Consider the following 113,807-nt stretch of genomic DNA (forward strand, 5'->3'; position numbering starts at 1 on the left):
AAAGCGTCGACAACGACGTTCTGGTCGTTTGTGAGCGCTAACAACAGCCAAAACGTCGTTGTCGACACCCAAGCCCGGGCCGGCGCCGAAGGCGTGCCCGCCACCCACGGGTGGAGCTGAGAGTGCCATCCCGTCGACCTGGAAAAACCCCACCACACGGCCGCCCGTGGGCGGCCCTCAACAAAACCGCAAGGCAACAAAGCAAGCTCCGCCCACGGGCGGCCGTGTGGTATCCCCAAGGAGGTCGACGGGATGGCACGACCAACCCATCCCGGAGACTTGCCCGCCCGGCGAGGGCGCCCTTCAAAAACGCGCGACCACCAAGCCCGACAGAACCACCACCGCGAGACCATCCGCCACGAACCCACCCAACGAACCACGTCGAGAACCCACCCCACCCACCCAAAACGCGCGACTCGCCCGCCGAAACGTGGGACTCGCCCGCGGAGACGTGGGACTCGCCGTGCTGGAAGTGTCGACTCACCGCTCTGGACCGCGCGACTCCACCGCCCCGGATCGCGCGACTCACCGCTCCCGAACGCGCGACTCACCTGCCGGGACGTCGGACTCGCCCGCCGGAGGGTGGGACTCGCCGTGCCGAAGGTGTCGACTCACCGTGCCGGAAGTGTCGACTCACCCGCCGCCCCCGACTCGCGCACGGCCTGGCCCCGACTCGCGTGCGGTGTGGCCGCGACTCGCGTGCGGTGTGGTCCCGACTCACCCGCCGCCCCCGACTCGCGCACGGCTTGGCCCCGACTCGCGTGCGGTGTGGCCGCGACTCGCGTGCGGTGTGGCCCCGCCTCGCGCGCAGTGGGGTCGCGACTCGCTCGTCGCTGCGTCAGTTCTTCCATCCCCACCGTTCGCGGCGGGGTCGCCCGTCCTGTTCGGTGCGGCCCGTCGCCCAGAGCAGGTCGGCCCATGCGTCGGTGGTCCGGTCGACCGACGGCAGCAAGCGTGCGAGGACCCGGGCGCAGAGGTCGGGGTCCGGGTCCCACGCCGTCCCGAGCGCGCCGGCCACGTCGTAGGTGTGCACGAGCGTCTCCAGCACCCCCATCGCGGCCGAGGCCTCGGGGTCGGCGGGGCCGAAGGTGTGGTGGGCGCGCACCGTCGACGGGGTGGTGCGGACCATCGACGCCAGCAGCGCGCCCATCGCCGTCAGGACGGCGAGGAGGCCGTCGAGCCCGTCGGCCGGGTCGACGCGGACCGTGTTCTCCGCGCCGCCATGGTGGTTCGCCTCTGCCCGCATGGGCAGGTAGCCGGGCCGCCCGCCGGCGCCGAGCTGCGCCGCGTAGTAGAAGAGGTCGTCGGCGACGTGCTCGACGGTCTCCCAGCAGTCCCAGGTGAGGTCGCCTGCCGCGGCCGTCCAGTCGCCGTCGGCGGTGGGGGCGAGTGCGGCGACGGCAGCGGCGACCACCGCCGTCACGTCGTCGGCGGTGACGGGTCCCGGTGCAGCGGCCATGATCACGATCCTAGGTCGGGCAGCTACGGGATATCCGGGAACGGGGCCCCGTCCGCGAGCCCCGCGACGAGCGCCCGCACGTCGTTCGTCGCCGCCCACCGGCTCACGCGGCAGGCCGCCTGCGCGTACACCTGCGGGTCGGCGCTCGCTGCGCGCAGCCACTCCGGCAGGGTCGACGGGAGCGGGCCGGCGGGCTCGACGCGGCACCGGTCACCGTCCGCGCGGAGGTAGCGGTCGTCCCCGCTCACGAGCACGGCGAGTCCCTCGTCGAACCACTGCGGGACGGCGGCGCCGCCGAGGCGGGTGTGCAGCTCGACGTGCGTCAGCTCGTGGGTCGCGATCACCGGGTCGAGCCCGCGCGGCGAGAGCATCACCGCGCGGTTCAGCACGGCGACGCCACGCTCCCCACCGCCGCCGATGCGCGAGTAGCAGGCGTCGGTGCGGCAGGCGAGGAACGACGGTGAACTCGCCAGACCGCCGAAGAAGCCGTCCACCTGCCGCTCAGCGCTGTCCACGACCTCGAGCACGTGCTGTTCCTCGGCGCTCGACAGCCCGGGTTCGACGTGCACCCCCGGCCGGAGCTGCACCATCCCGTAGCAGCCGGGGCAGGTCGTCGCGGCGACGGCGGGGAACGCCACCACCACCCCGACCACCCCCGCGAGGGCCAGCACGAGGAGCGCCACCAGCCCACCGCGCAGCAGCCGTCGTGTCCGGCCCGTCATCGACCGCCCACTACTTGACCGGGGCCGGGAGGCGGCCCTCGATGATGGTGGCGAGACGGGTCGCCTCGGCGCACACCGCGGTGCCCGGCTTCGACCCGAAGAGCCTGAGCTCGGTCGCCTCGATCCGGTTGTCGCCGGCGCCGGCGGGGGCGAACGTGCGCTGCAGGAGCGAGATGTCGCATCGCTCGGGGTCCACCGCGTCGGTCGCGGCGGAGTGCGCGCCGACGGTGGTCAGCTGGGAGTAGCCGCTGAACTCGTAGTCGCGGACGAATACGACCTCGGCGGTGAGGTTGCCGATCTCCCAGAGGCACGTCCACTGCGCGAAGCCGCTGTACCGGACGACGCGGTCGGCCGCGTTTCCGTCGACCTCGGCCGGCGTGAGCAGCGTGCACGCATCCAGACCGGCGAGCGGCGACGCGTTGTCCGGCTGCCGTTGCGGGAGGCCGTCGCGGCGCAGGATCGCCTCCGCGGCCGACGCGCTGAACGACGAGATCGCGCACGAATCCAGCTTCGAACCCTCGGGAGGCGAGGCGGACAGCTCGACGGAGGTGGAGGCATCGAGGAACAGGCGGCTGCGACACACGTTGTGGTTGGTCACAACTCCCGGTGTGACCTGGGGAAATGCTCCGGTCGGTGCTTCGATCCCCACCGACTTCGCCTGCTCCGCGGTCTCGAACTCGACGAACAGCAAGGAGCTCTGGCTGCCGACGGTGACGTCGGCGGTGCACTCTGCGAAGTCCTCGAACCCCACCACGATCTCGGTCGGGCCGAACTGGCTGGTCAGCGCCGGGATGTCGATCAACCCGCAGGGATCGGCCGCGCGTGGACCCACGACCGGCAGCGGTGCGGGCGTTGAGGTGGTGGTCGTCGGTGCCGCGGCGGGTGCAGCGCCCGTGGGCCGGTTCTGGACGACCACGATCGCCGCGGCGGCAACAGCGAGCACGGTCAGCAACGCCGCACCGGCCAGTAGCAGGGCGCGGCCGCGGCGCTTGCGCGCAGCGGGCGCGACGAGTGTCGGGGACCGGCCGCCGTGGTGCAGGTGCATCGCGATTTCGTGCAGCACGGCCTGGGCCTGCGCGGCGGGCGGCCGCATGGCCGGATCGCGCGCGGTGAGGTGCTGGATCAGTGCGGTGAGGGGGCCCGCGTTGCGCGGCGGCGGCAGGTCGGTGGTCGCGATGCGGTTGAGCAGCGCGAGCGGGTTGGTGCCGGCGTCGCCGAACGGCGGGAAGCCCTCCGTCGCGGCGTAGAGGGTGGCGCCGAGCGAGTAGACGTCGGACGCGGGCCCGGTCTCGCCGGTGCGTGCCGTCTCGGGCGCGAAGTAGGCGGGCGTGCCGGTGAGCACGCCGGTCGAGGTGATCGCGGGGGAACCGGCGGCGTGCGAGATGCCGAAGTCGGTGAGCTTCACCGACGATCCCGGGCCGGGTGGGGTGATGAGGATGTTGTTGGGCTTGACGTCGCGGTGCACGATTCCCGCGTGGTGCGCGGCCGCGAGGGCGGCGGAGATCTGCGCGCCGATCGCGGCGACGTCGGCCCACGGCAGCGTCCTGTGTTCGGTGAGCAGCTCGGCCAATGTGCGGGCGGGGACGTATTCCATGACCAGCCACGGCTCATCGTTGTCGATCACGATGTCGAAGATCGAGACGATGTTCGGGTGGTGCAGCGCGGCGGCGATCCTGGCCTCGCGCATCGTCCGTTCCCGCGTGACGGCGACGTGCACCGGGTCGACGAGGTCGAGGCGGACGCGCTTGAGCGCGACGGTGCGGCCGAGCAGCTGGTCGACGGCCTGCCACACGGTGCCCATGCCGCCGGAGCCGATCTTGGCGACCAACCGGTATCGCCCCGCTACGAGCTGTGGATGGTGGTCGATCGCCGGGAACACCGCCGGAGTCTACGAACCGCGATCTGCGGTAGTCAAAACGATAGGAATTGCGCTCGGATCGATTGCGGCAGCCAATATCACGACGAAATCGGGCCGTCGAGTTCCTTCGAAGTTCACCGAAGTTTCGGGCTCGCCGGGCAAGCTCGCTACCGGCGCCTGGGCTGCTTCCGGAGCGCCGTCTGGCGGCGGACGACGACCAGCACGAGCACCGCGCCGACGACGGTGAGCACCGCGAGCGCGACCAGGTCGAGCGTCCACACGGCGCTCTCCGGCCGCCACAGCGGGTCGAACGTCGCGAACTGCTCGTCGCGGAACCGGGTGGTGGCCGCCACCATCGCGAAGCCCCACCTGGCCGGCACGAGCCAGGAGAGCTGTTCGAGCGGCGGGTTGCCGGAGAGCGGGATCAGGGCGCCGCACAGGATGAACTGCAGGAGCAGCACGAGCACGAGCAACGGCATGCCGCGGTCGGCATTGGCGATCAACGCCGAAACGAGCAGCCCCTGCACCATGATCGCGAGACCGACCGCGACCATGGCGACGATCACCTCCGCGGTGCCGTCGCCCAGCGCCACCGGCTGGTCCGGCACCGGGTTGCCCATGACGGCGAGCACCCCGAACAGCGTGCTCTGCGCCGTGACGAGCACCCCGAGCACGGCGAGCTTCGACACGACGTAGGCGCCGGACGACAGGCCGATGGCCCGCTCCCGCCCGAAGATGGTGCGTTCCTTCACCAGCTCGCGGAACGCCGCGGCGAACCCCATGAACGCGCACCCGAGCACGAGGATCAGCAGCAGCTGCACCGGATCGTCGTTCGGCTGGAAACCGAGCCGGCCCCACTCCGCGGCCGAGAGCCCTGCCCGGCCGGGCAGGAGCTGGGCGAACCCGGCCAGCGCGAGCGGCAGCCCGATCATGAACAGCGCGAACGGCCGGTCGGATGCGATCACGTTGAGGTAGCGGCGGGCGAGCACCCCGAACTGCCGCAGCGCCGGCTGCTGGCGGGGCGCGGGCGGCGGGGCGGAACGCGGCGCGGCGGGCGGCGCCGTCGTGGCCGGGGCGCCGTACTTCGCGTAGGCCTGCGACGCCCGGAACCGGCTCGTCCAGTCGACGTCACGGGACTGGTCGAGCAGCAGGAACATGTCGGCGAAGTCCTTCTGCCCGAAGTAGGCCAGTGCCTCACCGGGCGGCCCGAAGTAGGCCAGCTTGCCGCCGGCCGCGAGGACGAGCAGCCGGTCGCACACCTCCAGCTGCGCGGGCGAGTGCGTCACGACGACGACGGTGCGGCCGTCGTCGGCGAGCCCGCGCAGCGTCTGCATGACCGACTTGTCCAAGCCGGGGTCCAGACCCGACGTCGGCTCGTCGAGGAAGAGCAGCGACGGGCGGGTCAGCAGCTCCAGCGCGACGCTCGTCCGCTTGCGCTGGCCGCCCGACAGCGTCGAGATCCGCTGCGTCGCCTGCTCGCTGAGGCCCAGCTCGGTGATGACCTCCTCGACCCGCTCGTTGCGTTCCCGGGCCGGGGTGTCGGCGGGGAACCGCAGCGAGGCGGCGTACCGCAGCGCCCTGCGCACCGTCAGCTGCGGATGCAGGATGTCGTCCTGCGGGACCAGGCCGATGCGTTGGCGCAGCTCGTCGTAGCCGTCGTAGAGATCGCGGCCCGCGTAGCGGACCTGGCCGGAGTCGGCGGGTCGCTGTCCGGTCAGCGCACCGAGCAGCGTCGACTTGCCGGCCCCGCTCGGCCCGACGACCGCCAGCAGCGACCGCTCCGACAACGCGAACCCGACGCCGTCGAGCAGCCGCTTGCCCGAGCGTGTGACGACGAGGTTGTCGGCCTCGAACGAGATGTCGCCCTCGTCGGTGTACTCGACGAGTGTGCCGCCCTGCAGGTGCAGCAACGAGTGGCCGATGCCGACGACGTCGTCGGGCCCGATCGTCGTCGGCTCGCTGATGCGTCGGCCGTTGACGAATGTGCCGTTCCAGCTCCTGAGGTCGGCGATGCGGTACGACCCGTGGACGTAGAGCAGCTCGGAGTGGCGGCGGGAGACGAGCGGGTCGGCCAGCACCACGTCGCACTCCGCCGCCCTGCCGATCACGACGGACGCCGCCGTCAGCTGGTGCAGCGCGGTCGCCTTCCGTTGCTGCCACGCGGCCGGACCGCCGGGTGCGCGGGGCGGCACCTGGGCGGGCGCGGGAGCCGGCCGAGCCGGAGGCGGTGGCGGCGCTGCCGGAGCGGTCGCCGGCTCGTGGCGGGCGGTGTAGTGCAAGGTCGGGCTCGGTCCGGAAGGTTTGCGCGGCTCCGCGGGCTGCCGCGGCTGGGGTGGCTGGGGCTGCTGGGGTGGTTGGGACGGCTGAGGCGACACAGGCGGCTTGCGCGGCTCCGGTGTCTTGACCGGCTCGGCGACGACGGCCGGCTGCTGCTTTTCCGGCGCGGCCGACCGACCGTTCTTTGTGGCCTTCCACCAAGCGGCCGGTGCTGATGCCTGGGCCGCCGGTGTTCGGGCTGCCGGCTTCTTGCTTGCGGCGTTCGTCTGCGTCCACCAGCCACCGGTCGGCGGGACGGTGGGCGGCGGGGCAGGGCGTGCCGGCTCGGGCGGCGCTTGCTTGGCGGCGGCCGCCTTCCACCACTCACGACCGGCCCGTACGCGCTCGGCCGGCGGATCCGGATCCGGCGCGGAGATGGGAGGCGCCGGTGGGGCCGGGGGAGCGGCCAGCGCGGCACGGGCCGCGGAAGCGAGCGCCGCGGCCGACTCGTGACGGTCGTTCGGGTCCTTCGCCATCCCGCGTGCGACCACCTCGTCGAGCGCTGCCGGCGTCCCCGGCCGGACCTGCGAGGGCGCGGGCGGCGGGGCGGTCATGTGCGCGCTGATCACCCCGAGGCGTTCCGGCGACACAAAGGGTTTGCGAGCCGTCAGGCATTCGAACAGCAGACATGCCAGCGAGTAGACGTCGATGCGGTGATCGGTCGGGCCCTGTGAGAACCGCTCGGGTGCCATGTAGTCGATGGAGCCGATCGCCGCGCCGTCGGTGGTGATGCCCGCACCGCCGATCGAGCGGGCGATGCCGAAGTCGACGAGGTAGACGAAGTCCGTCCCGGCGGCCTGCTCCGCGGTCGAGCCGGCGCAGAGCACGTTGCTCGGTTTGACGTCGCGGTGCACGAGCCCGTCGGCGTGCGCGGCGTCGAGCGCGGCTGCGACCTGCGCGACCACGTCGACGGCGGCGGCCGGCTCGAGCGGCCCGCTCGACAGCACCTCGGCAAGATCACGGCCCTCGACGAGGCGCATGTCGATGAACAGCTGGCCGCCGATCTCGCCGTAGCGGTGGATCGGGATGACGTGCGGTTCGCGCAACCGGGCGGCGAGCTCCGACTCGCGGCGGAACCGGGCCGTGTAGTGCCCGTCGCTGGCGAGGCTGGGCAGCAGGAGCTTGAGCGCGACCATGCGGTTCTGCGCCGTGTCGAAAGCCCGGTAGACCTCGCCCATACCGCCACGTCCGAGGAGGTGTCCGATCCGGTACGGGCCGAACATCCGCTGGTCCATCGCCTGTCTCTCCTGGGATCTCACGGCTTCTTCTGCTTCCGCCTGGCGATGATGTGGAGCGTGACCAGCACCGGGACGAGCGCCAGGACGGCCGCCGTGCCGACCGCGGACGACGGTTGCGTCCCGTTCGCGGTGAGCGCGCCCAGCATCACGATGAAGACGACGTACCAGAGGATGATGATCAGCGCCGCCGCCCCGAGGAACCGGCCGATCTTGCGCCACCCGGAGCCCGGCCGCGCAGCCGCCGGGGGCGGGGGAGCCGGCGCAGGCGGTATCGGGGTCTGCGGTACCGGGGCCTGCGGTACCGGGGCCTGCGGTGGGGCGCCGGTCTGCTGCCACCAGGTGTTGCCCTGCCCGGCCGCGGCCGTAGCAGGCGGTGGGGCGGCGGGCCGGGGCGGCGCGGCAGGCGGCCGGGACGTGGGACGGGGTGTCGGCTGTGTCTGCTGCTTGGACGGCGGCGGTGGTGATTGTGGCGGTGCGGGCCGGGGCGTGGGCGACGGCCGCGGCGCCGTCCGGACCGGGCCGCCCTGGACCGGAGCTTGGCCGGCCGGCGGCTGGACCTTGTGGGTGCCCGTGCGGGTCCACCACGGCGCCGGACCGCCGAGGAGCGACTCCATGTCGCCGGTCGCCGTCCAGCCGGGTGTGCAGCACGCCCGCAACCGGGCGGCGAGGTGGTCGACGAGCGGATCGTGCAGCTGCGCGACCTGCCCCCAGGCCGGGGTCCGGTGCGGCGGGCTGTAGTCCTGCTTGCCGAAGAGCAGGTTCTCGCCGTCGTTGAGGTACTCCCACTGCTTGGGGTCGCGGGAGAGCGCCAGCAGTGAGAGGTAGATGACGAGGCCGGGGAAGGTGTCCATCCACGGGCCCCACACCCGGTTCGGCGGCTGGTAGTTGCGGTGGCCGGCCTCGTTCGGCGGCGCCGAGCGGGCGAACGGGGTGATCCAGGCGCTGTCGAAGTCGACCAGCCGGAGCCGTCCGCTGTTGTCGACGAGCACGTTGCCGTGCTGCAGGTCGCCGTGGGCGAAGTGCGCGCTCTGGGTTCGGCGCACCAGGTCGCGCCACGAGCCGGCGAGCGACCGCAGCTCGTCGCGTGCCTCGGCCTCGACGAGCTCCTCGACGTGCTGGTCGAGCGTGTTCCCGTCGACCCATTCCATCTGCACCATCGGCCAGCGGTGGCCGTTGACGAGGATCGCGTCGTCGATCCACCCGCAGGTCGCGACGTCGTCGGTGAGGCCGCGTTCGGTGAACCAGCTGTTGAGCGCGGTGTAGCGCTCGCGCGTCGAGGCGTCCTCCCGCGTGAAGAACCGCAAGGCCTGGGCGCGACCGCCGACGGTCGCCTTGAACACGACCGCGGTGGTGCCGGAGGCCGGGACGGGGATCTGGAGCAGCGGGTGCACATCGAACCGGGCCGCCACGAGCTCGGGACGGGTGAACACCAGCTCGGGGTGCTGGACGGCCCTGATGTACTCCTCGCCGCTCGGGAACTCCATCACAGGCACACCACCAGCGACGACGGCTCGGCGGTGTCGACGGCCACCCGCAGCAGCGTGACGTCGTCGTTGTGCAGCCGCCCGGCGGCGCGCTGGTCGGCGACGAGCGCGGCGAACGTCGCGTCGTGGTCGACGTCGGCGAGCAGGTCCCACAGCACGTGCTGGTTGCGCCGGGCCTCGACCAGCAGCCACTGCGCGAGCGCGTCGGTGGCCATGAAGAGCAGGTCTCCCGCGCGGATGTCGCCGTAGGCGAACTCGAGGCGGCGGGCCATCGGTTCGACGGACGCGGCGTGGGTGCTGATGCCGTCGGGGGACAGGCCGAAGCTCTCGACGTCGAGCGGCGGGAAGTGCGCGAGCAGTCGCCGGTCGCGGACGTGGAACAGCACGGTGTCGCCCAGCGCGGCGGCCTCCCAGCGCGGGTGCGCGCCGTCGAGGCCGACGAGGCGGGCGCCCAGGAACGTCGCGAACGAGCCCTCGTCGCGGAACTTGAGCTCCTCGATCACGCTGGCGAACACGTCAGGCGCCGCGGCCGCCCACATCGCCTGCACCTGCGTGAACCAGGCGCGCAGGCCGTCGCGGTCGAGCGCGGGCCCGTCATCGGCGACGAACGAGCCCGCGAGGTGCTCGACCCAGCGCAGCGCGTCGTAGGCCTCGGTGGCGCCGTCGACGACGACGAACCGGGCCGTCGTCGAACCGTCGCGGAACGCGGCGGCGTCCTCCCACTCCAGCGGGCTGCTGCCGAGCTTCTCCAGCGCGAAGCACGTCGATCGGGACTGCATCATCGGCGGCCCTCACCGACCCCTGAGGTCGGCGACGCGGGTGCCGATCTCCAAGAACTTCACCAGCGTCCCGGGGCCGGCGTTGAACACGAACCCGCGGGCGCCGTCGTCGACCCTGACGTGGCTGCCGCGGGCGTTGGCCACCATCGTCTTCGGCAGCGGGCTGGAGATCCCGAACAGCTCCGGGCCCGGGTCGGGCAGGCCGTTCGCGCTGGTCGGGAACATGACCTCGGCGGCGCCGGTGGGGGAGAGGAAGATGTTGAACAGCAGCGCCGGCCCGTCGTCGGTCTCGATGGAGGTCAGCCGCGACGCCCATTCGGTGAGGTCGGCGCCGTCGTACGGGCTGTCGGTGACCATGCCGTCGGTGATGTTGATGATGATCGGCGGGAACGAGCCCATGTGGCGCGACGCCCAGTCGAAGACGTGCTCGCCCGCCACCGCGATCGCCTGGCACATCGGTGTGCGGTAGCCGTGGACCGGCTCGACCCAGACCGGCACGCGGGACGTCGCGACGGCGTCGATCGACGGCTCCGCGACGATGGCGAGCGGGTTGGTGAACAGCTTCGGGATCCCGACGATCGGGTTCGCGGCGAGCGCGCCGCCCAGCGCCGACTCGACACCCTCGCCGCCCGCGCCCGGGCGGATGCCGTAGCCGAAGACGCCGATGTCGAAGTAGTGGCGTGCGGTGCCGCCGACCTCCTTCGCCGACTTGACGCACAGGTCCAGCAGGATCTTGTTGACCGCGCGGGCCGCGCCCTGTGCCATCGTCGTCCCGCTGGACTGCCACTGGTGCTTCATCGAGTCCGAGCGGTCCAGCAGGAACACGATGCAGCCCTGGTTGGTGCGGGAGAACGTCTGCTCGTACATGGGTGTCCGACTCCTGGTCAGGTGGTGGTGCGGCGGCGGCTCGCGACGACCGTGGCGGGCCATTCGGCGCCGGAGCGCCACGTCCACTCGTGGTCGTCGACACGGCAGCGGAACGCGTACCCGGCGCCGTCGACATGGGTGACGTCGATGCGGAACGCCCCGCACCGAGGGCACTGGACGATCCGCGCGGACCGGCGGTAGCCGGCCATGTCCGGGGCGGCCGGCCCGGATTGACGGGCAGCGCGGGAAGCGGGCCGACGGTTCGTTGCGTCGTGCGGGCCCTGGTTCCACCAGCTCGGCGCCGCATCGACGGGCAGCACCACCCGCGCGGTCTCCTGGCCGGGGACGGGAGGCGGGCCGGGTGGGCTCGGTGGGCTCGGTGGCACGGGCTGCCTCGACGGATCCGGGGTGCGGTGCTCCGCCGGTGATCGGTCTGGCGCTGACCGGTCCGCCAGTGGTCGCTCTACGGGTGGCTGCCGCGCCGGCGCGTCCGTCCACCACCCGTCCGCGGCGGGTCGGGGTGTGCGGGCGGGTGTCCGGCTCGGGGCTCGGCCGGGCGGTGCCGGGGGTGCCGGTGCCGTCGGCGCGATCAGCAGCGCGACAGCGGTGCCGAGCAGGGCGGCGCCGACCACGATGCCGAGGTTCAGCGGGAACCCCGGGTCGTCGAGCCACACGATCAAGCCGACGACCCCACCCGCGGCGGCGAGCACGACGGTGGCGACGAGCACCGCCGTCGACGAACCGCTCTCCCGCGCGTTCACGGCTTGCTCCGGACCAGCGTGAACACGACGTCCGCCGCGGGGTTGTTGGGTGAGGTGCAGCGCGGTGCTCCGGGCAGCCCCGGCAGCGGGCCCACTTCCCAGCCGTCGCGGGGTTCGACGCACACCGTGCGGCCGGCGAGCGGCGTCGGTGGGAAGTAGTCGCCGTCGTCGTTCAGGTGGATGTCGTCGTCGTTGTCGACGGTCAGCTCCGCGCTCGGCCGGCCCTGCACGCCGGCGGCCGCTGCCACGTGCACCTTGACCCGCTCGACGTCCACCTTCACCTCGCCCGATCCGGCCTCGGCCGGCTGGCGTCCGGTGCACGTGCTCGGTGGGTTCGAGCCGACCACCCGCAGCGCGGCGGTGGTGCGGACGCAGATCTGGTTGCCGGCGACGGCGACCTCCGGGGTCCAGGAATCGTCGTCGCCGAGCTCGCCGCTCGCCAGCACCGAGCCGTCGTCGACGATCTCGAGCCGGACGCCGTCGGGCGCGCCCTCGACCGTGACCGTCCCGGTCGGGTGCGACGGCAGCACCCACGCCGCGAGCGACACCGTCCCGAACGCGAGCACGGCGGCGTACACAGGGGCGAGCAGCGGGTGCCGGAACGCCGGTCGGCTGCTGTGCTTCACGGGCATGAGGGCTTCAGGTGCATGGGAAGGCCGAGGTCGGCAGAACCTTCATGCCACGAAGTGTCGGAAGGCCCAGGCCGGTGCGCCACCGTGCTGGCACCCGTTGTCGGTGCGGCTGCCACAGGTGCTGGAACTGATGACGATCGGCCACGAGGTCGATTCTCGGTTCGCGGGACGCCGGGTATGCAGGTAGCGGACTACCTGCATCGCGCTCAACCGCAGGGCGACCGGCGGTCCCGAGGCGGGGACCCCGTCGAGGCGGCGGTTAGGGTACGCGCGTGTCGAAGGTATTGGACAAGCTTCCCGTCGGTGAGCGCATCGGCATCGCGTTCTCCGGTGGACTGGACACGTCCGTCGCGGTGGCGTGGATGCGCGAGCACGGCGCCGTGCCGTACGCGTACACGGCCGACATCGGGCAGTACGACGAGCCGGATCTCGCCGACGTGCCCGAGCGCGGCCGGACGTACGGCGCCGAGCTGGCCCGGCTCGTCGACTGCCGCGCCGAGCTGGTCGAGGAAGGGCTGGCAGCGCTGGCGTGCGGCGCGTTCCACATCCGGTCGGCCGGCCAGACCTACTTCAACACCACCCCGCTCGGGCGTGCGGTCGTCGGCACGCTGCTGGTGCGCGCGATGCACGAGGACGGCGTCTCGATCTGGGGCGACGGCTCCACGTACAAGGGCAACGACATCGAGCGGTTCTACCGCTACGGCCTCCTCGCCAACCCCGACCTGCGGATCTACAAGCCCTGGCTCGACCAGGCGTTCGTCGCCGAGCTCGGCGGGCGGCACGAGATGTCGACGTGGCTGACGCAGCGCAAGCTGCCCTACCGCGACTCCGCCGAGAAGGCCTACTCCACCGACGCGAACATCTGGGGCGCCACGCACGAGGCGAAGCGGCTCGAGTACCTCGACACGTCGCTGGAGATCGTGTCGCCGATCATGGGCGTCGCGTTCTGGGACCCGGCCGTCGAGATCGAGGCGGAGGACGTCACCGTGGAGTTCGCCGCGGGCCGGCCGGTGCGGATCAACGGGCGCGGGTTCGCCGACGACGTCGAGCTGGTGCGGGAGGCCAACACCATCGGCGGACGCCACGGCCTGGGCATGTCGGACCAGATCGAGAACCGGATCATCGAGGCCAAGAGCCGCGGCGTGTACGAGGCACCCGGCATGGCGTTGCTGCACGTCGCCTACGAGCGGCTGCTCAACGCGATCCACAACGAGGACACCGTCGCGATGTACCACGACGAGGGCCGCAGGCTCGGCCGGCTCCTCTACGAGGGCCGCTGGTTCGACTCGCAGGCGCTGATGCTCCGCGAGAGCCTGCAGCGCTGGGTGGGCAACCTCGTCACCGGCAGCGTCACGGTGCGGCTGCGCCGCGGCCAGGACTACTCCGTGCTCGACACCGTGGGCCCGCACTTCAGCTACCACCCCGAGAAGCTGTCGATGGAACGCAGCCAGGACCCGGCGTTCGTCCCGAACGACCGCATCGGCCAGCTGACCATGCGCAACCTCGACATCGCCGACACCCGCAGCAAGCTCGAGCAGTACGCGACGCACGGGCTGCTCGCCGCCTGGAGCGGGATCTTCGGGGAGCTGCCGCCCGGCGGCGCCGAGGCGATCGCGGCGGGCGGGCACGACGGCGAGGCCGTGCCGATCGACTCCGACGCGCTCGACCAGGCCGCCATCGAGTCCGGCACGGACTGACGGCCGAACTTCCCCACCGTTTTGCCTACTTGCACACCCTCGGAGGTCTGCAGGTTGGCAAAACGGTGGGGAAGTTGGGGCTAGCGGCGGGCGGCGGCCTGCAGCCAGCGCTGCAGGACAGCGGTGAGCGCGGCGGGCGCGTCGAGCTGGATCAGGTGGTTCGCGCCCGGGACGACGTGCAGCTCCGCGCCGGGGATGATCGACGCGAGGCGTTCCGCCCGGTCGACCGGGATCCACGTGTCGTGCGCGCCCCACACCACCGCGACGGGCATGTCGATCGTCGGGTACAGCGGCTCGATCTCGTCGGTGAAGCGCTGGTCCGCCTGCGCGATCTGGCGGTAGAAAGCGGCCTGTCCGACGGCACCCAGCCACGGGTCGACGAGCATCCGCTCGTCGTCGGTGGTCAGCTCCCGCGCCGCGGCGCCGCGCACGTACTCCCGCACCAGCGCCTCGTGCAGGAAGCCCGGAAGCTGCATGAACACCTCGGCGTTGTCCCTGACCAGCCGGAAGAAGTCCGAACCCCACGGTGCGAGCGCCACGACGTCGACGAGCGCGAGCGAGCTGTACGTCGCGCCGTGCAGCAGGTGCGCGCGCAGCGCGACCGCGCCGCCGAAGTCGTGGGCGACGACGTGCGGCGCGTCGAGCCCCCACTCCGCGAGCAGCGCCGGGAACAGCTCCGACTGCATCCCGAGCGACACGTCTTGCCCGTCAGCCTTCGTGGAGCTGCCGTATCCCGGCATGTCCCACAGGTGCACGGTGAACTCGGCCGAGAGCGCCGCCGCGATCGGCGCCCAGAGCGCCGCCGACCACGGCGTGCCGTGGCAGAGGACAACAGCCGGTCCGGTGCCCCACCTCGACCACCGCACCTCGTTCCCGCCATTGCGGAACGTCTCCGTATGCATGATCCCCCTCTGCTCAGCGTGCGTGTGCGACCAAGTGCTCGGCCAACCGTCCCGCGCCCGACGTGAGCGGGACGCCAGGGCGGCGGCAGAGCACGAGGTTGCGGCGCGCCCACGGGTCGGTGAGCGGCACCATGCGCAGGCCCGGCGCGACGGCGGCGGCCTCGGGCAGCACCGCGATCCCGACGCCCGCCGCGACGGCGCGGTGCACCGAGGCGGTGTCGGCCAGGCGCGCGCGGTACCGGGGCCGCACGCCGAGCGGGCGGGCGTAGCCGTGCAGCAGCTCCTGGAGCGGCGTTCCCGCGACGAGCCCGACGAGCGGGTGGTCGAGGCACTCCACGAACGCCACCTCGGCGCGTTCGGCGAGCGGGTGCCCGTCGGCGACCGCGACGACCAGCTGGTCGGAGCGCAGCGGTGTGGTCTCCAGCCGGCCCAGATCGGTACTGTCGGCGGCGACCCCGAGCTCGATCCGGCCTTCCGCGACGGCGGGGACGATCCGCCTGCTCAGGTGCGGCACCAGGTCGACGGCCACGTCGATGTTGGCCGACAGGAAGTCGATCAGCAGGTCGGGCAGCAGCGTCGCGGCAGCGGAGTAGGTCGCCCACAGCACGACAGTGGTGTCGGTGCGCTCGGCGAGCTCGTTGGTCATGCGCTCGTGCATCGCGATGATCTCGCGGGCGTGGCCGGCCAGCAACCCGCCGGTCGCCGTCGGGGTGACGCCCCGGTGGTGCCGGCGGAGGAGCGGCGCGCCCAGCCTGCTCTCCATCGCCTGGATCCGCGCGCTCGCGGACGGGAGGGAGAGCGGCAGCTGCTCGGCGCCCCGGGTCAGCGAGCCGTGCTCCACGACGGCGGCGAACAGCCGGAGGTCGACGAGGTCGAAGGACACGTGATCACCCTAGGGTCTGCCTTCGGCTGAGCCGAAGGCTGGCGGGACGAATCCGCATTGTCCATCGAGCTGGAGTGCCCCACGCTCGACGCATGACCTTAGTCAACGCCGTTGGCTTGCTGCTGGCGCTGGTCGCGGTGCGCACCGGCGTCGTCGTGCTGGCCCGCCGGGCCGCCGCGTGGGAGGAGCGCCGCCGCGCCGATGCGCTCGCCCGGGAGTGGGCGGCCGTCGAACGGCGCTGGCGGGCGCCTGAGGGAGGGCAGGAAAGCCACTTTCCTGCCCTGTGAGGGCCGGAAAGTGGCTTTCCTGCCCTCGCGCGCGGACCGCACGTCCCAACCGGTGGTTCGGGCTACAGCCCGGCGTAGGAGTGCAGGCCCGCCACCACCAGGTTCACGCAGAACAGGTTCACGACCATCGTGGCGAACCCGAGCGTGTTGATCCACGCCGCCCGTTCGGCCCGCCATCCGGCGGTGGCCCGTGCGTGCAGGTAGGCGGAGTAGACCACCCATGACACGAAGGCGACGGTCTCCTTGGGGTCCCAGCCCCAGAACCGTCCCCACGCTGCCTCCGCCCAGATCGCGCCCGCGACGACGGCGAAGGTGAAGAGCGGGAACGCGACCGTGGTGACCCGGTACGCGACGCGGTCCAGCGCCTCCGGCGGCGGGAGCAACGTGACGAGCCGCGGTGCCGCCGTGGTGGCCCGGTCGGAACGTGACACCAGATACGCGACGCTGGCGGCCCCCGCCACCAGTAGCAGCCCGGACGCCGACGCCACCGTCGTCACGTGGATCGCGAGCCAGAACGTCTGCAGCGGTGGTGTGACCGGCGCGGCCGCGGCGTAGAGCACCGTCCCGCCGAGGAACATCAACATGAGGACCGGGACCAGCACGAAGACGCCGAGCCGGCGCAGGCTCGGCGCCGTGCGGACCGCTGCGAGCCAGCCGGCGACCGCGAACAGGCAGATCGCCGCGTCGAACTCGTACATGTTGCCGAGCGGCCATCGCGCTGTGGCCACGCCCCGGGCCACGATCGACCCCAGGTGCAGCACCGCGCCGAGGACGGTCAACGCGACGGCCACCCGGCCGAGCCGATCGGTGGCGGTCCGGCGCGCCGCACCGGGTGTCGGCGCTCCTGCGGGGATCAGGGACGTGGTGCGTTCTCGGGCGTACTCGGCCGCGTGCGCGAGCATGGCCAGCGCGTAAACGGCGACCGCGCTCATGAAGAGGCGGTCGCTGAGTACGGCGAGAGCGGTGTCCGGTGTCATCGTGCTCCTCGGGGCCGTGGCGAGACGGGCTGCTGCTACAAGTTGTAGTGTGATGAAACGTAGCAGCCGGGTCGGAGCCCGGCGCGGCGCCGGTGTGCCGATGGCCGAGAATCAGCCGAACCGTCGGGAGGAGGGCACGTGCCGAGGCAGCGCGGAGAGCTGGAGCAGGCCGTCATGACGGCGCTCTGGCGGCAGACCGGGCCGGTCACCGGCAGGACGGTGCTGCGCGCGATCGGCGACCCCGACCTGGCCTACACGACCGTCAAGACGGTGCTAGAACGGCTGACCCGCAAGGAGATCGTCACCCGCAGCAGTGTCGAGCGGACCTGGTACTACAGCGCGGCCGGCTCGCGCGACGAGTACGTCGCCGAGCTGATGCTCGCCGCCCTCGACCGCACCGGCGACCGTGACGGTGCGCTGGTCAGGTTCGCGCAGGCCGTCAGCCCGGAGGAGGCCGACGTCCTGCGTGCCGCGCTCGATCCGGACCGGGAGGACGGACCGCGATGACCGCCGGGGTGGTCTACCTGTGGCACCACGCCTTCGTGCTCGCGCTCGCCGTCGGGGCCGGGGCGGCCATGCTGCGTGCCCGCTGGCTCTACCGGTGCCCGCACGTGGCCGTCGCGCTGTGGCAGGCCGTAGCGCTCGGCGCGGTCGCGGCGACCCTCGGGCTGCTGCTGAGCGTGGGACTCATGCCGTACCAGCGCGGGCTGGTGCCGGCCCTCGGGCTCTTCGCCGCCGACCTCGCCGACGGTGTGCCCGGGCAGCCGGACGTGCTGCGCGCCGGCGGGGTCGCGGCAGGCCTCCTGCTCGCAGCGTGGATCGTCACGGTGCAGATCAACTCGGCATGGCAGGTGCGGCGCCAGCGTGCCCGCCACCAGATGCTGCTGCGCCTCGTCGGCCGGACCGACCCGGACGGCGACCGGCCCGTGGTGCTGGACCATCCCGTTGCCACCGCCTACTACCTGCCCGGACGCGAGGGCTGCGTGGTGGTCAGCTCCGGCGCGCTGGCCGCGTTGACACCCGGCCAGCTCGAGGCGGTGCTGGCGCACGAGCGCACCCACGCGCGGCAGCGCCACCACCTGGCTCTGGCGCCGTTCCAGGCGCTGCGCGCGGCGCTGCCGGTTGCGACGGTGCGCCGGGTCGTCGCGTCGATCGAGCTGCTCGTCGAGATGTGTGCCGACGACCACGCCGCCCGCAGGCATGGTGCGTCGGCGCTGGTGGACGCGCTGAGCCGGTTCCGGTCACTCGGCGATCGCCCCCCACCGGGTGCGCTCGCCGTCGTCTCCGGCAGCGCCACCGAGCTGCGCATCCAGCGGCTGGAACGCGCTTTGCCGCCGCTGCACCCGCTGCTGTGTGCCGCGCTCGTGTCCGCCGCGCTCGTCGTCGCGGCGACACCGCTCAGCCTGTTCGTGCTGCCCGTGTAGGGGCGCGCGACGAATTCCCGGCGGCGCGGCGATCTATACGCCCGTGACCGAAACCCCGACCAAGTCAGCCCTCTCCGCCCGCCTGCCCCTCGCCGCCGCGGCAGCGGCGCTCACCGTCCTGCGGGCAGCGGTCGGCGAGAACTGGACGCGCCTGGCCGACCCCGAGCGCAGCTGTCGATCCATGCTCGACCACATCACCCTGAGCGAGACGTTCTACGCCGGGCAGCTCGTCGTCCGGCCCACCGGCCACACCGCGGGGATCGCCGCCGGTGCCGACGCCCGCGCGCCACTCCCGATCGCGCTGGAAGCGATCGAGATCTCCGCGACGTTCCTGTCGTGGGCCGTCGAGCGGTCCGGCCCCGACGTGCGCGCGTTCCACCCGTGGGGCACGTCGGACGCCGCCGGTTTCGCGGCCATGGGCAGCCTGGAGGTCCTCGTGCACACCTTCGACATCACGCGCGCGCTCGGCGTCGACTGGCTGCCACCGGACGACCTGAGCGAGCCCGTCGTCGGGCGCCTGTTCCCGCTCGCCCCGGAAGGTCACGCGGCGGGGGAGGCGATGCTCTGGTGCACGGGCCGGATCGCGCTACCGGGCCTCCCGCGGAAGGCGGCGGGGGACTGGCAGTGGGACGGCCGGGTGCGCTGACGATCAGTGCGCGGCATGCTGGGCGCATGACGATCGAGGGGAACGTCGTGCTGATCGACGCGCCGTCGAACCTCGGGCTGCGCCCACCGGCCCCGGGTTGCGTGCCCGGGTGCTACAAGGCGCCCGGCGCGTTGCGGGACGCCGGGCTGCTCGACCGGCTCGGGGCGCGTGAGGGCGGGGTCGTCGTGCCGCCGCGGTACGAGCCGGCGTGGACGCCGGAGTCGGGGGTGCGCAACGGCGCGGCGATCGTCGAGTACTCGGTGCGGCTCGCCCGCCGCATCGACGGGGTCCGTCGCGCAGGCGGCTTCCCGTTGTTGGTGGGCGGCGAGTGCTCGAACGTCATCGGCGCCGCGATGGACCTGCACGCCACCGGGCGGTACGGGCTCGCGTACCTCGACGGGCACAGCGACTTCCGCAACCCCGGCAACTCGGCGGAAGCCGGCATCGCCGTCGGCGGTGAGGCGCTCGCGCTGGTGACGGGCCGCGGCGCCGACGAGCTCGGCGTCCCGCGGTCACTCGTGCGTGACGAGGACGTCGTCCAGCTCGGCATCCGCGACGCCGACGAGGACGTCGACGAGTTGCGCGCGGTGGGCATCACCGTCGTGACCAGCGACGACATCCGCACGCTCGGCATCGACAACGCCGTCGGCGCGGCCGCGGGCGTGCTCGCGCGACCGGAGCTGGACGGCTTCTGGATCCACCTCGACGTCGACATCGTCGACGGCGAGCTGCTCCCCGCCGTCGACAGCCCCGACCCCGAGGGCATCACGTTCGAGCAGCTGGCCGCGCTGCTGAAGGGGCTGCTCTCGATCGGCGGTGCGGTCGGGATGAACATCGGGATATACGACCCCGACCTCGACCCGGACCTCGTGCACGCCGGCGTGATCGTCGAGACGCTGGCGGCGGCGTTCGGGCGCTGACGCCCCGAACTTCCCCACCGTTTTGGGTGGATGCGCGCCCAAACGGCGCGCAAGTACACAAAACGGTGGGGAAGTTGCGGGTCGGCCGGGGGACGCTCCAGGGTCGCTAGGCTCGTCCCGCCCGGACACGAGAGGAAACCGATCGTGAGCGAGAGCAGCACCCCCGTCCCCGCCGCGTTGCAGGCGTTCATCGACGCGACCAACAACGGAGACTCCGAGGCCTTCGTCGCGGCCTTCACCGACGACGCCGTGCTCGACGACTGGGGGCGTGTGGTCCACGGCCACGAGGGTGTGGCGTCGTGGAACCGCACCGACAACATCGGCGTCCGGTCCCACTTCGAGCTGGTCGGGATCGAACCGACCGACAGCCCCGACCGGGTCGTCGCGACCCTGAAGGTCTCGGGCGGCGGGTACAACGGCACGGGCCCGATGACGTTCGAGTTCCGCGGCGACCGCATCGCCCGGCTCGTGATCGCCCCCACCAACTGACGCGGAGCCCCCGGCGCCCGCGCTGCGTCAGACCCCGCTCCCCGCCGTCCAGGTCGGGCCGCGGTCGAGGGCTTCCGCCAGCGCCGCGAGGGCGGCGGTGAGGGTGGGGTGGTCGGGCGCGTTGCCGAGGCAGAGGCGGACGCCGCGCGCGCCGGGACGGGTGGCGCTCGCCGGGTCGGCGTGGAAGAACGACGTCGGGGCGATCGCGATGCCGAGCCGCTCGGCCACGTCGACGACCGCGGCGGGCGTCCAGGTCTCGTGCAGGTCGAGCCAGGCGTGCAGGCCGGCGGTCCGGACCGCGCGCACCGCGGAGCAGTCGCCGAAGAGCCGCCGGGCGGTGGCGAACCGCGCCTCCATCTCGCCGTGCTGCCAGGTGAGCAGCCGGGCGGCGGTGCCGTCGGTGAGCCACCGGTCGGCGATGCCGGCGGCCATCGGCGCCGGGTTGAGGATGGTTGCGCGGACCAGCGCCCCCAGCCGGTCGGTCAGCTGCGCCGGCCCCGTCACCGCACCCCAGCGCAGTCCGGGGGTCAGCGTCTTCGAGAGGCTGGAGATCAGCAGCGTCCGCTCGGGCGCCAGCGCGGCCAGCGGGATGCCGCGCTCGTCGTCGGGAACGAGCAACCCGAACACGTCGTCCTCGATGATCTGCAGGTCGTACCGGCGGGCGATCTCCACGATCGCCTCCCGGCGCCGGGCCGGGAGCGTGATGGCGGTCGGGTTGTGCGCGTTCGGCATGCAGTAGAGCGCGACGGGCGGCGTCGCCCCGGCGCAGGCCGCTTCGAGCGCCGCCGGCACCATCCCCTCGCCGTCCATCTCGACCCCGACGACGTGCGCGCCGAGCACCAGCGCCGCCGACTTCGCACCGGGGAACGTCAGCTCGTCGGTGAGCAGCACGTCGCCGGGCCGCAGCAGGGCGCCCATCGCGACGAGCAGCGCGTGCTGCCCCCCGTTGCAGAGCACGACCCGCTCGGGCGCGACGGCGACCCCGCTCCGGGAGAGCCACGCCGCTGCCGACTCCCGGTGCAGCTGCTCGCCGACGTCTGACGCGTAGCTCAGCAGCGCGCCCAGATCCGGCTCGGCGGCGGCTGCGACCAGCGCCTCGCGCAGCAGCTGCTCGTGCTCGCCGCGCGAGGACCCGTTGACGGAGAGGTCGACGTGCGGTCGCTCACCCGCGCCGCGGTCGTGGCGGGCGCGCAGCGTCGGGATGCCGGAGACGAACGTCCCCCGCCCGACCGTGCTGCTGATCAACCCCCGCTGCTCGGCCTCGCGGTAGGCCCGGCTCACCGTGGGCACGGCCACCCCGAGCTGCCTGGCGAGCGCCCGGTGCGTCGGTAGCCGGTCGCCGACGCCGAGCCGCCCCGACGCGATGCCTTCCGCGATGCTCTCGGCGATGCGCCGGTAGACCGGATCACCCGGCTCCCCGTCGTCGCGGAGCTCGAGCGACACCGTCACCGCTGCTCCTCACAAGTCGATCATCACGCTGCTCCGTGGACGGGCGCAGCAGACAGCGACCTTACCGGGGGTGACCGGGTCCATCGGTTCGATGGCGTACTCGACGTCGCCGTCGTCGATCCGGGCCACGCAGGTGTTGCACACGCCGGCCCGGCAGGACGCCTCCGGACGCAGGCCGGCCCGCTCGGCGAGCGCGAGGAGGCTGAAGCTGTTCTCCCGCCACGCCACGGTGAGGCCCGAGCGGGCGAACGTCACCATGATCGGCCGTCCGTCGCCGTCGAGCACCTCCGCGCCGTCGTCGCCGTCCTGCTCGAACAGCGACGTGCCGGCTCCGAAGAACTCGTAGTGCACCTGCTCCTGCGAGACGTCCTTCGCGAGCAGCCCGGCGACGACGTCGGTCATGAACGGCACCGGCCCGCAGACGTAGAAGTCGGCGTCGAGACCGGGCACGGCCTCGTCGAGTACGTCGACCGTGACCCGACCGACGAGGTCGAAGTCGACGCCCACCCGGTCGTGCGGCTGCGGACGGCTGAAGAGCAGGCGGCTGTGCAGCCGGCTGCCGGTCGCGACCAGCTCGCGGACGTGCTGCCCGAACGCGAGCTCCCTCGACGACCGGGCACCGTGCACGAAGAACACGTCCCGCGTGGTCTCCTCGGTGGCCAGCTCCGCCAGCATGGCCAGCATGGGCGTGATCCCGATGCCGGCACTCACCAGCACCACGGGCCGCGCGCCCGCCCGCACGACGAACCGGCCGCGCGGGGCCCGTGCCGAGACGGTCGCGCCCGCGGCGACCCCGTCGTGCAGGTGGCCCGACGCGAGTCCGGCCGGCTCGCGCTTGACGGCGAGCCGGTAGCCGAGCCCGTCGGCGCTGCGGCCCGCAATGGTGTAGGTCCGCACGACGGGCCGCTCGACGCCGGGGACGTCCAGCGTGAGGGTGAGGAACTGGCCTGCCGCGAAGTTCGGGAGCCGGCCGCCGTCCGGGTCGGACAGCTCGAACGCGACGACGTCCGCCCCCTGCGCGGTGCGGGACGTGACCAGCAGCGGGCGGTCGGCGGTCCAGGAGCGGTCGCGGGCGGCGATCAGCGCGAGCTTCGCACGTATGAGCTCCGGCAGCACGCTCGACGCCAGCGCCCGCTCCAGCCGGTCGGGGTCGGGCTCGTCGTGGTGCAGGACGGCGGCCAGCTCGGTCAGGGTGAGGCCGTCCGGTGCGCGCCGCACCACCTCGATCCGGTCGCCGGCGCGGACGCGCCCGGGCTCGACGACCTTGCAGAAGAACCCCAGCCGCCCCGACCGCAGATACCGGACCGGCATGTCCGGCTCGTCGAGACGCACCGCCATCTTGCGGCACGGGATCCGCGGCTGTGTGACCTGCAGCAACGCGCCGCCGATCCGCAGCTCGTCGCCGATCAGCACGTCGTCCTCACCGGGCCCTTCGACGGTCAGCTGCTCGCCGAACGTCCCCGGCGCGAGCGCCCTGCCCAGCTCGCGCGACCAGCTGTCGTAGTGGTGGCGCTGGTAGAGGAGCACCGCACGGTCGAGATCGTGCGCGTCGGCGACGTGGTCGTCGCCGGCGAGGCCGCCGACGTCCACCCAGCCGGCGTCGGGGAGCGGGCGCTTGTCGAACCCGGAGACGACGGTCTCACCCTGCACTGCCATCGGCGCGGCGCTCCCGGCGTTCACGGACACCAGCGCTCCGAATGTGGTCATGCCGTCGGAGGCTAGTGTTACAAAGTGTTCGGTCGCAACCAATTGAACTGTGACAATCGCTGGATTGTCGAAACAGTGCAGATCGCCCTGTCGGTGCGGCGTGACAACGCGATCTGCCCATTGGCGGCCACCGCCGACGTTCCTACGGTAAGGAGGTCGCTCACCGCCGAGGAGGCCGCCATGGAGCTCGATGCGCGCAAGCCCGCCGGCGCCGAGCCCGCCGGTGTCGAGCGCAGTGCGGGAGATGAGATCGCGGAAGCGATGCGCCGGCGGCGCATGTACCGAGAGTTCGAGGACCGGCCGGTGCCGCGCGACGTCCTCGCCCGGATGGCGTGGGCCGCGGCGCGCGGGCAGCAGGCCAGGTCCGGGGTGCGGCACCTCGTGGTCGTCGACGACCCGGCGCTCATGACGACTGCGCGCCAGGTGCTGCCCGGCTTCATCAACAACGCGCCGGCGATGATCGTGCACTGCACCGACCTCGCGAATGCGGAGCGGCTGCTCGGCCGGCGCGGGGTGGGCGCCGCCACCCGCATCGACGCCGGCGCGGCCTGCGCGCACCTGGCGTTGATGGCCCAGACACTGGGGCTCGGCGTCTGCACGGTGACGAGCTGGACCGACGCCGCCGTGCAGGAGCTGTTGGGGCTGCCCCGCCACATCCGGCCGGACGTCACGGTGGCCGTCGGGTACGTACCGGCGTCCCCACCGCCCGCCGCGCGCGGGTTCGTGCATCGGCTGCATCTGAACTCGTTCGGAACGGCGTTCGAGGGCAATGGCTTCGAGGTCAGGGCTCCTTCGACGAACGGGGCGGCGTGATGGAACGGTCGATGGACGAGCGGCTCTTCGAGGTGATCACGCACCTCGTGGCGAGCGCGCCGACGAGCCTGGAGGAGACCCCGTCGCTCGCGGCGTTCCGCATGGTCGACGCCGCGCATCGGCTGATGGCGATCGTCGAGGGCGACGACGCGTTCCTGGCCGAGGCCCGTGCCGACTACCTGGACCACTTCAACCTGGTGATGACCGATCAGGTGGCGTTCGACGCGTGGCTGGGCGAGTACGTCCGCACCTTCACGGGTGAAGCGCTCCGTCGCACGAGATCGAACTTAGGATAACCTAAGGACATGCGTCGGGTGATCACATCGAGGGACGAGCTGCACGAGGTCGTCAAGGAGCCGAACTCCGCAGTCGCGGCGAAGGACACCGACACGATCGACCGCGAGTCCCGCCGGTTCATCGAGGCCAGCCCGTTCTTCCTGCTCGCGACGACGGCCGACGACGGCAGCTGCGACGTCTCGCCGCGCGGCGACCCGCCCGGCAATGTTCTCGTGCTCGACGAGAAGACTCTGGCCTTCGCCGACCGCAAGGGCAACCGCCGGCTCGACAGCATGCTGAACATCCTCGAGCGGCCCCAGGTCGGGATGCTGTTCATCGTGCCTGGCGTCGGCGACACGTTGCGGGTCAACGGCACTGCGTCGATCGTCGAGGGCGCCGACTACATCTCGCGGCTGGCGGTGCGCGACTCGGAGCCGAAGCTGTCGATCGAGGTACGCGTCGACGAGCTGTTCCTGCATTGCACCAAGGCGTTCCTGCGCTCGTCGCTGTGGGACGCCGCCACCTGGCCCGAGCGCAAGGCCGTGCCGACCGCGGGCCAGATCGCCCGCAGCCAGCACGGCGTGAAGGTGCCGGCCCGCGTGATCGACGCCGCACTGCGGCTGGAGGCGAAGCACAACCAGTACTGACTGGTGGGCCGGATTTTCACTTCGTTGTTCGTCGAAAACTCTTCCGATGGCCGATCGCCGGGCGCAGCATCGCCCGGCGACCGGCCGGAGGTGGAATGGCGAACGGTGGCGGTTACTGCTCGGGGCCGCCGGTGACGCGGGTCCCATCGGTGCCGGACGTGACGCGCGTTCCGTCCGGTGTCGAGGTGACCCGGGTGCCGTCGGGGATCGACGTGACGCGTGTTCCGTCGGGCGTCGAGGTGACCCGGGTGCCGTCCGGAACCGACGTCACGCGCGTGCCGTCGGTGCCGTCCGCGAGTGCTGTACCTGCACCGACCACCAGCCCGCAGACCACCAGCGCCGTTGCCACAGCGCCTCGTGTGAATCGTTTCATCTGCTCCCCCGAAAGTTGTGCGAATTCACTTGCCGATTCAGCAGAACACGGTGTTCGGTCCGGGTCCAATGAATCCTCGATATGCACCCATAACCGGATGCTATAAGTCCGGGTGACAATGGATCTGAGGCTGCTCCGCACGTTTCTGGTGGTCGCCGACCTCGCCAGTTTCAGTCAGGCCGCACGGGCGCTGTCGATCAGCCAGCCGGCATTGTCGAAGCAGATCCAGGTGCTCGAGTCCGACGTCGGTGCCGCGCTGTTCGACCGCGGTCGGCACGGCGCATTCCTGACCGTCGTCGGGCAGGTGCTGCTGCCCGATGCGCAGCGTCTCGTGCGCGACGCGGACGCGCTCGCGCGTCGGGTCCGCCACGCCGCCGGTGGTGGGGTCGGCCGGCTCTCGGTCGGGTTCGGCCTGTCGAGCATCGAGCTGGCCCCGCGGGCCGTCGCCAGGTTCCGCCGCGAACACCCCGAGTGCGACGTCCTGCTCGACGACCTGCCGTCGCTGGAGCAGGAGGCCCGGCTGCGGTCGGGAGAACTCAGCGTCGGGTTCACGCGGCTGCCCGCCGACCCCGAGCTCGCCTGGACCGCGCTGCACGACGACCGGCTCGCGTTGGCCTTCACCGGCGAGCGGCCCGAGACCCTCGAAGGTCGCGACCTCATCCGGCTGGCGAGGGTGAAGGGGCCCGGGCTCGCCGCCCAGATCGACCGCTACTGCGCGGAGGCCGGGCTGCGGCTCGGCACCCTGCAGGAGGCGCACGACCTGCAGACCGTCCTTGCGCTGGTCGCCGCCGGGATCGGGGTCGCGCTCGTGCCGGCGAGCGCCGGCCGGATCGCGTCGGCGCCCGTCGTGCTGGAGCCGGTCGGGCACGAGGCGGCGGCGTGGCAGTCGGGGGTCGCGTGGCGCCCGTCCCAGGAGACCCCACTGATCACGAACTTCCTGCGCATCGCGGCCGAGGAGTGCGCGTCAGGCCAGTAGCGGCGCCAGCCGGGTCGCGTGCTCGCGCAGCAGCGCGACCAGCTCCTCGTTGGGCTCGGCCACCCGGTTCGGCGGCCCGGCGAGCGCGAGCCCCGCGACGAGCGTCGTGCCGTCGGGGCTGCGGACGGGCACGGCGAGGCAGCCGCGGTCGGCGCGCAGCTCACCGCACTGCCGGGCCAGCTCCACCTCGGCGATGCCGGCGAGCTGGCGGTCGAGCTCGGCGGCGTCGACGGTGTGCTCGGTGAAACGGCGCAGGTCGCGCACGACGGCCCGCCACTGCGGCTGCTCGGCCAGCAGCAGCTTGCCCAGCGCGGAGGCGTGCGGGTAGCGCGCGATGAGCGCGGGCTCGGCCGGCGGGTGATCGGGGTCGGTGTCCACCAGCTCGACGTGCCCGGTTGCGAACGAGGCAAGGTGCACACCCCACCGGACCATCCCGCGCAGGTGCGCGACGACGGCCCGCGCGGCCGTCGACGGGACGGGGGTCAGCGGCAGGGCCAGCCGCGCGGCGCGCCGGCCGAGCGCGAACCCGCGCAGGTCGGGCAGCCGCACCAGGTACTCCTCGTCGACGAGCAGGTTCAGCAGCCGGTACGTCGTGGCCTGCGGGAGCCGCAGCGCCGCGCTGATCTCCTTCGCGGTGATCCCCGGCCCGGCCGCGACGACCTCCTCCAACACGGCCAGCGCGCTGCGCACCGCACGCGGCTGGCGTCCCGAGAGCGGCAGCGGGTCGGTCACGGCACGCGCGCCGGGTGGACGTCGGCCGCGGAGGTCTCGTCGTACACCCCGATCGCGGCCAGCCGGTCGGGATGGCGCAGCCGGAGCCACACGTACCAGCCGAGCACGGCGGCGAGCAGGCCGGCGAGCACCACCGGCACGGGCCCGTCGAGCGCGGAGAGCAGGAACGCGATGCAGGTCGCCGCCAGCGCGGGGACGGTCACCGCCGTGATGATCACGGGACCGGGGGTCAGCTCGCCGATGCGGCGCAGGAACAGCGGCGCGGCCAGGCACACCAGCAGGTAGCCGACGAGGAACCCGGCCGTCGCGATGGTCAGCAGGATCCGCAGCACGTCCTGGCCGGGGGTGCCGGCACCGAGCAGCGCGGCGGGCACCGCGGCGGCGACTGGCAGCGCCACCGCGATCGCGATGTGCGGGGTGCGGTAGCGCGCGTGCGTCCGGCCGAGCGCCCGCGGCACGATCTTGTCGCGGCCCATCGAGAACAGCACCCGGACCAGCGCGTTCGTGGTGGCCAGCGTGCAGGCGACGAACGACGTCGTGATCCCGGCGTCCAGCAGCACCGCGAGCCACGACGTGCCGTGCGCCGCGGCGAGCGTCACGACGGGCTCCGGCTGCCCGCCGAGACCGCCGTCGAACCCGCGGACCTGCGTCACGGCGGCCACGATCGACAGCAGACCGACCACGGCGGCCGTGCCCAGGACGGCCCGCGGCACCGAGCTGAACGGCCGGCGCGCCTCCACCCCGAGGGTCGTCGCGGCCTCGAACCCGATGAACGCGCCCAGCGCCGGCAGCACGCCCGCGGCGACACCGGCGAGCCCCGGTTCGGCGGCCCCACCGGGCGGCGCCGGCGTCGCCGTGGCGAGCAGCACGGCGAAGATCACGAGCATCAGCGCGATCGACACGGCCTCCACGGCCAGCACGGTTCGTGCGGAGAGCCGCACGCCACGCAGCACCAGCGCCCCCGCCACGGCGGCGAGCGCGAGCGCCGCGGCGGCCCCGACGGCGGGCGGCGCGGCCCAGCCGAACCGGGCCATCAGCGCGTCGAAGTAGATCGAGGCGCCGGTGAGCGCGGCCATCACGAGCACCAGGTACCCGGCGACGATCGCGGCGCACGAGGCGAACGCCGCGCCGGGCGGGAGGCCCTTCGAGGTGAGGCTGTAGAGCGAGCCGGCGGCCGCCATCCGCCGGGTGAAGCTGCCGATGCAGGCGGCGACCAACACCGCGAGCACGGTGGCCAGCACGAACGACCACACCGTCGCCGAGCCGGCCGAGGTCGCGACGATCGCCGGGACCGTCGCCATGCCGGCGGCGGGCGCTGCGCACGACACCGACTGCGCGATCACCTCCGCGGGACCCAGGTTGCGCCGGTCGAGCCCGTGCACGGGGGAGCGGTGGCGCAGCGCGGCGAGCGGTCCGTAGCGCACGTCGCCCTCCTCCCAGGGGCCGTGATCGGGCCTGTGATCGGGCCTGTGATCGCAGGAAAGTAACCCCGTGCACGCTGCGGTGACGAGTGGATGGGCCCGAATGAGAATCCCCGGCCGCGGATTCCCACCCGGTGAGAACGCGCGGCGGGGTGTTTCGCGGCATCCGCGACGGTGCTTTGACGGGGCCCGTCGGGCGGGGGACGGTCCCGCACCAGGCCCGAGCACCGAGCCAGCCAGCCGGGAGGACGCCCATGACCACTCTAGAAGACCGCAACCAGACCGTGTCGGCCGCTACCCATCCGCTCGACATGACCACCACGGCGGAGGTCGACGCCGTGCGCGAGGTGCTGTCCGCGGCCGGTCTGCTCGGTGAGACCGTCCGGTTCGCCTTCTTCACGCCCGAGGAGCCGCCCAAGGCGGACGTGCTCGCGCACTCCGGCGGCACGCCGGAGCGGCGGTTCCGGGCAGTGCTGCTCGACCTGGCCACCGGCCGGTCGTGGGACACGGTCGTCTCGACGACGGCCCGCGAGGTGGTGTCGCAGCGCGAGCTCGACCCGCCGCGCGACGGCCAGCCGCCGATCATCGACGCCGAGTTCGAGCTGATCGAGGACATCCTCAACGCCGACGAGGGGTGGCTCGCCGCGCTGGCCGGGCGCGGCATCGAGCCCGCGTCCGTGCGTGCCGTGCCGCTCTCGGCCGGCGTCTACGACCACCCGGACGAGGTCGGCAAGCGGATCGTGCGCTCCTTCGGCTTCCGGCAGGACCACGAGCGTGACCACCCGTGGGCGCACCCGATCGACGGGCTCGTGGCCTACGTCGACCTCACCGCGCGCGCCGTGACCCGCATCATCGACGTCGTCGACGCTGGTCAGGACGCCCCGCCCGTGCCGGCGACGTCGGGCAACTTCGACGACCCAGAGCTCGCCGGACCGGCCCGCACGACGCTCAAGCCGATCGAGATCACGCAGCCGGAAGGACCGTCGTTCAGCGTCGAGGGCAACCGGGTCCGGTGGGAGAAGTGGGACCTGCGGATCGGGTTCAACGAGCGTGAAGGCCTGACCCTGCACCAGATCTCGTTCGACGGGCGCCCCGTGGTGTACCGCGCGTCGGTCGCGGAGATGGTGGTGCCCTACGCCGACCCGGCACCGGTGCGGTTCTGGCAGAACTACTTCGACTGCGGCGAGTACATGTTCGCCCGCTACGCCGACTCGCTGCAGCTGGGCTGCGACTGCCTCGGCGAGATCCACTACCTCGACGCCGTGATCGCCGACGACTTCGGCAACCCGCGGACCATCGAGAACGCGATCTGCATGCACGAGGAGGACCACGGCGTCCTCTGGAAGCACTCCGACCTGTTCACCGGCGCCCGCGAGACCCGCCGTCAGCGGCGGATGGTGTTCTCGTTCTTCACCCCGATCGGCAACTACGACTACGGCTTCTACTGGTACCTCTACCTCGACGGCACCATCCAGCTGGAGGTCAAGGCCACCGGGATCGTCTTCACCGCGGCCTACCCCGAAGCCGGCAACGACTACGCCACCGAGGTCGCGCCCGGCCTCGGCGCGCCCTACCACCAGCACCTGTTCTCCGCGCGCCTGGACATGACCGTCGACGGCGTGCGCAACGCCGTCGACGAGGTGCAGGCCGAGCGGCTGCCCATCGGCGAGGGCAACCCGTACGGCAACGCGTTCCGGCAGCGGCGCACCCGCCTGACCAGCGAGTCGCAGGCGCAACGCGACGCCGACGGGTCGGTCGTGCGGACCTGGCACATCGTGAACCCCGAGGTCACCAACTCGCTCGGGCAACCCGTCGGGTATGTGCTGCTGCCCGAGGGCAAGGCGACGATGCTGGCCGACGAGCAGTCGTCGATCCACGCGCGCGCGACGTTCGCCAGCAAGCACCTGTGGGTCACCCGCTACGACCCCGCCGAGCGCTACCCGGCCGGCGACTTCGTGAACCAGAACCCGGGCGGCGCCGGCCTACCGTCGTGGGTGCGGGCCGACCGCGCGATCGACGGCGAGGACATCGTCGTCTGGCACACCTTCGGCACGACGCACTTCCCGCGCCCCGAGGACTGGCCGATCATGCCAGTCGACTACACCGGGTTCACGCTGAAACCGGCCGGCTTCTTCGACCGCAACCCGACGCTCGACGTCCCGGCGACGCAGAGCGCGCACTGCCACGGTGCCGGTGCTGATCCCGCCGGCGACCAGGACTCGGCCGACGTCCACGGCCCGGCGAAGGAGCGTGGTGGCGATGGCGACTGACGCCGCACCCACGCCCGGCGGGCCGTCCACCGCCGCGGGTTTCCACCGCACGCTCGGGATGCGCGACGTCATCGCGCAGAGCCTCTCGGTGATCGCCCCAGCGATGTCGGGCGCGTTCCTCACCTACCTGGCCTCGACGAAGGCCGGCGGCGCCACGCCGCTGGCGTACCTGCTCGGGACGCTGGCGATGCTCGCCGTCGGCGGGACCGTCGCGATGTTCGCCCGGTCCATGTCGTCCGCGGGGTCGATGTACACCTACATCACCCGCGGCGCCGGCAAGACGCTCGGCTTCCTCGGCGGCTGGTGCTACGCGGTGGCGTTCCTCGTGCTCGGCGGCGCGGTGCTGTGGGGCTTCGGGTTCTTCACCGCGAGCCTGGTCGCGCTGCTCACCGGCGCCGACCCGGCCTGGTACTGGTTCTCCGCCGCCGGGCTCGTCGTGATCGCGCTCATGAGCCTGTTCGACATCCGCGCCTCCACCCGGACACAGCTGGCGATCCTGCTGGTGACCATGGTGGCGCTGCTCGTCGTCGCGGTCGCGGTGATCTCGATCGGCTCGCCGGCGGTGAGCGTGATCGACGGGACCACCCCGGTCGAGGACCCCGGCCGCAGCTTCGACCTCTCGGCGTTCTGGCCGTCGGCCGCGGGGGTCCCGTGGGGCGGGATCCTGTTCGGCCTCTCGTTCGCGATGCTGTCGTTCACCGGTGCCGAGGCCAGCGCCGTGCTCTCGGAGGAGACGCGGGACCCGCGGCGTGCGATCCCGCGCGCCATCGTCGGGTCGATCGTCGTCGCGGGCCTGTTCTACCTGGTCATCACATACGCGACGGCGATCGGGTTCGGCGTGCGGCAGGCGGCCAGCGACTGGCCGGCGTCCGTCGCGGGGCTGGCCGCGGTGGCACCGAACGACGCCGTTGCCGCGGTTGTGCTGGCCTGTGCCGCGCTGGCGAGCCTCTTCTGCGCGCTGGGTGTGCACATCGCGGTCTCGCGGGTGCTGTTCGCGATGGGCCGCGAGGGCGTCCTACCGAAATGGCTGGGTGTGCTGCACCCGCGTTGGGGCACGCCGTGGCGGGCGATCGCCTTGGACATCGTGGTGTGGGTGCTGCTCGCCGTCGTCTCGCTGGCCGTCACGAGCAGGGAGAGCCAGGTCGCGCTGGCCGGCGGGGTGGACAGCGGCCTCACCGGAGGGGTCTTCCTGTTCACGTTCCTCGCCGGCGTCGGCACACCGCTGGTGATGGGCGTATACCTGATGCTCGGGATCGCGGGGACGGTGGAGGGCCGGCGCACGGGGCGGACCGGTTTCACCGCGACGGGCGTGGTCGCGGCGCTGGTCGGGGCGTTGGCCGTGTTCGGCGGCCTGTACTACTCGTTCGCCCCGGCCGCGCCGGGCGCGGAGATCCCGCTGCAGGTGGCGATCGTGCCGTGGATCTGCCTCGTGGTCGCGGTCGTGGGTCTGCTCGTGGCGGCCTGGACGCGGTCGGCACGCCGGCAGGTGTGGGCCGACATGGGGCGGATTTTCGACGAGATCTGAGTGAGATCTGAGTGAGATCTGCGGGGCCTGTGGGGTGCGTGGGGTTCTTGCCGGAGGACGGTTCTGGTTAGGACCCCACGCGGCTCGACGGACCACTCTCCCAGGGTGGGCTGGACCATTCGGATGATCTCGAAATCACAGAGCGTGATGGGGTCCGGAAGGGCGCGCCGGGGGGACCTGCGCAAAGGGGGAATGGGCCACGCAGGGCATCCGAGTGACCCGGACGGTGGAGCTGAACCTGCCGTCGACAAGGCGCCGAGCCTCTGCTTCCATAACGGGCGATCCCGGCGGAGTGACTGATCCGGAACAGGCCGTCACCGAAAGTCGAAGGTGGAAGCATGGCGACGCGAGCACGCGCTCGTGACATTCTCGATCGATCACGTGTCCTGCTCGACCGGTCGCGGGTGGTCGCCGCCCACCTGCTCGACCCGCCGAGACACCCCGCCCCGAAGGCGATCGAGGCCGCCCCGAGCGCGTGGGTCGGGACAGCGCGCAGCGAGTCGCTCGTCGACGTCTGCTCGAGCATCGCGCTGCGCGACCTCAACCTCATCGACTCGCTGCTCGCCGAGCTCGAGGAGATGGAGCGCAAGGAGGACGACAGCCAGCGGCTCGGGCAGCTCTACCGGCTCGACCACCTGGCCGCGCGCCTGCGCCGCAACGCCGAGAACCTGCGGGTGCTCGCCGACCGGGACGCGGGGGAGAGCGGCAGCGACACGATCTCGGTGCTCGACACCGTCCGTGGCGCGATGTCGTCGATCGACCAGTACGCGCGGATCGGCATCGGCCGGATGGCGCCCCTGGGTGTCGTGGGCTTCGCGGCCGACGACGTCTCCCGGGTGCTCGCCGAGCTGCTCGACAACGCGGCCAACCACTCCCCGCCCGACGAGCAGGTGCGGGTCAGCGCGCACCTCACCGAGCAGGGCAGCGTGCTGATCCGCATCGAGGACGGCGGCATCGGACTGCCGCCCGACCGCCTCACCGAGCTCAACGCCCGGCTGACCGAGGCGTTGCGGCTCGACGACGACGCCGTGCGGCACATGGGCCTCGCCGTCGTCCGCAGGCTGGCCGAGCGGCACAGCCTGAAGGTGTCGCTGCACCGCAGGCTGCCCAACGGCACCACCGCGACCGTGCTCGTCCCGCCGTCGCTCGTCACCGAGCTGTCGGAACGCACCTGGTCGGGCGCGCAGACCGTCCCGATCAACGGTGGGCGCCACCGCAACTCGACGCCGCCGGTGCCCGGGCAGCGTGCGGCCGGGACCGCCTCCTTCGGCGCAGCTCCCTTCGGTGATGCGCCTTTCGGCGCTGGCACAGTCGGCGCTGGCACAGTCGGCGCTGCCAACAACACTGCGCGCGCGATGCCGGGCCCGCTCACACCGTCCGGCCTGCCCCGCCGTGGCGCCCCGCCGCCCGGCCCGCCCGGCGCTCCCGCAGAGCCGGCCGTCCAGCCGGCGACCCAGACGGCACAGGCGACGTCCTCCGCGCCGACCGAGGTCACGCCGTCCGAGATCGCGCCGGCCGAGGTTGCGGCCCCGTCACCCAGGCCGCGGCCGTCCGCACCGACCATCGGCGGCACCACCGCGAGCGGGCTGCCCCGCCGCGTGTCGCGCAGCATCAAGGAAGGCTCCGCCGGAGCGAGCGTGTCGGCGCCGGCACCCGTCGGGGACAACCCCGAAGACGACGGCCACGACAAGTTCCTCGCCGACCTCGGCGACTTCTCCGCAGGTGAGGAAGCGGCGCTCGCCGCAGCCGACCGGCCGGGCGACGCTCCCGCCGCCATCCCCGACAGCGCCCCCGACAGCGCCCCCGACAGCGCCCCCGAGCAGGCCCTCGAGCAGGACAACCCCGAGATCCACACCCCCGAAATCCACAGCGAGGACCACACCACCGGCGAGCAGACCGGCAGTGCCGGAGAGCACGCAGGTGATCACGGGGACCAGCACGACCAGCACGACAGCGAGAAACACGGGGACGGGGACACGACGACATGAGCCATGCCACTGGACCGACACAGGACTTCGGTTGGCTGCTCAACGACTTCGTCGGACATGTGCACGGCGTCTCGCACGCCCTGATCATGTCCTCCGACGGGTTCCCGCTCACCGCGTCGCGCACCGTCGCCAGCGACGACGCCGAGCAGCTCGCCGCGATCGCGAGCGGGCTGCTGAGCCTCTCGCGCAGCAGCGCCGCCCTCTTCGACAAGGGCACCTGCGAGCAGATCATGATCCGGATGACGTACGGCTACTTCCTGTTCATGGGCATCGGGTCCGACGCCGGCCTGGCAGTACTGACCGGCCCGGACTGCGACATGAAGGTCGTGGCCTACGAGATGACCCAGTTCGTGCGCAACACAGGTCATGCGCTGACCCCTGAGGTCCGTGCCGATCTGCGTCGCGTGTTGTCCGCTCGGCGGGCGCATGCCTGACCGTCCTCGGGAGGTGACCACGATGTCTGTCGGCACGTCCCCCGGGGAGAACCGGAGGATGCGCAGCAAACGGATCCGGCCCTACGCGCTCACGGGCGGCCGGACCCGACCCCGCTACGAGTTGCTGGTCGAGGCGCTGGTCTCGGTGCCGCGCTACGACCCGAGCCTGCCCGAGTCGCTGATGCCGGAGTCCCGGATGCTCTACGAGCGCGCCCGCACACGGGCGTCGATCGCCGAGCTGTCGGTGGCGATCTCGGCCCCGCTCGGGGTGGTGCGGGTGCTGCTGAGCGACCTGGCGGCGCAAGGGGCGGTCTACGTCCACCCCACGGCGCACGCCTACCACCACGATCGCGAGATGCTCGGGAGGATCCTCGATGGACTCCAGCGGCTACAGGTCTGAGCCGCAGGCCGTGACACGAGAAAGCGAGCCGGACGGCCTGCTCACGGTCTCAGCGAAGATCGTCGTCGCTGGTGGGTTCGGTGTCGGCAAGACCACGTTCGTCAGCTCCGTGTCGGAGGTGCCGCCGCTCAACACCGAGGCGTGGATGACGGAGGCGGGCACGGGCGTGGACGAACCGGTCGATGCCGGGAAGTCCACCACCACCGTTGCGATGGACTTCGGCCGAATCACCCTGCACCAGGACCTGCTGCTCTACCTCTTCGGCACCCCCGGCCAGGCGCGGTTCTGGTTCCTGTGGGACGACCTGTCGCGGGGCGCGCTCGGCGCCGTCGTGCTCGTCGACACCAGAAGGCTCGAGCAGTCGTTCCCGGCGATCAACTATTTCGAGAACGACTCCGAGCTGCCGTTCGTCGTCGCCGTGAACCGGTTCGACGGCGAGCTGCACCACGACCTCGAGGACGTGCGGGAAGCACTCGCGCTCTCCCCACACATCCCGTTGATCACCTGTGACGCCCGCGAGGCGGCCTCGACCGTCGAGACGCTGCGGGAGCTCGTCACCTACGTGATGAACCTCGGGGAACTCTCACAGCCAGGGAAGGTGCGCGCACATGCCTAAGATCCTCATCGTCGGCGCGGGCCAATCCGGCCTCCAGCTCGCGCTGACTTTGCGGGAGCACGACTACGACGTCACGCTCATGTCCGCGAGGACGCCCGACGAGATCCGCCGCGGGCGGGTCATGTCGACCCAGTGCATGTTCGCCGATGCGCTGAAGATCGAGCGCGACCACGAGATCAACCAGTGGGAGGCCGAAACGGTCAAGGTCGAGGGCATCGGCGTATCCATCGCCGGTCCCGACTCGGCCAGGGTGATGGACTGGGTGGCCCGGCTCGACGCCTACGGCCAGTCGGTCGACCAGCGCGTGAAGATGGCGGGCTGGCTCGAGCTGCTCGAACAGCGTGGTGGCAAGGTCGTGACGCACGGCGCCACCACCGCCGACCTCGACAAGCTCACCGAGCTGTACGACCTCGTCGTCGTCGCGGCCGGCAAGGGTGAGCTGGTGCAGCTGTTCGACCGCAACCCCGACCGCTCGCCCTACGAGCGCCCGCAGCGGGCGCTGTCGCTGGCCTACGTGCACGGGCTCGCGCCGCGCCCGGAGCACCCGGACTACTCCGCCGTCCGGTTCAACATCATCCCGGGCGTGGGGGAGCTGTTCATCATTCCCGCGTACACGTTGAGCGGGAACTGCGACATCCTCTTCTTCGAAGGGATCCCGGGCGGGCCGCTGGACTGCTGGGACGACCGGCCGAGCCCGCAGGAGCACCTCGACCGGATCCTGGCGCTGATGCAGCAGTTCCTGCCGTGGGAGTACGACCGGGCCCGCGAGGTCGAGCTGACCGACGCCCGCGCGACGCTCAGCGGCGGGTACACGCCGATGGTGCGCCACCCGGTGGGCGTGCTGCCCTCGGGCGGGCGGGTGCTGGGCATGGCCGACGTCGTCGTGGCCAACGACCCGATCACCGGGCAGGGCTCCAACAACGCGGCGAAGTGCGCGGCGGTCTACCTCGACCGCATCGTGAAGCGCGGCGAGGAACCGTTCGACCCGGAGTGGATGGAAGCGACGTTCGAGCAGTACTGGGAGTACGCCCAGCACGTGACGGACTGGACGAACGCGATGCTGCAGCCGCCGCCGGAGCACGTGCTGAAGATCCTCGGCACGGCGCAGGTCAACCAGACCGTGGCGCGCCGGCTGGTCAACGGCTTCAGCGACCCGTCCGACTTCCGGCACTGGTTCATGGATCCCGGTAAGACCGAGGCCTATCTCGCCGAGGTGATCTGAGGGCTCTCACCCGAGAGCCACCGGTCCGCTCAGCGGGTGCCGTGCACGGCCCACGCTGAGCCGGCCAGGGAGATCGAGCCGTCGGCCGCCTCCGGGATCGACTCCCGGAGGCGGCCGCGGAGCGTGGCGAGCCGGTCGGGTGCCAGCGTGGAGCAGTACTGGCCGGCCGGGCCCTGGCCACCGAGGAACGGCGTCCAGAAGTCGTCGAAATCGGTGAACACCATCGGGATCTCGATGGTGTTCACCGTGACACCGGCGAGCCCGGCGGCGGTGAAGAGATCGCGCAAGGGCTGCGGGTGGCAGATCGGGAACCGGACGCCCTCGTCGAGGTCGTGCGCGGCGGGGTCGAGCTCCACGGCGGCGTCCCAGAACCGGCGCAGCATCTGCATCCCGCGCGCGTAGTCCCAGACGAATGCGCCGACCAGCCCGCCCGGCACGCACACCCGCCGCATCTCGGCGAGCGCCGCGGCCGCGTCGGGCACGAAGTTCAGCACCAACCCCGCGACGACGTGCTCGAACCGCTCATCCGCTGCCGGGATCGCCGTCGCGTTGCCGTGGGCGGTCGTCAGCACAGGTCTCAGCAACGAGCCCGGCGCGCCCCGCTCGGCGGCGTCGAGGTAGGGCTGCGAGGTGTCGACACCCAGCACCGCCGCGGGCTGCCGGGTGGCGAGGACGGCGTGCGCGAGCGCGCCCGTGCCGCAGCCGACGTCACACCAGGTCGAACCTGGCGCGGCAGGTAGCTGGTCGAGGAACTGCTGCGCGAGCGGACGGCTCCACCGACCCATGAACCGCTCGTAGGCATCGCACTGGTCCCACGCCGTCATCGTGGCCTCCGCTTCCGTCCACTTCGCACGGCGAATGCTAGGCGCGGATCCGGGTCGGTGCACTGGCATGGGTGACAGGTTTCGCTTGCGCACTGGATCACCCGTCCCGCGGAACGTGATGCCAGAATCGGGACCATGTCGCTGCTGCGCAGCGTGCTGGTGGTCGGCGCCGTCCTGCTCGGCGGTGCCGGCATCACCCTCACGATCTTCGAGGTCGTCGGGCCGGGCGTCGTGCTGCTCCTGGTCGCGGCGGCGTTGACGACGGTCGTCTTCCTCATCGGGTGGGGTGCCGATGCCGGGGAGGCGCGGCGCCGCCGCCGGCAGCGGGAGGCGGGTATCGCCGGAGTCGCACGGGTCCTCGACGTCACGCCGAACGGGCGGTTCGACGACGGCTCGGCGCTCAACGACGTCACGCTGTCGGTCGAGGTGCCCGGCCGCCCGCCCTACGTCACGCGGGTCGAGCAGACGAGCTGGCTCTACCTCGCACCGGGCCGGGTCACGCCGGTCCGGGTGTCGCGGGACGACCCGCACACCGTGTGGATCGAGTACGACCCGCTGTTCGAAGCCCGGTGATTGTTCAGCGCCTCGGGCGCAACGCCCGCAGTGCCGCCGTCGGGACGGTCGGGGTGGCGGCCAGCGCCGCCCGCAGCGTCGCCCCGACCGGGTCGGCGGCCGCCGGGCCGAGGACGAGGTCGCGGACGAGCGGGCCGGCCGACGTGGCGAGCGCGACGCCGCTGCCGGCGAACCCGACGGCGTAGGTGATCCGTGCGCAGGCGGGGGAGTGCGCCAGCAACGGGAGCTCGCCGCGGCGGACGAGGATCGGTCCGTTCCAGCGGAAGTCCGGTGTCGCGCCGGCAGCGCCGGGGCGGTAGCGGTCGCGCAGCCTCTGGACGGCGCGCCCTGCCTCAGGCGTCGGGCGGCTCCGGTCGGCACCGCCGAACAGCAACCGGCCTTCGTGCACCCGCCAGTAGGTCGGGCGGACACCGACGGCGGCGGCGAAGAGGTCGTCGGTACCTCGTACACCGGGCGGGTCGGCCTGCATCGAGGCGTGCACGACCGCTCCGTCGATGCGGTCCGGCAGGCGCAGATCGGACGTGTACGCGCCGGTCGCGACGACGGCGCGGTCGGCGTTCAGCGTCGCGCCGGACCGCAGGACGATCTCGACCCCACCGTGCGTCGGCTCGACGGCCGCAACCGGATGGTTCCCGAGCATCTGCAGCCCGGGCGTTCCGGCGAGCGCGGCTGCGAGCGCGGCGGGCTGCACGGTCCAGGCCGGGAAGGTCAGTGCCGGGCGGCGGAGCGTGCCGGTCGCGGCGACCCGGTCGCGGTCCCACCACTCCGATTCGAGCCCGGCAGCCGCCATCCGCCCGACCGTCCACCGCAGCCCGGTGTGCACCGGCGGGTGCGCGGCCATCAGCAGCATGGTCGTCGGGCGCACCTCCGCCGTCGGATGGTCGGCGGCGAGCCGGCGCATCCGGTCGGCGATCAGCCCGCGCAGCACGACGATCGCCTCGGTGCCGGTCAGCGGCCCCACCCGGCCGGGCAGGAGCCACTGCGGGACGGCGAAGGGCAGCACGCCGCCGGCGTTGCGGCCGCTGGCACCGAACCCGGGCCCGTGCGCGTCGAGCACGGCGACCTCGATGCCCGGTGCCGACTCCAGCAGGTCGCAGGCGATGGAGAGGCCGGCGAACCCGGCGCCGATGACGGCGACGTCGACCCGCTCCGGGAACGGCAGTGGCCGCGATGACGGCCCCGGCGTCGGCCCCGGCTCGAACTCGGGCAGGGCGGCCTGCCAGTACGACCTGCTCGTCGTCGTGCCGGTGATCACGGCGTGATCCCGGCGAGGAGGGTGCTGACGGCGGCATCGGCGGCGACCGACCAGCCGAGCTCGCCAGCTTGCACGGCTTCCCACGCCGTGAAGACGGCCACCGGGACCAGGCGGGCGAGGTACGGCTCGGGCAGGTCGGTGCGGAACGTGCCGTCGGCGCGTCCACGGCGGACCAAGCCGGCCACGGCGTCGTCGAGAGCGCCGCGCGCGGCACCGACGTCGGGGAGCAGGTCCAGCTCGCCGCTCTCCCGCAGGAGGAACGCGAACCGGGCCCCGAGCGGGACGAGCGCGGCCACCAGCCGCTCACACGCCGCGACGGCGGGCCCCTCGTCCGGCCGCGCCGCCGCCACGGCCTCGACGACCGCGGCCGCCGCCGTCCGGGCCAGGTGCTCCACCAGCGCGTCGCGGCTCGGGAAGCGCCGGTGCAAGGTCGCCCTACTGATCCCGGCTGCCGCAGCGAGCTGCGCCATCGTCGCCCCCGGTCGGGCCGTGAGCTCGGCGGCCATCGTCTCCATCATGAGACAAGCATGTCTCACATGCGACAGCGGTGTCCAGTGCTGGTCTCGGGGTGGTGCCAGGAAAGTCGCCCATGGCCCTCCGGGCTGCCACGAGGGATGAGAATCCGTGCCGGGTGCGGCTCGGGTGCGCGACCGCAGACCGGGGTGGGTGCCCGAACAGGACGCGGCGGGCGCTCGTGCACAGGTTGGTGCCGCCGTGCAGAGGTTCGAACCTGTGCACGGGGAGGTGAACCTGTGCACGACCAACCCCGCGGCCAGGGCCGGGGCTGTGGTGGCCGGCTGGGGTGTGTGCGTTGCGCACGCGAGGGCAGGAAAGCCACTTTCCGGCCCTCACAGGGCAGGAAAGTGGCTTTCCTGCCCTCCCCAACCCGGGGGTGAGCTGCGCGAACGGCACTTTCGAACGATAGGTTGGCCTGAAAGTGCCGTTCGCGCACATCCCGGCGGTCGCCGAGCGGGCGGGGTCGTGAGTTGAGTGTGCTCAGGGCTGCCGCGACAGCCCTGAGCACACTCCCGATCAGCCAGTGCCTGGATCCAGGGTGCCGGTCCACCGCGGTGGCTGCGGCGATTCACCTGACAGCCACTTTCCTGCAACCACGTTGCATGAAAGTGGCTTTCCTGACCCCGCCCGGCGCGGCGGCGTCGCGACGGCCCTACCCGGTTACCGGGTCGGCTGACGTGCCTCCGGGATGCGGCGGAGCGCGGCGTCCAGGCTGCGCTGGATCGGGAGCTGGCGGTCGAGGCCGAGCAGCGCGATCGGGCGGCCGCTGCCGGTCAAGCGGATCACGACCTCCATCCGGATCCGCCGCGACCGCGCGGTGCTGCGGGCGCGGAGCATGCTGCTGATGCCGTGCGCGTCGAGGAAGGTCACCTCGGACATGTCGAGGATCAGGCCGCGGCAGCTCCCGACGTGCAGCTCGTCGTCGAGACTCACGTCCAGCTGCGGGGTGGCGGCCATGTCGATCTCCCCACCCACCCCGACGAGGGAGAGCGCCGGGCGCGGGTGCGTGATCGTGATGGTGAACCAGTCGCACTCGGGATCGGGCTGTGATCTCACCTGCCGTGACCTTGCCTGCTGGGGGATCGGGAATTGCGACATCGCGGCCTCCAGGCCGGCGCGGGTTCGTCGCGATACCGACGCCTGCAGTTGTGGCACGTCCAGAGCGGACCGTCACCACAGTGCAACACTCCGCCACCACCTGCCGCAATCCCCTAGATCGTTGATCCGCAGGTCGATGCAGGTCGATGCAGGTCCCGGGAGGGCAGGAAAGCCACTTTCCTGCCCTCAGAGGCCCGGAAAGTGGCTTTCCTGCCCTCCCCGCCGACGGCGCGCCTCTCCGTATGCGCCGGAGCTCTCCATCACGCTGACGCCATGACAATGCCCGAGGAGGGCGAGCAACGCCCCAACGTCTTCGACCGGTTCGCCGACGCGGTCGACCGCTTCACGTCGAAGGCGTGGTTCTTCGCCGCGTGTGTGCTGGTGGTGCTGCTGTGGGCACCGTCGTTCGTGATCTTCCCGACGATCGACACGTGGCAGCTGATCATCAACACCACGACGACGATCGTGACGTTCCTGCTGGTCGCCCTCCAGCAGAACGCGCAGAAGCGCAGCAATGACGCCGTGCAGGAGAAGCTCAACGCGCTCGCCGCCTTCTTGCTGAACGACACCAAGAGCACCCGGGGCGAGCTGCGCGCCGCCGTCGGATTGGAGGATCGCGAGTCGTCCTCGTAGGGTGCTGTCCATGATCGGCAGACTGCGTTCGGTGGTGCTCGACTGTCCTGAACCGCTCGCGCTCGCGCCCTTCTACAAGGAGCTGCTCGGCGGCGAGTTCCTCGACGGCGGCGACGAGACGTGGGTCGTGCTCGTCGATCCCGACGGGCGGCGGATCGCGTTCCAGAAGGCGGACGACTACCGCCCGCCGCGGTTCCCCGACCCGCACGGGTCGCAGCAGTTCCACCTCGACGTGCTCGTCGACGACGTGGAGGCCGCCCAGCCGCGGGTGCTCGAACTGGGCGCGACGCTCGTCGAGAGCAACGACCACGACTGGTTCCGTGTGTACACCGATCCCGTCGGCCACCCGTTCTGCCTCGTCTGGCTCTCCTGAACCGTCGGGTCGGCGAGAACCGGTGAGTGCCAGGAAAGCCACTTTCCTGGCGTTGCCGTGAGCACCCGGGTCTGCGAGGTCGTGCCCTGTGGCGCCCGCGCTACCGTCACCGCATGCTCGCCCGCGCCTGGGGCATCGCCAGGTCTCTCGTCATGTACCACGGCCAACCGGGTCGGCACGGCCGGATGGTGCGGTTCTACGGGGAGTTCCTCGAACCCGGTGACGTCGGGTTCGACATCGGCGCGCACGTCGGGAGCAGGGTGCGCGCGTGGCGGGCGCTCGGGGTGCGGGTGGTCGCCGTCGAGCCGCAGCCCGACTGCCTGCGGGTGCTGCGCCTGTTCTTCGGCCGCGACCGCGGGGTCGCCATCGAACCGACCGCCGTCGGGGCGCAACCGGGACGGGCGCAGCTCGGCATCTCCTCGGCGACGCCGACGGTCTCGTCGATGTCGACGGAGTGGATCGGCTCCGTAACGGCCGACCGCAGCTTCTCCAAGGTCCGGTGGGACCACGTGGTCGACGTCGAGGTGGTCACGCTCGACCAGCTCATCGCGAAGCACGGCGTGCCGGCCTTCTGCAAGATCGACGTCGAAGGTTTCGAGGCGGATGTGCTCGCCGGTCTCACCCAGCCGGTGCAGGCGTTGTCGTTCGAATATGTCCCGCCGGCGCACGACGCGACGCTCGCCGTGCTGGAGCGCGTCGAGAAGCTCGGTGGGTACGAGTACAACTACTCGCCGGTGGAGACCATGCGTTTCGCGTCCGACGGCTGGCTGAGCGCGGACGAGCTGGTCGGGGAGCTCGACCGGCGCCGCCCGCTGGGCCGCTCGGGTGATGTATACGCCCGGCAGAGCCGGCACGGGTGAACCTCGGCCCGCCGGCAGACGTGAGACAGGACGTGCACCCGCAAGCGTCGAGTTCGTGGCGGCACCGCGTTCTGGCGGTGACGGCCTTCCTGCTGGTCCTCTTCGCGCTGCTGGTGCCCAACGAGATCGGCGCGATCGGCCCCGGCGCGTTCGTCCGGATCCCGGTGGAGGGGCTGCTCGGGGTGGCGCTGCTGCTCGTGCTGCCGGCGCGGTGGGCGCGCGTGACCGCAACGGTGGCCGGCCTGCTGCTCGGGTTGCTGGTCATCCTCAAGGCCTTCGACATGGGGTTCTCGACGGTGCTGGCCAGGCCGTTCGACCCGGTCGTCGACTGGGGTCTCGTCGGCTCCGGACTCGACTTCCTGAAGGGGCAGTCGGGAACGATCGGCGTGGTCGCGGCCGTGGCTGCCGCAGCGCTCGCGGCGGCCGCGGTGCTGGTGGTGCTCGTCGCCGCGGTGCGCTGCGTGGCGCGGGTCGTCGTCCGGCGTCGGGTCGCCTCGACCCGCGCGCTCGCCGTGCTCGTCCCGCTCTGGATCGTGTGCAGCCTCCTCGGGGTGCAGGTCGTGCCCGGTGTCCCCGTGGCGTCGGAGAGCGCGACAGCGCTCGCGTACGACCGCGCCGTGCAGGTCGGCGCCGGACTGGCCGACCAGCAGGCGTTCGCGGCGCAGGTCGACGTCGACGCGTTCCGCACCACCGCGCCGGAGGAGCTGCTGACGGCACTGCGCGGCAAGGACGTCGTGCTCGCGTTCGTCGAGAGCTACGGCCGCTCCGCCGTGGCGGACCCGGAGATGGGGCCGCAGGTGGGCGCCGTTCTCGACGACGGCACCCGCCGGTTCACCGCCGCCGGGTTCGGCGCGCGCAGCGCCTTCCTCACCTCGCCGACCGCGGGCGGCGGCAGCTGGCTGGCCCACGCGACGTTCCTCTCCGGGATGTGGGTCGACAACCAGCAGCGCTACCGCACCCTCGTCGAGAGCAAACGCACCACCCTGACGAGCGCGTTCCGTCGGGCCGACTGGCGGACGGTCGCGCTGATGCCGGGCACGACCGGCGACTGGCCGGAGGCGGAGTTCTACGGGCACGACACCGTCTACGACGCCAGGACCCTCGGCTACCACGGCCCCGAGCTGGGCTGGGCGACCACACCCGACCAGTTCACCCTCGCCGCGCTGCAGCGCCTCGAACGCGGCAAGCCCGGGCATCCGCCGCTCATGGCCGAGCTCGCGTTCGTGACCAGCCACGCGCCGTGGCCACTCGTGCCGCCGCTGCTGAGCTGGGACGAGATCGGCGACGGCACCGTCTACAACGCCGCGGCGGAAGGGCCGCGCGACGACGCGATCTTCAGCAAGGGCGCCGACCACGTCCGGACGCAGTACCGGCGCTCCGTCGAGTACTCGCTGCAGAGCCTCGTCTCCTACGTCGAGAACTTCGGCGACGACAACCTCGTGCTCGTCCTGCTCGGCGACCACCAGCCCGCCCCGATCATCACCGGCGACGGCGCCGGCCGGGACGTACCGATCACGATCGTCACGCGCGACCAGGACGTGCTGCAGCGGGTCGGCGGCTGGGGATGGCAGGACGGCATGCGCCCCGCCCTGGACGCCCCGGTCTGGCGCATGGACGCCTTCCGCGACCGGTTCCTGACAACCTTCGCCCGCTAGCGGGCAGTCCGTGCGGCCAAGGGGGCCGCAGACGTTGCCTGGAAAGCCACTTTCCCAGCGCCACAGGCCGGGAAAGTGGCTTTCCAGGCGCCCCCGATCCACGCTGTCCTGCCCCCGTGCGGAACGCACGCATCGGCGGCGGGCCGCACCACCTCACCGCGCCAGCTGTGCGCGGCGCCCCTCCAGGAACTCCCGTTCCGTGGTGTTCGTCGCGAGCGCGATGGCCTCGTCGTAGGCCGTGCGGGCCTCGTCGGCGCGCCCGAGCCGGGTCAGCAGGTCGGCGCGGGTGGCGGGGAGCAGGTGGTAGCCGGGCAGGTCGAGGGTCTCGATGCTCGCCAGCGCGGGTTCCGGGCCGTGCAGCTCGGCGACGGCGACCGCCCGGTTGAGCGCGACGATCGGGGTGGGGTTGAGCTGCATCAGCTGGTCGTACAGCGCGAGCACCTGCGCCCAGTCCGTGCTGTCCCCGTCGGTGTGCACGGCGTTGATCGCGGCCTGGATCTGGTACGGGCCAGGCCGGTCGCGACGCAGGCAGCGGCGCACGAGGTCGTGCCCCTCGGCGATGAGCTCCTCGTCCCAGAGCGACCGGTCCTGGTCGGCGAGCGTCACCAGCTCCCCGGAGGGGCCCACCCGCGCCGCCCGCCTGGCTTCGGTGAGCAGCAGCAGCGCCAGCAGCCCGAGCACCTCGGGCTCGTCGGGCATCAGCTGGGCGAGCGCCCTCGCGAGCCGCACGGCCTCCAGGCACAGATCGGTGCGCACCAGCGGCCCCGATGTCGACGTGTAGCCCTCGTTGAAGATCAGGTACAGCACCGTCAGCACCGGGGGCAGCCGGTCGGGGAGCTGGCTGTCGTCGGGCACCCGGTAGGGGATCCCGGCGTCGCGGATCTTCTTCTTGGCGCGCACGATCCGCTGCGCGATGGTCGGCTCCGGCACGAGGTACGCCCGCGCGATCTCCGCCGCCTCCAACCCGCCGAGCAGGCGGAGCGTGAGCGCCGTCTGGGCGAGCGGGGAGAGCGCGGGGTGGCAGCAGGTGAAGATCATCCGCAGCTGGTCGTCGTGCACCGGTCCCACCTCCTTCGGCTCGTCGGGCTGGTGCAGCAGCAGCGCCTGCGCATGGCGCGCCTCGCGCGTCGACTCCCTGCGCAGCCGGTCGATCGCACGGTTGCGCGCGGTGGTCACGATCCACGCGCCCGGGTTGGGCGGTGGCTCCGTCCACTTCTGCAGCGCCACTGCGAACGCGTCCTGGACGGCCTCCTCGGCGAGTCCGATGTCGCCGAGCATGCGGGTCAGCGTGGCGACGCACCGGCCGTACTCCTCGCGGTAGACGCCGGCGATGTCGACGCCCGGCATGCCGCTCAGCTTTCCGGATCCGTGCTGTCCGGGTCCGGTTCGAACGGCCGCACTTCGATCGGGCTCCCGCACGCCTCCGCGCACTTCCCGGCCCAGGCCATCGCTTCGGCTCGGTCGGCGCAGCTCAGCACCCAGAACCCGCCGAGCTGTTCCTTCGTCTCCGCGAACGGTCCGTCGGTCATGGTCGCCGCCCCGCCGTCGAAGCGGACGACCGCAGCGTTCGAGGAAGGCAGCAGGCCGCCGCCGAACACCCAGGCGCCGGCCTCGACCAGCTCGGCGTTCACGCGGTCGACCTTGGCGTACTGGGCGAGCCGGCCCTCGTCGTCCGCCCAAACCGGCGCGTCCTCGACGATGTGCACGGCGAGCAGGTACTGCGTCACGGTGGCTCCTTCGGTTCGCTCTCGCATCAGTGCCACGAACGGGACCAGCCCCGTTCGACACATCCGCGAAAACTACTCGAAGATCTTTTACGGCTCGTCAGGCGAGAAGGCGGCGCTGCCACGCGACGGTGGCCGCCACGCGGTTGAACGAGTTGAGGTGGATCCGCTCGATACCCAGCTCCTCGGCTCGTGCGGCGAGTCCCGCGACGAGCGCCTCCGGCCGGTGCGCGTCCCGGCGCACCAGCGTGCCGAGCAGCGTCGAGACCATCCCGTGCTGCTTGCGCAGGTACCGCAGTGACGGTCCGACCCCGATCCGGACCGACAGCTCGGTCAGTGCCGCGGTGTCGAGCGGTCCGGCGACACCTGCCCGCAAGGGGAGTGTGATTTCCGCGCGCCGTACGCCCTCCAGCCAACGCGTGATCGTCGAGGCGTCGAAGCACAGCTGGCTGACCATGTACGCGGCATGCCGCTGCTTGCGTCGCAACGCGTCGGCGAGCCGGTCGTCCGCGACGCTCGGATGCCCTTCCGGGTAGCACGCCACACCGATGGAACCGAAGGGATGATCGATCCCGGCCAGCTCGTCGAGCAGCTCGCCGGCCGAGCTGTAGCGGCCGGCGACCTGCGGCGCGTCACCGCCGATGACGAAGATGCCGCGCACGCCGAGCGCGTCGAGGCGGCGCACGATCCGCCGCAGATCGGGCTCGTCGACGATCTGGCGCGCTGCGAGGTGCGGCACCACGGCGAACCCGGCGGCGGTGGCGACCTCCGTGTACTCGAGGGTGCGGTCGATGCCCCACCGCGGCGAGCACGTGATCGTCAGGCCGGTGCTGCGCGGGACGTCGGCGAGCTGTTCTTCCACACCGCGCAGTGGGATGATCTCGAGGTCGGCTGTGCGAACGAGCCTGTGCAGATGGGAAGGCGTTCGGCTGCGGTCATCTGCTGTGGCCACGAGCACACCTCCGCTGTCCCGGCTCGTCCCCCGCCTGTTGCGCAGTATGGCCTGGTCGCTGCCCTGATGAGGGGTGCTGTTGCGCCCTGCGCGACACCGGCGAAGCCCGATCAGCTGGTCGTGCTGGTAGGACCAGTTTGTTACTTACCACAGTCAAAGGACACAAAGGTCCGTACGTTCACCACTTGCTTTGCTGGCTGTCCAATTCGGTCTTGACGTCCGTCAAGAAGCGGCTATGGTGTGGTTGATCTCGCTGCTGCAACCTTTTGATCACCTGGTGTTAGCCATGTGATCGGGTTGCTGTGCATTCTGAGGAGGAATGACCTGTGGTTTCGCATCCGACGGATCAGGTGGCGACCTGGGGAGGAACGTTCGACTACACGCGACCCATCTACGTGCAGCTCGCCGCCGTCCTCAGGGCTCGGATACTCGCATCGTCCGGTGACGTGTCCGGCGCTCGCGTGCATGCCGCGCCGGTCATTGCCCAGCAGTTCGGGGTCAGCACCAAGACCGCTTTGCGCGCATTGCGGGTGCTCCGCAATGAAGGAGTCATCGATTTCCGTCGGGGCCGGCCAATTCGGATCAAGAATGTCTCGTCGATTCGGGAAAAGGACGAGACGCTTTGCAGCTTGATGGATGCGATCGCGCGGGCGCTCGACGAGGGGTTCACCCAGGCGGAGCTCATCTCCCTTGTGGACGAGTCGCTCGCGAGCACCGTCCGGGGCTCCCACCTGGACGAACGGCAGACCCGCGTCCGGGCGCTCGTGGCCGCGGGGGCGATCGACGTCGATGGGTCCGATGTGGATCTCGTTGGTGATTCGGAGTTCCCGACGCCGCGCGCTGCAGATACCGCTCCCCAGCGGCCGTCCGACCAGTGGTCGGTGCTCACCGGCTGACCACTGGTGGGGCCGCAGCTCCCCACCACCGCGGCGCCCCGGGAGAGCCTCCCGGGGCGCCGCGGTTCGTCCGGGCTCGCCCGGCTCAGCGAGGCTGCAGCGTCGTCCGCAGGCGGTAGCGCTCGCCGCTGTACTCGACCGTCGAGAGCAGCGCCGGCCGGTGGTCGCGCGTGAAGATCGTCTGGTCCAGCACGAGCGCCGGCGCGCCGGGTGCTATGCCCAGCTGCTCCGCGAGCGCCGCGTCGGCGCTGCGTGCCTCGATGGTGGCGACCGAGCGCAGCAGCTCGACCCCCCGGGCGTCCAGTTCGCCGAACAACGAAGCCGTCGTGAAATCGACGTCCACGAGGTCGGGTGCGAGCGAAAGGGGGAGCGTCGTGCGGTCGACCGCGATGCGCACGTCGTTGAGCAGGCGCACCCGTTCGAGCCGCATCAGCGGGGTGCCGGCCGGGATCTGCAGCCGCTCCGCCACGTCGAGGTCGGCCGGATGGACGTCGTGCCGAACCACCACGGAGCTGGGTGTCATGTGCTTGCGGCGCGCGGTCGTCGTGAACGACTCGAGGTCGTTGGGCCACTCCCGCCCGGCCACCGGGGTGGCGACGAACCACCCGCGGCCGTGGGATGCGGTCAGGATCCCGCGATCGACGAGGTGGTTGAGCGCCTTGCGCAGGGTCACGCGCGAGATGTCGAACGTCGAGGACAGCTCCCGCTCCGGTGGCAGCCGGGCACCGGCGGCCAGTCCGTCGCGCTCGACCTGCTCGACGATCAGGTCCGCGACCTGCGTCCACAGCGGGTCGGGGTTGCTGTCCCGGCGGGGTGCGCTCACGAGCAGGACCGTACCACTGGAAACCAATCAGGCCAGAATGTAGACCACTATTGACCAGTTGAAGTCCAGTGCGTACCTTTCCGCCTCATGCATCGACTGGCCACGCTCGGGCTCGCCGCCGCGGGTGCGGCGCTGCTGCTCCTCACCTCGGCCTGCGCCGGCGGCGCGCCGGGCGCAGCGCCCGACTCGAACACGCTCACCCTCCAGACCAACTGGACCACCGGCGGGCAGGAGAACGTGCCGCTCACTGCGGCGCTGAAGGAGTTCACGGCGCAGACCGGGATCACGGTCAAGGTGCTGGAGAACGGCGACGACTTGAACGACGTCTACGCAACCTCGCTGCTGGCCGGCAAGGAGGCGGACGTGCTGCTGGTCGGGCTGCTGGAGAAGCAGCTCGACTGGGTCAAGAACGGCGCGGTCGTGCCGCTCGAGGGGTACGTCGGGCCGTGGGGGCTCACCGACAAGCTCCCCGTCGAGGCCATCGACGACTGGACCGACCCCGACGGGCACCTGCGCGGCCTCCCGTACGCCGGGTTCACCTGGCCGTGGTGGTACAACACCGAGCTGCTCGCCCAGCACGGCGCGACCGTCCCGACGACGACCGAGGAGCTGGTCGCGACCGCGGCGAAGCTGCGTGCCGGCGGCGTCGAGCCCGTGGTGGTCGGCGGCAACGACTGGTCCGGACAGAAGATCTTCCTGCAGTTCCTGCAGACCTACCTCTCGCCCGCCGACGCGGTGAAGGTGTTCAACGAGGGCAACACCTGCGCCAACCCCGACGCCGTGCGCGGCATCGAGCTGTTCACGCAGCTGCGCGACGCCGGCGTGTTCGCCGACGGCGTCGAGGGCCTGTCCGCCGACCAGGCCCAGGCCATGTACTTCAGCGGGACCGCCGCGATCGCGCCTCTGGGCTCGTGGGCCTACCTCGCCGCGCCGGAGAAGCAGGCGGCCGCGACCGTGCTGGGTGGGTTGCCGGCCGCGCCCGGCGGGACGTACGCCAAGCCGACGGCGTTCCGCGGCTCCACGTCGGCCGGGTGGTGGATCAGCCCGAACGGCCAGGAGAAGATCGAGTCGGTGCAGAAGCTGATCACGTTCATGTACCAGCCGCAGGTCCTGCACTCCATGCTCGCCGACGGCGGCGTGGTGCTCTCCACCGCCACCGACGTCGACACCACCGGGGTGACGGCACCGCTGCTCGCGCAGTCGTTCAACGACCTGCCGGCGAAGGTCGACTTCGCGGTCATGCCGGACCTGCACGTGCCGGCCGACGTGTCCAACCCGATGTACCGGGCCACCTCGATCGCCTACACCAAGGGCAACGACGCGCGGAAGATCTGCGAGACCGTCGATGCGGTGTACCGGTCGGTGAGGTGAGCCGCCCCCGGGATGTCGATCAGCCCTCCTCCGTGATGATCGCCGCGCCGCCGGCGTCGGCCCAGCCGCCGCCGGCGCCCGCTCCGCGGCGGGCCGGGCGGGGGCGGGAGCTGGCCTGGCTGGGGTTCACGCTCCCGGCGCTGGTGTGGTTCCTCGTCTTCACCGTCGGCCCGCTGGTCAGCCTCTTCTACTTCGCGCAGACCAACTGGCGGGGGCTGCTCTCGCCGCGCACGTTCGTCGGCGGGCAGAACTTCGCCCGGCTGCTCGACGATCCGGTGTTCCACCACGCGATACTGAACTCGCTGGTGCAGCTCGTCGTGTCGCTGCCGATCGTGATCGCGGGCGCATTCATGATCGCGTACTACCTGGCCCTGCGGCCGCGTGGCCACCGGTTCGTCCGCGCCGTGCTCTTCACCCCCGTCCTGCTCTCGGCGCCGGCGCTGGCGATGATCTTCGTCGGGGTGTTCTCGCCGTCGGGGCTGGTGAACTCGACGCTGGAGTCGGCCGGGTTGGGCGAGCTCGCGACGCCGTGGCTGGCGGTGGAGTCGACGGCCGCGACCGCGATCATGATCGTGATCATCTGGTCGTCGATGTCGGTCTCCGCGGTGCTGCTGGCCTCGCGGCTGAACACCGTGCCGAGCGAGCTGTTCGAGGCCGCCGAGCTCGACGGTTGCGGGCACTGGCGGCGGATGTGGCTGATCGCGTGGCCGGCGTGCCGTGAGTCGGTCGGCGTGGTGACGACCCTGCAGTTCCTCTGGACCCTCTTCTCGTCGGCGGCGATCGTCCTGCTGCTGACCCGCGGCGGCCCGGGAACGGCGACGGTGAACCTGTCCTTCCTGGTCTACGACTACGCGTTCAACCAGTCGAAGGTGGGCTACAGCCAGGCCATCGCGGTGATGCTGTTCGTCGTGGGTGTGCTGGGGCTGGTCGGCATCCGGCGGCTGTTCCGGCAGCGGTATTGAGAGGGCGCTGACGCACTGATGAAACGCACCGGCCCACTCGGCTACCTGGCCCACCTCGGCGTCTGGACCTACGTCCTGCTGCTCCTGCTGCCGCTCTACTACCTGCTGATCTCCTCGTTCAAGGACAACACCGGCATCCTCACGGCGCCGTTCTCGCCGTTCACGGGCCTGCGGCCGGAGAACTTCGCCCAGGCGTTCCACAACGCGACGCTCGGGCCCGCGCTCCTCAACCAGGCCTACGTGACCGTCGGGGCGAGTGTGCTGACGCTCGTGCTTGCGCTGCCTGCGGCGTTCGCGCTGGCCAGGGCGCGGGGCCCGCTCGGGGTGCTGATCGAGCGGATCTTCGCGATGGGGTTCCTGATCCCCGGCTTCGCCGCGCTCGTGCCGACGGTGCTGCTGGCGATCAGCATGCAGCTGTTCTACACGCGCGAGTTCCTCGTCCTGTTCCTCCCGGCCTCGGCGATGCCGCTCTCGGTGCTGCTGCTGACACAGGCCATGCGCGCGGTGCCGGCGGAGCTGGAGGAGTCGGCCGTCATCGACGGTGCCGGGAGCTGGCGGTTGCTCTGGTCGGTTTACCTGCCACTGGCCCGGCAGTCCGTCACGGTCGTCGTGATCCTCAACTTCCTGTCGTTCTGGAACGAGTACTTCTTCGCGCTCGTGATCACCGGCCCGGACACGGCCGTGCGCACCGCCCAGGTGGCGCTGCCGACGCTGTCGCAGGCCAACGCCTCGCAGTACGGCGTGCTCGCCGCGGGCATCGTGATCACGCTGATCCCCGTGTACGTCGTCTACGCGCTGTTCGCCGACAAGATGGAAGGGGCGGTGCTCGCAGGTGCTGTCAAAGGATGAGCGCACGCCGGTGCGGGGCCCCGCGGTGCTGGCGGGCCACCTCGGCGAGCCGGCCGGCGCCGTCGTGCTGGTGCTGCCCGACGCCCGGCCCCCGGAGCACGTCGAGCTGGTTGCACCCGACGGCGCCGCCACCGTGCTCACGAGCGGGCCCGTCCAGAGCGTCCCGGGCTGGACGGCCGGCCCGTACGCGCGGGTGGAGCTGCCGTCCGGGGCGGGACGACACGTTCTGCGCGCGCGGTTCGCCGGCGGCGTCGAGCTGGTGACCGAGCTGGAGCTGGGCCCTGACCTGCTGCAACGCCAGACGCTCTCGGACGTCCTGGCGTACTTCATGGCGATGCGCTCCAGCGGGGAGATCGACCGGAAGGACCGGCGCGCGCTGCTCTGGGGCGACTCCAGCGGGCGGGAGGTCGACGCGCGCGGCGGCTGGCTCGACGCGAGCGGCGACACGAGCAAGTTCCTCAGCCACCTCACCTACACGCGCACGATGAGCCCGCAGCAGATCCCGCTGTGCGCCTGGGCGATGCTCGCCGCACGCGACGCGCTCGCAGCGCGCCATCCGGACGTGGTGCGCTCGGTCGGTGTCCGGCTGCGCGACGAGGCGCTGTGGGGCGCCGACTTCCTGGTCCGCTTCCGCGCGCCGGAGGGCTACTTCTACGTCGGGATCTTCGACGCGCTCACCAAGCGGCTCGAGGAGCGGGTGATCAACGCGCCGCTGCCGGAGTGCGTGCGCACCGACCGGTACCAGGCCGCGTACCGGCAGGGCGGCGGGCTCGCGATCGCCGCGCTCGCTCGCGCGGCCACCCAGGAGGACCACGGCGAGTTCACGAGCGCCGAGTACCTCTCCGCGGCGGTCGACGCGTTCGCCTACCTGGAGAAGCACAACGTCGAGCACCTCGACGACGGCGCGGAGAACATCGTCGACGACTACTGCGCGCTGCTGGCGGCGGCCGAGCTCGTCGGGGCAGGTGCCGTGGATGCTGTTGGGGCGGCGCGGCACCGGGCGCGCAGCTTGACGGAGCGCTACACGGCGCCCGACGACGGGCCCGGCTGGTTCGTCGCCGACGCCGACGGCCGGCCGTTCTTCCACGCCGCGGAGGCCGGGCTGCCGGTGCTGGCACTGCTGCGGTTCGCGGAGCTGCTGCCGGACGCACCGGAGGCGGGCCCGGCCCGAGAACTCGCGCTGCGGGCGATGCAGGACGTGCTCGCCCGCAGCGCGACCGTGCCCAACCCGTTCGGCTACCCGCGCCAGCGCGTCCAGCCGGCGGACGGGCCGCCGCGCGACTCGTTCTTCTTCCCGCACGCCAACGAGACCGGCTACTGGTGGCAGGGCGAGAACGCGACCATCGCGTCGCTGTCGGCGGCCGCCAGCGCGTGCTCGGCGCTCGACGGGCTCGGTGGGCTCGACGCAGCCGAGCGGGAGCGGCTCGACACGTTCGCCGCCGACCAGCTGGCCTGGATCACCGGACGCAACCCGTTCGACTCGTCGATGCTGCAGGGCCGCGGCCGCAACCACGTCCGCTACCGCACGGACTTCCCGAACCTCCCCGGTGGCATCGCCAACGGCATCACCGCCGGTTGGACCGACGAGAACGACATCGCGTTCATGCCGCCCGACGCGGGTGACGCCGAGACATGGCGCTGGTCGGAGCAGTGGATCCCGCACACGGGGTGGTTCCTGCTCGCCGTCGCCGCAGCACGCTGAACGTTGAAAGGACGAACGATCGATCATGGCTCCTGACGATGGCGCCGCCGGATCGCGCATCACCTTCCGGGAGGGACAGGCCGCCCAGCCGGCGGCGTTGGAGCGGGTGGCAGCGCACGTGCGGGACGCGCTGGCCGGCGCCGACCTCAGCCCGCTGCGCTCGGCCCGCCGCCCGCTCTTCACGGGGATCGGGGCTTCGTTCGCGGCGCTCGCCCTGCCGGTGGAGCTGCTGCGCCAGCACGGTGTTGCCACCCACCGCGTGCTGGCCGACGAGATCGCGCGGGTCACGTCGGGCTTCGACGCGGATCTGCTCGTAGGGGTCTCGCAGAGCGGGCGCAGCACGGAGACCCTTGCGGCGTTCGAGCAGGTGGAGGCACCGACGCTGGCGGTGGTGAACGTGGCGCCCTCGGCGCTCACGCAGCTCGCCGGCCAGTCGCTCGACCTGGGCAACGAACCAGACTCGTTCGCGTCGACCGTGGGGTTCACGGGCACGGTCCTCGCGCTGGACCTGCTCGCCGGGGTCGTGACGGGCGCCGGCGGGGCGCACTGGGACGGCATCGGCGCGCGGGTCGTCGACATGGGGGAGCGGGTGGCCGCGGTGGTCGCGCGGCTGCGCGCCCGCGCCGCGGAGTGCGTCGCCGCCGACGCCGTGGCGTCCGGCGCGTCGCTGGCGTCGGCGGAAGCGGCCGCCCTGCTGCTGCGCGAGGTGGCGCGGGTGCCGTCGAGCGCGTCGGCGACGCACAACCACCTGCATGGGGAGATGGAGTCGGCGGGACGGACACTGCACCTGGTGTTCGGCGACGGCCGCGAGACCGAGCTCGCCCGTACGCTGTCGGCCGCCGGGCACCTGACGGTGCTGTTCACGACCCGGCCGGTGGTGGCGGGGCCCGACCTCGCGGTGGTGGCGCTCCCGGACGTGCCGCCGGCGGTGCGGGTGGTGCTGGAGGTGGTGGCGGTGCAGGAGCTGGTCGCGGCGATCGCGGACGAGCGGGGCATCGCCATCGAGTCGTTCGTCTTCGCGAACAACGACACCAAGCTCGGCGGCGTCGACCCGCGCGACTTCGAGATCGTCTCGCATGACGGGTGAGCTGGTCGTCGGTGTCGACGTCGGTGGCACGAAGACGCACGTCAGGGCGGTGGTGCGCGGGGAGGTACGGCACGACGTCGTGCTCTCCTCGCTCGGCTGGGCGGTGCCGCCGATCGAGGCGGGCGCGCAGTGGCTGGCCGACCGGGTCCGGGAGGTCGTGGGCAGCACGTCGATCGCGGCGCTCGCCGTCGGTGCGCACGGGTGCGAGCAGGACGACATGTGCGCCGCGCTGGGCACGGCGCTCGCCGAGCGGCTCGGCGCGCCCGCGCTCGTCGTGAACGATGCCGAGCTGCTCGTCCCCGCCGCGGGGCTGGACGGTGGGATCGGCGTGGTCGTCGGCACCGGCGCGATCGCGGTGACCAGGGACAGCTCCGGGCGGATGCTGCGGGCGGGCGGTTGGGGTTGGGTGTTCTCCGACGACGGGAGCGCCTCGGCCCTGGTCCGCGAGGCCGTGCGGGCCGTGCTGGCGCGGGCCGACGCGGGGGAGCACCCCGACGCGCTGGGCGTCGCGCTGCTGCGTTCCGTCGACGTGCCGGACGTCGCCGCGCTGGCGCACCGGCTGAGCTGGGGATCGGCGGCCGAGGGCGACGGGCCGGAGCACTGGGGCGGGCACGCGCCCGCCGTCACCGCGGCCGCCGCCGCGGGCGTCCCGGACGCCGCGGCGGTGTTCGAGGCCGGGGCCCGCGGCGTGGCCGCGCTGGTGACGACCCTGGCCGGAAGAGGGGTGCCGGTCGGCGACGTCGTGCTGGGTGGCGGGCTGGCGACCGGGGTGCCCGAGTACGCGGCCGTGATCCGGCGGCACGTCGTCGCGGCGTGCCCCGAAGCGCGCGTCGCGGTGCTCACAGAGCCGCCAGTGACGGGAGCGGTACGGCTGGCTGTGCGACTGGCGGGGGAGCCGGCTGGCTGACATCGGGTCCCGTGTGGACAATTGCGGCACGAACCTGTTCTCCGCGTTGCGGTTCGGCCGTAGCGTCGTTGTCCGACGGGGAGGTGCACGTTGATCGACGTCGCTGTGGTCGGGGCCGGGATCGTCGGGGCGGCGGTGGCCTACGAGCTGGCGTGCGCCGGCGCGAGCGTCGTCGTGCTCGACCCGGTGCCGGGACGCTGCTCGTCGGCCGGCAACGCCGGGCTCGTCGTGCCCAGCTACAGCGTCCCGATGTCGAACCCGGCAGTCCTGCTCTCCGGGCTGCGCGCGTTGCTGGGCGGCGACCCGTCGGTGACGTTGGCGCGGCCGCTCACGGCGCGGACGGTGGGGTGGCTGCTGCGGTTCGCGTGGGCGGCACGGCCGGGACGGGCCTGGCGCGACGCCGGCACGCTGCGCGGGCTCGCGACCCGCAGCCGCGCGCTCTACGACGAGTTCGCTGCGGCCGAAGGGGTCGACCTCGGGCTGCGGAACGCGGGGTTCCTGCACGTCGCGCGCGACCCGGCCGTCCTGCGGTCGGAGCAGCGCACCGCGAAGGGCCTGGCCCGGCTCGGTGTGCGGCACGAGGTGCTCGACCCTGCCGCCGTGGCGGGGCTCGAACCCGGCCTGGACGTCAGCGGCATCGCCGGCGCCGTCCGCTTTCCCGACGACGCCGCGCTCGACCCGGAGCGGGTCACCGCCGCGTACACCGACGCCGCGGTGCGGCACGGCGCCCAGCTGCGGCGCCAGACCGTGATCGGCGTGCGGTGGTCGGGAGAGCGCGTCGAGGCGGTCCGGACGGAGGCCGGCTGGGTCCGTGCCTCGGCGTTCGTCGTGGCGACCGGCGCCGAGAGCGCGACCGTCGGGCGGATTTTCGGCGCGCGACTGCCCGTCGAGCCCGGGTACGGCTGGAGCCTCACGCTGCCGGCGGGCGGCCCGCTGCTGGTGCACGCGCTGATGTGCGCCGACGAGCACGTCGTGATCAACGCGGGGCCCGATCGCGTCCGGCTGACCGGCGGGATGCAGTTCGGCGGCCGCGCGTCCGACCCGCCGCCACCCGGCGCCGTCGCCGCACTGCGCGCCGCGGCCACGCGCGTGCTGCCGGCCCTCGCCGAGATTCCGGACGCCGGCACGGCCTGGCGCGGCGCCCGACCGATGACACCCAGCGGGATCCCGATGCTGCGCAGGGCCGCCGGCAACGTCGTCGTCGCGACCGGCCACGGCACGCTCGGCATGACCCTCGGCCCCGTGACGGGCCGAGCCGTCGCCACCCTCCTGACCCGAACGTAAACTTCCCCACCGTTTTGCCTACTTGCAGACCTCGGAGGGCGTGCAGGTTGGCAAAACGGTGGGGAAGTTCGGGTCAGGCCGGGGTGGGCTTGGCCGTCTCCCCCTCGTTGATGCTGTCGACGGCGCCGCCGTCGCTCTGCAGCGAGTCCACGAGCGCGTCACGGTCGGCGCTGCGTTCCGGCTTCAGGAAGCCGATCGCCAGGTAGAGCACCGCCGAGACCACCAGCGGCCACGAGACGATGACGGCCTGCGTGACCCACTCGACCTTGTTCACCTGCAAGATGTAGAGCACCGCCCACGTGCCGAGCCCGCCGACGATCGACGCGATCGCCGCCGTCGGGCCGATCCGCCGGAACGGCGGGAGCATGCCCAGCATGAGCGGGATCGCGATCGGCCCCATCGTCGCCGCGACCAGCGCGATCACGACCTTGAGCACGAACCCCTTGGTGTCGGCGGTGAGCGCGATCGTCATGCTCAGCCCGATGAACAGGAACGTGGTGATCCGGGCCAGCTGCAGCTGGGCCTCCGCGGTCATCCGCGTCGCGCCCTTCCACAGCCGCGGCAGCATGTCCCGGGTGATCACGGCGGAGATCACGTTCGCGTCCGAGGACACCATGGCCATGGTGTGGGAGAAGAAGCCGGCGAGAACGAGCCCGATCATGCCGGCGGGCAGCATGGCCTGGCCCATCGCGACGTAGGCCTGCTCGGCGTTGTCCTGCATGCCCGGCACGATCAGCGGCGCCGCCCACATCGGGAAGAACAGCACCAGCGGCCAGACCAGCCACAACCCGCTCGACAGCAGCGCGGAACGCTTTGCGGCGGCACCGTCGGGCGCGGCCATGTAGCGCTGCGCGAGGTTCCACATACCGCCGTTGTACTCGAGCGTCTTGATCAGGAAGAGCGCCATGAAGAAGATCAGCGTGTACTGGCCGGAGAGCGGCTCGCTGTGGCTCGGCGGCAGCTGGTCCCAGATCTCCCACATGAAGCTGATCCCGCCGAAGTGCGCGGCGACGGCGATGAACATCGCGACACCGGCAACGGCCTGGATGATGAACTGCCCGAAGTCGGTGAGCGCGTCGGCCCAGAGCCCGCCGAGCACCGAGTAGACCATCGTGACGATGCCGACGAGCGTGATGCCGAGCCAGACGTCGACGCCGGCGAAGCCCTGCAGGAGCAGCGCGACCGCGACCCACTTGGCGGCGATGTCGACGACCTTCAGCGCGGCCCCCGACCACGCCATCAGCTGCTGCGTCGGCACGTTGTAGCGCCGCGAGACGTACTCGAGCGGCGACTTGACGTTGTGCTTGGACCGCAGCCGGTTCCACGCGGGCGCCCACAGGAAGGCGCCGATCCCGACGCCGAGCCCGATCGTCAGCGCCCACCAGATGTAGACGGTGAGGCCGAGCCGGTAGGCCTCCGCGGCGAACGCGACGAACATGACCGCGCTGTAGCCGGACATGTGGTGCGAGATGCCGGAGAGCCACCAGGGCATCCGGCCGCCCGCGGTGAAGTAGTCCGCGATGTTCTTGATCCGGCCGCGTGACCAGAGGCCGATGGCCACCATCACGAGGAAGTACCCGATCACCACGATCCAGTCGAGTGCGCCCACGAGGCCTCCGATTCGCAGCTGTGGGTCCCGTGCGGGCAGCGCGAGACCGCCGTCACACGGAAGGGATGTGTCGTAGGTCTACGGACGTGCAGCCGGAGACGGAAGACCCCACCTCAAAAACGAGTCACATTCGTAACCCGTGTTCATATATGTAGACATACTTGTCTGATATGGACGAGATGGTGGTGGCGATCAGCCGCCGCGAGCGGTGCCCTAGGCTCGGACGCCCCGCCGTCGGGGGAGCATCCGTTTCATCCCGATCGTCGTCGCTGGTAGGTGGGTCAGAAGTGCCACGGAGCATGCAGGCTGTTGAGCTGCCCGAGGAGTGGGCGGGCAGCAAGGTCGCGGTGGTGATCCCGACCTACAACGAAGCCGACACGCTGCCCGTGCTGGTCAAGCGCCTCTTCGCGCTGCCGCTGCCGGGGCTGGCCGTGATCGTCGCCGACGACAACTCGCCCGACGGCACCGGCCGCGTCGCCGACGAGCTCGCCGCGGCGGAGAACGGCGCTGAGGATGGCGCTGCCGAGGAGCGGATGATCGTCCTGCACCGGCCGGGCAAGGCCGGCATCGGGCGGGCGTACATCGCCGGGATGCAGGTCGCGCTGGACCGCGGCTTCGACGTCGTCGTGCAGATGGACTCCGACCTCTCGCACCCGCCGGAGGCGATCCCCGGCATGGTCGGCACGCTCTTCGCGACCGAGGCCGGCGTCGTGATCGGCAGCCGCTACGTCAACGGCGGCAGCCTGAGCGAGGAGTGGGGCCGCTACCGCAAGTTCCTCTCGGCATGGGCCAACTTCTACGTCAACGCGATCCTGCACCTGCGGATCAACGACGCCACCGGCGGTTTCAAGGCCTGGCGCGCCGACGTGCTCCGCGAGATCGACCTCTCCAGCCTGCGCAGCGACGGCTACTCGTTCCAGGTGGAGATGAACTACCGCTGCACCCGGCTCGGGCACGTCGCGATCGAGGTGCCGATCCACTTCGAGGACCGGCTCGCAGGCTCGAGCAAGATGGGCTTCGCGGTGAAGTACGAGTCGATGAAGATGCCGTTCGCGCTGCGCCGCCGCAACACCTGAAACTTCCCCACCGTTTTGTGCACTTGCGCGCCCCAGAAGCGCGCAAATGCACAAAACGGTGGGGAAGTTCTACGGGTGGTCGACGTGCGAAGGTGTGCTTGCAGCAGCATCAGCATCGTCAGCGAATCGGAGGCATCATGACCGGCGACGAGATCGTGCTCGGCGCTCTCCCCAAGGGCATCACGCTCGCCAAGGAGGGCCAGCTCAAGCGGATCTGGAACGTGCTGGGGCACACCTACCTGATGAAGGCGGGCAGCGAGTCCAGCTTCGCGTTCGAGACGTACGACCCGCCGGGCACCGGCGTGCCCCCGCACGTCCACCCGGAGCAGGACGAGCACATCTACGTGATCGAGGGCGTCTTCACGCTCTACCTCGACGGGCAGTGGGAGAAGGCCGGGCCCGGCGACACCGTCCGGATGCCGCGGAACCTGCCGCACGCCTACTACAACCGCAGCGATGCGCCCACCCGCGGCCTGTTCTGGGTGAGCCCCGCCGGCCAGCTCGCGCAGCTTTTCGACAGACTGCACGACCTCACCGATCCCGAGGAGGTCGTGCGGGTGTCGGCGCAGCACGGTGTCGACTTCCTGCCGCCCGGTTCGGTCGAGGGCGCTTAACGGTCGCGGGGTGCCGCCGAGAGCTGCGTGTAGCCGGCCACGATGGCATCGAGCTCGCCGGGTTCGACGACGTCGGCCAGCCGCTCGAAGCCGTCGGGCGCGCGGCGCTCCACCTCGTCGATCACGCTCTCCGGCCCGCCGACGCGGTTGCGCCGCACGATCTCGCCGGTCGGCGGCAGCCGCAGGTCCTGGTAGGCGGCCAGGGCCTCGGCGGGGTCGGCGTGCGCTACGAGCTGCTCGCTGAGCACGACGGCGTCGAGCACCGCCTGTCCGGCGCCGTTGGAACCCATCGGGTACATCGGGTGGGCGGCATCGCCGAGCAGCGTCACGCGACCGGACGACCAGCGCGGCAGCGGGTCGCGGTCGCACATCGGGAACTCGAAGCACTCCGCCGTGCTCGTGACGAGTCCGGTGTGGTCGACCTGGTCGACGTGGAACCGGTCGAGGTGCACGCGCAGCTCGGCCGGGTCGCCTGGGTCTGACCAGTCCTGACGCCGCGGCGGCGGGTCGCCGTCCTTCCCGGTGCGGATGCAGACGACCCAGTTGGTTAGCCGGGTCTCGGGGGAGCTGCCGCTCGCGATCGGGTAGATCACGAGCTTCGCCGCGATGCCGCCCGCGATCACCATCGAGCTGCCGGTGCCGAACGTCGGCCAGTCGGTGGCCCCGCGCCACATCATCACGCCGTTCCAGCGCGGCGGGCCCTCGTCGGGGAAGAACGTCGACCGGACGGTCGACGCGATGCCGTCGGCCGCGACCAGCACGTCCCCGCGGGCGGTCGGCTGCGCCGTGCCGGACCGGTCGGTGAACTGTGCCGTGACCCCGTCGGCGTCCTGGTCGAACCCGACCAGCCGGTGCCCGGTGCGAACGGCGTCGGGGCCGAGCCGCTCGCACACGGCGGCGTAGAGCATCCCCTGCAGCTGCCCGCGGTGCACCGAGAACTGCGGCACCGCGAACCCGGCGTCGAGCCCGCACGGCTTGTGCATGATCACCTGGCCGAGCCGGTGGGTGTAGAAGAGCTCGCTGGTCCGCACGGCGATCTCGTCGAGGCGGTCGAGCAGCCCGAGTTCGGCGAGCTCCGTGACGGCGGGCGGCAGCACGTTGATCCCGACGCCCAGCGCGCGGACCTGCTCGCTCTGCTCGTACACCGTGCATTCGATGCCTGCCCGGTGCAGCCGGAGAGCTGTGGCCAACCCACCGATCCCCGCCCCGACGACGATCACCTTCACACTGGTCCCCCTACATCCTCACGAGCATCTTGCCCACGTTGCCACCGCGCAGCACCGCGTTCAGCGCGGCCGGGGCCTGCTCGAGACCCTCGACCACGGTCTCCTCCGCCCGCAGCGACCCGTCGGCGAGCCAGCCGGCGGCCTTCGGGATGTAGTCGGCGAACCGGTGCAGGTTGGACGTGACCAGCATGCCGCGCAGGCTCAGCTCCCGCCACGCCGCGCGGTACATGTTGTCCGGCCCCGGTGCCGGGGCGTCGGCGTTGTACCCGCTGATCGCGCCGACCAGCGCGATCCGGCCGCCCGGCCGGGCCGCGGCGATCGCAGCCTGCAGGTGGTCGCCGCCGACCGAGTCGAGGTAGACGTCGATGCCGTCCGGTGCGACCGCGGCGAGCTGCTCCCCGATGGGGGCCGCGCGGTAGTCGAGCGCGTCGTCGAACCCGAAATCGGTGACGATCTTCTTCGCCTTCTGCGGGCCACCGGCCGAGCCGATCACCCGCGACGCGCCGAGCGCGCGGGCGATCTGCCCGGCCACGCTGCCGACCGCACCCGCCGCCGCCGAGATGAGCACGACGTCGCCGGGCCGCACCGGCGCGATCTCGGTCAGCGCGACGTACGCGGTCAGCCCGGGCACCCCGAGCACACCGAGGTACGCCTGCGGAGGCGCGATCGTCGTGTCCACGACGGTGACGGCGGCGGCGTCGAGCACGGCGTACTCCCGCCAGCCGAGGAAGTGGCTGACGGTCGCGCCCACCGGCACGTCCGGCGAGCGACTCTCCACGACCTCGCCGATCGCGCTGCCCTCCAGGGGTGCCCCGAGCTCGAACGGCGGCATGTAGGAGGGCGCGTCGTCCATGCGGCCGCGCATGTACGGGTCGACGGACATCCAGGTGGTGCGGACGAGCACCTGGCCGTCGCCCGGTGCCGGCACCTCGGTGGTGACGAGCTCGAGGTCGGTCGGGCGCGGCTCGCCGGTGGGGCGGGCGGCGAGGCGGATCTCCTTGCTGGTGACGGACATGTCATGCCTTTCGTGCGGTGGTTGTGCCCGCTCCAACCGGGAGGCGCTGTCGGTTCGCTGTCGGCCCGCTGTCGACCGGCCATCGGTAGCGTGACGGCGTGCGCTTCGGCTTGCTCGGGCCGCTCGCGGCCTGGACGGCGGCGGGCGAGCCGGTGCGCATCCCGGAGGCGAAGGTCAGGGCGCTGCTCGGCGCGCTGCTCGTGCGCCGCGGGACGCTCGTGCCGGCGCTGCGGCTGGTGGACGACCTGTGGGCGGGCGACCTGCCGGCCGACCCGGCCGGCGCGCTGCAGCTGAAGGTGTCGCGGCTGCGGCGTGCGCTCGACGGTGCCGAGCCGGGCGCGCGGGGGCTGGTGGTCTCGGAGGCGTCGGGGTACCGGATCGACGTCTCGACGGACGCCGACGAGTTCCGCGAGGCCGTCGATGGGGCGCGGCTCGCTGCTGACCCTGTGGCGCGTGCCGCCGGGCTCGCCGCGGCGCTGGCGCTCTGGCGTGGCCCTGCGCTGGCCGACCTCGCCGATGCCCGCTTCGCGCACGCCGCCGCCGCGCGGCTGGAGGAGGAGCGGCTCACCGCCGTCGAGGAACTGGCGGGAGCCCGGCTGGAGCTGGGCGAGCACGCCGCTGTGGTCGCGGAGCTGGGCGGGCTGGTGGCGGCGCACCCGCTGCGGCAGCGGTTGCGCGGCGCCCTCATGCTCGCCCTCCACCACTCCGACCGCGACGCGGAGGCGCTCGACACCTTCGCCGAGCTGCGCCGCCGGCTCGCCGACGAGCAGGGCATCGATCCCGGCGGCGAGCTCACCGATCTGCAGGCCGCGATCCTGCGCAACGACCCCGCCCTCGCCCCGCCCGTCCCGCGGGTGCGCGGCAACCTGCCGGCGGCTCCCGACGAGCTGATCGGGCGCGCGGCCGCCGTGGTCGCGGTGCGGGAGGCGGTGGCTGCGAACAGGCTTGTCACGCTGACCGGGCCCGGCGGCGTCGGCAAGACCCGGCTCGCGCTGGAGGCAGCCCGGCAGCTCGGCCGGCTGGGCCCCATGACGGCTGACGGCGTGTGGCTCGTCGAGCTGGGTGCTGTCGGTCGTGATGGGGTGGCCGATGCGGTCGCGGCAGCGTTGGGAGTGCGTCAGCACGTCACACCGGGCGCGCCCCACGAGGAGGCCGGTATCGCCGCGCAACTGGCGGGGGCGGTCACGGCGATGCGGGCGCTGCTGGTGCTGGACAACTGCGAGCACGTCGTCGACGGGGTGGCCGCGCTCGGCGAGCGCCTGCTGGCGGCGGGGCCGCACCTGCGCATCCTCGCCACCAGCCAGGAACCCCTCGCGGTTGCGGGCGAGGCGGTGTGGCCCGTGCCGCCGCTGGACCTCCCCGCCGCCGGGGTCGCGGAACCGTCCGGCGCGGTGCGGCTCTTCGTCGCCAGAGCTCGCGCGGCCGACCCGGATTTCGGGCTGACCGCCGACAACGCGGCCGCCGTCGAGGCCGTCTGCCGCAGGCTCGACGGGATCCCGCTCGCGCTGGAGATGGCGGCGACGCGCGTGCCGGTGCTGGGACCGCACGCGCTGGCCGAGCGGCTCGACGACCGGTTCCGGCTGCTCGCGAGCGGTCACCGCGGGGCGCCGGGGCGCCAGCGCACGTTGCGGGCGGTGATCGAGTGGAGCTGGGAGCTGGCGGCGCCCGCCGAGCAGGCGGTGCTGCGCACGCTCGCCGTGCATCCCGAGGGGTGCACGCTCGACGCCGCAGAAGCTGTGTGCGCAGAAGCCGTGTGCGCGGAAGCCGTGTGCGCAGAAGCCGTGTGCGGGGCGGCGGTGCGCGAAGAAGCCGGCGTGGCCGACCTGCTCGTGCGGCTGGCGCGGCGCTCGCTGGTGGTCGTGGTGCCGGGGACGCCGCCGCGGTACCGCATGCTCGAATCGATCCGGGCCTACGCGCTCGAACAGCTCACGGGTGAGGAGCTGGCCGGCGCGCGGCGACGGCACGCCCGGTACTTCACCGATCTGGCGGCGGTGGCGGCCGAGGAGCTGCGCGGTCCGCGGCAGAGCCACTGGCTGCGGGTGCTCGACGTCGAATCGGCGAACCTGCGGGTGGCGCTGGCGGATCCCGCCGTCGCGCGCGAGCTGGCCGGCAGCCTGACCTGGTACTGGTACCTGCGCGGGCGGCTCAGCGAGGGGCGTCGCGCGCTGGACGCCGTCGAGGGTGAGGTCGCCGCCGCATGGCGGGCCGGGTTCGCGTTCCTCGAACGCGACGGGGACGATCGGCTGGACTTCGAGGTCGCGGACGCGATCGCCGACCCGGGCGAGCGGGCGCGGGCGCAGCTGTTCCTCGGGCTCGCCCACCGCGGGTTCGGGGATGTCGCGACCACGGAGAAGCTCATCGGCGACGCGCTCATCGCCTTCGAGCGGCTGGGTGACCGGTGGGGGATCGCCGCGGCGTTGAGCGTGCGGGCGACGCTCGCGCGGATGCTCGGCGGCATCGTCGCCGCCCGCCGCGACGCCGCCGCGAGCGTCGCGATGTTCCGCGAGCTGGGCGACGGATGGGGCCGGCTGAAGGCAGGCAACACGCTCGCCAACGCCGCCGAGATCGAAGGCGACTACGCGACGGCGGAGCGGCTGCACCGCGAGGGCCTGCGGATCGCGGAGGAGCTGGACCTCCCGGTGGACGTCTCGTTCCAGCTCTCCGGGCTCGGCCGGATCGCGCTGATGAACGGCGACATCGCCGCTGCCGACGGGTTCCACCGGCGGGCCGCCGACGTCGCGCGCGGCCAGTTCGACCGGGTCGTCGAGGAGTACGCGGAGGTCGGGCTGGCGCTGGCGGCGCGCCGCGACGGGCGGCTCGACGAGGCCGAGGCCGTGCTGCGGCGCTGGGTCGACTGGCTGCGGAAGGTGAAGGGCGAGCCGGGGCTCGCGCTCGTGCTCGCCGAGCTGGGGTTCATCGCAGAGCTGCGCGGCGACGCCGAGGCCGCGTTCGCGCTGCACCGCGAGGGCCACGCCGCGGCCACCCGGATCGGCGACCCGCGCGCCGTCGCGCTCGCCCTGGAAGGGCTGGCCGGCGCCCACGCGCTCGTCGGCGACACGGCCGAGGCCGGCACCCTGCTCGCCGAAGCCGCGGCGCTGCGCGGGTCCGTCGCCGCGCCCCTGCCGGCCGGCGAGCGCGCCGACGTCGACCGCATCCGGGCCCGCATCGACCCACGTGACCGTCGACAACGACGTTCTGGTCATTTGTGAGCGCTAACAACAGCCAGAACGTCGTTGTCGACGGGATGATGGGCCCATGATCGAGCGGCGGAAGCTGGGCCGGACGGGGCTCGAGGTCTCGTCTGTGTGCGTCGGGTGCGGGGTGCTCGGCGGGATGCCCGGGATCTTCGGGTACGAAGTGGCGGCCGAGCGCGGCATCGCGACGGTCCGGGCGGCGCTGGACGGGCCGTTCACGTTCCTCGACACGTCGGCCGGCTACTCCGACGGCGAGAGCGAGCGCAGGGTCGGGGCCGCCATCGCCGCGCGCGGCGGCCTTCCCGACGGGTTCGTGCTGGCGACGAAGGTCGACCCCGACCCTGAGACGGGCGACTTCTCCGGCGCACAGGTGCTCCGCTGCGCCGAGCAGAGCATGCAGCGGCTCGGCCTCGACCGGTTCGACCTGCTCTACCTGCACGACCCCGAGAAGATCGGATTCGACGCCGCGATGGCCGACGACGGGCCCGTCGCGGCGCTCGTCCAGCTGCGCGAGCGGGGCGTTGCCGCGCACATCGGCGTCGCGGGCGGCCCGATCGACCTGCTGTTGCGGTTCGTCCGCACCGGGATCTTCGAGGTCGTCCTCACCCACAACCGGTTCACGCTGGTCGACCGGTCGGCGGAGCCGCTCGTCGCGGAGGCGTCGGCCGCTGGGCTCGGAGTGGTCAACGCGGCCCCGTTCGGCGGCGGGATCCTCGCCAAGGGGCCGGCGGCCGTGCCGCGATACGCCTACCGCGACGCCGACCCCGCGCTGCTGGACCGGGTGCACGCCATCGCGGCCGCGTGCGAGCGGCATGGTGTGCCGCTGGGTGCCGCCGCGCTGCAGTTCTCGCTGCGCGAGCCGCGGATCGACGCCACCGTCGTGGGAGTCTCGACACCGGAGCGGCTGGAGCAGACCCACACCTGGGCCACCTTCCCGATTCCGGACGAACTGTGGAACGACCTTGACCTGGCCCCACCGGTTCGTTAGGGAGGGACAACGCCGCGCTCGGGGGGTGCCCGTTGGATCTGGCTCAGATGTACCGGTTCCGGCTCGACTGGATCGCGAGTTTCGTGGCGGTCGCGCAGTACGGCGGTTTCTCCGCCGCTGCTGCTGCGCTGTACCGGTCGCAGCCGAGGGTGAGCATTCACGTGGCCGAGCTGGAACGGGCGCTCGGGGTGCGGCTGTTCAACCGTTCCGTGCACCCGGCCGTGCTCACGCCGGAGGGCCGGGCCGCGATGCCGCACGCCCAGGCGATGCTCAACCACCTGCAGGAGCTGGCCGCGGGCGCGCCCGCCGCCGGCGGGACGCTGCGCGGGGAGATCCGGCTCGCGATCTACCCCAGCGCCTCGGTGTCCCTCGTGCCGGAGCTGCTCGTCCGGCTCGGTGAGGCGCACCCGCACGTGCGGGTGGTGCTCAGGGAGAACGCCACGACGGTGCTGGGGCAGATGCTGCTCAGCGGCGAGGCCGACCTGGCCGTCCGGCCGGTGAACCCCGAGATCGGGAGCGACCGCGTCGCCTACACGGTGCTGTGGCGCGAGCCGCTCGTCGCGGTGGTCGCCGCGGACCACCCGATGGCGAGCGAGCCGTTCGTGCAGCTCGCGGAGCTGGCCGACATGCACCTCGTGACGATCGGGGAGGACGAGGACCCGGTCAGCACCCAGTTCGAGACGACCCTGTCCTTCGACCAGGCCGGCCTCAACCCGCACATCGTGCACCGCACCAACCAGCCGCAGACGCTCGTCGCGCTCGTCAGGAGGGGCCTCGGCGTCGGGGTCACCAACTCGCTCGCCATGACCACGTCCAACCTCGACGGCGTGCGGCTCGTCCCGATCGCCGACCCGCACTGCCACCGCGACGTCGCGCTCTGGTGGCGCACCGACCAGCAGTGCTCACCGGTCACGACGGCGGTGAAGGAGCTCGTGGCGGAACTGCCCGCCCCGCCCCTGGCGGCCGTCGACAACGACGTTCCGGCTGTTTGTGAGCGCTCACAACAGCCATAAGGTCGTTGTCGACGGTGCCGCACCAGTTGCTTTGCCTCACCTAACTCGCAGTAGGCTGCGGATCATGCCGGCGGCCAGCAGACGACCAGGGCGTGCGCTGATGCGTGCCGCGATCGTGCGACGCCGGGGGCCGGTGGCTCTCGCCTCCGCGCTGGCGGCGTTGCACCAGGCGGGGGAGGCGATGGTCCCCGTCCTGATCGGCGTGATCATCGACACCGCCGTGACCACCGGCTCCGTCCCGCAGCTGGTGCTGTGGACCGTGGTGCTCGCCGTCGACTTCGCGGTGCTCTCGTACTCCTACCGGTTCGGCGCGCGGGTCGCGGAACGTTCGGCCGAGCTCACCGCGCACGACCTGCGCATCCGGCTCACCCGGCGGGTGCTCGACCCGCACGGCGGAGCGGCCGCCGGCCGGCTGTCGGGCGAGCTGGTGAACATCGCGACCGGTGACGCCCGGCGGGTCGGCAGCGCGCACATGGCGCTGCCGTTCGGGGTCGCGTCGATCGCCGCGATCGTCGTCTCCGCGGTCGCGCTGCTGCGGATCTCCGTGCCGCTCGGGCTGCTCGTGCTGCTGGGCACCCCGCCGCTGCTCGTCGTGATCCACTTCGTCGGGCGGCCGCTGGAGCGGCGCACCGAGGTCGAGCAGGACCGCGCTGCGCACGCCGCCGGTGTTGCCGCCGACCTGGTCAGCGGCCTCCGCGTGCTGAAGGGCATCGGCGCCGAGGACGCCGCTGAGGCGCGCTACCGCCGCACCAGCCGCAGCTCCCTCGCGGCCACCCTGCGGTCCGCCAACGCGCTCGCGGCACACGACGGCGTCGTGCTCGCCGTCACCGGCCTGTTCATCGCCGTGATCGCGCTGGTCGGCGGCCGGCTGGCGGCCGAGGGGGCGATCAGCATCGGCGGGCTCGTCGCCGCGGTCGGCCTCGCGCTGTTCCTGCTCGGCCCGCTCGGGGCGTTCTCGTGGGTCAACGCCAACCTCGCACAGGCGAGGGCGTCGGCAGCGCGGATCACGGAGGTGCTGGAGGCGCCGCCCGCGGTGACGACGGGCGAAGGCGGGGCTCCCGATCCCGTGCGCGGCGCGGTCCGGCTGCGCGGTGTGACCGCCGGTGAGCTGCAGGGCGTCGATCTCGCCGTCGACGCCGGTGAGACGCTCGGCATCGTTGCGCCCGCCCCCGGCACGGCCACCGCGTTGCTCGCCTGCCTCGCCCGCGAGGTCGACCCCACCGCGGGCACCGTCGAGCTCGACGGCGTCCCGCTCACGTCGTTCGATCCGCAGGCGGCCAGGGCGGCGGTGCTGGTCGCGGCGCACGACGCCGACCTGTTCGCCGGGACGCTGCGCGAGAACGTCGTCGCGGCCGGTGGCCCGCCCGAGGTGCTCGACGGCGCGATCGCGGCGGCCGTCGCCGACGAGGTCGCGGAGGCACTGCCCGCTGGGCTCGACTCGGCGGTGAACGAGCGCGGGCGGTCGCTCTCGGGCGGCCAACGCCAGCGGGTGGCGCTGGCCAGGGCGCTCGCGGCCGACGCACCGGTGCTCGTCCTGCACGACCCGACCACGGCCGTCGACACCGTCACCGAGTCGCGGATCGCCGCCGCGATGCGGGACGTCCGCAACGGGCGCACGACCGTGCTGGTGACCACCAGCCCCGCACTGCTCGCGGCGGCCGACCGGGTCGTGGTGCTCGATGCCGGCGGGGTGCGGGCCAGCGGCACGCACGCCGAGCTCGTCCACACCGATGCCGACTACCGGGCGACGGTGCTGTCATGAGCGATGCTGTCATGAGCGATGCTGCCGTGAGCGACGAGCGGGTGATCCTCCCGGTTGCCACACCCCGTCGGACGTGGGCGGCTGTGCGGGAGCTCCTGGCACCGCACCGCGCGCTGGCCGCGGGCGCGCTGATCGCGCTGGTCGCCGGCACCGCGGTGATGCTCTGCACGGCACCGCTGCTCGGCTGGATCGTCGACATCGCCGTCGCGGGCGGGTCGCCGGACGCCGTCACGCTGCCCGCCGTCCTCATCGGTGCGGTCGCGATCGTCGCCGGGCTGCTGACCAGTGCGAGCGTCGCGCTGGTCGCGCGGCTGGGCGAGACGATGCTGGCGACGCTGCGGGAGCGGTTCGTCGACCGCGCGCTGCACCTGCCGCTCGAGCAGGTCGAGGAGGCCGGTTCCGGCGACCTCACCGCCCGGGTCACCGGGGACGTCTCGGTGATCGCCGAGATCGTCCGCGAGGGCCTGCCCGGGTTGAGCCGCTCCGCGATGTCGATCGTGCTGACGCTGGGCGCGCTGGCCGTGCTCGACTGGCGCTTCTTCGCCGTCGCGCTCCTCGCGGTGCCCATCCAGGCGCAGACGGCCCGCTGGTACGTGCGCACCGCCGTGCCGCTGTACGCGCGGCACCGTACGTCGATCGGCGCACAGCAACAGCAGCTGCTCGACTCGGTCGGCGGCGCGTCGACCGTGCGCGCTTACCGGCTCGGCGAGCAGCACACCGAGCTCGTCACCGCCCGCTCGAACGCCGCCGTCGATCTCGCGCTGCAAGGCATCCGGCTGGTCACCCGGTTCTACGGGCGGCTCAACCTCGCCGAGTTCATCGGGCTCTCCGCGGTGCTCGTGGCCGGGTTCCTGATGGTGCGGGCCGACGCCGTGACGATCGGCGCGGTCACGGCGGCGGCGCTGTACTTCCACAACCTCTTCGGCCCGATCAACGTGACGCTCGGCGCGTTCGACGACACCGTCTCGGCCGCGGCGAGCCTGTCGCGCCTGGTCGGGGTGGCCGACATGGCCGAGTCGGAGCGGAGATCCCCGACCGGCGTACCCGCCGGCAGCAAGCTGGAGGCGTCCGGCATCGGCCACGCGTACGTGCCCGGCCACCCGGTGCTGCGCAGCGTCGACATCGTGCTCGACCACGGTGAGACCGTTGCGCTCGTCGGGGCGAGCGGGGCTGGCAAGTCCACCCTCGCCAAGATCATCGCCGGCATCCACGAACCGGCGGAGGGCACGATCACGCTGGGCGGCACGCCGCTCGACGGGCAGCGCGGCGCGGTCGCGCTGATCACGCAGGAGGTGCACGTCTTCGCGGGTTCGCTCGCCGACGACCTGCGCCTCGCCCGCCCCGACGCCGGCGCGGAGCAGCTGCGGGCGGCGCTGGCGCGGGTCGGGGCGTTGCAATGGGCCGAGGCGTTGCCGGACGGCCTCGACACGGTCGTCGGAGAGGGCGCGCGCCGGTTGACGGTGACGCAGTCGCAGCAGCTGGCGCTGGCGCGCCTGGTGCTCGCCGACCCGCCGGTCGCGATCCTCGACGAGGCCACCGCCGAGGCGGGCAGTGCGGGGGCCCGGACGCTGGAGGCGTCCGCCGGCGCCGCGCTGGCGGGCCGGACCGCGCTCGTCGTCGCGCACCGGCTCACCCAGGCCGCCGCCGCCGACCGGATCGTCCTCCTCGACGCCGGGCGGGTGGTCGAGAGCGGCACCCACGACGACCTCCTCGCGGCCGCCGGCCCGTACGCGCGGCTCTGGGCGGTGTGGACGGACCTGCGCCCCGAACCCGCCCCCGCCGCCGACGGGCCGGCGTAGCCGCGAGCTCGTACCAGTGCGGGCAGGAAAGCCACTTTCCTGCCCTCACAGGGCCTGAAAGTGGCTTTCCTGCCCTCCCGGTGGAGCCGGGAGCGCCACCAACCGACCGGGCGCTTTTCGACCGCGAGGCTTGCCCGCCGCCGTCGGTCTGGCCAGGGTGTGCGCATGCCGTTCGCCCGGGTGGTCGCGCTCCTGTTGGCCGTCGGCGGGCTGGTCTCGGCGGCGCAACCGGCCGCCGCCCAGCAGGTGACCTGCACGGATACCCGTAACGACATGCGCGCGGTGTGGATCTCGGTCGTGTCCAACATCGACTGGCCGAGCCGGGCCGGCATCGGCGTCGCGGAGCAGCAGCAGGAGTACCGCGCGATCCTCGACAACGCGGTGCGGCTGCGCCTCGACACCGTGATCGTCCAGGTGCGGCCGACGGCCGACGCGCTGTGGCCCTCGCGGTTGGAGCCGTGGTCGCGGTGGCTCACCGGCACCCAGGGCCGCGATCCCGGGTACGACCCGCTGGCGTTCCTCGTCGACGAGGCGCACATGCGCGGCATGGACTTCCACGCGTGGTTCAACCCGTTCCGGGTCGACACGAGGGCCGATCCCGCGCTGCTGGTGCCGGAGCATCCGGCCCGCCGGCACCCGGAGTGGACGTTCGCCTACGGCGGGCAGCTGTACTACGACCCCGGCGTTCCCGAGGCCCGCGCCTTCGTGATCGAAGCGATCATGGACGCGGTCACGCGGTACGACATCGACGCCGTGCACCTCGACGACTACTTCTACCCGTACCCGAAGCCGGGGGAGCCGCTCCCCGACGGCCCCACGTTCGAGCGCTACCGCGGCGGCTTCACCGACATCGCGGCCTGGCGGCGGGACAACGTCGACCAGCTCGTGCGCGGTCTCTCCGAGCGGATCGCTGCGACCCGGCCGGAGGTCGACTTCGGGATCAGCCCGTTCGGGATCTGGCGCAACCAGGCCGCCGACCCCCGCGGCTCGGCCACGGGCGGCACCCAGTCGTACGACGCGATCTTCGCCAACAGCTACAAATGGATCAAGAACGACTGGGTCGACTACATCGCGCCGCAGATCTACTGGGAGTCCGGCCACCCGGTCGCGGACTACGGGACGCTCGTGCGCTGGTGGGCGGGTGTGGTCGAGGGCACGGGCGTCGACCTCTACGTCGGCCAGGCCGCCTACAAGATCGGCAGCTCACCCGCCTGGGACGACGCCGAGCTCACCGAGCACGTCGCGCTCAACCGCACGATCCCGCAGGTGAAGGGCGACATCTTCTTCAGCTCACGATCACTCGTCACCAACGCTGCCGCGGCGATGGGGCGGGTCTCCGCCGATCACTACCCGGAGATGGGCTGCACGTCTCCCTGACTGCCCGGTTCGTCCGGGTGGGTGTAAGAGTGGGGGTGGAAGAGCGCGAACGAGGGAGTGCAGATGGTGACGGTCAAGGGCGGACGCGAGCCGGTGGAGTGGAAGTCCGCCGCCGAGTACGAGGACATCCGGTACGAGCACAGCGGCGACGGGATCGCGAAGATCACCATTTGCCGCCCGGAGGTCCGCAACGCCTTCCGCCCGCAGACGATCGTCGAGATCTCCGACGCGCTCACGCTCGCCCGTGAAGACCCGTCGGTCGGTGTGATCGTCCTCACGGGGGAGGGGCCCGACGCGTTCTGCTCCGGTGGCGACCAGCGCGTGCGCGGCGACACCGGCTACCTCTCCGACCCCGCCGACGGCGCGTCCGTCGGCCGGTTCCACGTGACCGACCTGCACGTCCAGATGCGCCGGCTGCCCAAGCCGATCGTCGCGATGGTCGCGGGCTACGCGATCGGCGGCGGGCACGTCCTGCACCTGGTGTGCGACCTGACGATCGCGGCCGACAACGCGCGCTTCGGGCAGGTCGGGCCGAAGGTCGGCTCGTTCGACGGCGGGTTCGGGGCCGGCCTGCTCGCGCAGATGGTCGGGCAGAAGAAGGCCAAGGAGATCTGGTTCCTCTGCGAGCAGTACGACGCGGCCGAGGCGCTGGACATGGGCCTGGTCAACACGGTCGTCCCGCTCGCCGAGCTGGAGACCGAGACGGTGGCCTGGTGCCGTCGGATGCTGTCGCTCTCACCGTTCGCGCTGCGGATGATGAAGGCGAGCTTCCACGCCGCCGAGGACGGCCTGGCCGGCATCCAGCAGCTCGCCCACGACGCCAACCTGCTCTTCTACGCCTCCGACGAGGCCAAGGAGGGTCGCGAGGCCTACAAGGCCAAGCGGTCGCCCGAGTTCGAGCGGTTCCCCAGGCGGCCCTGATCGGGTCCCCCTGACGGGTAGACGGACCGTCCGGTCGGTGATGCGGGGTGTAACCGACCCGCTACCGTTCGGCCTGACATGCCCAGCCAGGTGGGGGATTCGAGTTGGACGCAGGTGCCGTCGTCGCTGGCCGTTACCGGCTGGTGGACCGGGTCGGTGAAGGCGGGATGGGCGTCGTCTGGCGTGCCGTCGACGTGGAGTCGGATGCGCCGGTTGCGGTCAAGCAGGTGCGGTTCGACCGCTGGATGACGCAGTCCGACCGCGAGCACGCGGTCGCCCAGCTGCGCCGGGAGGCCGGCATCGCCGCGGCTGCGAGCGGCCACGCCAACGTCGTCGACGTGCACGGGCTCGTCGAAGACGGCGGCGAGCCGTGGCTGGTCATGGAGTACGTGCCGGGGCGCGACCTGAGTCGGGTCGTGCGCGAGGACACGATGTTGCATCCCGAACGGGCCGCGCGCATCGGCGCGCAGCTCGCCGGGGCGCTCGCGCACCTGCACCGCGCGGGTGTCGTGCACGGCGACGTCACACCGCGCAACGTCCTGCTCTCCGACGACGACCGGGTGACGCTGACCGACTTCGGGATCTCCCGGGTCGAGAGCGAGCAGACGATGAGCACCCGCGGCCGCCCCGCCGGCGTGCCGGCGTTCTTCGCGCCCGAGGTCGCGAGAGGGATGCGGCCGTCGAAGGGGTCCGACGTGTTCGGTGTCGGCGCCGTTCTGCAGCACATGGTGGACGGATCCGGGCCGTGGGGTGAGAGCACGGACGAGCGCGAGCTGTACGAGCGTGCGCTGAACGGCGCGTTCGTCCCGTCGAAGAACGCGGGCCCGCTCGCCCCGGTGCTCAGCAGGCTGCTCACCAGGACACCGAAGACGCGGCCGACGGCTGAGCTGGCCGAGCGGATGCTCGCCGACGTGGCTGTCGGGAAGAAGCCGCCGCGCCGGCGTGGGCCGATCGTGCTGGTCGCCGCGCTCGTTCTCGTCGCGGCGCTCGCCGCGACGGCGATCGTGATCAACATGCGGGCCCCGGTGCAGCTCGGACTCGGCGACCACCACACCGCCGACCCGTGCTCGCTGATCAAGGCGGGGCCGTTCGGCCGTTTCGGCGATCCCGCGTTGGAACCGGCGTACGGCGGGTTCGAGCGTTGCGACGTCGTGCTCGGTGAGGGTCCGCAGCAGATCGTCGTGACCGTGCGGCTCGACGACGGCGGGCCGCCCCCGACCAGCCCGGTCGAGCAGGTCGGCCGGCTCGACGTGCTACGCCTCCCACTCGACGAGGACACGTGTGAACGCGTGGTCCGCCTGCCCGACGGGGCCGAGGTCAACTTCCGGGCTCGCATCGACGAGCTCCCGGCGTCGGTCGACCTGTGTGAGATCGCCGATGTGGCGACCGACGAGGCGCTGCCCGTGCTCGCTGCGGGGGTCGTGCCGAGGCGCGCACACCCGTTCGACGGCGGGTCGCTGGCGAACGTCGACGCATGTTCGCTGCTCACGCCCGCCGACTACGCCTCGGTCCCCGGCCTCGGCGGCGCCGCGGGCGATCCGGGCTTCGGCAACTGGAACTGCGAGTGGTCGGGATCGGGCCGGTCGGTGATCAAGTTCCGGTTCGAGCGTGACAGCCGCCCGGTCGACATCGCGGTGGACGGCCCTCCGACCATCATCGCGGACAGGGCGGCGGCGTTCGTCCAGGCGTCGGACGGGACGGGGTGTGACGGAGGAGTGCAGGGCGGGACGTATCGCGACTCGGGGAACGACACCGTGAACGAGATGGTCAGCATGGAGCTGATCCAGGACGACCCCGTCGCGGATCCCTGCGCCGCGCTGAGGACGATCGCCGAGGCGGCGGCCCGCCGGCTCCCTGCGACTTGATCAGGTCGCACGTCATGCGCCGGCCCGGCCGCGGCCGGCCGCGATCGCGGCGAGGGCGTCGCGCGCGGTGACGGCACCTGGGCGCTCGGCGGGGTCCGTGGCCAGCATCGTGGCCAGTAGGGGGGTCAGCGCCGCACCTCCGGAGCGGACTGCGTCGCGGAGCATCGCGCCGAGCGCGTAGACGTCGGAGGCCGGGCCGGCGGCGGCTCCGGCGCAGACCTCGGGGGAGCGGTAGTCCCGGGTGCCGGTCATCCGCGAGCCCGGGTCGCCGCCGTCCTCGCCGAGGATGTGCGACGCCCCGAAGTCGACGAGCTTGACCTCGCCGTCCTTGTCGACCAGCACGTTGTCGGGTGTCACGTCGCCGTGCACGAGCCCGACCGCGTGCAGCGCGCCGAGCGCGTCGGCGACCTGCGCCGCGACCTGGGCGGCGGCGCGCGGCCCGACGCGATTCCGCATCCACAACGCGGACCACGGCAGCGCGTCGACGTACTGGACCACCAGCCACGGCCCGTCCTCGTCGACGAGGTCGAGCACCCGCAGCAGCCGCGGGTGCTCGACGTGCGATGCCAGGCGCGCCTCTCTCATGAGCCGTTCGGGAGGTTCGGTCCCCGACAACCGCTTGATCGCGACGGTCCGGCCGACCACCTCATCGGTCGCCCGCCAGACCATGCCGAGGTCACCGGCGCCTATCAGCTCGTGCAACAGATACCGCCGCGCCACGATCTGCCCTGATGCCGGGACTCCGTTGGAAAACCTCACGGGTCGTTCATATCGGCCTCGACCGGGAGGGGTCCCGGCCGTTGCGGACACCCTCCCGGGCATGCGGCGGGTCGTGATCTCATGACCAGCACCGGCGGATCGGCAGGATCGGGGCGGACGGGATGACGGTGGACGACGGACCGGACATGGCCGGCGTGGAGCGGCATCCGGCGCGGGACAACCTGGCACAAGGTGCCGCGCCGCTCGCGGCCGGCACGCTGATCGCGCAGTCGATCGGCAGCGGCATCACCGTCAGGTCGCGTGAAGGCCGGACGATCCTCTTCGGCCGGCAGGCCGAGGGCGTGCACGTCTGCGTCGGCGCGGACGACCTCGGGATCAGCCGCCAACACGGCGTGCTGACGTGCAAGAACAACCGCTGGTGGCTGAGCAACGTGGGCCGGCGACCGGTGCGGCTGCCATCGGGGGAGCTCCCGTCCAACGGCGAACCCGTGCCGCTCGCGACCGGCTACACGGCGCTGTTCGTCCTCGGCGCGGAGCAGCGGGTGCACCTGCTCGAGGTGTACATCGCCGGCAACGACGGCGAGCGCCCGCGCGCGCTGCCCGACCACGCGACCGTGCAGCCGGTGAAGTGGAACCTCACGACGGACGAGCACAAGGCGCTCGTCGTCCTCGGCCAGCGCTACTTGCGCAACGAACCGAACCCGCAGCCGCTGCCGTGGCAGCAGGCGACCGACGAGCTCGCGCTGATCGACCCGACGGGCCGCTGGCGGATCAAGCGCCTGCAACACGTCGTGCTCAACCTGCGGCTCAGGATGGCGGAGAAGGTGTCGGGGCTGGTGGCCGCGGAGGTCCCGGCGCCGGTCGGCAACCAGCTCAACGACAACCTCATCCGCGAGCTGGTGCGGACGGGGAGCATCCTGCCGAAGGACCTGGAGATCATCGACGTGGACTAGACGGACGTCTCGGGGGCCGCGACGCACAGCTCAGCCGGCGGGGTAGCTGCGCGAACGGCACCCCTCGGTCGCCCGTCCGCCGGCCAAGTGCGTCCGGGATGGGCCTGGAAAGCCACCTTCCCGGCAACGTGTGCGCCCCGAACCCATCTCACGGGTGGGCGGGCGATGTGGGCGCAGAGACCGAGCTCCCCGGTCCGCCGCAGGCCATCGTGCGCGACGGGCCGGCGCGGAAGGTCAGGAAAGCGACTTTCATGCAACCAGGTTGCATGAAAGTGGCTTTCCTGACCCCGCCCAGGGCGGCGGCGGCCGGGTCGAACGTGCACACCGTGACCGTGCGGTGCACCTGCCGAGCATGCGCGCCGGTGCAACGCACCCCGGCCACCCCGGCTCCTGGTTGCGTCTACCCCCGGGCATGGCCGCGCAGACCACCGCGCAGACCTTGGTGTGTCCTCGCAGATCGCGCACGCTCTGCGAGGACACAGCAAGCTCTGCGAGCTGCAACTCCCGGTCTCGGGGCGGGCACGAATCGGACCAGCTGGAGCCCCGGGAGCGGGACCGGGGTGCGCGCGTTCCTGCCCTCCCCAACCGGCGGGGTACTGACACTCCGCCCACCCGGTTCCCAGGGGCACCGGCTACTCCGGGTCGCGCTGGGCCCAATCACGTCCGCGGCCGATCGCCGCGAGCAGCACGACGGTGCCGATGACGATGGGCAGCAGCCAGAACGAGACGAACTCCAGGTCGGCGCGACCCTCGACGGTTGCGCCCCCGGCCTGCTGGGCGGCCGAGAGCCACTGGGTGAACCACTGGAAGGCCAGGTGGAAGCCCATCGTGGCCCAGAGGCTGCCGGTCACGACCCGCAGCACGCCCAGCACGATGCTGAAGGTGAAGAACAGGAGGTAGCGCTCCCACCCGTCGGCCGCCCCGATGAGCCCACCCCACGCCGTGAACAGCACCGCCTGCCCGATGACGGCCGCCCAGCGCGGGAGCCGGGTGGCGAGGTTGCGGTACAGGTAGCCGCGGAAGATCAGCTCTTCCGGCAGTGCCTCGTACAGGACCACCAGCACCGGCAGCGCGACGATCAGCACCAGCGTCGGGGCGTCGAGCGCACCGATCGTGATGCTGCCCCACCCGGCCAGCGTCGAGACCAGGATCCCCAACGCGGCCGGGACCGCCCAGCACGCCATCCCGAACAGGAGCGGCCGCAGCCGCGGCCCCGCGAGCCCCAGCCCGGCGATCGGTCGCCGGTCGAGGTGTCGGCGGGCGAGCAGGACCAGCGGCACCGCCAGCACGGCAACCAGCACCGCACGCACCGCGTGCCCCAACCGGTCCTCGTAGGCGGGACCGAAGAACGGGTCGAGGCCCTTGATCACCAGCAGCCAGATCGCGACGACCCCGACGAACACGGCGGCGATCCGCCACCCCAACGCCGGCCGCTGGGCCGACGAGACCTCCGTACTCATCCGCCAACGGTAGAAATCAGACGGGGCCACCGTCGTCATCACAAAGACGGATCTTCCCCGGCAGCGGCGAGCACGGCCGGCAGCCGCGTGCGGTCGGTGAGCAGCGCACCCATCGCGTACGACACCAGCTCCCCGACCTCGACGGTCGTCTCCGGGAGTGCGAGCGTGTCGAACACCGCGAGGGTGAGCCGCACGACGGACCGCGGGGTGCCGTCGGCGAACACGCCCGCCCGCTGCCCGGCGGCGACCAGTTCGGACAAATCGTCCTCGAGCCGGCCGTAGCGGCGCAGCACCGCGGCGAACGCCTCGGAGTTGCCCTGCTGCGGGCTGATCAGCAGCGAGCCGATGGAGTGCGGCGAGTCCGCGAGGTGCGTGCCGGCGGCGCGGAGCCACCGGCACATCCGCACGTCGGGCTCGGCCGGGTCGTTCAGCAGCCGCTCGGCCATGTCGGCGAGCGGGTGCACCGCGAGCCGGACGAGCGCGACGAGGATGTCGTCCTTCGAGGCGAAGTGCTTGTACAGGGTGGGCTGCTTGATGCCCACCGCCGCCGCGATGTCACGCGTGGACGTCGCCGCGTACCCGTGCGCCGCGAAGAGGCCGGCCGCCGTCCGCAGGATGTTCTCCGCCGACGGCGACCGGGTTGCGTCATACGAGGTGGGGCGCGGGCTCATGCGCGACAGTATTGCGTCGCTCCAGCCGCCGGATCATGTCCCGTCCCGCCTTGCGGCCGCTCGCGCATGCGCCGCCGGTGTGGGCGTGGCTGATGTAGTCGCCGCAGAAGACGAGGTCGGCGCGCGGCGTGTGCTGCTGCAGCACGAGGAAGTCGGCGACGGCGCGGTGGTAGCCCACGTGGAAGTAGGGGAGCATGTCGTCCCACCACGTCTCGTGGACGTCGATCACCTTGCTGTCGAACCCGTCGAACTCCCTGCGCAACACCGGCCGGTAGAAGTCGTCGACGCCGCCGGGGCCGCCGCCGCGCTCGAGGTACTCGCGCATGCCGCGGGAGTTGGCCTCGATCAACACCATCGCCTTCGCGCGGCCGGTGAGGACCTCCTCCGGCATGGTCGCGATCACCGAGAGCGGCGACTGGTGGGTGCGCGCGTACATTTCCTGCCGCGCCGGCACGGGCTCGGAGAGCTCGTAGAGCACCTTGACCGAGCGGGTGTAGCGGACCTTCTGCAGGAAGGCACGCTCCTCGGCGAGCAGGTCGGGCACGAGACCGGCGACCCGATCGCCCTGCACTGCGACGACGACGCCGTCGAACTCCTCCTCGCCGAGTGTCCCGTCGGCGTTGCGGAACCGCACGAGTCGGCCGGCGCCGGACCGCGGCACCAGCTCGGTCACCGTGGTGGCGGTGCGGACGGTCAGCCGCCTCGCCAGCTCCCGCGTCAGCTCGTGGATGCCGCCGAGGAAGGTTGCGACGCCGAGCCCTTCCCCGAGGTGCTTCGCCCACGACAGGAAGTAGGCCTTGGAGATCTCGTCGGCCGACCACGTCCAGTTCATCTCGAACATCGGGTCGGCGAAGTTGTCGACCAGGTCGGCGCCGACCGTGCGGGTCAGGTACGCCTCCATCGACTCGTCGTCGAACCGCGCCGCGGTGTGCGCGAAGTTGGCGTCGATCTCCTTGCCGGCCTCGTGGATCTCCGCGATGAGCCGGGGCAGGCGCAGCTTCGAGCGCAGGCTCAGCGCGTCGGTGGTGAACAGCTGCTCGATCGACGAGCCCGCGTCGTAGGTGTGCGAGCCGCCGTCGGCACGGTGGATCACACCGCCCTCGATGCCGGGCAGCTCGAGCACGCGGTCGCGCAGCCCGACCTCGTCGATGATCTCGTGCATGTCCGTGTAGAACGCGAAGATCGTCTCGGCACCGGTGGAGCTCTCGAAGTCGCCGCGCGACACGGCGCTCATCCGGCCGCCGGTGAAGTCCTTCGACTCGAGGACGACCACCTCGTGGCCCGCCTTGTCGAGCTCGTACGCGGCGGTCAGCCCGGCAATGCCGGAACCTACTACCGCAACCCTGTTCGCCATCCGCACCCCTCTCGTTCGGCTATCGGCTGATAGCCAACTCAGGCTATCGAATGATAGCCGAGTCTTCAAGGGGACGATCAGAGCAGCCCGTGCGCTCTGGCGTTGGTGATGACCTGCGCCCGGTTGCGGGCGTCCAGCTTGTGCATGACGTTCTGCATGTACGTCTTCACGGTGTTGATCGAGAGCCCCAGCTCGACGCCGATCTCGACGTTCGTGTGGCCGCTCGCGACCAGCCGCAGCACGTCGTACTCGCGTGGGGTGATCGGTGCGGAGGAGCGGTCGGGCGGCGTGGGGCTGAGCCGCCCGGTGCGCACGACCTCGCGCAGCGCGTCGCGCAGCGCCGCCCCGGACGCGTCCTTGACCAGCACGCCGCACGCGCCCGCCGCCAGCGTCGGAGCGACGGTGGCGTGCTCGGGGAAGGCGGTGAACAGCAGCACCTTGGCCTCGGGGACGACCGCGTGCAAGCGGGGAACCAGCTCGGCGGTGCTGACGTCGGGCAGTCGCAGGTCGAGCAGGACGACGTCGGGCCGCAGCTCGGCGCACGCCCGCACCGCGGCACCGCCACCTGCGGCGTACCCGACGACGAGGATGTCGGTGCACATCCGCAGCTGTGTCGTCACGCCGTCGCGGACGACCGGGTGGTCGTCGACGACGAGCACGCGCGTCGAGCGGCTGGTCAGCACGGCAGCCGGGCCCGCCAGGTCGTGCCGCCCGCCGGGTCGGAAGTGAGGTCGAGCGTGCCGCCGAGGCGGGCCAGCGCCTCCGCCGTGCTGGTCAGTCCGAGGCCGCGGGTCTGATCGGTCGGAAGGCCGGCGCCGTCGTCGGTGACCGCGACCGCGAGCCACGCCCGCTCGTCGCGCGCCTGCCTGCTCACCGTGACCACGACGGCGCTCGCGCGGGCGTGCCGCTCGACGTTCAGCAGCGCCTCGCGCACCCCGGCCAGCAGCACCTGACTGCGCGAGCCCGGCAGCGCCGGCGGGTCGTCGTCGAGCACGACGAGCTCGGCGGGCAGCCCGGTGCGGTCGGCGAACGCGGCGCAGTCGGCGCGCAGCGCGACCCCGAGCTCCAACGCCGCCGGTGAGGCGCGCAGCATGCGCAGCGACTCGCGCAGCGCAGACGTGGCGTCCGCGGCCTGTCGCTGCAGGCGTTCCAGCGGCGCACGCAGCTCGGGATCGGCCTGCTCGGCGAGGCTCGCCACCCCCGACCCGATCGCGAAGAGCAACGCACCGACGCTGTCGTGCAGGTCGGCGGCCATCCGCCGGCGCTCCTCGTGCACGGCGACCTCGCGCGACAGTCGGGCCCGCTCGGCCACCGATATCGCGAGGGCGGTGCTCTCCGCGACGGCGGTCGCGTGCTCGACGGCGCGGTCGCCGAATCGGCCGTCGGTGCGCACGCCGAGGGCGGCAACACCGATCACGACCCGCTCGCGGACCAGCGGCACCGCCAGCAGCCGCCGGATGCCCTCGGTGCGGATGTGCCAGTCGAAGTTGTGGGTGATCGCGCCGGAGGCGAAGTAGTCGTCGACCCAGCCCGGCCGTCCGGAGGCGTTGGTACGCCCGGTGAGACCGGTGCCGTCGGGGACGAGCAGGCCTTGCAGGACGTCGGTGCGCCCGCCGTGCAGGTGTGCCAGCACGAGCCGGTCGGGCCCGTCGGGCTCGGCGATCCAGGCGACGTCGGTCGGGTCGGCGGCCAGGGCCGCGAGGCCGGCGCGCAGCGCCGCGGCCCGGTCCAGGGCACCGACGATCTCGGAGTGGACCTGCCGCAGCGCACGCAGCTCTGCCGGCTCCATCCGTCCATCGTGCCCGCCGTGGGTCACCCCTGGAAGCTCTTGATGAGCTCGCGGCGCATCACCTTGCCCGTGGACGTCTTCGGCAGGTCGTCGACGAACCGCACCAGCCGGGGCCGCTTGTAGGCGGCGAGCCGCTCGCCGGCGAACGCGATCAGCTCCTCGGTCGTCGGGTCGGCGCCTGCGACCAGCACGACGTAGGCGCAGGCCAGCTCGCCCTTGACGGGGTCGGGCACCGGCCCGGCGGCCACCATCGCGACGGCCGGGTGCTCGGCGAGCACCCGCTCGATCTCGGCCGGATACACGTTGTAGCCGCCGGTGATGATCATGTCCTTGCGTCGGTCGACGACGAAGACGTGCCCGGTCGCGTCCATCCGCGCGATGTCGCCGGTGTGCAGCCAGCCGTCGGGCTCGATCGTCTCGGCGGTCGCCGCCGGGTTGCCGTGGTAGCCGAGCATGACGATCGGGCCGCGCACCATCAGCTCGCCGGGTTCCCCGGTGGGCGCGGAGCGGGTGACGTCCTCCAGGTCGGCGACCCGCACCTCGATGCCCGGCAACGCGACTCCGATCGAGCCGGGCACCGAAGGGGCGTGCAGCGCGTGCGTCGTGCCGAGGCCCGCGATCTCCGTCATGCCCCAGAGCTCGATCAGCGGCGCGCCGGAGCGGGCCTCCCAGCGCCGGATCGTCGAGGTCGGGATGGTCTGGCCGCCGACGGTGCAGCGGGTGAGCGACGAGAGGTCGGCCGTGGCCAGCGCCGGGTCGGCCAGCATCGTCGCGTACATGGCGGGGACGCCCTCGAAGAGCGTCGCCCGGTGCTCACCGATGAGCCGCAGCGCCTCGGCCGGGGCGAAGCGCTCCATGAGGACGACGGTGCCGCCGGCGATGAACGTCCCGTTGATCACGACGTTGCCGTAGACGTGCGGCGCCGGCAGTGCCGTGACGACGACGTCGCGCTCGTCGCGGCCGTGCATCGTCGCGGTGAGCGCGCAGTTGAGCAGCACGGCCCGGTGGCTCTGCACCGCGCCTTTCGGATGGCCCGTCGTGCCGGACGTGTAGCCGATCGTGCAGGCCGAATCGGCATCGACGGTGCCGGCCGGCGCAGGACCCGTGACCCCGAGGAGGTCCCCGAAGCCGGTGGCACCCTCCGGGACGTCGTCCCCGAACGCGACGACGGTGCGCAACGCGGGCAGGTCGCGGGTCAGCGCCACGACGCCGGCGGCCTGCTCGGCGCTCGTGAACACTGCGGCCGCGTTGCAGTCGCGCAGGACGAACGCCAGCTCCTCGGGCGTCAGCATGACGTTCACCGGGTTCACGACGGCGCCCGCGCGCAGCGCGCCGTGGTAGGCCACGACCCACTCCCACCTGTTCTGCGCGTACAGCGACACCGGCTGCCCCGGCCGGACACCCCGCTGCACGAGCGCGGCGGCGACCCGGGCCGAGAGCGCGTCCAGCTCGGTGAACGTCAGCGAGCGCGCGGCCGTGACCAGCGCCGTCTTGTTGCCGAAGCGCTCGGCCGCGCGGGGCAGGATGTCACCGGGTCCGTCCATGACGGCGATCCAAGCGCGGGCCGCGGGTCGGCGGCACACCCGAAAGGGTGTGCCGTGACGGCGCAACGGGATCGATGGGAGGATTCCCCGCATGACCGCCGCGGGCTGGCCGCACGTTGTCCGGCTCCGATCGAACGACCTGGTGTGCGTGCGCCAGGTACGTCCCGCCGATGCGGACGGCCTCGCCGACGCGTACACGAACCTCGGCGAGCAGTCGCGCTACCGGCGCTTCTTCACACTGCTCCCCGAGCTGCCCGAGTCCGTCCTGCGGGCGGCGACGGAGGTCGACCACGTCGACCACGAGGCCCTCGTCGCGGAGCCGCTGCTGCGTCCGGAGATCGTGGGGGAGTGCCGGTTCGTCCGGTCGGCGGAGCGACCCGACACCGCCGACTTCGCCGTCACCGTCGTCGACGGGTGGCAGGGCAGGGGGCTGGGCTCCGCGCTGCTGGAGCGGCTCAGCGAGCGGGCGCTCGAGCTGGGCGTCGAGTACTTCACGGCCGAGGTGCTCGCCGAGAACCGGACCATGCTCGCGATGCTCGATTCCATCGGCGCCGTGGAGACCGTGTCGCACGGCGGCACGGTCTCGGCGCGGATCGAGATCGCCGACCGCGCCGAACCAGGCGGCCAGCAGCTGCTGGTGCGCCTGCTCGCCGCGGCGGCGAGCGGTCAGGCGATGTGCGTGCCGGCGCCGTTGCGCAAGTTGATGCCGGCGATCCCCGACGACCTCGCGCACCTCGTGCTGCTGCCGGTCTCGGCTGTTCTCGGGGCGCTGACCGCCGGCCGCGGGTAACCCGTCGACAACGACGTTATGGCTGCTTTTCGGGGCCTGGAACGACCAGAACGTCGTTGTCGACGGCCACCGGCGCCTCGTGGATCTTCCCGTGCGGGTCGCGGCAGTGGTCGGCGCCGATCTGCTGGTCGGGGCCGCAGTGGTCCACCTGCAGGGTCGTGTGGGTCAGGTCGTGGCGATCGTGGAGGAGCTGCTCGACGGCCGTCTGCGCGCGGTGGCAGTCGGCCCCGTGCCGGACGATCACGTGTGCCGAGAGGGCGGGCTGGCCGGACGTGATCTCCCAGATGTGCAGGTCGTGCACCTGCGTGACGTCGGGCAGCGCGGCCAGCTCGGAGCCGATGACGTCGGGGTCGAGTCCGGCGGGGGAGGCCTCCAGGAAGATCCGCCCGGAGTCGCGGACCAGACCCCAGCCGGCCTTCGCCATCAACGCGGCGACGATGAGCGCGGCGATCGCGTCGGCGCGGGCGAAGCCGAACCACAGCACCGCGGCGCCGGCGACCGCCGTCGCGATGAACGCGTAGAGATCGTTCAGGACGTGCTGGAACGCACCCTCGACGTTCAGGCTCGCCCGGTTCGCCTTCGAGATGCACCACGTGGCAGCGAGGTTGACCACGATCCCGACCAGCGCCGTGATCAGCACCAGCGCACCCTCGACCTCGGGCGGCTCGATCAGCCGCCGGATGCCCTCGACCACGAAGAACGCGGTCAGCAGGAGCAGCGTGATGCCGTTGACCTGCGCGGAGAGGATCTCGACGCGCTTGAGCCCGAACGTGAAGTGACCGCGCGCGGGGCGTGCCGACAGGCGGATCGCGACGAGCGCCAACGCGATCGCGGCGGCGTCGGTGAGCATGTGCCCGGCGTCGGAGATCAGCGCGAGCGAGCCGGCGATGAAGCCGACGACGACCTCGGCCGCCATGAACGCGAGGATCAGCGCTAGCGCGATCCCCAACCACTTGCGATCGGTGTCGGCGCTGAGGGCGTGCCCGTGCCCATGCCCGTGTCCCTGACCGTGCCCATGTCCCTCACCCACGTATCGGATCGTATGGCGACATGCGCATGTGTGCAATCCAATCGCGGCCCGGGAAACACATCGGGGCCCGGCACGTGGTGTGCCGGGCCCCGATGGACGTGGGGAGCGGGTCAGATCGCCTGAACGCCCGCCGGTGTGAGCTGAGCAGGTACGCGCTGCGTGATGGGAACTTCGACGACCGGACCGATCAGACCTGCCTTGACCAGCCGGTGCGCTGCGGCCTGGTCGCAGCAGAAGCGGCCGTCGATGTAGAGGTCCGGCTCGGCGCCCCATACGAACTCGGCGGTGCCGTTGACCACGGCTCGCAGGATCGCCCGGTCGCGCGCGCTCAGCTGCTGCGCGACCGGCTGGATATCGATCGGTTCGACCTCGACAGTCATGGTCCGACTCCTCGTCCCACCAGGTTCCCGTGCTGTCACCCATGACAGCGCATCCGACGGTAAAGGTGGCGCAGGACACGGTCCAGGAACTTAGGAAAGACCTGAGGTTCACCGTAGGAACCTCTCAGCAACCCCGGAGCCTACGATCGTGATCACCAGGATTCCGTCGATCGACAGGAGCATCGCCGTGAGCACAGCGGAGACCACCGAGCAGCGCCTCGCCCGGCTGGGCATCGAGCTGCCGGAGGCCCCGGTGCCCGTTGCCGCCTTCAAGCCGTTCATCCGCACGGGCTCGACCGTGTACGTGAGCGGTCAGATCGCCACCGACGCCGACGGCAAGCTCGTCTCGACCGGGAAGCTCGGCGCCGAGATCGACGTCGCCGGAGGTCAGGAAGCTGCGCGGGCGTGCGCGCTGAACCTGCTCGCGCAGCTGCGGGCGGCTGCGGGCTCGCTCGACAACGTCGCCCGGATCGTCAAGCTGACGGTGTTCGTCGCGAGCACCCCCGACTTCGCCCAGCAGCCGCAGGTCGCGAACGGGACGTCCGAGCTGCTCGTCGAGGTGTTCGGCGAGGCGGGCGCGCACGCCCGCTCGGCCATCGGGGTGGCGTCGCTGCCGCTGAACACGCCCGTCGAGATCGAGGCGATCGCGGAGCTCACCGCCGACGCGTGACGAACTTCCCCACCGTTTTGCCAACCTGCACGCCGTTCAGGGTGTGCAAGTAGGCAAAACGGTGGGGAAGTTACTCGTCGGGTGGTGGGGTGACCTCGTCGGCGGGGCCGTCGAGGTCGGCGCTGCGCAGCCGGTAGACCTGCAACGTCAACCCGAAGTACTTCTCGGTCTCGCCGACCCACTCCATGCCGCTGCGCTGGACGGTCGCGGCGGCGCGGGTGTTCCCGGGCCGGACGACGGCGAAGATCTCGTCGATCTCCTGCGTGAACGCCCAGTGCGCGATGGCGTGGGTGGCTTCGCTGGCGTACCCCTTGCCCCATTCCTCCGGGTCGACCTGCCAGCCGACCTCGAGGTCCTCGCCGCCGGGCGGCAGCGGTAGCAGGACCGCCCCGCCGACCAGTCGCTTGTCGTCGCGGCGCTCGATCGCCCACCGCCCGTTGGGCGGGCGCATCCGCTCGGCCTCGGCGATCCAGCCCTGCAGCACCAGCCGCATCGCACCGACGTCGTTCACATGATCCATCGCCGGTGAGAGCCACCGCGCGACGTCGACGCTGCCATAGACGCGCAGCGCGTCCTCGGCGTCGTCGATGCGCCACGGTCGCAGCACGAGCCGTTCGGTCGGGATCTCCGGAGCCACCCCCGCATCGTAGGCCGGCAATCACCCCGTGCGCGTGGAAACGATCACCTCACCGGCGATCTCCTGCGCGCGTTTCGGCTCGGCGTCGGCGTGTCGTTCGCGCACCCAGCGCCGTGCCGTCCGCAGCACCCCGCGGGCGGCGCCCTCGCGCAGCTCCGCCGGCAGGGTCTCGATGTCGGTGGTCTTCGCGAGCCCGACGATCCGGCGGGTCATCTTGGCCGCGGCGAAGAGCCACGCCTCCGAGCGCCAGGTGGCCAGCAGGTGCTCGCGCAGGTCGTCGCGGAACATCCGGGGGTCGACCCGACCCTCCCACGCGCCGCGGAAGCCCGCCTCGAACGCCGTCCACGTCTCGCCGCAGAGCCCGAGCGCCCACGCGGCGCGGTCGTCGTCGCCGAGCGCGGTCGCCCGGGCAGCGGCGATGACGTAGTTCGCCCAGAGCGCACCGAGGTCGAACGCGACCGGCCCGTAGAACGCGAACTCCGAGTCGAACGCCTTGGCCGAGTCGGCCACGCCGTTGGTGCTGCGCACCATCACCGAGCCGGTGTGCAGGTCGCCGTGCACGAGCGCCTCGGCGCGGGTCATGAACGCCCACTTCGCCCGACCGATCTCGGCGACCATCTCCTGGTCGGCGGCCAGCTCGGCGGCGTCCCGCTCGTTCGCCGGCAATACGCTGTTGCGCCCGGCGTCGACGTACGGCTCGGTGAAGACGAGGTCCTCGGTGATGAGGCACAGCTCCGGGTTGACGGCGCCGGCGAGCGTGCGGGCACGCTCGCCGGCGTCCATCCCGATCACGGACGTCCCGAACGCCACCGCGGCGACGTAACGTCCCATGGCTGCGGCAACCCCTTCGTGCCGCAGCCCGTCGTTGAGCGCTGTGCGCCACACCGTGTGATCGGAGAGGTCCTCGATGGCCAGCACGAACCGGTCGGGGTCGTAGTCGAGCAGTTCGGGCACCAGCCCCGGCGCGAGCGTGCCGTGCAGCCGCAGCGCCTCGGCCTCGTGCCGCGCGCGGTCCGGCGTGAGCGCCCAGCTCGGCCCGACCAGCCGGACGTACGGCAGCGCCTGCTTCAGGACGAGCCCACGCCCGGCCGCGTCGGCCAGCACGAACACCAGGTTGAGGTTGCCGTCGCCGATCTCGCGCACCGACACCAGCGCGTCGGGGTCTATCCGCCCGGCCAGCGCGGGCCTGCTCCGCAGGTGCTCGGCCGCCGTCTCCGGCGTGAGCAGGGCGTACTCGGTCATCCCGCCTCCCTCAGATGACGGCCGCCGGCGCGTACCGGGACCGGCGCCGGGACATGGTGAACGAGAACAGCAGCGCGAGCAGCAGGACCAGGCCCTTCACGATGTCCTGTGCGTAGTACGGGAATCCCTTGATCGTCAGCCCGGTGATCAGGATCCCGACGAGCACCGCGCCCAGCACCGTGCCCCACGCGTTCGGCTTGCCCAGCCCCAGCACCGACGTGCCGACCAGCGCCACCGCCACCGCGTCGAGCAGCAGCGAGTTGCCCGCGCTGATGTCGCCCTGCCCGATCCGAGAGGCCAGGATCAGCCCGCCGAGCGCGGCGAACACCCCGCACAGGACGTAGGCGAGCGCGCGGTAGCGCCCCACCCGCACGCCGGCCAGGCGCGACGCCTCCGGGTTGGCACCCACCGCGTACATGAGCCGGCCCCAACGGGTCCTCGTGAGGAAGAACCAGGTCGCTACGGCGAGCACGCCGACGATCACCACCGGCACCGGGACGGGGCCGAGGAATGCGCGGTCGATCGCGAGGAAGTCGGGGGTGAACCGCCCACGCGCCAGGCTGCCGTCGCGCAGCGTCATCCCCGACGAGACGGACTGCCCGTCGACGGGCACCAGCTTGAGCCCCATCACGACGAACATCGACGCCAGCGTCGCGAGCAGGTCGGGGATCTTCAGCACCACGATGAGCAGCGCGTTCACCGCCCCGATGAGCGCACCCGCGAGCAGCACGAGCGCGATCGCGACACCGCCGACCTGCGCGTAGATGACCATCGTCATCGCGGAGATCGTGACCGACATGCCGGCCACCGCCCCGACGGAGAGGTCGAGGCCGCCCACCACCATCGTCAGCGTCACGCCGAGCCCGAGGATCGCCACCACCGAGGCGAACTTCAGCATCGAGAACAGCGTGCTCGGCTGTCGGAAGCTCTCCTCGGTGCCCGCGAAGTAGACGAACAGCGCGACCGTGATGGCGATGAAGCCGTACCGGACGGCGACCTCGCGCCAGCCGGCCCTGGCAACCGGATTCCCAGCCGGATTACCCGCCGCGTTCTCGTCGGCCACTCTCAAGCCACCTCCGCCATCGTCGAGACGATCTGGTCGCGGGTCACGGTCGAGGTGTAGGCGTCGAGCCGTGGGCGGCCCTCGACCAGCACGATCACCCGGTCGGCCACCTCGAGGACCTCATCGACGTCGGACGCGAGCACCAGCGCCGCCGAACCGCCTGCGGCCAGCTCGCGCACGCGCCGCGACAGGTCGTGCCGGGCGCCGATGTCGACGCCCCGGAACGGCTCGTCGAGCACCATCACCCGCGGCTGCCCGCGCAACCAACGGCCCACCACGACCTTCTGCTGGTTGCCGCCCGACAGCGCGTCGACGCGCTGTGTCGCCGCCCGCGCGACCACGTCGAACCGCTCGATCACAATGCGCCCGTCGGCGCGTTCCTGCGCGGAGCGCAGCACCCCGCGCGGCGAGACCGCGCGCAGGAACGGCAACGACGCCGTGCGCGCGATCGACCAGCCCGGCAGCATCGCCTGCGCCGCGCGGTCCTCCGGCACCAGGTACACCTCGCGCGCGACGGCCTCCGCGGGGGAGCGGGGACCGTACGACGTCCCGTCGAGCCGCATCGAGCCGACCGCGAACGGCTGCCCGCCGAAGATGCCGTGCGCGAGCTCGCTCTTGCCGGCGCCCAGCAGCCCGATCACGCCGGTCACCTCGCCGGCCCGCAGGTCGAGGTCGAACGCCGGGCTCTCGGTGAACAGCCGCACTCCGCGCAGCTCCAGCACCACCTCGGTGCCGCGGTGCTCGGTGCGCTCGGCGAGCTGCCGCGCGCCGCGGTCGCCGAGCATGTCGTGCATCGCCGCCGGCCAGTCGTACGGCCTGGCCTGCTCGGATCGGACGCTGCCGTCGCGCAGCACCGCGATCCGGTCGGCGAGCCGTTCGATCTCGCCGATCCGGTGCGACACGTAGATGATCGCGACGCCGCCCGCGCGCAGCGCCTCCACCACCGTGAACAGCCGTTCCGCCTCAGCCGCCGAGAGCGCCGACGTCGGCTCGTCCAGCACGAGCAGCCGCGGCTCGCGCGAGAGCGCCCTCGCCAGCAGCACCAGCTGCTGGTCGGCGATCCCCAGCTCGTGAACGTCGCGGCGCAGCACATCGTCCGGCCAGTCGAGGCCGAGCCCCGCCGCGACCGACCTGGCGGCGGGCAGCAGGCTGCGCAGCGACCCGACCAGCGGCAGCTCGCGCTGGGCGATCCGCTCGAACAGCAGGTTCTCCGCCACCGTCAGACCGGGCACCACACCCTCGTCGATGCGCTGGTGCACCGTCTCGATGCCCGCGGCGCGGGCGTCGAGCGGGCCGGCGGCCACCAACGGCCGGCCGTCGATCGTGATCGTGCCCGACTGCAGCGGGTGCACCCCGGACAGCACCTTGATCAGCGTCGACTTGCCCGCACCGTTCGCGCCCATGAGCGCGAGCACCTCGCCGGCGTCGACGTCGAGGCTGACCCCGCGCAGCACGACGTTGTCGCCGAACGAGTGCCGCACGTCCTGGAGCGAAACGGTTGCCATGTCCGTGGTCTCTTAGAAGCTGACCACGGGGATCCAGTCGGCCGTCGAGACCGTGGTCATGTTCAGCTCGGGGATCGCCTTGCGCAGCTCGGCCAGGTTCTTGATCTGCTTCTCCAGCAGGAACTCCTGCGTGACGAGGGTGCCGGGGAACACCACCTCACGCGACGTCAGCGCCTTGGCGAGCTCCAGCGCGGTCGTCCGGACGACAGCGGCGCCGATCGCGTTCGGGTCGGTGGTCGCGGTGGCGACCCACGGGCTGCCGGGCGCGGTCATGATCTCGATGTCCGCCGCGGAGATGTCCACGCCGTAGATCTTGATCTCGCCCTCCCGGCCGTTCTGCCGGACCGCCGAGACCGTGCCCTTCGTGAGCTCGTCGTACGGCGCGAAGATCGCGGAGATGCCCGGCGTCGCCTTCAACGCGGCGTCGACCAGCTGCGCGTTGTCCGTCGCGACCGCGTTGGTGAACTTGCCGACGAAGAAGCGCTGGTCCCAGCCGTTCTCGGCGACCGCCTTCTCCCACACCGCGTGGCGGCGGTCGAGCGGCGCGATGCCCAGCACGTTGACGTACCCGACGGGCTGGCCCTTGCCGACGTCGGTGGCCATCTTGCCGAGGATGAGCCTGGCGAGGTCGGCGTCGTTCTGCGCGGTCTCGACCGCCTTCGGCGCACACGCGCTGATCTCGACGTCGTAGATCACGACCGCGATGCCGGCGTCGAGCGCGTCGTTGATCAGCGGGCACATCGTGTCGGACTGCCCGTGGTCGACGATGATCGCCTTGACGCCCGATCCGATCGCCGTCTGCATGTCCGTCGCCTGCCGGGCGTTGTCGGCCTGCGCGTCGTAGACCTGCATGTCGATCTTCAGGGCGGAGGCCTGCTGGCGTGCGCCGTTCGTCCACTGCTGGAAGTAGTCGCCCGCGCCGCTGTTCTGCACCAGCGCGATCTTGACGGGCTGGCCGGTGTCGAACGGCGCCGGCGCAGGCCCCTTCGCCGCCTGGACGCCTGCGGTCTCGCTGGGGGACGCGCCCGGCGCCGGTTCCGGGCCGAGGTCCTGCGAGCAGGCCGCGAGCAGCAACGTGAGCACGGCGAGGGCGGCGAGTCGGGTTCGGGCGAGCGGTGTCTTCATTGACGGTCCTCTCAGCTCAGCTGGCCAGCATGTCGGGGGTGGACTTGGGCTCGACGACACCGCGTTCGGTGACGACCGCGTCGATCAGGCGGGCCGGGGTGACGTCGAAGGCGGGGTTGAACGCGCGGCTGCCGACCGGGGCGCTGGGCACGCCGGCGAGCGCGAGGACCTCCTCGGCGGCCCGCTCCTCGATCTCGATGCCGCCGCCGTCGGGGGTGGCGAGGTCGACCGTCGACCACGGCGCGGCGACGATGAAGGGCACGCCGGCGTCGGCGCAGGCGAGCGCGAGCCCGACCGAGCCGACCTTGTTCGCGGTGTCACCGTTCGCGGCGATCCGGTCGGCGCCGATCAGGACGGCGTCGACGAGCCCGCGCAGGATCGTGCCCGCCGCGGCGCTGTCGGCCTGCACGACGTGGTCGATCCCGTCGCGATCCAGCTCCCACGCGGTGAGCCGGGAGCCCTGCAGGAGCGGCCGGGTCTCGTCGACGTGCACCATCTCGACCTGGCCGCGGACGTGCAGCTCGCGGACGATGCCGAGCGCGGTGCCCCACGCCGTCGTCGCGAGGAACCCGGTGTTGCAGTGGGTGAGCAGCCGCAACGGTCGACGGGTGGTGTGGGCGAGCAGCCAGTCGGCGCCGTTCGCCGAGAGCTTCCGGTTGGCCGCCTCGTCCTCGGTGAGCACCGCGCGGGCCTCGGCGAGCACGGCGGCGTGCCCGGCGCTGCGGTGGGGGAGGACGCGGTCGACGCCCCAGGCCAGGTTGACCGCCGTGGGGCGGGCGGTGCGCAGGCGATCGATCTCGCGCAGCGTGCGCTCGTCGTCCCAGCCCTCGCGTTCGCCCTGGGCCAGCGCGACGGCCACCCCCAGCGCGCCGACGGCGCCCAGCGCGGGCGCGCCGCGCACGGCGAGCGTCCGGATGGCGTCGACGAGCGCGTCGACCGTCGCGGCGTCGAGGTAGACCTCCTCGGCGGGCAGCCGGGTCTGGTCCAGCAGCCGGACCGCGGGCACCGCCCCGTCGAGCCAGGTGACTGACCTCGCCGTCATGAAGCGCCTCCGGATTGTCAGTCGTCCTACGACTTGCCGAACGTAGGGAAGTTGTAGGACGACTGTCAACCGTTAGGATCGCGGCGTGACGGTCTCGACCCCGCTGGGCGGGCGCACATCGCTGTCGCGTCGGCTCGCCGAGGAGCTGCGCTCGCGGATCATGTCCGGCGAGTTCGCCCCCGGAGCCCGGCTACCCAGCGAGGCCGAGCTGGTGCGGCGCTACCAGGTCTCCCGCGTGACCGTCCGGACGGCGTTGCGGACGCTGGAGGCGCAGGGCCTGGTGGACGTCCGCCACGGCTCCGGCTCGTTCGTCAGCGACTTCGGCGCCGGGATCCGCGCGGGGTTGCAGGAGCTGCGCTCGATCAGCGAGACCATCCGCGAGATGGGCCACGAGCCCGGCATGGAACGGCACTCGGCGATCCGCCGGCCCGCGACCGTGGTGGAGGCCGGCAAGCTCGGAATCGGTGCGGGTGCGGGCGTCTTCGCGGTGGAGCGCATGATCCTCGCCGACGGACAGGCCGTCGCGTTCTCCTACGACGTGATCCCGCTCGCCGGCTTCCCACCCGAGCTGGTCGACCAGCTCGGCACCGGCAGCCTCTTCGCCACCCTCGCCGAAGCCGGCACCATGCCCGCCCGTGCGCTCGCCGAGGTGCACGCCATCAGCGACGAGACGATCGGCTGGGGGCCGCAACGGCCCGACCCCGGCCTCTACGTCCTGCTCGACCAGGTGCACTTCAGCCGCCGCGGGAGCGCGGTGGCGTACTGCCGCACCTACTTCGTCGAGGGCCGGTTCCAGTTCGTGGTGCTGCGGACGAACTGACGACGGCCGGCGGGCGGAAGCCCGGCGGCCGCCGGCGAAGCGCGTCTGGGGGAGGGCAGGAAAGCCACTTTCAGGCCCTCACAGGGCAGGAAAGTGGCTTTCCTGCCCTCCCAGGGCGGGCTGCGGGCGGGGTGGGTGTGCCGGGAAAGTGGCCTTCCTGACGTCGCCCAGGCGGCGGGGACCGTCGTCAGCCCGTGAGCTCCCTCAGGTACGCGAGGTTGTCGATAACGCGCTCCGCTTGCGGCGCGTCGGTGGAGAAGTCCTCCACCGACACCCAGCCGTCGTAGCCGATCTCCTTCAGCGAGTCGAAGAGGAGCTGGTAGTTGCCCACCCCGTGCCGCATGGGTGTCCAGCCCCACTTCCAGTCGGTGTGGTTGCCGGCGTCGGTGGCGGTCGGGATCGCGTTCTTGACGTGCACGTGGGCGAGGTGCTCGCCGAGGATCTCCAGGCTCCACGGGAGGTGCTCGTAGCCCTCGATGAGCATGTTGCCGATGTCGTGGATGACGCCGACGTGCGCGGGGTCGAGGCCCTCCACGAACCGGGCGGCGGCCGACGCGCTGGAGACGAGCGTCTGGTGGTGCAGCTCGATCAGCGCTTTCACCCCGTAGGTGCGGGAGAGGTCGGCGACGGCGGCGTACTCCTTGCGCCGCTGCTCGAACGTCGCGCGGTAGCCCTCGGGGCCGGGCTTGCCGACCTGCACGCGCATCTGCGGCGCGCCGACCGCGGCGGCGCCGCGCATCAGCGACTCGACGGCGTGGAGGTCGTCGCAGCGCGCGTACGCCCCGATCGAGGGCACCGCGAGCCCCGCTGCGTCGGAGATCTCCTTGATCCGCGGCGCGTCCTGCTCGAACGTCGAGGCCGGCCACGTGCACTTGTTCCCGACCCAGAACCCGATGCTGCCGTCGCCTTCCTGCTGGTCGACGACCCGCCACTCGATCCCGTCCCAGCCCTGCGCCGCGAGCGTGGTGGCCGCCTCCTCAGGCGTCCACTCCGGGAGGCTGCAGGTGAAAACGGCGAACTTCATACGCTCAGCTCCTTGATCGTGACGGGCCGGCCGGCTTCGGCCGAGGTGTAGATCGCGCGGATCACGGCGAGCGTGCGTGCCGCCGTCTCCACGGTGACCAGCGGTGGCCTGCCGTGCTCCACCGCGTCCAGGAAGTCCTCGAACTGCTCGGAGTGCGACGTCGTCCGGTCGACGGGCGCCGCGGCCGCGATCCGCTCCTCGGCCTGGTTGCCGCCGCCGGCGACGCCGTGCGCGCGGATCTCGTCGCCGTCGCCGGCGGCGTGGAAGTACGCGAGCTGGTTGTGGTCGATCACGGCCGAGCCGCGGTCGCCGTGCACCTGCACCCGTGTCGTGAGCCCGGGGTACGCGGCCGTCGTGCCGTGCACGATGCCGAGCGCGCCGCTCGCGAACCGCACCGTCGCCACCGCGGTGTCCTCCACGGCGATCCGCTCGTGCGCCAGCAGCCCGGTGTAGGCGAACACCTCGACCGGCTCGCCCAGGAACCAGACCAGCAGGTCGAGCGTGTGGATGCCCTGGTTCATGAGCGCGCCGCCGCCGTCCATCTCGACGGTCCCGCGCCAGTCGCCCGAGTCGTAGTAGGCCTGGCTGCGCCACCACGGCATCAACGCCATCCCGGACGTGACGGTGCCGAAGCTGCCCGCGGTGAGGGCCTCGTGCACGACCCGGCTGGCCAGGTCGTGCCGGTGCTGGCTGATCACCATCGCCGTCCGGTCGCTCCGCCGCTCGGCATCCAGCACGCGCCGGGCGGCGTCGAGGTCGACGTCGAGCGGCTTCTCGATGATCACGTGCTTGCCGGCGTCGAGCACGGCGACGGCGGCGTCGGAGTGCATCCCGCTGGGCGTGCAGATGGTCACGGCGTCGACGTCGTCCCGCGCCAGCACCTCGTCCAACGAGGTGGACGCATCCACGCCGTGCTCGTCGGCGATGGCGCGCGCCCGCTCCTCGACCGCGTCGACGGCGACGACCAGCTCGGCGCGTGGCGCCAACGCCTTGATCGTCCTGGCGTGCACGGCGCCGATGACGCCGCAGCCCAGTACTGCGAACCGCATAGCTGTCCCTCCTACTGCTCGGGCAGGTTCAGGCGTGGGGTGGTGCGCGGAGCCGCGCTGGTGTCGCGCACCCGTAGCTCCATCCGGGCGTAGCGGGGTTCGCTGTCCTGTCCGACCGTCATGAGTCGCTCCAGCATCTCCCCGCCCAGCCGGCCCAGCTCCTCGCGCGGCACGGCGACCGTCGTGAGGTTGGTGTGCGTGACGCGGTCGAGCGAGATGTCGTCGAACCCGATCATCGTCATGTCCCGCGGCACCCGCACGCCCAGCTCGCGCATCCGGGCCAGCGCGCCGAGCGTGATCAGGTCGTTGTAGCCGCAGACGGCGGTGACCTCGGACCGGAGGACATCGCCGATCGCCTCATAGCCGTGCTCGCTGGTCGAGCCGCACGGCACCACGGTGATCTCCAGCCCGAACGCCTTCGCCGTGTCGAAGGCGCGGACGCGCTCGGAGTTCGCCCACGACGCCGCCGGCCCGCTCAGGTAGGCGACCTTCCGGTGCCCGAGCTGTGCGAGGTGCCCGCAGACCATCGTCATCGCGCCGACGAAGTCGACCGAGATCGACGGGATGGTGAGGCCGGGCACGACCCGGTTGACCAGCACGACCGGGTGGTCGCGGGAGGTCAGCTCGGCGATCTCGGTGCGGTCCATGCGTGGCGAGCAGAGCAGGACGCCGTCGCAGCTGCGCATCAGGTCCTCGACGAGCTCGCGCTCGGCGCTCGGGTCCTCGTCGGACTCCATGACCATCATGCGTCGCCCGTGTGTCCGCGCGACCGCGGAGACGCCTTTCAGCACGTCGGGGAAGTACGGGTTGGACAGGTCGGGCACCAGCACGCCGATCGTGCCCCATTCACCGCGGGCGAGCCCCTGGGCTGCGGCGTTGGGTCGGTAGCCGAGCTCGCGGACGGCCGAGTTGACGCGGTCGGCAAGCGCCGGGTCGACCTTGGCGGTGCCGTTGAGCACCCGGGAGACGGTCGCGGGGGAGACCCCGGCCGCCGCGCCGACGTCGGTGATCGTGACGCGCACCGGCCGCTGCGCCCGCGGTGGGCGCACCGTCACCTCCGGCAGGTCCTGCGTCATGCCGGCACGTGCTGCGGGGCGAGCAGGGACCGCAGGTGCGCGAGGTCGCGCGTCACCGCCTCGACCGGGTCGGGGTTGGTGTAGTGCACGTGAAGCGAGAGCGCGCCGGCGTACCCGCGTTCCCGCAGCGTGGCGAGCACATCCGGCCACGGCACGACACCGCCGTCGGTGAACGGCTGCCAGTCGCACGTCCATCCGGCCGGGCCCTCGCGCCACGCCGAGTTCTTCACCCCGATGCAGACGATCCGCTCGCCGAGCAGGTCGAGGTGCAGCGGCCAGCTCTCGCTGCCCTCCTTGGACTGGTTGCCCGGATCGGCGTAGACCCCCGGGCCGTCGGTCCCGTCGGCTCCGTCGAGGTCCGCCAGCAGCCGCAGCGCCAGCGCCGCGGACGGGTGCACGGTGCCGTGGTGCAGCTGCAGCACCGGGCGCACGCCGTGGCGGGCCGCTGTGTCGACGAGCGCCGCGAGGTCGCGCCGCGCGGTGTCGAGGCAGCGCTGGTAGCCGAGCGCGGCGTCGTATCGGAAGAACCCGAGCCGCACGAGGCCAACTCCGGCGTCGGCGCAGGCGCCGAGCACGCGCTCGGCGTCGGCGCCCGGCTCGACCAGGTCGGTCGTGACGATGTCGAGATCCGCGCCGTTCGAGCGCAGCGCGGCGGCGACCTCGCCGATCCGTTCCGGCTGCGCCGGCGTGACGGTGTGCCCGTCGCGGACGACCAGGTCGGCGCCGTCGGCGCCCACCTCGACGACGGCGTCGGCGAGCCGCTCGACGGTCATCGGGCCGAAGGGCTTCGTGAAGGCCAGTACGCGCACGGTCACCTCTGTCGGGGGTGGTACAGCCGAGACATCAGACAAGAAAGCGTTTGCTGGAGGCAGTGTTACACGACCACCAGCGGTACGCACGGTTGTGAAATCGCTTTCAAGAGCCCCTTGTGGGGGACAGGCCTTGGCGTTACGGTCACGTTCCACGTAAGCGCTTTCGTTCCCGAGCTCGGCCCCCACCAGGAGGCTCCATGTACGCACATCGTCGTGCCGTGACGGCGGTCGTGATGCTCCTTCTCACTGCCTTGCTGGCAACGGCCTGCGGCTCCGGTTCCGGGGGCGGTGGCGGTGACGGGAAGGTCACGCTGCGGATCTGGGACTTCTCGATGGAGCAGGTCGACTTCCACAAGAAGGTCGCCGAGAAGTACAACCAGGAGAACCCGAACGTCACCATCGAGTGGCGGGCGATCACGCAGGACGAGTACAAGAAGACGCTCCCGCTGGCGTTCCAGAGCCGCCAGGCGCCGGACATCTTCTACTGGAGCGAGAGCAACATGGCGCGCCAGTCGCTGCTGCTCGAGCAGGGCTGGATCGCGCCGCTGAACGGCGGCGAGCCGCTGCCGCAGGACGTGGTGTCGCGCTGGCCGGCCGGCTCGTTCATCGAGGGCATCAACACCGCCGAGGGCAAGGCCTACAGCTTCCCGTTCACGGAGAACCTGTTCTGGGGCCCCGGCTACATGTTCATGAACAACCAGGTCTTCCAGCAGGCCGGGCTCGACCCCGCCAACCCGCCGAAGACCTGGTCGGAGCTGGAAGCGACGTGCGCCAAGATCGTCGCGGCCACCGAGGCCGAGTGCATCGCGGCGCCGAAGAAGGGCAACCAGTTCCAGCGGCTGTGGCACGCGCTGACCGGCGGCACGATGTCGAACCTGTTCTTCGACTACAAGAACGGCAGGTTCTCCCTCGACGACCCGAAGATGCTGGAGACGTTCGCGTTCGTCCAGAAGCTCGAGAAGTCGGGCTACCTCACGCCGGGTTCGATCGACCAGAACTTCGCACGGCAGCAGTTCGCCGCGAACGGCGCGGCCATCTACATGGACGGCACCTGGATGCCCAGCGTGTGGGCCACCCAGGGGTTCACGTCGGACAAGTACAGCGTCGCGGCGCACCCGAACCCGGATGCCGGCCCGACCGGGGCGCTCGTGCGCGAGCCGTCCCAGAACGTGTACTGGGTGAGCTCGCAGAGCGCCGCACCGGACGCCGCGTGGAAGTTCATGGAGTGGATGACCAGGCCTGACGGGTTCTTCGTGCAGGAGTACTACAAGAACGGGTTCGGCACGCTGGCCTTCGCCGACAGCAAGAAGCTCGTCACCGACCCGGCGCTGAAGAAGATCATGGAGATCGCGGAGACGCCGGGCTTCCGGGCGAACATCCCGCTGCCCATCCTCAAGTGCCCCGACATCGCGAAGTCCAAGGCCTACTCCGAGGCCGCCTCGCAGCGGCCCGACGCTGAGTACGAGGCGATGCTGCAGGCATTGGCGGACAACAGCCCGCTGCAGCCGCTGGCGGCCGGGGTCGTCGCGACCCGGCAGAAGGCCTTCGAGGACAAGCTGGCCGCGGAACAGGCGTCCGGGCTGAAGGTCTCGAAGGACTGCTACACCTTCCCCGACTGGGATTACCGCACCGACTACGGCCTCGACAAGTACACCGGCTGATGGTCGCTCCGATCGATCAGGTCGCCCCCACGACACCCCCGGTCGCGCCGTCCCAGCGGCGCGGCCGGGGTGCCCGACCCCGGATCCGGGCCCGATCAGGACCGAGCGGCGTCGGCGCCTCGGAGAACCGCGAGCGGGCTCGCGGGCTCGACCGGCTGTGGATCGTGCTCTTCCTGGCCCCGTTCTTGCTGCTCTACCTGGGCTTCACCCTCTGGCCGCTGATCGCGACCGTGTACTACTCGTTCTTCGACTGGTCGGGCATGGGACCGATCGACGACTACGTCGGCGGCGAGAACTACGGCAGCGTGCTCACCGACGACCTGTTCTGGCTGGCGGTGGGCAACACGTTGCTGTTCGCCGTGGCCACCACGGTGATCAAGCTGCCGCTCTCGCTGATCGCGGCGATCGTGCTCACCCGCACGTGGCTGCGCGGCAAGCGGATCTTCCGCACGATGTTCTTCGCGCCGCTGATCATTCCGGTCGCGATGGCCGGGCTGATCTTCACGTACCTGCTCAACCCGTCCAACGGCGCGCTCAACTCGATCCTGCGCGACCTCGGGATCGTCGAGCGCTCGTTCGACATCTTCGCCAACCGCTGGTCGGCGATGCTCGCGATCGTGCTGGTCTCGGTCTGGCAGATCTTCGGCCAGTACATGATCTACTGGATGGCCGCGTTGCAGAACGTGCCCGACGAGATCTACGAGGCGGCCGACCTCGACGGCGCCACCGAGTGGCAGAAGCTCACACGCATCACGCTGCCGATGATCCGCCCGGTGGCCGTGGTGATCCTGCTGCTCGCGCTGGTCAACGCGATGCACGTGTTCGGGCTGGTGGTCACGCTCACCGGCGGCGGCCCCGGGACCAGCACATACGTGATGTCGTACTACATCTACCAGGAGGCTTTCGCCACCGTGCCGTTCGACTACGGGTACGCGTCTGCGGCCGCGCTGCTGTTCTCCGTGCTGGCGTTCATCCTGGTCACCGGCCAGGGGTTCTTCGTGCGGCGCGCCCAGCGCGTGCGCGACGAGTACGGCGTCTGATGGCGACGGTGACCAGGCGCGGACGCGCCAACCTCATCGCACTGCCCATCCTGATCGTCGTCGGGGTGATCTGGATCTACCCGTTCCTCTGGACGGTCTCGGCCGCGTTCAAGACGCAGGCGGGGCTCTTCAGCGGCGGCGCCAACCTGATTCCCGACCAGCTCGACTTCAGCAACTTCGAGCGGGCCTGGGTGAACGCGGGCTTCGATCGGTACCTGCTCAACACGGTGATCTACTCGGTCTCCTCGACGCTGATCGAGCTGGTCAAGGCGGCGCTCTGCGGGTACGTGCTGGCCCGCTACGAGTTCCCGGGCCGGGTGCTGCTGCACCGGATGATCGTCGCGACGCTGTTCGTGCCGGTCGCGTCGATCATCATCCCGCAGTTCGTGCTGGTCGAGCAGCTCGGACTGCTCAACACCAGGGCCGGGGTGATCCTCGCGATGTCCGGTTCGGCCGGCGCGCTCTACGTCCTGCTGTTCACCGGGTTCTTCTCGTCGGTGCCGAGCGACCTGTTCGACGCCGCGAAGATGGACGGCGCGGGGTTCCTGCGGACGTTCCGGCTGGTGCTCCCGCTGGCGAAGCCGATCATCGCGGTGGTGGTGATCTTCCAGTTCGTGAGCAACTGGAACGAGTTCAACATCCCGCTGGTCTTCACGCTCGCGCAGCCCGACCTGCAGAACCTCGCGGTCGGCATGCTCTCCTTCAAGGGCGAGCACGCGGTGGACTGGACCGGGTTCGCCGCCGGGATGACGATCTCCTTCGCGCCGATGCTGGTCGTCTTCCTGATCTTCCAGAAGTACTTCGTGAACGGCCTGGCAGGAGCGATCAAGGGATGACTTTCCGGCACGGGACCTTCGCCTACACGTGGGACGTCCTCGGCGACCCCGCCGCGGCCGACCGGATCGCGGAGCTGGGGGTCGACACCGTGACCCTGCAGGCGTCCTACCACTCCGTGCGGGCCACCACGGCGTGGCACCCGCGGCATCGGGTAGTGCACGCGCAGCACGCCGCCGGCTACTTCCGGCTGCGGCCGGAGGCGTGGGCGGGCCGGCAGCTGGTGCCGCCGGCACCGGAGTGGGGCGTCGACGACCCCGACCGGTTCGGCACGGCGGCTGCGGCGCTGGCGGAGGCGGGGCTGCGCGTCGAAGCGTGGATGGTGCTGACGCACTCGTCCGCGCTCGGCACCGCGAACCCGCAGCTCACGGTGCGCAACGCGTTCGGCGAGAGCTACCCCTACGCGCTGTGCCCCGCGCGCGAAGCGGTCCGCGAGTACGCGTCGACGCTGGTCGCGGAGGTCTGCGCGCAGTACGACGTGCCCACGCTGATGCTGGAGGCCTGCGGCTGGCTCGGGTTCGAGCACGGCAGCCACCACGAGAAGACCTCGGGCACGGACCTGTCGGCCTGCGGGCGCGACCTGCTCTCGATCTGCCTGTGCACGGCGTGCTCTGCCGCGCTGGTCGACCGCGGTGTCGACGCCGAGCGGCTCGCCGCGGACGTCCGCGCGCTCGTCGACGGCGAGCAGCAGCGCGGCGTGCCGGCCGGCGCGACGGTGGCCGAGGCGATCGGCGACGAGCGCGCGCAGGCCCTCTACGCGCACCGCACCGGCGTGATCTCCGGGATGGTCCGCGACGCGAGGGCCCTGGCCGGTGAGCGTGAGGTGCTGCTCATGGTCACCGACAACCCGCAGGCCACCGGCCCCGACGTGGGGCTCGACCTGGCCACGTTCGACGAGCAGGTCGACGCGTACGTGCTCAAGTGCTGGGAGACCGCGGGCGCCGCCGACCGGATCGCCGCGACGGCGGCCCGCACGTCCGTGCCGCTGGTGGCGAACGCGACGGTGGTCGGCGACCGTCCCGACGGCACCGCCGAGATGATCGCCGCGGTTGCCGCCGCCGGTGCGGGCCAGGCCCGGTACTACCACGCTGGGCTGGCCTCACCGGCCCGGCTCGGGGCGCTGCGTGCCGCGGTGAAGGAGGTGCGGTAGGTGCTGACCGGCCTCTACTCGATGAAGCCGGAGCGCTTCGACGACGTCTACGGGCCGGTCGAGCGCGCGGCCGTCGAGGCGAAGCTGCGCATCGCGCACCCGGTGGTCCCGGCCGACCGGCTGACGGGCGAGCACCTCGCCGACGTCGACGTGCTCGTCTGCTCCTGGGGTGCGCCACAGCTCACCCCCGAGCTGCTCGCGATCGCACCGAGGCTCGCGCTGGTGCTCTACGGCGCCGGCTCGGTGCGCGGCGTGATGACCGACGAGGCGTACGACCGCGGCGTCCGGATCACGTCGGCGGCCGCGGCCAACGCCGTGCCCGTCGCGGAGTTCGCGCTCAGCCAGATCCTGTTCTCGCTGAAGGACGGGTGGCATTACGTGCTCGCTTCCCGCGGGGCGGGGCGCTCGGCGCTGTCGCGGCGCGAACGCGGCGCGTACGGGGCCGTGGTCGGGCTGTGGGGGCTGTCGTCCACGGGCCGGCTGACGGCGCAGCTGCTCGCCCACCACGACGTGACGGTGCTGGCCAGCGACCCGTACGCGGACCCGGCGGTGGCGAAGGAGCTGGGCGTGACGCTCGTCGAGCTCGACGAGCTGTTCGCGACGTCCGACGTGGTCAGCCTGCACGCGCCGCTGCTGGCGTCGACGCGCGGCACGGTCGACGCGCGGCTGCTGGGCTCGATGAAGCCGGGCGCCACGTTGATCAACACCGCGCGGGGGGCGCTGGTCGACGAGGATGCGCTGGTGGCGACGCTGCGGGCGCGCGAGGACCTGTTCGCGGTGCTCGACGTGACCCACCCGGAGCCGCCGGTGGCCGGCTCGCCACTGTTCACGCTGCCCAATGTCGTCGTGACCCCGCACATCGCCGGCAGCCTCGGCTCCGAGCGCCGCCGTCTCGGCCGGCTCATGGTCGAGGAGCTGGAGCGCTTCTGCGCAGGCGAGCCGTTGCTGCACGAGGTGACCCGTACTGCTCTGGAGAGGACCGCATGAGCGACGCTTGCGAGCGAATCATCGATGCCATGTCAGCGACGAGCGCCGGCGAGGAGCTGACATGAGCTACACGCTGGTGATGTTGCCGCCGCAGCGCGAGGAGATCGCCGACTGGCCGCAGCGGCTGGAGGCCGCGGTGCCCGGTCTGCGGGTGCTGAGCCCCGAGACGCCCGACGAGGCCGTCGAGGCGCTGCGCAAGGCGGACGCCGCGCACGGGACGCTGCCGGCCGAGCTGCTCGCGCAGGCGGAGCAGCTGCGCTGGTTGCAGGCGCCGATGGCCGCGCCGCCGGCGGGGTACTACCACCAGGCGCTGATCGACCACCCCGTGCAGGTCACCAACATGCGTGACACGTACACCGACCACGTCGCGCACCACACGCTGGCGCTGGTGCTGGCGCTGGCGCGCGGGCTGCCGCGGTACGTGCGGGAGCAGGCGGCGAGCAACTGGGCGCCCGACTGGGACCCGGGCGCGGTGCTGCCGCTCGCGGAGGCGTCGGCGCTGGTATACGGGGTGGGCGCGATCGGGTCCGAGGTGGGCAGGCTGCTCGCGGCGTTCGGCACGCACGTCATCGGGGTGGACGCGCGCCACACCGTGCCGCCGGCCGGGTTCGCCGAGCTGCGCAGACCGGAAGCCCTCGACGACGCGATGTCCGAGGTCGACATCGTGATCGTCACGGTGCCGCACACGCCGGTCACCGAGCGCATGTTCGACGCGGAGCGGTTCACGCGCATGCGACCCAGCGGGTACTTCATCAACATCGGGCGCGGCCCGACCGTCCAGCTCGACGCCCTCATCGCGGCGCTCGACGCGGGGCACCTCGCCGGCGCGGCGCTCGACGTCTACGAGACCGAGCCGCTGCCGGCGGAGCACCCGCTGTGGAAGCGGGCGGACGTTCTGCTCACGCCGCACGTCGCCGGCGCGGGGCCGCACGCGGACGAGCGGCGCTTCGAGGTGCTGGTGGAGAACGCGAGGCGGTTCGCCGAAGGTCAGGAGCTGATCAACGTCGTCGACAAGGTGGAGTGGCACTGAGCGGAACTTGGGCAGGAACATCGGCCAGGGGGCGGCTGCTCGTCACCGGATCGGCCGGGCTGGTCGGGCGGCAGCTGCGGCCGCTGCTGGCCCGGCCGGGCCGGGTGCTGCGGCTGCTGGACGTCGCCGAGCAGGAGCCGGGTGTCGGCGTCGAGCTCGTGACCGCCTCCATCACCGACGAGGCGGCGATGGCCGCGGCCTGCGCCGGCGTCGACGCCGTCCTGCACCTGGGCGGGCAGAGCACTGAGGGTCCGTGGGAGCGGGTCGTCGAGCTCAACATCACCGGCACCAGGGTGGTCCTGGACGCCGCGCACGCAGCGGGGGTGCGGCGGGTGGTGCTGGCGTCGAGCCACCACGTCGTGGGGAGCATGACGATCGGTTCGTGCATCCCGGCGGCCGCGCCGCCCTGCCCCGACAGCTTCTACGGGGTGAGCAAGGCCGCGGTGGAGGCGCTCGGGCGGCTCTACCACGAGCGGTTCGGCATGGACGTCGTCTGCGTGCGGTTCGGTTCGGTCAAGCCGGTGCCGGACGACGTGCGCGGCCTGATCACCTGGCAGTCCAGCGCCGACGCCGCGCGGCTGGTGGAGGCGTGCCTGGCCGCGTCCCGTCCGGGGTTCCGGATCGTGTGGGGCGTCTCGGCGAACACCCGCGGGGTGTTCTCGCTGGACGAGGGCAGGGCGCTCGGCTACCACCCGCGCGACGACTCAGAGGCTTACGCCGCGCTGGTGCGCGAAGGGCCGGAGCCGACGCGGGTCGGGGGCGAGTTCCTCACGCGCCCGCTCGGGGCCGACCGTCGACAACGACGAAATGGCTGTTGTTAGCGCTCACAAACAGCCAGAACGTCGTTGTCGACGGGTTCACGTGGGGTAGGCGGCGGTCCGGACGAACGCGACGGCGTCGAGGGGGACCTCGGCGCCGGTGTCGTCGACGAACGCCACGTGCAGCGGGCGGTCGCCCTCGACGCTGCGACGCACGACGGTGGGGCCGCCCTCCCACGGGCAGTGCGCGTCGCCCCACTGCTGGAGCGCGCCCAGCACGACCCGCAGCTCGTTGCCCGCCTCGGTCGGGTGGTAGCTGTGGCGCGCCCGCGATCCGGGCTCCTGGTACGGGCGCTTCTCCAGCACGCCGGCCGCGACGAGGGTGGCGAGGCGGTCGCTGAGCACGTCGGGCGCCACGCCGAGCGCGGCGCGGAAGTCGGCGAACCGGGACGTCCCGGAGAGCGCCTCGCGCAGTATCACGAACGTCCACCGCTCGCCGAGCACGTCGAGCGCCCGCGCGATCGAACAGGTCTGCGGCTTCTGCATGTGACCATCCTAGCTCTGAGTTGTTTTTCCCAACTCAGGAGCGCTAGGTTGGGTTTACCAACTCAGCCTGAGGGAGCGGTTCTCATGGACATCAAGGACTCAGTCGCCGTCGTGACCGGCGCCAACCGCGGCCTCGGCCGGCGGTTCGCCGCGGCGCTGCTCGAACGCGGAGCGGCGAAGGTCTATGCGGCGGCCCGCAACCCCGAGAGCGTCGACCTGCCCGGCGTCGTGCCGTTGAAGCTCGACATCACCGACCCCGCATCGGTCGCGGCCGCCGCGGAGCTCGCGGGAGACGCCACGCTCCTGATCAACAACGCCGGCAGCGGGACCGGCGCGGCCCTGCTCGGCGGCGACCCCGCCGACATCCGACTGGAGATGGAGACGCACTTCTTCGGCACGCTCGAGATGACCAGGAAGTTCGCACCGATCATCGCCGACAACGGCGGTGGCGCCGTGCTCAACGTGCTCTCGGTGCTCTCGTGGGTGCACCCGCCGAACTCCGGCGCGTACAACGCGGCGAAGGCGGCGGCGTGGGCGCTGACCAACGCGCTGCGCGTCGAGCTGATGCCGCTGGGCATCACGACGACCGCGCTGCACGTCGGGTACATGGACACCGATATGGCCCGGCACATCACCGACCCCAAGAGCGACCCGGCCGACATCGCCGCGCTCGCGCTCGACGGCGTGGCCGCCGGCGCCCCGGAGGTCGTCGCCGACGAGGTGAGCCGCCGGGTGCGCAGCGGCCTGTCGGCCGAGCTGGCCGCGCTCTACCCGCAGCTGGTGGCGTAACGCCGACCGGGTGCCGCCCGGAGAGGGGCAGGAAAGCCCACGTTCAGGCCCCGTGAGGGCAGGAAAGTGGCTTTCCTGCCCTCACGGCGGCAGGTGCGGGTCGGCGTGTTGGGCCTAAACCCGTCCGATCCCCGCCAGCGCACCGAAGCGTTCGGGGCGGTCGTCGACGTCGAGCGGCGAGTCGGGCCGCCACAGCGGGATGTGCACGAGCCCGGGCTCGACGAGCTCGGTGCCGGCGAACTGGGCCAGCAGCTCCTCGCGCGAGCGCAGGTGGATGGGGGTGCCGGTGCGGCCGGAGAGCTTCTGCGCCTCGATCACCTCCGGCGGCTGGTCCTCGTGCGTCACGTTGACCAGCGCGATGTAGCTGCCCGCGGGCACGCCGTCGCGCAGTTTGGCCACGATGCCGGCCGGGTCGTCCGAGTCGGGCACGAAGTGCAGCACGCCGAGCAGGAGCACCGCGATCGGGCTTTCGAAGTCGAGCAGGTCGCGCACGGCGGTGTCGGCGAGGATCTCGTCGACGTCGCGGGCGTCGGCGTGCACGACGGCGGTGCGGGCGTCGCCGTCGAGTATCGCTTTGCTGTGGGAGACGGCGATGGGGTCGACGTCGACGTAAACCACCCGGGAGCTGGGGTCGGCCTCCTGCGCCACCTCGTGCACGTTGCCGACGGTCGGGATGCCGGATCCCACGTCGAGGAACTGGGTGACACCCTCGCTGACCAGGAACTGCACGGCCCGTCGGAGGAACGACCGGTTCGCACGCATGGTGTCGCCGACGTTGGGCGTCATGCTCGAGATGGCCTCGGCGAGCTGGCGGTCGATGGCGAAGTTGTGCGCCCCGCCGAGGAAGTAGTCGTACACCCTGGCCGAGCTCGGCCGGTCGAGATCGATGCCGTCAGGTGCCCAGCTCGGCCGCTCCATGGCTCCCCGTTCGTCGTCGAAATGGGTCGATGACCGCGCGCAGCCTACGGCCACGAGGACGCCACGGGAATACTGCGCGTAACCGACCGTAAAGTGCAGCTCATGGGCGTCTCCGAGGTTCGGCCGTGGGAGGCCGGCGGCGACGTCTCGGCGCTCGTGGCCGCGTGGACGGCCGACCTGTCGCGGCCCGCCTACCTGCCGATGTCGGGTGCCCAGCTGCGCTCGTTCCTCACCGCCGCCGCCCGGGTGCTCGCCGCGGCATGTGCTGCCGAGCCGGTCGACGCCGATGCGGCGCGGCAGGTCGGGGCGTCGCTGGTCGACGCCGACCTCGTCGTCCCCGAGGTGCTCCCGGCGACGGTCGGAGCGTTGGGCCGTCATCTCGGCGGGCTCGCGATGTCGGCGGGTGCCGCGCGTCCGCTCGATGCCGCACCGGTGGTCGCGGCCGCCGTCGCCGACGGGTACGTCACGCGGTTGCGCGCCCGGATCCTCGACGAGCAGGAGACGATCCGCCGGGCGGAGGTGCTGGCCCGCCGCCAGATCGAGCTCGACCTGCGCTCCAGCGAGGCCCGCTTCCGCGCGATCTTCGCCAACGCCGCGATCGGCATCGGGATCGCCGACATGACCGGCCGGATCGTCGACGCTAACGTCGCGTTCGCAGCGATGCTCGGCTACACCGTCGAGGAGTTCTGCAAGCTGCGCGTCTCCGACTTTGTCTACCCCGACGACGCCGATGGCATGTGGGAGCTGTACCAGCAGATCATCGAGGGCGACCGGGACAGCGCGCGGGTGGAGAAGCGCTACCGGCACCGCGACGGGCACCTCGTCTGGACCGACCTGACCGCATCGCTGATCCGCGACCCCACCGGCGTGCCGCTGTACACGGTGGCGATGGCCGAGGACATCACCACCCGCCGCAAGCTGCAGGAACGCCTGCGCAGGCAGGCGCTGCACGACCCGCTGACGCAGCTGCCCAACCGCACGCTGTTCCAGGACCGGCTGAACACCGTGTTCGCCCGTCCCGGCGCCCGCGTCGGCGTCTGCTACCTCGACCTCGACCGGTTCAAGGCCGTCAACGACCGGCTCGGCCACGACATCGGCGACCAGCTGCTGGTGGCCGTCGCGGCCCGGCTCGACGCGTGCGTCTCGGCCCGCGGGCACCTCGTCGCGCGGATGGGCGGCGACGAGTTCGTCGTGCTGGTCGAGGACCCGCCGCCGCATGAGCTGGAGCTGCTCGCCCAGACCGTGCTGGAGGCCCTCGCACCACCCGTCGTCGTCGGGGAGCACCGGCTGACGGCGTCGGCGAGCATCGGCGTCGTCGAATGCGCGGTGGACGAGACAACACCCGCGGAGGTGCTGAAGTCTGCCGACGTCACGCTCTACTGGGCGAAGGCGGAAGGCCGCAACCGGTGGGCGCGGTTCGACCCGGAGCGCAACGCCCGCGAGATGACCCGCTACACGCTCTCCGCGACGATGCTGCACGGGCTGGAGCACGACGAGTTCCGGGTGGAGTACCAGCCGATCGTCCGGCTCGACGACGGGCGGGCGGCGGGGGTGGAGGCGCTGGTCCGCTGGGCGCACCCGACGCTCGGCCGGTTGGGGCCCGACTCGTTCATCGGCCTCGCCGAGGAGTCCGGCGCGATCGTCCAGCTCGGGCGGCACGTGCTGGTGGAGGCCTGCGAGCGCGCGGCGGCGTGGAACGACGCCCATCCCCGGGCCGAGCTGTTCACGAGCGTCAACCTCGCCGTCCGGCAGGCGCAGGAGCCCGAGCTGGTCGACGACGTCGCCCGGATCCTGAAGCGCAGCGGCCTGCCGCCGCACCTGCTGCAGCTGGAGCTGACCGAGAGCGCGCTGCTCGGACCGGAGGGGCGGCCGGTGGAGGCGATCACGGCCCTGGCCGAGATGGGCGTGCGGATCGCCGTCGACGACTTCGGCACGGGCTACTCGAACCTCGGCTACCTGCCTCGGCTGCCGCTGCACACGGTGAAGCTCGCCGGCGGGCTCGTCGAGGGCCTGCACAGCCCGACGACCGGCGCCGGGCCCATCGTCGCCGGCATGATCGTCCTGGCGCACGCGCTCGGCCTCGACGTCACGGCGGAGGGTGTCGAGACCTCAGCGCAGGCCGAGCGGCTCCGCGCCGGCGGCTGCGACACCGCCCAGGGCTGGCTCTACGCCCGCTCACTGCCCTGGCGCGATGTCGAGCAGCTCCTCGACGACCCGCTGCCGCACACCTGACTTGCCCACCGTTTTGCCAACCTGCACGGGCTGCGCGGCGTGCAGGTCGGCAAAACGGTGGGCAAGTTCTGGGTCAGGGGGTGGTGCGGGGGGCTAGCAGGACCGGGCAGGGGGCGTGCTGCAGCGCGCTGAGCGCGACCAGGCCGAGCTGCGCCGAGAGCCGGCGTGACGCACCGCCGACGACCAGCAGGTCGGCGTCCAGCTGTTCGTTGACCAGTTCGTGCGGCCGCACCCGCAGCAGCTGCGTCGACGATTCGACGCTGCGTGCGGCGAGGAACGCCTGACCCTCGTCGAGCACGGCGAGACCGCGGTCGACCGCGGCGTCGAGCCCGATGCTGCGCGGCCCGAACGACAGCGGCACGCCGTGCACCAGCAACAGGCTCGCGTCCATCGCCGTCGCGCATGCCGCGGCGTCGACCAGCACGGCCTCGTCGCCCGGCAGGTCACGCACCGCTGCGACCACCTGCTGGCGGCCACCGCGCCGCCACGTGCCACGGCTGATCAGGACAGCGCTGCCGGCGGCACTCATCGCCTCGACGTCGCCGGCCAGGCGCGACCACTCGTCGCCGCCTTCCGGGCCGATCTCCAGCGCCGCACCCGCCGGCGCCGAGCGCTTGATCAGCGCGTATCCGACGTCCGCGCACCAGTCGTGCGCCCACGGCGGGACGGGGGTCTCCATCCTGCCGATCACCACGAGCCGAGAGCTGGTTGCGCTCGTCGTCACCGGTCGCGACGCGAGCGCTGCCCTGCCGGAGGCCATTCGTCCCACCCTTCCCCGCCGATCAGGACGGCAAGACGCAAGCTTTCTCCGCTCTCGCGCTGCGGACAAGGCGTGGATGGGGTAATGAATGGGTAGCGGACGGTGGCCGCCCGGCGTCGTTCGTGACCGACCGCGCACTTCAACACCCGACCGGGCTAATCGTGCTGCGACGGGCAGGTGCCGGGCGGGGATCCGGGTCGCATGCAGAAGGTGCGAGCATGGCGTCCGTGCACGAGCAGCAGCCTGAAGCAGAGATCCTCAACCCGGCCACCGGGGCGGTGTTGCAGCACCTGCCCATGGCCGGTGCCGCGGAGGTCGACGAGGCCGTCCGGCGGGCCCGCGCGGCGCAGCCGGAGTGGGCGAAGATGCCGCTGCGCGAGCGCGCCGGCGTCCTGTTCCGGCTCGCCGCGCTGATCGAGGAGCGCGTCGACGAGCTCGCCCTGCTGGAGACCCGCAACGTCGGCAAGCCGCTCGGCGACGCCCGCGGCGAGGTCGGCATGGCGGCCGAGACGTTCCGCTACTACGCGGGTGCCGTCGACAAGCACTTCGGCGAGTCCATCCCGGTCGACGGCGGCATCGACATCACCTTCCGCGAGCCGCTCGGTGTCGTCGGTGTGATCGTGCCGTGGAACTTCCCCTTCGCGATCACCGCGTGGAACGTCGCGCCGGCGCTCGCCGCCGGCAACGCCGTCGTCGTCAAGCCCTCCGAGCTGACCCCGCTCACCGCTTTGGAGCTGCCCGCGCTCGCGGCGCAGGCCGGGCTGCCCGACGGGGTGCTGCAGGTCGTGGTCGGGACCGGCGCGGTCGCCGGCGCCCGCTTGGTGGAGCACGAGCACCTCGCGAAGATCGCGTTCACCGGCTCGACCGCGGTCGGCAAGGGGATCATGGCGGCCGCGGCGCCGACGCTGAAGCGGCTCACCCTGGAGCTGGGCGGGAAGGCCGCGAACATCGTCTTCGCCGACGCCGACATCCAGGCGGCCGCGACGTCCGCGGTGCCGGCGGCGTACGGGAACTCCGGGCAGGACTGCTGCTCGCGCGCCCGCATCCTCGTCCAGCGCGGGGTGCTGGAGGAGTTCACCGAGGCGTTCACGAAGGCGCTCGGCGACTGGACCGTCGGTGACCCCGAAGACCTCGCCACCGACATGGGCCCGCTGGTCAGCGAGCAGCACCGGGCGCGGGTCGCGGCGTTCCTCGACGACACCCCCGAGCCGATCTACCGCGGGACCGTCCCCGACGGCGACGGATTCTGGTTCCCCCCGACCGTGCTCGCCTTGCCGACACCCGACGCGCGGGTCGCCCGCGAGGAGGTCTTCGGCCCGGTCGTCGCGGTGATCCCGTTCGACGACGAGGCCGACGCGGTCACCATCGCGAACGACTCGCCGTACGGGCTGTCCGGCTCGATCTGGACCGTCGACGGGAGCCGTGCGCTGCGGATGGCCCGCGCCGTGCAGGCCGGGGGGCTCTCGGTGAACTCGAACTCCTCGGTGCGCGTGTCGACGCCGTTCGGCGGGGTCAAGCAGTCGGGCATCGGGCGGGAGCTGGGCATGCATGCCCTCGACGCCTACACCGACGTCAAGAACGTCTTCATCAGCACCACGAGCTGACGAAGTTCCCCACCGTTTTGCCAACTTGCACACCCTGCAGGGCGTGCAGGTTGGCAAAACGGTGGGGAAGTTGGGGTCACTTCTGCTGGCCAGAGGTCGCGGCCGAGTCCGAGTCGGCCCCGGATCCCGACTCGGACCCGGTCGCTGACTCCGGCTGCGACGCCGACTCGGAGCCGGACTGCGGCGACTCCGACTCCGACGACTCAGGCTGGGACTCGGACTCGGGTTCGGCCTTGGTGTCCTCGGTGGTCGTGCTCTGGTCGTTCGAGGTGGTGTCGGTGCGGTCCTGCTGCTGGTCGTCCTCGCGGCTCTTGCCGCCGCCGAGCAGGCCGCCGACGGCGTCGGTCGCGCCGCCGAGCACGTCGGAGACCGGTTCGGTGACGGCGTCGCCGACCTCGTCGAGCGGCACCTCGACGGCCGGCAGCTTGACGTCGGGCAGCGGGAGCTCCGCGGCGCCGAGCTTGACGTCCGGGGTGACCAGCTCGGTCTCGGAGACCGTCACCGCCGGCAGGTCGACGTCGAGCGGCTCCTTCGCCGAGAGCGATATGCCGCCTTCGGAGAGGGCGACGTCGGGCAGGGTCGCCGTCGTGCCGGAGACCTGGGCCGGGCCGACCCGCGCGGGGGAGATACCGACGTCGGGGGTGCCGACCTCCGCGGTCGACGTCGTGACGGCGACCTCCTTCTCGGCGAGCGCCACCGTGACCGTCGGCGCCTTCACCTCGGCCTCCGTGGCCACGACCGACGGCGTG

General features: G+C 72.1%; 106 protein-coding genes (1 of these 106 running past the window's edge). 55 read left to right on the forward strand and 51 right to left on the reverse strand.

Features of this window, described 5'->3' with window-relative positions; translation table 11 throughout:
• Positions 1-838 precede the first annotated feature (838 nt).
• From LL648_RS25070 to LL648_RS25110, 9 genes are all read right to left on the reverse strand, one after another.
• A complete protein-coding gene (locus LL648_RS25070; RefSeq protein WP_232665166.1) occupies positions 839-1,459 on the reverse strand; it encodes a hypothetical protein in 621 nt (206 codons plus the stop codon).
• A 23-nt stretch (positions 1,460-1,482) separates the two neighbouring features.
• Positions 1,483-2,181 carry a hypothetical protein gene (locus tag LL648_RS25075; RefSeq protein ID WP_232665167.1) on the reverse strand — a complete coding sequence of 233 codons (699 nt, stop codon included), beginning with the start codon at positions 2,179-2,181 and terminating at the stop codon, positions 1,483-1,485.
• 10 nt (positions 2,182-2,191) lie between these two features.
• Positions 2,192-4,060: a serine/threonine-protein kinase gene (locus LL648_RS25080; RefSeq protein ID WP_232665168.1), complete on the reverse strand. Its 1,869-nt coding sequence runs from the start codon at positions 4,058-4,060 to the stop codon at positions 2,192-2,194.
• Between the two features lie 146 nt (positions 4,061-4,206).
• Positions 4,207-7,590, reverse strand: a complete 3,384-nt coding sequence (locus tag LL648_RS25085) for a protein kinase domain-containing protein (protein WP_232665169.1) — start codon at positions 7,588-7,590, stop codon at positions 4,207-4,209.
• 20 nt (positions 7,591-7,610) lie between these two features.
• On the reverse strand, positions 7,611-9,077 hold the full coding sequence (locus LL648_RS44860; RefSeq protein WP_305080795.1) for a hypothetical protein: 1,467 nt from the start codon (positions 9,075-9,077) through the stop codon (positions 7,611-7,613).
• Complete coding sequence (locus tag LL648_RS25095; protein ID WP_232665170.1) at positions 9,077-9,859, reverse strand: hypothetical protein; 783 nt, start codon at positions 9,857-9,859, stop codon at positions 9,077-9,079. The genes LL648_RS44860 and LL648_RS25095 overlap by 1 nt, the downstream gene beginning before the upstream one ends.
• 9 nt (positions 9,860-9,868) lie before the next feature.
• On the reverse strand, positions 9,869-10,723 hold the full coding sequence (locus LL648_RS25100) for a VWA domain-containing protein (RefSeq protein ID WP_232665171.1): 855 nt from the start codon (positions 10,721-10,723) through the stop codon (positions 9,869-9,871).
• Between the two features lie 17 nt (positions 10,724-10,740).
• A complete protein-coding gene (locus LL648_RS25105; RefSeq protein WP_232665172.1) occupies positions 10,741-11,484 on the reverse strand; it encodes a hypothetical protein in 744 nt (247 codons plus the stop codon).
• Positions 11,481-12,116 carry a hypothetical protein gene (locus LL648_RS25110; RefSeq protein ID WP_232665173.1) on the reverse strand — a complete coding sequence of 212 codons (636 nt, stop codon included), beginning with the start codon at positions 12,114-12,116 and terminating at the stop codon, positions 11,481-11,483. Before LL648_RS25110 ends, LL648_RS25105 begins: the two co-directional genes overlap by 4 nt.
• 272 nt (positions 12,117-12,388) lie before the next feature.
• Here LL648_RS25110 and argG point away from each other — a divergent pair, with 272 nt between their 5' ends.
• Positions 12,389-13,813, forward strand: coding sequence for an argininosuccinate synthase (gene argG / locus LL648_RS25115; protein ID WP_232665174.1), 1,425 nt, complete (start codon positions 12,389-12,391; stop codon positions 13,811-13,813).
• A gap of 80 nt (positions 13,814-13,893) precedes the next feature.
• On the opposite strand, the gene LL648_RS25120 is transcribed toward argG, so the two are convergent.
• Together LL648_RS25120 and LL648_RS25125 are read right to left on the reverse strand one after the other, a co-directional pair.
• Positions 13,894-14,715, reverse strand: coding sequence for an alpha/beta fold hydrolase (locus LL648_RS25120; protein WP_232665175.1), 822 nt, complete (start codon positions 14,713-14,715; stop codon positions 13,894-13,896).
• A 13-nt stretch (positions 14,716-14,728) separates the two neighbouring features.
• Entirely contained in the window at positions 14,729-15,598 is an 870-nt protein-coding gene (locus tag LL648_RS25125; protein ID WP_232665176.1) for a LysR family transcriptional regulator, read from the reverse strand.
• Between the two features lie 92 nt (positions 15,599-15,690).
• Here LL648_RS25125 and LL648_RS25130 point away from each other — a divergent pair, with 92 nt between their 5' ends.
• Positions 15,691-15,885, forward strand: coding sequence for a hypothetical protein (locus LL648_RS25130; protein ID WP_232665177.1), 195 nt, complete (start codon positions 15,691-15,693; stop codon positions 15,883-15,885).
• A gap of 62 nt (positions 15,886-15,947) precedes the next feature.
• Here LL648_RS25130 and ccsB read toward each other — a convergent pair whose 3' ends face one another.
• Positions 15,948-16,862 (reverse strand): c-type cytochrome biogenesis protein CcsB, encoded by a 915-nt coding sequence (gene ccsB, locus LL648_RS25135; RefSeq protein ID WP_232665178.1) that lies wholly within the window; start codon positions 16,860-16,862, stop codon positions 15,948-15,950.
• Positions 16,863-17,000: 138 nt separating this feature from the next.
• Here ccsB and LL648_RS25140 point away from each other — a divergent pair, with 138 nt between their 5' ends.
• The 5 genes from LL648_RS25140 (at position 17,001) to LL648_RS25160 (ending at position 20,341) form a co-directional block, all read left to right on the forward strand.
• Entirely contained in the window at positions 17,001-17,369 is a 369-nt protein-coding gene (locus LL648_RS25140) for a BlaI/MecI/CopY family transcriptional regulator (protein ID WP_232665179.1), read from the forward strand.
• Positions 17,366-18,286: a M56 family metallopeptidase gene (locus tag LL648_RS25145; protein ID WP_232665180.1), complete on the forward strand. Its 921-nt coding sequence runs from the start codon at positions 17,366-17,368 to the stop codon at positions 18,284-18,286. The genes LL648_RS25140 and LL648_RS25145 overlap by 4 nt, the downstream gene beginning before the upstream one ends.
• Before the next feature lie 43 nt (positions 18,287-18,329).
• Positions 18,330-18,932 (forward strand): hypothetical protein, encoded by a 603-nt coding sequence (locus LL648_RS25150; RefSeq protein ID WP_232665181.1) that lies wholly within the window; start codon positions 18,330-18,332, stop codon positions 18,930-18,932.
• Positions 18,933-18,958: 26 nt separating this feature from the next.
• Positions 18,959-19,852 (forward strand): arginase family protein, encoded by an 894-nt coding sequence (locus LL648_RS25155; RefSeq protein ID WP_232665182.1) that lies wholly within the window; start codon positions 18,959-18,961, stop codon positions 19,850-19,852.
• Between the two features lie 144 nt (positions 19,853-19,996).
• Positions 19,997-20,341: a nuclear transport factor 2 family protein gene (locus LL648_RS25160; RefSeq protein ID WP_232665183.1), complete on the forward strand. Its 345-nt coding sequence runs from the start codon at positions 19,997-19,999 to the stop codon at positions 20,339-20,341.
• 27 nt (positions 20,342-20,368) lie between these two features.
• Here LL648_RS25160 and LL648_RS25165 read toward each other — a convergent pair whose 3' ends face one another.
• On the reverse strand, positions 20,369-21,790 hold the full coding sequence (locus tag LL648_RS25165) for an aminotransferase-like domain-containing protein (RefSeq protein ID WP_232665184.1): 1,422 nt from the start codon (positions 21,788-21,790) through the stop codon (positions 20,369-20,371).
• Positions 21,791-21,799: 9 nt separating this feature from the next.
• The gene (locus LL648_RS25170) at positions 21,800-23,497 is read right to left on the reverse strand and encodes an MOSC domain-containing protein (protein ID WP_232665185.1); all 1,698 of its coding nucleotides are present in this window, start codon (positions 23,495-23,497) and stop codon (positions 21,800-21,802) included.
• Between the two features lie 180 nt (positions 23,498-23,677).
• Between LL648_RS25170 and LL648_RS25175 the strand changes: the two genes are divergently transcribed.
• Genes LL648_RS25175 through LL648_RS25185 form a run of 3 tightly spaced genes read left to right on the forward strand, consistent with a single transcriptional unit; the run spans position 23,678 to position 25,233 of the window.
• Positions 23,678-24,310 carry a nitroreductase family protein gene (locus tag LL648_RS25175; RefSeq protein WP_232665186.1) on the forward strand — a complete coding sequence of 211 codons (633 nt, stop codon included), beginning with the start codon at positions 23,678-23,680 and terminating at the stop codon, positions 24,308-24,310.
• A gap of 11 nt (positions 24,311-24,321) precedes the next feature.
• Positions 24,322-24,606 carry a DUF6092 family protein gene (locus LL648_RS25180; protein WP_232665187.1) on the forward strand — a complete coding sequence of 95 codons (285 nt, stop codon included), beginning with the start codon at positions 24,322-24,324 and terminating at the stop codon, positions 24,604-24,606.
• Positions 24,607-24,615: 9 nt separating this feature from the next.
• On the forward strand, positions 24,616-25,233 hold the full coding sequence (locus LL648_RS25185; protein ID WP_232665188.1) for an MSMEG_1061 family FMN-dependent PPOX-type flavoprotein: 618 nt from the start codon (positions 24,616-24,618) through the stop codon (positions 25,231-25,233).
• A 112-nt stretch (positions 25,234-25,345) separates the two neighbouring features.
• Here the strand turns inward: LL648_RS25185 and LL648_RS25190 are convergent, their stop codons facing one another.
• A complete protein-coding gene (locus LL648_RS25190; RefSeq protein WP_232665189.1) occupies positions 25,346-25,582 on the reverse strand; it encodes a T-complex 10 C-terminal domain-containing protein in 237 nt (78 codons plus the stop codon).
• 142 nt (positions 25,583-25,724) lie between these two features.
• Here LL648_RS25190 and LL648_RS25195 point away from each other — a divergent pair, with 142 nt between their 5' ends.
• Positions 25,725-26,582: a LysR family transcriptional regulator gene (locus LL648_RS25195; RefSeq protein ID WP_232665314.1), complete on the forward strand. Its 858-nt coding sequence runs from the start codon at positions 25,725-25,727 to the stop codon at positions 26,580-26,582.
• On the opposite strand, the gene LL648_RS25200 is transcribed toward LL648_RS25195, so the two are convergent.
• A complete protein-coding gene (locus LL648_RS25200) occupies positions 26,571-27,314 on the reverse strand; it encodes an IclR family transcriptional regulator (RefSeq protein ID WP_232665190.1) in 744 nt (247 codons plus the stop codon). The two genes, LL648_RS25195 and LL648_RS25200, sit on opposite strands and share 12 nt — an antisense overlap.
• Complete coding sequence (locus LL648_RS25205) at positions 27,311-28,738, reverse strand: APC family permease (protein WP_232665191.1); 1,428 nt, start codon at positions 28,736-28,738, stop codon at positions 27,311-27,313. The genes LL648_RS25200 and LL648_RS25205 overlap by 4 nt, the downstream gene beginning before the upstream one ends.
• A 251-nt stretch (positions 28,739-28,989) precedes the next feature.
• On the opposite strand from LL648_RS25205, the gene LL648_RS25210 reads away from it, so the two are divergent.
• From LL648_RS25210 to LL648_RS25240, 7 genes are all read left to right on the forward strand, one after another.
• Positions 28,990-31,005 (forward strand): primary-amine oxidase, encoded by a 2,016-nt coding sequence (locus tag LL648_RS25210; protein ID WP_232665192.1) that lies wholly within the window; start codon positions 28,990-28,992, stop codon positions 31,003-31,005.
• The gene (locus LL648_RS25215; protein ID WP_232665193.1) at positions 30,995-32,530 is read left to right on the forward strand and encodes an APC family permease; all 1,536 of its coding nucleotides are present in this window, start codon (positions 30,995-30,997) and stop codon (positions 32,528-32,530) included. The genes LL648_RS25210 and LL648_RS25215 overlap by 11 nt, the downstream gene beginning before the upstream one ends.
• Before the next feature lie 338 nt (positions 32,531-32,868).
• Positions 32,869-34,518: an ATP-binding protein gene (locus tag LL648_RS25220; protein ID WP_308190400.1), complete on the forward strand. Its 1,650-nt coding sequence runs from the start codon at positions 32,869-32,871 to the stop codon at positions 34,516-34,518.
• A complete protein-coding gene (locus LL648_RS25225) occupies positions 34,515-34,952 on the forward strand; it encodes a roadblock/LC7 domain-containing protein (RefSeq protein WP_232665194.1) in 438 nt (145 codons plus the stop codon). Before LL648_RS25220 ends, LL648_RS25225 begins: the two co-directional genes overlap by 4 nt.
• A 22-nt stretch (positions 34,953-34,974) precedes the next feature.
• Entirely contained in the window at positions 34,975-35,352 is a 378-nt protein-coding gene (locus tag LL648_RS25230; RefSeq protein ID WP_232665195.1) for a DUF742 domain-containing protein, read from the forward strand.
• Positions 35,327-35,968, forward strand: coding sequence for a GTP-binding protein (locus LL648_RS25235; protein WP_232665196.1), 642 nt, complete (start codon positions 35,327-35,329; stop codon positions 35,966-35,968). Before LL648_RS25230 ends, LL648_RS25235 begins: the two co-directional genes overlap by 26 nt.
• Positions 35,961-37,190, forward strand: a complete 1,230-nt coding sequence (locus LL648_RS25240; protein ID WP_232665197.1) for a styrene monooxygenase/indole monooxygenase family protein — start codon at positions 35,961-35,963, stop codon at positions 37,188-37,190. The genes LL648_RS25235 and LL648_RS25240 overlap by 8 nt, the downstream gene beginning before the upstream one ends.
• Before the next feature lie 29 nt (positions 37,191-37,219).
• Here the strand turns inward: LL648_RS25240 and LL648_RS25245 are convergent, their stop codons facing one another.
• Positions 37,220-38,014: a class I SAM-dependent methyltransferase gene (locus LL648_RS25245; protein ID WP_232665198.1), complete on the reverse strand. Its 795-nt coding sequence runs from the start codon at positions 38,012-38,014 to the stop codon at positions 37,220-37,222.
• A gap of 135 nt (positions 38,015-38,149) precedes the next feature.
• Between LL648_RS25245 and LL648_RS25250 the strand changes: the two genes are divergently transcribed.
• Positions 38,150-38,587 (forward strand): hypothetical protein, encoded by a 438-nt coding sequence (locus tag LL648_RS25250; protein ID WP_232665199.1) that lies wholly within the window; start codon positions 38,150-38,152, stop codon positions 38,585-38,587.
• A gap of 4 nt (positions 38,588-38,591) precedes the next feature.
• On the opposite strand, the gene LL648_RS25255 is transcribed toward LL648_RS25250, so the two are convergent.
• The 3 genes from LL648_RS25255 to LL648_RS25265 form a co-directional block, all read right to left on the reverse strand.
• The gene (locus LL648_RS25255) at positions 38,592-39,842 is read right to left on the reverse strand and encodes an NAD(P)/FAD-dependent oxidoreductase (protein ID WP_232665200.1); all 1,251 of its coding nucleotides are present in this window, start codon (positions 39,840-39,842) and stop codon (positions 38,592-38,594) included.
• On the reverse strand, positions 39,839-40,360 hold the full coding sequence (locus LL648_RS25260; protein WP_232665201.1) for a TetR family transcriptional regulator: 522 nt from the start codon (positions 40,358-40,360) through the stop codon (positions 39,839-39,841). Before LL648_RS25260 ends, LL648_RS25255 begins: the two co-directional genes overlap by 4 nt.
• A 658-nt stretch (positions 40,361-41,018) precedes the next feature.
• Entirely contained in the window at positions 41,019-41,414 is a 396-nt protein-coding gene (locus LL648_RS25265; RefSeq protein WP_232665202.1) for an STAS domain-containing protein, read from the reverse strand.
• 315 nt (positions 41,415-41,729) lie between these two features.
• Between LL648_RS25265 and LL648_RS25270 the strand changes: the two genes are divergently transcribed.
• The 4 genes from LL648_RS25270 (at position 41,730) to LL648_RS25285 (ending at position 44,977) form a co-directional block, all read left to right on the forward strand.
• On the forward strand, positions 41,730-42,089 hold the full coding sequence (locus tag LL648_RS25270) for a low affinity iron permease family protein (protein WP_232665203.1): 360 nt from the start codon (positions 41,730-41,732) through the stop codon (positions 42,087-42,089).
• A gap of 10 nt (positions 42,090-42,099) precedes the next feature.
• Positions 42,100-42,462: a VOC family protein gene (locus tag LL648_RS25275; RefSeq protein ID WP_232665204.1), complete on the forward strand. Its 363-nt coding sequence runs from the start codon at positions 42,100-42,102 to the stop codon at positions 42,460-42,462.
• Between the two features lie 113 nt (positions 42,463-42,575).
• On the forward strand, positions 42,576-43,322 hold the full coding sequence (locus tag LL648_RS25280) for an FkbM family methyltransferase (protein WP_232665205.1): 747 nt from the start codon (positions 42,576-42,578) through the stop codon (positions 43,320-43,322).
• 77 nt (positions 43,323-43,399) lie between these two features.
• Positions 43,400-44,977 (forward strand): sulfatase, encoded by a 1,578-nt coding sequence (locus tag LL648_RS25285; protein ID WP_232665206.1) that lies wholly within the window; start codon positions 43,400-43,402, stop codon positions 44,975-44,977.
• A gap of 153 nt (positions 44,978-45,130) precedes the next feature.
• On the opposite strand, the gene LL648_RS25290 is transcribed toward LL648_RS25285, so the two are convergent.
• The 3 genes from LL648_RS25290 to LL648_RS25300 all read right to left on the reverse strand — a co-directional run bounded on the left by LL648_RS25290 (position 45,131) and on the right by LL648_RS25300 (position 47,563).
• Positions 45,131-46,324, reverse strand: a complete 1,194-nt coding sequence (locus LL648_RS25290) for an RNA polymerase sigma factor (protein WP_232665207.1) — start codon at positions 46,322-46,324, stop codon at positions 45,131-45,133.
• A gap of 5 nt (positions 46,325-46,329) precedes the next feature.
• The gene (locus LL648_RS25295; RefSeq protein ID WP_232665208.1) at positions 46,330-46,704 is read right to left on the reverse strand and encodes a YciI family protein; all 375 of its coding nucleotides are present in this window, start codon (positions 46,702-46,704) and stop codon (positions 46,330-46,332) included.
• Positions 46,705-46,801: 97 nt separating this feature from the next.
• Entirely contained in the window at positions 46,802-47,563 is a 762-nt protein-coding gene (locus LL648_RS25300) for a methylenetetrahydrofolate reductase (RefSeq protein ID WP_232665209.1), read from the reverse strand.
• A gap of 416 nt (positions 47,564-47,979) precedes the next feature.
• Between LL648_RS25300 and LL648_RS25305 the strand changes: the two genes are divergently transcribed.
• Positions 47,980-48,549, forward strand: coding sequence for a hypothetical protein (locus tag LL648_RS25305; protein ID WP_232665210.1), 570 nt, complete (start codon positions 47,980-47,982; stop codon positions 48,547-48,549).
• An 85-nt stretch (positions 48,550-48,634) separates the two neighbouring features.
• On the opposite strand, the gene LL648_RS25310 is transcribed toward LL648_RS25305, so the two are convergent.
• Positions 48,635-49,372 carry a GntR family transcriptional regulator gene (locus LL648_RS25310; protein ID WP_232665211.1) on the reverse strand — a complete coding sequence of 246 codons (738 nt, stop codon included), beginning with the start codon at positions 49,370-49,372 and terminating at the stop codon, positions 48,635-48,637.
• 87 nt (positions 49,373-49,459) lie between these two features.
• Between LL648_RS25310 and LL648_RS25315 the strand changes: the two genes are divergently transcribed.
• The 7 genes from LL648_RS25315 to LL648_RS25345 all read left to right on the forward strand — a co-directional run bounded on the left by LL648_RS25315 (position 49,460) and on the right by LL648_RS25345 (position 57,534).
• A complete protein-coding gene (locus LL648_RS25315; RefSeq protein WP_232665212.1) occupies positions 49,460-50,743 on the forward strand; it encodes an ABC transporter substrate-binding protein in 1,284 nt (427 codons plus the stop codon).
• Positions 50,744-50,778: 35 nt separating this feature from the next.
• On the forward strand, positions 50,779-51,705 hold the full coding sequence (locus tag LL648_RS25320; protein ID WP_232665315.1) for a carbohydrate ABC transporter permease: 927 nt from the start codon (positions 50,779-50,781) through the stop codon (positions 51,703-51,705).
• 18 nt (positions 51,706-51,723) lie between these two features.
• The gene (locus LL648_RS25325; protein ID WP_232665213.1) at positions 51,724-52,554 is read left to right on the forward strand and encodes a carbohydrate ABC transporter permease; all 831 of its coding nucleotides are present in this window, start codon (positions 51,724-51,726) and stop codon (positions 52,552-52,554) included.
• Complete coding sequence (locus LL648_RS25330; RefSeq protein WP_232665214.1) at positions 52,538-54,256, forward strand: glycoside hydrolase family 9 protein; 1,719 nt, start codon at positions 52,538-52,540, stop codon at positions 54,254-54,256. The genes LL648_RS25325 and LL648_RS25330 overlap by 17 nt, the downstream gene beginning before the upstream one ends.
• A 25-nt stretch (positions 54,257-54,281) precedes the next feature.
• Positions 54,282-55,343, forward strand: a complete 1,062-nt coding sequence (locus LL648_RS25335) for an SIS domain-containing protein (RefSeq protein WP_232665215.1) — start codon at positions 54,282-54,284, stop codon at positions 55,341-55,343.
• A complete protein-coding gene (locus tag LL648_RS25340) occupies positions 55,333-56,250 on the forward strand; it encodes a BadF/BadG/BcrA/BcrD ATPase family protein (protein WP_232665216.1) in 918 nt (305 codons plus the stop codon). Before LL648_RS25335 ends, LL648_RS25340 begins: the two co-directional genes overlap by 11 nt.
• 90 nt (positions 56,251-56,340) lie before the next feature.
• On the forward strand, positions 56,341-57,534 hold the full coding sequence (locus LL648_RS25345) for an NAD(P)/FAD-dependent oxidoreductase (protein ID WP_232665217.1): 1,194 nt from the start codon (positions 56,341-56,343) through the stop codon (positions 57,532-57,534).
• A 73-nt stretch (positions 57,535-57,607) separates the two neighbouring features.
• Here the strand turns inward: LL648_RS25345 and LL648_RS25350 are convergent, their stop codons facing one another.
• Positions 57,608-59,143, reverse strand: coding sequence for a sodium:solute symporter family protein (locus LL648_RS25350; RefSeq protein WP_232665218.1), 1,536 nt, complete (start codon positions 59,141-59,143; stop codon positions 57,608-57,610).
• 299 nt (positions 59,144-59,442) lie between these two features.
• Between LL648_RS25350 and LL648_RS25355 the strand changes: the two genes are divergently transcribed.
• Both LL648_RS25355 and LL648_RS25360 read left to right on the forward strand, forming a co-directional pair.
• The gene (locus LL648_RS25355) at positions 59,443-60,219 is read left to right on the forward strand and encodes a polyprenol monophosphomannose synthase (RefSeq protein ID WP_232665219.1); all 777 of its coding nucleotides are present in this window, start codon (positions 59,443-59,445) and stop codon (positions 60,217-60,219) included.
• A 137-nt stretch (positions 60,220-60,356) separates the two neighbouring features.
• Positions 60,357-60,833 carry a cupin domain-containing protein gene (locus LL648_RS25360; protein WP_232665220.1) on the forward strand — a complete coding sequence of 159 codons (477 nt, stop codon included), beginning with the start codon at positions 60,357-60,359 and terminating at the stop codon, positions 60,831-60,833.
• Here the strand turns inward: LL648_RS25360 and LL648_RS25365 are convergent.
• Complete coding sequence (locus LL648_RS25365; protein ID WP_232665221.1) at positions 60,830-62,059, reverse strand: flavin-dependent oxidoreductase; 1,230 nt, start codon at positions 62,057-62,059, stop codon at positions 60,830-60,832. The genes LL648_RS25360 and LL648_RS25365 overlap by 4 nt on opposite strands.
• 10 nt (positions 62,060-62,069) lie before the next feature.
• Positions 62,070-63,074 carry an NADP-dependent oxidoreductase gene (locus LL648_RS25370; protein ID WP_232665222.1) on the reverse strand — a complete coding sequence of 335 codons (1,005 nt, stop codon included), beginning with the start codon at positions 63,072-63,074 and terminating at the stop codon, positions 62,070-62,072.
• A 98-nt stretch (positions 63,075-63,172) separates the two neighbouring features.
• Between LL648_RS25370 and LL648_RS25375 the strand changes: the two genes are divergently transcribed.
• From LL648_RS25375 to LL648_RS25410, 8 genes are all read left to right on the forward strand, one after another.
• A complete protein-coding gene (locus tag LL648_RS25375; RefSeq protein ID WP_232665223.1) occupies positions 63,173-66,283 on the forward strand; it encodes a BTAD domain-containing putative transcriptional regulator in 3,111 nt (1,036 codons plus the stop codon).
• Positions 66,284-66,329: 46 nt separating this feature from the next.
• A complete protein-coding gene (locus LL648_RS25380) occupies positions 66,330-67,256 on the forward strand; it encodes an aldo/keto reductase (protein WP_232665224.1) in 927 nt (308 codons plus the stop codon).
• Positions 67,257-67,288: 32 nt separating this feature from the next.
• Complete coding sequence (locus LL648_RS25385; protein WP_232665225.1) at positions 67,289-68,269, forward strand: LysR family transcriptional regulator; 981 nt, start codon at positions 67,289-67,291, stop codon at positions 68,267-68,269.
• 64 nt (positions 68,270-68,333) lie between these two features.
• Positions 68,334-70,031, forward strand: a complete 1,698-nt coding sequence (locus LL648_RS25390) for an ABC transporter ATP-binding protein (RefSeq protein WP_232665226.1) — start codon at positions 68,334-68,336, stop codon at positions 70,029-70,031.
• Positions 70,028-71,830 carry an ABC transporter ATP-binding protein gene (locus tag LL648_RS25395; RefSeq protein ID WP_232665227.1) on the forward strand — a complete coding sequence of 601 codons (1,803 nt, stop codon included), beginning with the start codon at positions 70,028-70,030 and terminating at the stop codon, positions 71,828-71,830. The genes LL648_RS25390 and LL648_RS25395 overlap by 4 nt, the downstream gene beginning before the upstream one ends.
• Before the next feature lie 165 nt (positions 71,831-71,995).
• Entirely contained in the window at positions 71,996-73,207 is a 1,212-nt protein-coding gene (locus tag LL648_RS25400; protein ID WP_232665228.1) for a glycoside hydrolase family 10 protein, read from the forward strand.
• 63 nt (positions 73,208-73,270) lie between these two features.
• Positions 73,271-74,128 carry a 1,4-dihydroxy-2-naphthoyl-CoA synthase gene (gene menB / locus LL648_RS25405; protein ID WP_232665229.1) on the forward strand — a complete coding sequence of 286 codons (858 nt, stop codon included), beginning with the start codon at positions 73,271-73,273 and terminating at the stop codon, positions 74,126-74,128.
• Between the two features lie 104 nt (positions 74,129-74,232).
• Positions 74,233-75,993 (forward strand): serine/threonine-protein kinase, encoded by a 1,761-nt coding sequence (locus tag LL648_RS25410; RefSeq protein ID WP_232665230.1) that lies wholly within the window; start codon positions 74,233-74,235, stop codon positions 75,991-75,993.
• Positions 75,994-76,005: 12 nt separating this feature from the next.
• Here the strand turns inward: LL648_RS25410 and LL648_RS25415 are convergent, their stop codons facing one another.
• A complete protein-coding gene (locus LL648_RS25415) occupies positions 76,006-76,752 on the reverse strand; it encodes a serine/threonine-protein kinase (protein WP_232665231.1) in 747 nt (248 codons plus the stop codon).
• A 128-nt stretch (positions 76,753-76,880) separates the two neighbouring features.
• Here LL648_RS25415 and LL648_RS25420 point away from each other — a divergent pair, with 128 nt between their 5' ends.
• Positions 76,881-77,666: an FHA domain-containing protein gene (locus LL648_RS25420; protein WP_232665232.1), complete on the forward strand. Its 786-nt coding sequence runs from the start codon at positions 76,881-76,883 to the stop codon at positions 77,664-77,666.
• Positions 77,667-78,298: 632 nt separating this feature from the next.
• Here LL648_RS25420 and LL648_RS25425 read toward each other — a convergent pair.
• From LL648_RS25425 to LL648_RS25450, 6 genes are all read right to left on the reverse strand, one after another.
• On the reverse strand, positions 78,299-79,126 hold the full coding sequence (locus tag LL648_RS25425; protein ID WP_232665233.1) for a CPBP family intramembrane glutamic endopeptidase: 828 nt from the start codon (positions 79,124-79,126) through the stop codon (positions 78,299-78,301).
• 38 nt (positions 79,127-79,164) lie between these two features.
• Positions 79,165-79,797 carry a TetR/AcrR family transcriptional regulator gene (locus LL648_RS25430; protein ID WP_232665234.1) on the reverse strand — a complete coding sequence of 211 codons (633 nt, stop codon included), beginning with the start codon at positions 79,795-79,797 and terminating at the stop codon, positions 79,165-79,167.
• The gene (locus LL648_RS25435) at positions 79,772-81,151 is read right to left on the reverse strand and encodes a protoporphyrinogen/coproporphyrinogen oxidase (protein WP_232665235.1); all 1,380 of its coding nucleotides are present in this window, start codon (positions 81,149-81,151) and stop codon (positions 79,772-79,774) included. Before LL648_RS25435 ends, LL648_RS25430 begins: the two co-directional genes overlap by 26 nt.
• A 77-nt stretch (positions 81,152-81,228) precedes the next feature.
• Positions 81,229-81,834, reverse strand: a complete 606-nt coding sequence (locus LL648_RS25440) for a response regulator transcription factor (protein ID WP_232665236.1) — start codon at positions 81,832-81,834, stop codon at positions 81,229-81,231.
• Positions 81,828-82,940, reverse strand: a complete 1,113-nt coding sequence (locus tag LL648_RS25445; protein ID WP_232665237.1) for a GAF domain-containing sensor histidine kinase — start codon at positions 82,938-82,940, stop codon at positions 81,828-81,830. Before LL648_RS25445 ends, LL648_RS25440 begins: the two co-directional genes overlap by 7 nt.
• A 23-nt stretch (positions 82,941-82,963) precedes the next feature.
• Complete coding sequence (locus tag LL648_RS25450) at positions 82,964-84,484, reverse strand: class I adenylate-forming enzyme family protein (RefSeq protein WP_232665238.1); 1,521 nt, start codon at positions 84,482-84,484, stop codon at positions 82,964-82,966.
• 91 nt (positions 84,485-84,575) lie between these two features.
• Between LL648_RS25450 and LL648_RS25455 the strand changes: the two genes are divergently transcribed.
• Positions 84,576-85,274 carry a GNAT family N-acetyltransferase gene (locus LL648_RS25455; protein ID WP_232665239.1) on the forward strand — a complete coding sequence of 233 codons (699 nt, stop codon included), beginning with the start codon at positions 84,576-84,578 and terminating at the stop codon, positions 85,272-85,274.
• Positions 85,275-85,290: 16 nt separating this feature from the next.
• On the opposite strand, the gene LL648_RS25460 is transcribed toward LL648_RS25455, so the two are convergent.
• Both LL648_RS25460 and LL648_RS25465 read right to left on the reverse strand, forming a co-directional pair.
• Complete coding sequence (locus LL648_RS25460; RefSeq protein ID WP_232665240.1) at positions 85,291-86,304, reverse strand: cation diffusion facilitator family transporter; 1,014 nt, start codon at positions 86,302-86,304, stop codon at positions 85,291-85,293.
• A 110-nt stretch (positions 86,305-86,414) separates the two neighbouring features.
• Complete coding sequence (locus LL648_RS25465) at positions 86,415-86,684, reverse strand: hypothetical protein (protein ID WP_232665241.1); 270 nt, start codon at positions 86,682-86,684, stop codon at positions 86,415-86,417.
• 187 nt (positions 86,685-86,871) lie between these two features.
• Between LL648_RS25465 and LL648_RS25470 the strand changes: the two genes are divergently transcribed.
• Positions 86,872-87,354, forward strand: coding sequence for a RidA family protein (locus LL648_RS25470; RefSeq protein WP_232665242.1), 483 nt, complete (start codon positions 86,872-86,874; stop codon positions 87,352-87,354).
• Positions 87,355-87,424: 70 nt separating this feature from the next.
• Here LL648_RS25470 and LL648_RS25475 read toward each other — a convergent pair whose 3' ends face one another.
• The 6 genes from LL648_RS25475 to mtnA are packed head-to-tail and all read right to left on the reverse strand — an operon-like array spanning position 87,425 to position 93,968.
• Entirely contained in the window at positions 87,425-87,991 is a 567-nt protein-coding gene (locus LL648_RS25475; protein ID WP_232665243.1) for a GNAT family N-acetyltransferase, read from the reverse strand.
• Between the two features lie 21 nt (positions 87,992-88,012).
• Entirely contained in the window at positions 88,013-89,233 is a 1,221-nt protein-coding gene (gene mtnK / locus LL648_RS25480; RefSeq protein WP_232665244.1) for an S-methyl-5-thioribose kinase, read from the reverse strand.
• Between the two features lie 10 nt (positions 89,234-89,243).
• Entirely contained in the window at positions 89,244-90,296 is a 1,053-nt protein-coding gene (locus LL648_RS25485) for an ABC transporter permease (RefSeq protein ID WP_232665245.1), read from the reverse strand.
• Between the two features lie 2 nt (positions 90,297-90,298).
• Positions 90,299-91,801, reverse strand: coding sequence for a sugar ABC transporter ATP-binding protein (locus LL648_RS25490; RefSeq protein WP_232665246.1), 1,503 nt, complete (start codon positions 91,799-91,801; stop codon positions 90,299-90,301).
• 12 nt (positions 91,802-91,813) lie between these two features.
• Positions 91,814-92,926 carry a substrate-binding domain-containing protein gene (locus LL648_RS25495; protein ID WP_232665247.1) on the reverse strand — a complete coding sequence of 371 codons (1,113 nt, stop codon included), beginning with the start codon at positions 92,924-92,926 and terminating at the stop codon, positions 91,814-91,816.
• Between the two features lie 16 nt (positions 92,927-92,942).
• The gene (gene mtnA / locus LL648_RS25500; protein ID WP_232665248.1) at positions 92,943-93,968 is read right to left on the reverse strand and encodes an S-methyl-5-thioribose-1-phosphate isomerase; all 1,026 of its coding nucleotides are present in this window, start codon (positions 93,966-93,968) and stop codon (positions 92,943-92,945) included.
• A gap of 85 nt (positions 93,969-94,053) precedes the next feature.
• Between mtnA and LL648_RS25505 the strand changes: the two genes are divergently transcribed.
• The gene (locus LL648_RS25505) at positions 94,054-94,788 is read left to right on the forward strand and encodes a GntR family transcriptional regulator (protein ID WP_232665249.1); all 735 of its coding nucleotides are present in this window, start codon (positions 94,054-94,056) and stop codon (positions 94,786-94,788) included.
• 187 nt (positions 94,789-94,975) lie between these two features.
• Here LL648_RS25505 and LL648_RS25510 read toward each other — a convergent pair whose 3' ends face one another.
• From LL648_RS25510 to LL648_RS25525, 4 genes are read right to left on the reverse strand one after another with little or no spacing between them, the layout of a single operon-like run.
• Positions 94,976-95,812 carry a sugar phosphate isomerase/epimerase family protein gene (locus LL648_RS25510; protein ID WP_232665250.1) on the reverse strand — a complete coding sequence of 279 codons (837 nt, stop codon included), beginning with the start codon at positions 95,810-95,812 and terminating at the stop codon, positions 94,976-94,978.
• Positions 95,809-96,861 carry a Gfo/Idh/MocA family protein gene (locus tag LL648_RS25515; protein ID WP_232665251.1) on the reverse strand — a complete coding sequence of 351 codons (1,053 nt, stop codon included), beginning with the start codon at positions 96,859-96,861 and terminating at the stop codon, positions 95,809-95,811. Before LL648_RS25515 ends, LL648_RS25510 begins: the two co-directional genes overlap by 4 nt.
• Positions 96,862-96,872: 11 nt before the next feature.
• Positions 96,873-97,937, reverse strand: coding sequence for a LacI family DNA-binding transcriptional regulator (locus LL648_RS25520; RefSeq protein WP_232665252.1), 1,065 nt, complete (start codon positions 97,935-97,937; stop codon positions 96,873-96,875).
• On the reverse strand, positions 97,934-98,752 hold the full coding sequence (locus LL648_RS25525; RefSeq protein ID WP_232665253.1) for a sugar phosphate isomerase/epimerase family protein: 819 nt from the start codon (positions 98,750-98,752) through the stop codon (positions 97,934-97,936). The genes LL648_RS25520 and LL648_RS25525 overlap by 4 nt, the downstream gene beginning before the upstream one ends.
• A gap of 215 nt (positions 98,753-98,967) precedes the next feature.
• Here LL648_RS25525 and LL648_RS25530 point away from each other — a divergent pair, with 215 nt between their 5' ends.
• The 7 genes from LL648_RS25530 (at position 98,968) to LL648_RS25560 (ending at position 106,272) form a co-directional block, all read left to right on the forward strand.
• The gene (locus tag LL648_RS25530) at positions 98,968-100,410 is read left to right on the forward strand and encodes an ABC transporter substrate-binding protein (protein WP_232665254.1); all 1,443 of its coding nucleotides are present in this window, start codon (positions 98,968-98,970) and stop codon (positions 100,408-100,410) included.
• The gene (locus LL648_RS25535) at positions 100,410-101,450 is read left to right on the forward strand and encodes a carbohydrate ABC transporter permease (protein WP_232665255.1); all 1,041 of its coding nucleotides are present in this window, start codon (positions 100,410-100,412) and stop codon (positions 101,448-101,450) included. The genes LL648_RS25530 and LL648_RS25535 overlap by 1 nt, the downstream gene beginning before the upstream one ends.
• 8 nt (positions 101,451-101,458) lie before the next feature.
• On the forward strand, positions 101,459-102,286 hold the full coding sequence (locus tag LL648_RS25540) for a carbohydrate ABC transporter permease (RefSeq protein WP_232665256.1): 828 nt from the start codon (positions 101,459-101,461) through the stop codon (positions 102,284-102,286).
• Entirely contained in the window at positions 102,283-103,434 is a 1,152-nt protein-coding gene (locus LL648_RS25545) for a hypothetical protein (protein WP_232665257.1), read from the forward strand. The genes LL648_RS25540 and LL648_RS25545 overlap by 4 nt, the downstream gene beginning before the upstream one ends.
• Positions 103,435-104,421, forward strand: coding sequence for a hydroxyacid dehydrogenase (locus LL648_RS25550; protein WP_232665258.1), 987 nt, complete (start codon positions 103,435-103,437; stop codon positions 104,419-104,421).
• Positions 104,422-104,482: 61 nt separating this feature from the next.
• Positions 104,483-105,451 carry a D-2-hydroxyacid dehydrogenase gene (locus tag LL648_RS25555; protein ID WP_232665259.1) on the forward strand — a complete coding sequence of 323 codons (969 nt, stop codon included), beginning with the start codon at positions 104,483-104,485 and terminating at the stop codon, positions 105,449-105,451.
• Positions 105,442-106,272, forward strand: coding sequence for an NAD-dependent epimerase/dehydratase family protein (locus LL648_RS25560; RefSeq protein ID WP_232665260.1), 831 nt, complete (start codon positions 105,442-105,444; stop codon positions 106,270-106,272). The genes LL648_RS25555 and LL648_RS25560 overlap by 10 nt, the downstream gene beginning before the upstream one ends.
• Positions 106,273-106,308: 36 nt before the next feature.
• Here LL648_RS25560 and LL648_RS25565 read toward each other — a convergent pair whose 3' ends face one another.
• A complete protein-coding gene (locus LL648_RS25565; protein WP_232665261.1) occupies positions 106,309-106,755 on the reverse strand; it encodes a winged helix-turn-helix transcriptional regulator in 447 nt (148 codons plus the stop codon).
• Between the two features lie 84 nt (positions 106,756-106,839).
• Here LL648_RS25565 and LL648_RS25570 point away from each other — a divergent pair, with 84 nt between their 5' ends.
• On the forward strand, positions 106,840-107,544 hold the full coding sequence (locus tag LL648_RS25570) for an SDR family oxidoreductase (protein WP_232665262.1): 705 nt from the start codon (positions 106,840-106,842) through the stop codon (positions 107,542-107,544).
• Between the two features lie 114 nt (positions 107,545-107,658).
• On the opposite strand, the gene LL648_RS25575 is transcribed toward LL648_RS25570, so the two are convergent.
• Positions 107,659-108,462, reverse strand: coding sequence for an SAM-dependent methyltransferase (locus tag LL648_RS25575; RefSeq protein ID WP_232665263.1), 804 nt, complete (start codon positions 108,460-108,462; stop codon positions 107,659-107,661).
• Between the two features lie 102 nt (positions 108,463-108,564).
• Here LL648_RS25575 and LL648_RS25580 point away from each other — a divergent pair, with 102 nt between their 5' ends.
• Complete coding sequence (locus LL648_RS25580) at positions 108,565-110,694, forward strand: putative bifunctional diguanylate cyclase/phosphodiesterase (RefSeq protein WP_232665264.1); 2,130 nt, start codon at positions 108,565-108,567, stop codon at positions 110,692-110,694.
• Positions 110,695-110,767: 73 nt separating this feature from the next.
• Here the strand turns inward: LL648_RS25580 and LL648_RS25585 are convergent, their stop codons facing one another.
• On the reverse strand, positions 110,768-111,454 hold the full coding sequence (locus LL648_RS25585; RefSeq protein WP_232665265.1) for a universal stress protein: 687 nt from the start codon (positions 111,452-111,454) through the stop codon (positions 110,768-110,770).
• Between the two features lie 218 nt (positions 111,455-111,672).
• On the opposite strand from LL648_RS25585, the gene LL648_RS25590 reads away from it, so the two are divergent.
• Entirely contained in the window at positions 111,673-113,058 is a 1,386-nt protein-coding gene (locus LL648_RS25590) for an aldehyde dehydrogenase family protein (protein ID WP_232665266.1), read from the forward strand.
• Between the two features lie 76 nt (positions 113,059-113,134).
• Here LL648_RS25590 and LL648_RS25595 read toward each other — a convergent pair whose 3' ends face one another.
• A protein-coding gene (locus tag LL648_RS25595; protein WP_232665267.1) for a hypothetical protein crosses the window boundary here: on the reverse strand, positions 113,135-113,807 show its 3' end. Its footprint extends 932 nt past the window's final position; the window shows 673 of its 1,605 coding nt (coding positions 933-1,605); its start codon lies beyond the right edge, outside the window — the gene reads right to left on this strand; it ends in the stop codon at positions 113,135-113,137.

Source organism: Pseudonocardia sp. TRM90224, from assembly GCF_021245725.1.
GTDB lineage: Bacteria > Actinomycetota > Actinomycetes > Mycobacteriales > Pseudonocardiaceae > Pseudonocardia.

What these genes read in the sequence shown, in the direction of transcription:
- LL648_RS25325 (WP_232665213.1), top strand. Translation starts at nt 51,724, where the DNA reads ATGAAACGCACCGGCCCACTCGGCTACCTGGCCCACCTCGGCGTCTGG.
- ccsB (WP_232665178.1), bottom strand. Translation starts at nt 16,862, where the DNA reads ATGACACCGGACACCGCTCTCGCCGTACTCAGCGACCGCCTCTTCATG.
- LL648_RS25175 (WP_232665186.1), top strand. Translation starts at nt 23,678, where the DNA reads ATGGAGCTCGATGCGCGCAAGCCCGCCGGCGCCGAGCCCGCCGGTGTC.
- LL648_RS25430 (WP_232665234.1), bottom strand. Translation starts at nt 79,797, where the DNA reads ATGAGCCCGCGCCCCACCTCGTATGACGCAACCCGGTCGCCGTCGGCG.
- LL648_RS25250 (WP_232665199.1), top strand. Translation starts at nt 38,150, where the DNA reads ATGTCGCTGCTGCGCAGCGTGCTGGTGGTCGGCGCCGTCCTGCTCGGC.
- LL648_RS25520 (WP_232665252.1), bottom strand. Translation starts at nt 97,937, where the DNA reads ATGACGCAGGACCTGCCGGAGGTGACGGTGCGCCCACCGCGGGCGCAG.
- LL648_RS25155 (WP_232665182.1), top strand. Translation starts at nt 18,959, where the DNA reads ATGACGATCGAGGGGAACGTCGTGCTGATCGACGCGCCGTCGAACCTC.
- LL648_RS25260 (WP_232665201.1), bottom strand. Translation starts at nt 40,360, where the DNA reads ATGATGGAGACGATGGCCGCCGAGCTCACGGCCCGACCGGGGGCGACG.
- LL648_RS25380 (WP_232665224.1), top strand. Translation starts at nt 66,330, where the DNA reads ATGATCGAGCGGCGGAAGCTGGGCCGGACGGGGCTCGAGGTCTCGTCT.
- LL648_RS25465 (WP_232665241.1), bottom strand. Translation starts at nt 86,684, where the DNA reads ATGACTGTCGAGGTCGAACCGATCGATATCCAGCCGGTCGCGCAGCAG.
- LL648_RS25360 (WP_232665220.1), top strand. Translation starts at nt 60,357, where the DNA reads ATGACCGGCGACGAGATCGTGCTCGGCGCTCTCCCCAAGGGCATCACG.
- LL648_RS25095 (WP_232665170.1), bottom strand. Translation starts at nt 9,859, where the DNA reads ATGATGCAGTCCCGATCGACGTGCTTCGCGCTGGAGAAGCTCGGCAGC.
- LL648_RS25215 (WP_232665193.1), top strand. Translation starts at nt 30,995, where the DNA reads ATGGCGACTGACGCCGCACCCACGCCCGGCGGGCCGTCCACCGCCGCG.
- LL648_RS25210 (WP_232665192.1), top strand. Translation starts at nt 28,990, where the DNA reads ATGACCACTCTAGAAGACCGCAACCAGACCGTGTCGGCCGCTACCCAT.
- LL648_RS44860 (WP_305080795.1), bottom strand. Translation starts at nt 9,077, where the DNA reads ATGGAGTTCCCGAGCGGCGAGGAGTACATCAGGGCCGTCCAGCACCCC.
- LL648_RS25240 (WP_232665197.1), top strand. Translation starts at nt 35,961, where the DNA reads ATGCCTAAGATCCTCATCGTCGGCGCGGGCCAATCCGGCCTCCAGCTC.
- LL648_RS25235 (WP_232665196.1), top strand. Translation starts at nt 35,327, where the DNA reads ATGGACTCCAGCGGCTACAGGTCTGAGCCGCAGGCCGTGACACGAGAA.
- mtnK (WP_232665244.1), bottom strand. Translation starts at nt 89,233, where the DNA reads ATGACCGAGTACGCCCTGCTCACGCCGGAGACGGCGGCCGAGCACCTG.
- LL648_RS25290 (WP_232665207.1), bottom strand. Translation starts at nt 46,324, where the DNA reads ATGCCGGGCGTCGACATCGCCGGCGTCTACCGCGAGGAGTACGGCCGG.
- LL648_RS25220 (WP_308190400.1), top strand. Translation starts at nt 32,869, where the DNA reads ATGGCGACGCGAGCACGCGCTCGTGACATTCTCGATCGATCACGTGTC.
- LL648_RS25270 (WP_232665203.1), top strand. Translation starts at nt 41,730, where the DNA reads ATGACAATGCCCGAGGAGGGCGAGCAACGCCCCAACGTCTTCGACCGG.
- LL648_RS25355 (WP_232665219.1), top strand. Translation starts at nt 59,443, where the DNA reads ATGCAGGCTGTTGAGCTGCCCGAGGAGTGGGCGGGCAGCAAGGTCGCG.
- LL648_RS25455 (WP_232665239.1), top strand. Translation starts at nt 84,576, where the DNA reads ATGACCGCCGCGGGCTGGCCGCACGTTGTCCGGCTCCGATCGAACGAC.
- LL648_RS25510 (WP_232665250.1), bottom strand. Translation starts at nt 95,812, where the DNA reads ATGAAGTTCGCCGTTTTCACCTGCAGCCTCCCGGAGTGGACGCCTGAG.
- LL648_RS25110 (WP_232665173.1), bottom strand. Translation starts at nt 12,116, where the DNA reads ATGCCCGTGAAGCACAGCAGCCGACCGGCGTTCCGGCACCCGCTGCTC.
- LL648_RS25395 (WP_232665227.1), top strand. Translation starts at nt 70,028, where the DNA reads ATGAGCGATGCTGTCATGAGCGATGCTGCCGTGAGCGACGAGCGGGTG.
- LL648_RS25185 (WP_232665188.1), top strand. Translation starts at nt 24,616, where the DNA reads ATGCGTCGGGTGATCACATCGAGGGACGAGCTGCACGAGGTCGTCAAG.
- LL648_RS25535 (WP_232665255.1), top strand. Translation starts at nt 100,410, where the DNA reads ATGGTCGCTCCGATCGATCAGGTCGCCCCCACGACACCCCCGGTCGCG.
- LL648_RS25085 (WP_232665169.1), bottom strand. Translation starts at nt 7,590, where the DNA reads ATGGACCAGCGGATGTTCGGCCCGTACCGGATCGGACACCTCCTCGGA.
- LL648_RS25585 (WP_232665265.1), bottom strand. Translation starts at nt 111,454, where the DNA reads ATGGCCTCCGGCAGGGCAGCGCTCGCGTCGCGACCGGTGACGACGAGC.
- LL648_RS25590 (WP_232665266.1), top strand. Translation starts at nt 111,673, where the DNA reads ATGGCGTCCGTGCACGAGCAGCAGCCTGAAGCAGAGATCCTCAACCCG.
- LL648_RS25555 (WP_232665259.1), top strand. Translation starts at nt 104,483, where the DNA reads ATGAGCTACACGCTGGTGATGTTGCCGCCGCAGCGCGAGGAGATCGCC.
- LL648_RS25225 (WP_232665194.1), top strand. Translation starts at nt 34,515, where the DNA reads ATGAGCCATGCCACTGGACCGACACAGGACTTCGGTTGGCTGCTCAAC.
- LL648_RS25575 (WP_232665263.1), bottom strand. Translation starts at nt 108,462, where the DNA reads ATGGAGCGGCCGAGCTGGGCACCTGACGGCATCGATCTCGACCGGCCG.
- LL648_RS25335 (WP_232665215.1), top strand. Translation starts at nt 54,282, where the DNA reads ATGGCTCCTGACGATGGCGCCGCCGGATCGCGCATCACCTTCCGGGAG.
- LL648_RS25435 (WP_232665235.1), bottom strand. Translation starts at nt 81,151, where the DNA reads ATGGCGAACAGGGTTGCGGTAGTAGGTTCCGGCATTGCCGGGCTGACC.
- LL648_RS25495 (WP_232665247.1), bottom strand. Translation starts at nt 92,926, where the DNA reads ATGAAGACACCGCTCGCCCGAACCCGACTCGCCGCCCTCGCCGTGCTC.
- LL648_RS25515 (WP_232665251.1), bottom strand. Translation starts at nt 96,861, where the DNA reads ATGCGGTTCGCAGTACTGGGCTGCGGCGTCATCGGCGCCGTGCACGCC.
- LL648_RS25370 (WP_232665222.1), bottom strand. Translation starts at nt 63,074, where the DNA reads ATGTCCGTCACCAGCAAGGAGATCCGCCTCGCCGCCCGCCCCACCGGC.
- LL648_RS25315 (WP_232665212.1), top strand. Translation starts at nt 49,460, where the DNA reads ATGCATCGACTGGCCACGCTCGGGCTCGCCGCCGCGGGTGCGGCGCTG.
- mtnA (WP_232665248.1), bottom strand. Translation starts at nt 93,968, where the DNA reads ATGACGGCGAGGTCAGTCACCTGGCTCGACGGGGCGGTGCCCGCGGTC.
- LL648_RS25100 (WP_232665171.1), bottom strand. Translation starts at nt 10,723, where the DNA reads ATGTACGAGCAGACGTTCTCCCGCACCAACCAGGGCTGCATCGTGTTC.
- LL648_RS25320 (WP_232665315.1), top strand. Translation starts at nt 50,779, where the DNA reads ATGATCGCCGCGCCGCCGGCGTCGGCCCAGCCGCCGCCGGCGCCCGCT.
- LL648_RS25565 (WP_232665261.1), bottom strand. Translation starts at nt 106,755, where the DNA reads ATGCAGAAGCCGCAGACCTGTTCGATCGCGCGGGCGCTCGACGTGCTC.
- LL648_RS25280 (WP_232665205.1), top strand. Translation starts at nt 42,576, where the DNA reads ATGCTCGCCCGCGCCTGGGGCATCGCCAGGTCTCTCGTCATGTACCAC.
- LL648_RS25130 (WP_232665177.1), top strand. Translation starts at nt 15,691, where the DNA reads ATGACCTTAGTCAACGCCGTTGGCTTGCTGCTGGCGCTGGTCGCGGTG.
- LL648_RS25180 (WP_232665187.1), top strand. Translation starts at nt 24,322, where the DNA reads ATGGACGAGCGGCTCTTCGAGGTGATCACGCACCTCGTGGCGAGCGCG.
- LL648_RS25275 (WP_232665204.1), top strand. Translation starts at nt 42,100, where the DNA reads ATGATCGGCAGACTGCGTTCGGTGGTGCTCGACTGTCCTGAACCGCTC.
- LL648_RS25145 (WP_232665180.1), top strand. Translation starts at nt 17,366, where the DNA reads ATGACCGCCGGGGTGGTCTACCTGTGGCACCACGCCTTCGTGCTCGCG.
- LL648_RS25230 (WP_232665195.1), top strand. Translation starts at nt 34,975, where the DNA reads ATGTCTGTCGGCACGTCCCCCGGGGAGAACCGGAGGATGCGCAGCAAA.
- LL648_RS25195 (WP_232665314.1), top strand. Translation starts at nt 25,725, where the DNA reads ATGGATCTGAGGCTGCTCCGCACGTTTCTGGTGGTCGCCGACCTCGCC.
- LL648_RS25450 (WP_232665238.1), bottom strand. Translation starts at nt 84,484, where the DNA reads ATGGACGGACCCGGTGACATCCTGCCCCGCGCGGCCGAGCGCTTCGGC.
- menB (WP_232665229.1), top strand. Translation starts at nt 73,271, where the DNA reads ATGGTGACGGTCAAGGGCGGACGCGAGCCGGTGGAGTGGAAGTCCGCC.
- LL648_RS25580 (WP_232665264.1), top strand. Translation starts at nt 108,565, where the DNA reads ATGGGCGTCTCCGAGGTTCGGCCGTGGGAGGCCGGCGGCGACGTCTCG.
- LL648_RS25070 (WP_232665166.1), bottom strand. Translation starts at nt 1,459, where the DNA reads ATGGCCGCTGCACCGGGACCCGTCACCGCCGACGACGTGACGGCGGTG.
- LL648_RS25120 (WP_232665175.1), bottom strand. Translation starts at nt 14,715, where the DNA reads ATGCATACGGAGACGTTCCGCAATGGCGGGAACGAGGTGCGGTGGTCG.
- LL648_RS25075 (WP_232665167.1), bottom strand. Translation starts at nt 2,181, where the DNA reads ATGACGGGCCGGACACGACGGCTGCTGCGCGGTGGGCTGGTGGCGCTC.
- LL648_RS25490 (WP_232665246.1), bottom strand. Translation starts at nt 91,801, where the DNA reads ATGGCAACCGTTTCGCTCCAGGACGTGCGGCACTCGTTCGGCGACAAC.
- LL648_RS25545 (WP_232665257.1), top strand. Translation starts at nt 102,283, where the DNA reads ATGACTTTCCGGCACGGGACCTTCGCCTACACGTGGGACGTCCTCGGC.
- LL648_RS25445 (WP_232665237.1), bottom strand. Translation starts at nt 82,940, where the DNA reads ATGGAGCCGGCAGAGCTGCGTGCGCTGCGGCAGGTCCACTCCGAGATC.
- LL648_RS25570 (WP_232665262.1), top strand. Translation starts at nt 106,840, where the DNA reads ATGGACATCAAGGACTCAGTCGCCGTCGTGACCGGCGCCAACCGCGGC.
- LL648_RS25425 (WP_232665233.1), bottom strand. Translation starts at nt 79,126, where the DNA reads ATGAGTACGGAGGTCTCGTCGGCCCAGCGGCCGGCGTTGGGGTGGCGG.
- LL648_RS25390 (WP_232665226.1), top strand. Translation starts at nt 68,334, where the DNA reads ATGCCGGCGGCCAGCAGACGACCAGGGCGTGCGCTGATGCGTGCCGCG.
- LL648_RS25170 (WP_232665185.1), bottom strand. Translation starts at nt 23,497, where the DNA reads ATGACCACATTCGGAGCGCTGGTGTCCGTGAACGCCGGGAGCGCCGCG.
- LL648_RS25340 (WP_232665216.1), top strand. Translation starts at nt 55,333, where the DNA reads ATGACGGGTGAGCTGGTCGTCGGTGTCGACGTCGGTGGCACGAAGACG.
- LL648_RS25400 (WP_232665228.1), top strand. Translation starts at nt 71,996, where the DNA reads ATGCCGTTCGCCCGGGTGGTCGCGCTCCTGTTGGCCGTCGGCGGGCTG.
- LL648_RS25245 (WP_232665198.1), bottom strand. Translation starts at nt 38,014, where the DNA reads ATGACGGCGTGGGACCAGTGCGATGCCTACGAGCGGTTCATGGGTCGG.